At 44.5% G+C, this 114,960-nt stretch carries 113 protein-coding genes and 6 pseudogenes (2 of these 119 cut by a window edge); 81 read left to right on the top strand and 38 right to left on the bottom strand.

Going from position 1 to position 114,960, the window contains the following annotated elements:
• The 6 genes and pseudogenes from olsF to AC0L6V_RS15520 form a co-directional block, all read right to left on the bottom strand.
• A protein-coding gene (gene olsF / locus AC0L6V_RS15545; RefSeq protein WP_409418757.1) for a bifunctional ornithine lipid synthase OlsF crosses the window boundary here: on the bottom strand, positions 1-139 show its beginning. The gene continues 1,592 nt to the left of window position 1, outside the view; only the first 139 of its 1,731 coding nucleotides appear in the window; it begins with the start codon at positions 137-139; its stop codon lies off the left edge, out of view.
• A 210-nt stretch (positions 140-349) separates the two neighbouring features.
• A complete protein-coding gene (locus tag AC0L6V_RS15540) occupies positions 350-1,852 on the bottom strand; it encodes a CoA-acylating methylmalonate-semialdehyde dehydrogenase (protein WP_418138410.1) in 1,503 nt (500 codons plus the stop codon).
• Between the two features lie 83 nt (positions 1,853-1,935).
• A complete protein-coding gene (gene iolE / locus AC0L6V_RS15535; protein WP_265218063.1) occupies positions 1,936-2,835 on the bottom strand; it encodes a myo-inosose-2 dehydratase in 900 nt (299 codons plus the stop codon).
• A 42-nt stretch (positions 2,836-2,877) separates the two neighbouring features.
• Positions 2,878-4,727: pseudogene (iolD, locus tag AC0L6V_RS15530) on the bottom strand (3D-(3,5/4)-trihydroxycyclohexane-1,2-dione acylhydrolase (decyclizing)).
• A gap of 11 nt (positions 4,728-4,738) precedes the next feature.
• Positions 4,739-6,690: pseudogene (locus tag AC0L6V_RS15525) on the bottom strand (bifunctional 5-dehydro-2-deoxygluconokinase/5-dehydro-2-deoxyphosphogluconate aldolase).
• A gap of 322 nt (positions 6,691-7,012) precedes the next feature.
• Positions 7,013-7,318, bottom strand: coding sequence for a hypothetical protein (locus AC0L6V_RS15520; RefSeq protein ID WP_409418754.1), 306 nt, complete (start codon positions 7,316-7,318; stop codon positions 7,013-7,015).
• A 326-nt stretch (positions 7,319-7,644) separates the two neighbouring features.
• Between AC0L6V_RS15520 and AC0L6V_RS15515 the strand changes: the two genes are divergently transcribed.
• Genes AC0L6V_RS15515 through AC0L6V_RS15500 form a run of 4 tightly spaced genes read left to right on the top strand, consistent with a single transcriptional unit; the run spans position 7,645 to position 11,249 of the window.
• Positions 7,645-8,568 carry a sugar ABC transporter substrate-binding protein gene (locus tag AC0L6V_RS15515; RefSeq protein ID WP_265218060.1) on the top strand — a complete coding sequence of 308 codons (924 nt, stop codon included), beginning with the start codon at positions 7,645-7,647 and terminating at the stop codon, positions 8,566-8,568.
• Between the two features lie 53 nt (positions 8,569-8,621).
• Positions 8,622-9,077 (top strand): ATP-binding cassette domain-containing protein, encoded by a 456-nt coding sequence (locus AC0L6V_RS15510; RefSeq protein WP_418138408.1) that lies wholly within the window; start codon positions 8,622-8,624, stop codon positions 9,075-9,077.
• Between the two features lie 40 nt (positions 9,078-9,117).
• Positions 9,118-10,176: a sugar ABC transporter ATP-binding protein gene (locus AC0L6V_RS15505; protein WP_418138406.1), complete on the top strand. Its 1,059-nt coding sequence runs from the start codon at positions 9,118-9,120 to the stop codon at positions 10,174-10,176.
• Positions 10,177-10,205: 29 nt separating this feature from the next.
• Complete coding sequence (locus AC0L6V_RS15500) at positions 10,206-11,249, top strand: ABC transporter permease (RefSeq protein WP_265218058.1); 1,044 nt, start codon at positions 10,206-10,208, stop codon at positions 11,247-11,249.
• A 143-nt stretch (positions 11,250-11,392) separates the two neighbouring features.
• Here the strand turns inward: AC0L6V_RS15500 and AC0L6V_RS15495 are convergent, their stop codons facing one another.
• Positions 11,393-11,587, bottom strand: a complete 195-nt coding sequence (locus tag AC0L6V_RS15495; protein ID WP_321160280.1) for a hypothetical protein — start codon at positions 11,585-11,587, stop codon at positions 11,393-11,395.
• Positions 11,588-11,787: 200 nt separating this feature from the next.
• On the opposite strand from AC0L6V_RS15495, the gene AC0L6V_RS15490 reads away from it, so the two are divergent.
• Positions 11,788-12,633, top strand: a complete 846-nt coding sequence (locus tag AC0L6V_RS15490) for a MurR/RpiR family transcriptional regulator (RefSeq protein WP_265218057.1) — start codon at positions 11,788-11,790, stop codon at positions 12,631-12,633.
• An 86-nt stretch (positions 12,634-12,719) separates the two neighbouring features.
• Here AC0L6V_RS15490 and AC0L6V_RS15485 read toward each other — a convergent pair whose 3' ends face one another.
• The 3 genes from AC0L6V_RS15485 to AC0L6V_RS15475 form a co-directional block, all read right to left on the bottom strand.
• Positions 12,720-12,902: a hypothetical protein gene (locus tag AC0L6V_RS15485; protein WP_024025667.1), complete on the bottom strand. Its 183-nt coding sequence runs from the start codon at positions 12,900-12,902 to the stop codon at positions 12,720-12,722.
• Positions 12,903-13,024: 122 nt separating this feature from the next.
• Complete coding sequence (locus AC0L6V_RS15480) at positions 13,025-13,717, bottom strand: ChrR family anti-sigma-E factor (RefSeq protein ID WP_265218056.1); 693 nt, start codon at positions 13,715-13,717, stop codon at positions 13,025-13,027.
• Between the two features lie 5 nt (positions 13,718-13,722).
• Positions 13,723-14,298: a sigma-70 family RNA polymerase sigma factor gene (locus tag AC0L6V_RS15475; RefSeq protein ID WP_265218055.1), complete on the bottom strand. Its 576-nt coding sequence runs from the start codon at positions 14,296-14,298 to the stop codon at positions 13,723-13,725.
• A gap of 208 nt (positions 14,299-14,506) precedes the next feature.
• On the opposite strand from AC0L6V_RS15475, the gene AC0L6V_RS15470 reads away from it, so the two are divergent.
• The 12 genes from AC0L6V_RS15470 (at position 14,507) to AC0L6V_RS15415 (ending at position 23,355) form a co-directional block, all read left to right on the top strand.
• Positions 14,507-14,950, top strand: a complete 444-nt coding sequence (locus AC0L6V_RS15470) for a nuclear transport factor 2 family protein (RefSeq protein WP_265218054.1) — start codon at positions 14,507-14,509, stop codon at positions 14,948-14,950.
• A 25-nt stretch (positions 14,951-14,975) separates the two neighbouring features.
• Entirely contained in the window at positions 14,976-15,731 is a 756-nt protein-coding gene (locus AC0L6V_RS15465) for an SDR family NAD(P)-dependent oxidoreductase (protein ID WP_265218053.1), read from the top strand.
• Between the two features lie 73 nt (positions 15,732-15,804).
• Positions 15,805-17,055 carry an NAD(P)/FAD-dependent oxidoreductase gene (locus tag AC0L6V_RS15460; RefSeq protein WP_265218052.1) on the top strand — a complete coding sequence of 417 codons (1,251 nt, stop codon included), beginning with the start codon at positions 15,805-15,807 and terminating at the stop codon, positions 17,053-17,055.
• The gene (locus AC0L6V_RS15455) at positions 17,049-17,828 is read left to right on the top strand and encodes a DUF1365 domain-containing protein (RefSeq protein ID WP_265218051.1); all 780 of its coding nucleotides are present in this window, start codon (positions 17,049-17,051) and stop codon (positions 17,826-17,828) included. Before AC0L6V_RS15460 ends, AC0L6V_RS15455 begins: the two co-directional genes overlap by 7 nt.
• A gap of 33 nt (positions 17,829-17,861) precedes the next feature.
• Complete coding sequence (locus AC0L6V_RS15450) at positions 17,862-19,127, top strand: SAM-dependent methyltransferase (RefSeq protein ID WP_265218050.1); 1,266 nt, start codon at positions 17,862-17,864, stop codon at positions 19,125-19,127.
• Between the two features lie 14 nt (positions 19,128-19,141).
• On the top strand, positions 19,142-19,651 hold the full coding sequence (locus AC0L6V_RS15445) for a DUF2878 domain-containing protein (protein WP_409418752.1): 510 nt from the start codon (positions 19,142-19,144) through the stop codon (positions 19,649-19,651).
• Between the two features lie 103 nt (positions 19,652-19,754).
• Complete coding sequence (locus AC0L6V_RS15440) at positions 19,755-20,501, top strand: hypothetical protein (RefSeq protein ID WP_265218048.1); 747 nt, start codon at positions 19,755-19,757, stop codon at positions 20,499-20,501.
• A gap of 60 nt (positions 20,502-20,561) precedes the next feature.
• Positions 20,562-20,711, top strand: coding sequence for a hypothetical protein (locus AC0L6V_RS15435; RefSeq protein ID WP_418138405.1), 150 nt, complete (start codon positions 20,562-20,564; stop codon positions 20,709-20,711).
• A 14-nt stretch (positions 20,712-20,725) separates the two neighbouring features.
• Positions 20,726-21,115 (top strand): DUF3833 family protein, encoded by a 390-nt coding sequence (locus AC0L6V_RS15430; protein WP_418138404.1) that lies wholly within the window; start codon positions 20,726-20,728, stop codon positions 21,113-21,115.
• 398 nt (positions 21,116-21,513) lie between these two features.
• A complete protein-coding gene (locus AC0L6V_RS15425; RefSeq protein ID WP_418138403.1) occupies positions 21,514-21,858 on the top strand; it encodes a CSS-motif domain-containing protein in 345 nt (114 codons plus the stop codon).
• 20 nt (positions 21,859-21,878) lie between these two features.
• Entirely contained in the window at positions 21,879-22,841 is a 963-nt protein-coding gene (locus tag AC0L6V_RS15420) for an EAL domain-containing protein (RefSeq protein ID WP_418138401.1), read from the top strand.
• A 163-nt stretch (positions 22,842-23,004) separates the two neighbouring features.
• The gene (locus tag AC0L6V_RS15415) at positions 23,005-23,355 is read left to right on the top strand and encodes a DUF6164 family protein (RefSeq protein WP_265218045.1); all 351 of its coding nucleotides are present in this window, start codon (positions 23,005-23,007) and stop codon (positions 23,353-23,355) included.
• Between the two features lie 16 nt (positions 23,356-23,371).
• Here the strand turns inward: AC0L6V_RS15415 and AC0L6V_RS15410 are convergent, their stop codons facing one another.
• Complete coding sequence (locus tag AC0L6V_RS15410) at positions 23,372-24,337, bottom strand: DMT family transporter (RefSeq protein WP_418138400.1); 966 nt, start codon at positions 24,335-24,337, stop codon at positions 23,372-23,374.
• 112 nt (positions 24,338-24,449) lie between these two features.
• Between AC0L6V_RS15410 and AC0L6V_RS15405 the strand changes: the two genes are divergently transcribed.
• From AC0L6V_RS15405 to rlmF, 3 genes are all read left to right on the top strand, one after another.
• The gene (locus tag AC0L6V_RS15405; RefSeq protein WP_265218043.1) at positions 24,450-25,157 is read left to right on the top strand and encodes a LysR family transcriptional regulator; all 708 of its coding nucleotides are present in this window, start codon (positions 24,450-24,452) and stop codon (positions 25,155-25,157) included.
• A 20-nt stretch (positions 25,158-25,177) separates the two neighbouring features.
• Positions 25,178-25,381, top strand: a complete 204-nt coding sequence (locus tag AC0L6V_RS15400) for a type 2 periplasmic-binding domain-containing protein (RefSeq protein ID WP_265218042.1) — start codon at positions 25,178-25,180, stop codon at positions 25,379-25,381.
• 89 nt (positions 25,382-25,470) lie between these two features.
• Positions 25,471-26,451: a 23S rRNA (adenine(1618)-N(6))-methyltransferase RlmF gene (rlmF, locus tag AC0L6V_RS15395; protein WP_265218041.1), complete on the top strand. Its 981-nt coding sequence runs from the start codon at positions 25,471-25,473 to the stop codon at positions 26,449-26,451.
• 47 nt (positions 26,452-26,498) lie between these two features.
• Here rlmF and AC0L6V_RS15390 read toward each other — a convergent pair whose 3' ends face one another.
• Both AC0L6V_RS15390 and AC0L6V_RS15385 read right to left on the bottom strand, forming a co-directional pair.
• Positions 26,499-27,404 (bottom strand): pseudouridine-5'-phosphate glycosidase, encoded by a 906-nt coding sequence (locus AC0L6V_RS15390; protein WP_265218040.1) that lies wholly within the window; start codon positions 27,402-27,404, stop codon positions 26,499-26,501.
• A complete protein-coding gene (locus AC0L6V_RS15385) occupies positions 27,401-28,477 on the bottom strand; it encodes a carbohydrate kinase (RefSeq protein WP_265218039.1) in 1,077 nt (358 codons plus the stop codon). Before AC0L6V_RS15385 ends, AC0L6V_RS15390 begins: the two co-directional genes overlap by 4 nt.
• A 173-nt stretch (positions 28,478-28,650) precedes the next feature.
• Here AC0L6V_RS15385 and AC0L6V_RS15380 point away from each other — a divergent pair, with 173 nt between their 5' ends.
• Genes AC0L6V_RS15380 through AC0L6V_RS15370 form a run of 3 tightly spaced genes read left to right on the top strand, consistent with a single transcriptional unit; the run spans position 28,651 to position 31,727 of the window.
• A complete protein-coding gene (locus AC0L6V_RS15380) occupies positions 28,651-29,169 on the top strand; it encodes a hypothetical protein (protein WP_418138399.1) in 519 nt (172 codons plus the stop codon).
• Complete coding sequence (locus tag AC0L6V_RS15375) at positions 29,154-30,959, top strand: GGDEF domain-containing phosphodiesterase (RefSeq protein ID WP_265218037.1); 1,806 nt, start codon at positions 29,154-29,156, stop codon at positions 30,957-30,959. Before AC0L6V_RS15380 ends, AC0L6V_RS15375 begins: the two co-directional genes overlap by 16 nt.
• Before the next feature lie 45 nt (positions 30,960-31,004).
• Complete coding sequence (locus AC0L6V_RS15370; RefSeq protein ID WP_418138398.1) at positions 31,005-31,727, top strand: 1-acylglycerol-3-phosphate O-acyltransferase; 723 nt, start codon at positions 31,005-31,007, stop codon at positions 31,725-31,727.
• Positions 31,728-31,730: 3 nt separating this feature from the next.
• Here the strand turns inward: AC0L6V_RS15370 and AC0L6V_RS15365 are convergent, their stop codons facing one another.
• Genes AC0L6V_RS15365 through AC0L6V_RS15355 form a run of 3 tightly spaced genes read right to left on the bottom strand, consistent with a single transcriptional unit; the run spans position 31,731 to position 34,409 of the window.
• Complete coding sequence (locus tag AC0L6V_RS15365) at positions 31,731-33,089, bottom strand: DUF3482 domain-containing protein (RefSeq protein ID WP_418138397.1); 1,359 nt, start codon at positions 33,087-33,089, stop codon at positions 31,731-31,733.
• Between the two features lie 3 nt (positions 33,090-33,092).
• Complete coding sequence (locus tag AC0L6V_RS15360) at positions 33,093-33,347, bottom strand: hypothetical protein (RefSeq protein ID WP_418138396.1); 255 nt, start codon at positions 33,345-33,347, stop codon at positions 33,093-33,095.
• A 54-nt stretch (positions 33,348-33,401) separates the two neighbouring features.
• A complete protein-coding gene (locus tag AC0L6V_RS15355) occupies positions 33,402-34,409 on the bottom strand; it encodes a DUF2868 domain-containing protein (RefSeq protein ID WP_418138395.1) in 1,008 nt (335 codons plus the stop codon).
• A gap of 305 nt (positions 34,410-34,714) precedes the next feature.
• Between AC0L6V_RS15355 and AC0L6V_RS15350 the strand changes: the two genes are divergently transcribed.
• Positions 34,715-36,328, top strand: a complete 1,614-nt coding sequence (locus AC0L6V_RS15350; protein ID WP_265218032.1) for a methyl-accepting chemotaxis protein — start codon at positions 34,715-34,717, stop codon at positions 36,326-36,328.
• 88 nt (positions 36,329-36,416) lie between these two features.
• Here AC0L6V_RS15350 and AC0L6V_RS15345 read toward each other — a convergent pair whose 3' ends face one another.
• Positions 36,417-36,878: an Lrp/AsnC family transcriptional regulator gene (locus AC0L6V_RS15345; RefSeq protein ID WP_265218031.1), complete on the bottom strand. Its 462-nt coding sequence runs from the start codon at positions 36,876-36,878 to the stop codon at positions 36,417-36,419.
• A 93-nt stretch (positions 36,879-36,971) separates the two neighbouring features.
• On the opposite strand from AC0L6V_RS15345, the gene AC0L6V_RS15340 reads away from it, so the two are divergent.
• The 23 genes from AC0L6V_RS15340 (at position 36,972) to AC0L6V_RS15230 (ending at position 54,968) form a co-directional block, all read left to right on the top strand.
• Complete coding sequence (locus tag AC0L6V_RS15340) at positions 36,972-37,199, top strand: hypothetical protein (protein ID WP_265218030.1); 228 nt, start codon at positions 36,972-36,974, stop codon at positions 37,197-37,199.
• 95 nt (positions 37,200-37,294) lie between these two features.
• Positions 37,295-37,972 (top strand): DMT family transporter, encoded by a 678-nt coding sequence (locus tag AC0L6V_RS15335; protein ID WP_265218029.1) that lies wholly within the window; start codon positions 37,295-37,297, stop codon positions 37,970-37,972.
• A gap of 325 nt (positions 37,973-38,297) precedes the next feature.
• Entirely contained in the window at positions 38,298-38,780 is a 483-nt protein-coding gene (locus AC0L6V_RS15330; RefSeq protein WP_265218028.1) for a TRAP transporter small permease, read from the top strand.
• Positions 38,777-40,057 carry a TRAP transporter large permease subunit gene (locus AC0L6V_RS15325; protein WP_265218027.1) on the top strand — a complete coding sequence of 427 codons (1,281 nt, stop codon included), beginning with the start codon at positions 38,777-38,779 and terminating at the stop codon, positions 40,055-40,057. Before AC0L6V_RS15330 ends, AC0L6V_RS15325 begins: the two co-directional genes overlap by 4 nt.
• 15 nt (positions 40,058-40,072) lie before the next feature.
• Positions 40,073-41,065 carry a TRAP transporter substrate-binding protein gene (locus AC0L6V_RS15320; RefSeq protein ID WP_265218026.1) on the top strand — a complete coding sequence of 331 codons (993 nt, stop codon included), beginning with the start codon at positions 40,073-40,075 and terminating at the stop codon, positions 41,063-41,065.
• A 107-nt stretch (positions 41,066-41,172) separates the two neighbouring features.
• Complete coding sequence (locus tag AC0L6V_RS15315; RefSeq protein ID WP_265218025.1) at positions 41,173-41,868, top strand: L-ribulose-5-phosphate 4-epimerase; 696 nt, start codon at positions 41,173-41,175, stop codon at positions 41,866-41,868.
• A gap of 5 nt (positions 41,869-41,873) precedes the next feature.
• Entirely contained in the window at positions 41,874-42,707 is an 834-nt protein-coding gene (locus tag AC0L6V_RS15310; RefSeq protein ID WP_265218024.1) for a Cof-type HAD-IIB family hydrolase, read from the top strand.
• Positions 42,704-44,236, top strand: a complete 1,533-nt coding sequence (locus AC0L6V_RS15305) for an FGGY-family carbohydrate kinase (protein WP_265218023.1) — start codon at positions 42,704-42,706, stop codon at positions 44,234-44,236. The genes AC0L6V_RS15310 and AC0L6V_RS15305 overlap by 4 nt, the downstream gene beginning before the upstream one ends.
• 29 nt (positions 44,237-44,265) lie before the next feature.
• Positions 44,266-44,910 (top strand): 3-keto-L-gulonate-6-phosphate decarboxylase UlaD, encoded by a 645-nt coding sequence (locus AC0L6V_RS15300; protein WP_265218022.1) that lies wholly within the window; start codon positions 44,266-44,268, stop codon positions 44,908-44,910.
• 6 nt (positions 44,911-44,916) lie between these two features.
• A complete protein-coding gene (locus tag AC0L6V_RS15295; protein ID WP_111639086.1) occupies positions 44,917-45,675 on the top strand; it encodes an IclR family transcriptional regulator in 759 nt (252 codons plus the stop codon).
• Positions 45,676-45,684: 9 nt separating this feature from the next.
• Positions 45,685-46,554, top strand: coding sequence for an L-ribulose-5-phosphate 3-epimerase (locus AC0L6V_RS15290; RefSeq protein WP_265218021.1), 870 nt, complete (start codon positions 45,685-45,687; stop codon positions 46,552-46,554).
• A gap of 256 nt (positions 46,555-46,810) precedes the next feature.
• Complete coding sequence (gene yiaK / locus AC0L6V_RS15285; protein ID WP_409418743.1) at positions 46,811-47,818, top strand: 3-dehydro-L-gulonate 2-dehydrogenase; 1,008 nt, start codon at positions 46,811-46,813, stop codon at positions 47,816-47,818.
• A gap of 70 nt (positions 47,819-47,888) precedes the next feature.
• The gene (locus tag AC0L6V_RS15280; RefSeq protein WP_418138394.1) at positions 47,889-49,001 is read left to right on the top strand and encodes an ATP-binding cassette domain-containing protein; all 1,113 of its coding nucleotides are present in this window, start codon (positions 47,889-47,891) and stop codon (positions 48,999-49,001) included.
• Between the two features lie 35 nt (positions 49,002-49,036).
• The gene (locus AC0L6V_RS15275) at positions 49,037-49,402 is read left to right on the top strand and encodes an ATP-binding cassette domain-containing protein (RefSeq protein ID WP_418138393.1); all 366 of its coding nucleotides are present in this window, start codon (positions 49,037-49,039) and stop codon (positions 49,400-49,402) included.
• Between the two features lie 61 nt (positions 49,403-49,463).
• On the top strand, positions 49,464-50,513 hold the full coding sequence (locus tag AC0L6V_RS15270; RefSeq protein ID WP_265218017.1) for an ABC transporter permease: 1,050 nt from the start codon (positions 49,464-49,466) through the stop codon (positions 50,511-50,513).
• A 78-nt stretch (positions 50,514-50,591) separates the two neighbouring features.
• Positions 50,592-51,704, top strand: coding sequence for a substrate-binding domain-containing protein (locus tag AC0L6V_RS15265; protein ID WP_265218016.1), 1,113 nt, complete (start codon positions 50,592-50,594; stop codon positions 51,702-51,704).
• An 86-nt stretch (positions 51,705-51,790) separates the two neighbouring features.
• Positions 51,791-52,729, top strand: a complete 939-nt coding sequence (locus AC0L6V_RS15260; protein ID WP_265218015.1) for an SMP-30/gluconolactonase/LRE family protein — start codon at positions 51,791-51,793, stop codon at positions 52,727-52,729.
• Positions 52,730-52,755: 26 nt separating this feature from the next.
• Positions 52,756-53,430, top strand: coding sequence for a hypothetical protein (locus tag AC0L6V_RS15255; RefSeq protein WP_409418742.1), 675 nt, complete (start codon positions 52,756-52,758; stop codon positions 53,428-53,430).
• Between the two features lie 174 nt (positions 53,431-53,604).
• Positions 53,605-53,787 carry a type II toxin-antitoxin system HicA family toxin gene (locus AC0L6V_RS15250; protein WP_265218012.1) on the top strand — a complete coding sequence of 61 codons (183 nt, stop codon included), beginning with the start codon at positions 53,605-53,607 and terminating at the stop codon, positions 53,785-53,787.
• Positions 53,788-53,811: 24 nt separating this feature from the next.
• Positions 53,812-53,976 (top strand): type II toxin-antitoxin system HicB family antitoxin, encoded by a 165-nt coding sequence (locus AC0L6V_RS15245; protein WP_418138392.1) that lies wholly within the window; start codon positions 53,812-53,814, stop codon positions 53,974-53,976.
• Positions 53,951-54,217 (top strand): type II toxin-antitoxin system HicB family antitoxin, encoded by a 267-nt coding sequence (locus tag AC0L6V_RS15240; protein ID WP_418138391.1) that lies wholly within the window; start codon positions 53,951-53,953, stop codon positions 54,215-54,217. The genes AC0L6V_RS15245 and AC0L6V_RS15240 overlap by 26 nt, the downstream gene beginning before the upstream one ends.
• A gap of 123 nt (positions 54,218-54,340) precedes the next feature.
• Entirely contained in the window at positions 54,341-54,673 is a 333-nt protein-coding gene (locus AC0L6V_RS15235; protein ID WP_265218189.1) for a type II toxin-antitoxin system RelE/ParE family toxin, read from the top strand.
• Positions 54,666-54,968, top strand: coding sequence for a helix-turn-helix domain-containing protein (locus tag AC0L6V_RS15230; RefSeq protein ID WP_265218009.1), 303 nt, complete (start codon positions 54,666-54,668; stop codon positions 54,966-54,968). The genes AC0L6V_RS15235 and AC0L6V_RS15230 overlap by 8 nt, the downstream gene beginning before the upstream one ends.
• Positions 54,969-55,268: 300 nt before the next feature.
• Here AC0L6V_RS15230 and ettA read toward each other — a convergent pair whose 3' ends face one another.
• The 4 genes from ettA to AC0L6V_RS15210 form a co-directional block, all read right to left on the bottom strand.
• Complete coding sequence (gene ettA / locus AC0L6V_RS15225; RefSeq protein WP_111639096.1) at positions 55,269-56,930, bottom strand: energy-dependent translational throttle protein EttA; 1,662 nt, start codon at positions 56,928-56,930, stop codon at positions 55,269-55,271.
• 331 nt (positions 56,931-57,261) lie between these two features.
• On the bottom strand, positions 57,262-58,758 hold the full coding sequence (locus tag AC0L6V_RS15220; protein ID WP_265218008.1) for a methyl-accepting chemotaxis protein: 1,497 nt from the start codon (positions 58,756-58,758) through the stop codon (positions 57,262-57,264).
• A 54-nt stretch (positions 58,759-58,812) separates the two neighbouring features.
• Positions 58,813-59,664, bottom strand: coding sequence for a transporter substrate-binding domain-containing protein (locus tag AC0L6V_RS15215; RefSeq protein ID WP_265218007.1), 852 nt, complete (start codon positions 59,662-59,664; stop codon positions 58,813-58,815).
• A gap of 120 nt (positions 59,665-59,784) precedes the next feature.
• Positions 59,785-60,696 carry a DMT family transporter gene (locus tag AC0L6V_RS15210; RefSeq protein ID WP_265218006.1) on the bottom strand — a complete coding sequence of 304 codons (912 nt, stop codon included), beginning with the start codon at positions 60,694-60,696 and terminating at the stop codon, positions 59,785-59,787.
• Positions 60,697-60,859: 163 nt separating this feature from the next.
• On the opposite strand from AC0L6V_RS15210, the gene nrdR reads away from it, so the two are divergent.
• From nrdR to AC0L6V_RS15175, 7 genes are all read left to right on the top strand, one after another.
• The gene (gene nrdR, locus AC0L6V_RS15205; protein ID WP_265218005.1) at positions 60,860-61,372 is read left to right on the top strand and encodes a transcriptional regulator NrdR; all 513 of its coding nucleotides are present in this window, start codon (positions 60,860-60,862) and stop codon (positions 61,370-61,372) included.
• Complete coding sequence (gene ribD / locus AC0L6V_RS15200; RefSeq protein ID WP_265218004.1) at positions 61,369-62,520, top strand: bifunctional diaminohydroxyphosphoribosylaminopyrimidine deaminase/5-amino-6-(5-phosphoribosylamino)uracil reductase RibD; 1,152 nt, start codon at positions 61,369-61,371, stop codon at positions 62,518-62,520. The genes nrdR and ribD overlap by 4 nt, the downstream gene beginning before the upstream one ends.
• Positions 62,521-62,826: 306 nt before the next feature.
• On the top strand, positions 62,827-63,339 hold the full coding sequence (nusB, locus tag AC0L6V_RS15195; RefSeq protein ID WP_265218003.1) for a transcription antitermination factor NusB: 513 nt from the start codon (positions 62,827-62,829) through the stop codon (positions 63,337-63,339).
• A 365-nt stretch (positions 63,340-63,704) separates the two neighbouring features.
• Complete coding sequence (locus AC0L6V_RS15190) at positions 63,705-63,998, top strand: DUF6172 family protein (protein WP_265218002.1); 294 nt, start codon at positions 63,705-63,707, stop codon at positions 63,996-63,998.
• 183 nt (positions 63,999-64,181) lie between these two features.
• On the top strand, positions 64,182-64,604 hold the full coding sequence (locus tag AC0L6V_RS15185; RefSeq protein ID WP_265218001.1) for a thiamine-phosphate kinase: 423 nt from the start codon (positions 64,182-64,184) through the stop codon (positions 64,602-64,604).
• Positions 64,543-65,133, top strand: coding sequence for a thiamine-phosphate kinase (gene thiL / locus AC0L6V_RS15180; protein ID WP_265218000.1), 591 nt, complete (start codon positions 64,543-64,545; stop codon positions 65,131-65,133). The genes AC0L6V_RS15185 and thiL overlap by 62 nt, the downstream gene beginning before the upstream one ends.
• Positions 65,134-65,191: 58 nt before the next feature.
• On the top strand, positions 65,192-65,674 hold the full coding sequence (locus AC0L6V_RS15175) for a phosphatidylglycerophosphatase A family protein (RefSeq protein ID WP_265217999.1): 483 nt from the start codon (positions 65,192-65,194) through the stop codon (positions 65,672-65,674).
• A gap of 116 nt (positions 65,675-65,790) precedes the next feature.
• On the opposite strand, the gene hydA is transcribed toward AC0L6V_RS15175, so the two are convergent.
• From hydA to AC0L6V_RS15160, 3 genes are all read right to left on the bottom strand, one after another.
• Positions 65,791-67,233, bottom strand: coding sequence for a dihydropyrimidinase (gene hydA / locus AC0L6V_RS15170; RefSeq protein WP_409418739.1), 1,443 nt, complete (start codon positions 67,231-67,233; stop codon positions 65,791-65,793).
• Positions 67,234-67,295: 62 nt separating this feature from the next.
• Positions 67,296-68,780: an NCS1 family nucleobase:cation symporter-1 gene (locus AC0L6V_RS15165; protein WP_265217998.1), complete on the bottom strand. Its 1,485-nt coding sequence runs from the start codon at positions 68,778-68,780 to the stop codon at positions 67,296-67,298.
• A gap of 83 nt (positions 68,781-68,863) precedes the next feature.
• Positions 68,864-70,105, bottom strand: a complete 1,242-nt coding sequence (locus AC0L6V_RS15160) for a Zn-dependent hydrolase (protein WP_418138390.1) — start codon at positions 70,103-70,105, stop codon at positions 68,864-68,866.
• Positions 70,106-70,354: 249 nt separating this feature from the next.
• Here AC0L6V_RS15160 and AC0L6V_RS15155 point away from each other — a divergent pair, with 249 nt between their 5' ends.
• The 10 genes from AC0L6V_RS15155 (at position 70,355) to AC0L6V_RS15110 (ending at position 79,334) form a co-directional block, all read left to right on the top strand.
• Complete coding sequence (locus AC0L6V_RS15155) at positions 70,355-71,056, top strand: TetR/AcrR family transcriptional regulator (protein WP_265217997.1); 702 nt, start codon at positions 70,355-70,357, stop codon at positions 71,054-71,056.
• A gap of 216 nt (positions 71,057-71,272) precedes the next feature.
• Positions 71,273-72,403, top strand: coding sequence for a 7,8-didemethyl-8-hydroxy-5-deazariboflavin synthase CofG (cofG, locus tag AC0L6V_RS15150; RefSeq protein ID WP_409418736.1), 1,131 nt, complete (start codon positions 71,273-71,275; stop codon positions 72,401-72,403).
• On the top strand, positions 72,400-73,641 hold the full coding sequence (gene cofH, locus AC0L6V_RS15145) for a 5-amino-6-(D-ribitylamino)uracil--L-tyrosine 4-hydroxyphenyl transferase CofH (protein WP_418138389.1): 1,242 nt from the start codon (positions 72,400-72,402) through the stop codon (positions 73,639-73,641). The genes cofG and cofH overlap by 4 nt, the downstream gene beginning before the upstream one ends.
• Positions 73,641-74,600 (top strand): 2-phospho-L-lactate transferase, encoded by a 960-nt coding sequence (gene cofD, locus AC0L6V_RS15140; RefSeq protein ID WP_265217993.1) that lies wholly within the window; start codon positions 73,641-73,643, stop codon positions 74,598-74,600. Before cofH ends, cofD begins: the two co-directional genes overlap by 1 nt.
• Positions 74,600-75,316, top strand: coding sequence for a 2-phospho-L-lactate guanylyltransferase (gene cofC, locus AC0L6V_RS15135; protein ID WP_265217992.1), 717 nt, complete (start codon positions 74,600-74,602; stop codon positions 75,314-75,316). Before cofD ends, cofC begins: the two co-directional genes overlap by 1 nt.
• On the top strand, positions 75,309-76,082 hold the full coding sequence (gene cofE, locus AC0L6V_RS15130; protein WP_265217991.1) for a coenzyme F420-0:L-glutamate ligase: 774 nt from the start codon (positions 75,309-75,311) through the stop codon (positions 76,080-76,082). The genes cofC and cofE overlap by 8 nt, the downstream gene beginning before the upstream one ends.
• Positions 76,079-76,492, top strand: coding sequence for an NAD(P)-binding domain-containing protein (locus AC0L6V_RS15125; RefSeq protein WP_418138388.1), 414 nt, complete (start codon positions 76,079-76,081; stop codon positions 76,490-76,492). The genes cofE and AC0L6V_RS15125 overlap by 4 nt, the downstream gene beginning before the upstream one ends.
• The gene (locus tag AC0L6V_RS15120; RefSeq protein ID WP_418138387.1) at positions 76,476-76,772 is read left to right on the top strand and encodes a Rossmann-fold NAD(P)-binding domain-containing protein; all 297 of its coding nucleotides are present in this window, start codon (positions 76,476-76,478) and stop codon (positions 76,770-76,772) included. The genes AC0L6V_RS15125 and AC0L6V_RS15120 overlap by 17 nt, the downstream gene beginning before the upstream one ends.
• Positions 76,773-76,985: 213 nt before the next feature.
• On the top strand, positions 76,986-77,990 hold the full coding sequence (locus tag AC0L6V_RS15115) for a TIGR03842 family LLM class F420-dependent oxidoreductase (RefSeq protein WP_265217989.1): 1,005 nt from the start codon (positions 76,986-76,988) through the stop codon (positions 77,988-77,990).
• A 357-nt stretch (positions 77,991-78,347) separates the two neighbouring features.
• Positions 78,348-79,334, top strand: a complete 987-nt coding sequence (locus AC0L6V_RS15110; RefSeq protein ID WP_100188761.1) for an IS110 family RNA-guided transposase — start codon at positions 78,348-78,350, stop codon at positions 79,332-79,334.
• Between the two features lie 154 nt (positions 79,335-79,488).
• On the opposite strand, the gene AC0L6V_RS15105 is transcribed toward AC0L6V_RS15110, so the two are convergent.
• Both AC0L6V_RS15105 and AC0L6V_RS15100 read right to left on the bottom strand, forming a co-directional pair.
• The gene (locus tag AC0L6V_RS15105; protein WP_418138386.1) at positions 79,489-80,295 is read right to left on the bottom strand and encodes an amino acid ABC transporter permease; all 807 of its coding nucleotides are present in this window, start codon (positions 80,293-80,295) and stop codon (positions 79,489-79,491) included.
• Positions 80,296-80,417: 122 nt separating this feature from the next.
• Positions 80,418-81,206 carry a transporter substrate-binding domain-containing protein gene (locus AC0L6V_RS15100; protein ID WP_265217987.1) on the bottom strand — a complete coding sequence of 263 codons (789 nt, stop codon included), beginning with the start codon at positions 81,204-81,206 and terminating at the stop codon, positions 80,418-80,420.
• Between the two features lie 179 nt (positions 81,207-81,385).
• Here AC0L6V_RS15100 and AC0L6V_RS15095 point away from each other — a divergent pair, with 179 nt between their 5' ends.
• The 8 genes and pseudogenes from AC0L6V_RS15095 (at position 81,386) to AC0L6V_RS15060 (ending at position 91,784) form a co-directional block, all read left to right on the top strand.
• Positions 81,386-82,216, top strand: a complete 831-nt coding sequence (locus AC0L6V_RS15095; RefSeq protein WP_265217986.1) for a hypothetical protein — start codon at positions 81,386-81,388, stop codon at positions 82,214-82,216.
• Between the two features lie 31 nt (positions 82,217-82,247).
• Positions 82,248-82,724, top strand: a complete 477-nt coding sequence (locus AC0L6V_RS15090; protein WP_409418733.1) for a GNAT family N-acetyltransferase — start codon at positions 82,248-82,250, stop codon at positions 82,722-82,724.
• A gap of 24 nt (positions 82,725-82,748) precedes the next feature.
• A complete protein-coding gene (locus tag AC0L6V_RS15085; RefSeq protein WP_265217984.1) occupies positions 82,749-83,300 on the top strand; it encodes a DJ-1 family glyoxalase III in 552 nt (183 codons plus the stop codon).
• Positions 83,301-83,562: 262 nt separating this feature from the next.
• A pseudogene (carA, locus tag AC0L6V_RS15080) lies at positions 83,563-84,694 on the top strand (glutamine-hydrolyzing carbamoyl-phosphate synthase small subunit).
• A gap of 34 nt (positions 84,695-84,728) precedes the next feature.
• Positions 84,729-87,945: pseudogene (gene carB, locus AC0L6V_RS15075) on the top strand (carbamoyl-phosphate synthase large subunit).
• On the top strand, positions 87,945-88,421 hold the full coding sequence (gene greA / locus AC0L6V_RS15070; protein ID WP_265217982.1) for a transcription elongation factor GreA: 477 nt from the start codon (positions 87,945-87,947) through the stop codon (positions 88,419-88,421). Before carB ends, greA begins: the two are co-directional and overlap by 1 nt.
• 281 nt (positions 88,422-88,702) lie before the next feature.
• A complete protein-coding gene (locus AC0L6V_RS15065; RefSeq protein WP_265217981.1) occupies positions 88,703-90,595 on the top strand; it encodes a methyl-accepting chemotaxis protein in 1,893 nt (630 codons plus the stop codon).
• A 175-nt stretch (positions 90,596-90,770) separates the two neighbouring features.
• Positions 90,771-91,784, top strand: a complete 1,014-nt coding sequence (locus tag AC0L6V_RS15060) for a lipoate--protein ligase (protein WP_265217980.1) — start codon at positions 90,771-90,773, stop codon at positions 91,782-91,784.
• Positions 91,785-91,885: 101 nt separating this feature from the next.
• Here the strand turns inward: AC0L6V_RS15060 and AC0L6V_RS15055 are convergent, their stop codons facing one another.
• On the bottom strand, positions 91,886-92,515 hold the full coding sequence (locus tag AC0L6V_RS15055; protein WP_265217979.1) for a DUF1349 domain-containing protein: 630 nt from the start codon (positions 92,513-92,515) through the stop codon (positions 91,886-91,888).
• Positions 92,516-92,818: 303 nt separating this feature from the next.
• Between AC0L6V_RS15055 and AC0L6V_RS15050 the strand changes: the two genes are divergently transcribed.
• Together AC0L6V_RS15050 and AC0L6V_RS15045 are read left to right on the top strand one after the other, a co-directional pair.
• Complete coding sequence (locus AC0L6V_RS15050; protein ID WP_072842339.1) at positions 92,819-93,070, top strand: type II toxin-antitoxin system Phd/YefM family antitoxin; 252 nt, start codon at positions 92,819-92,821, stop codon at positions 93,068-93,070.
• A complete protein-coding gene (locus AC0L6V_RS15045) occupies positions 93,067-93,321 on the top strand; it encodes a Txe/YoeB family addiction module toxin (protein WP_265217978.1) in 255 nt (84 codons plus the stop codon). The genes AC0L6V_RS15050 and AC0L6V_RS15045 overlap by 4 nt, the downstream gene beginning before the upstream one ends.
• 316 nt (positions 93,322-93,637) lie before the next feature.
• On the opposite strand, the pseudogene pgi reads toward AC0L6V_RS15045, so the two are convergent.
• The 8 genes and pseudogenes from pgi to dksA form a co-directional block, all read right to left on the bottom strand.
• A pseudogene (gene pgi / locus AC0L6V_RS15040) lies at positions 93,638-95,228 on the bottom strand (glucose-6-phosphate isomerase).
• Between the two features lie 81 nt (positions 95,229-95,309).
• Positions 95,310-96,159, bottom strand: a pseudogene (panC, locus tag AC0L6V_RS15035) (pantoate--beta-alanine ligase).
• Positions 96,159-96,983: a 3-methyl-2-oxobutanoate hydroxymethyltransferase gene (panB, locus tag AC0L6V_RS15030; protein ID WP_265217977.1), complete on the bottom strand. Its 825-nt coding sequence runs from the start codon at positions 96,981-96,983 to the stop codon at positions 96,159-96,161. Before panB ends, panC begins: the two are co-directional and overlap by 1 nt.
• Before the next feature lie 3 nt (positions 96,984-96,986).
• Positions 96,987-97,469 carry a 2-amino-4-hydroxy-6-hydroxymethyldihydropteridine diphosphokinase gene (gene folK, locus AC0L6V_RS15025; RefSeq protein WP_265218188.1) on the bottom strand — a complete coding sequence of 161 codons (483 nt, stop codon included), beginning with the start codon at positions 97,467-97,469 and terminating at the stop codon, positions 96,987-96,989.
• 14 nt (positions 97,470-97,483) lie between these two features.
• Positions 97,484-98,917 (bottom strand): polynucleotide adenylyltransferase PcnB, encoded by a 1,434-nt coding sequence (pcnB, locus tag AC0L6V_RS15020; RefSeq protein WP_409418728.1) that lies wholly within the window; start codon positions 98,915-98,917, stop codon positions 97,484-97,486.
• 561 nt (positions 98,918-99,478) lie between these two features.
• The gene (locus AC0L6V_RS15015) at positions 99,479-100,864 is read right to left on the bottom strand and encodes a sigma-54-dependent transcriptional regulator (protein ID WP_265217975.1); all 1,386 of its coding nucleotides are present in this window, start codon (positions 100,862-100,864) and stop codon (positions 99,479-99,481) included.
• Between the two features lie 99 nt (positions 100,865-100,963).
• Positions 100,964-101,704, bottom strand: a complete 741-nt coding sequence (locus AC0L6V_RS15010) for a glutamate--tRNA ligase family protein (protein WP_346433229.1) — start codon at positions 101,702-101,704, stop codon at positions 100,964-100,966.
• A gap of 174 nt (positions 101,705-101,878) precedes the next feature.
• A complete protein-coding gene (gene dksA, locus AC0L6V_RS15005; protein ID WP_111606847.1) occupies positions 101,879-102,313 on the bottom strand; it encodes an RNA polymerase-binding protein DksA in 435 nt (144 codons plus the stop codon).
• Between the two features lie 168 nt (positions 102,314-102,481).
• On the opposite strand from dksA, the gene AC0L6V_RS15000 reads away from it, so the two are divergent.
• Entirely contained in the window at positions 102,482-103,648 is a 1,167-nt protein-coding gene (locus tag AC0L6V_RS15000) for an aminotransferase class I/II-fold pyridoxal phosphate-dependent enzyme (protein ID WP_265218187.1), read from the top strand.
• Positions 103,649-103,668: 20 nt separating this feature from the next.
• Here the strand turns inward: AC0L6V_RS15000 and lptG are convergent, their stop codons facing one another.
• Together lptG and lptF are read right to left on the bottom strand one after the other, a co-directional pair.
• Positions 103,669-104,742 carry an LPS export ABC transporter permease LptG gene (gene lptG, locus AC0L6V_RS14995; RefSeq protein WP_265217974.1) on the bottom strand — a complete coding sequence of 358 codons (1,074 nt, stop codon included), beginning with the start codon at positions 104,740-104,742 and terminating at the stop codon, positions 103,669-103,671.
• A gap of 5 nt (positions 104,743-104,747) precedes the next feature.
• Positions 104,748-105,869 (bottom strand): LPS export ABC transporter permease LptF, encoded by a 1,122-nt coding sequence (gene lptF, locus AC0L6V_RS14990; RefSeq protein WP_265217973.1) that lies wholly within the window; start codon positions 105,867-105,869, stop codon positions 104,748-104,750.
• A 256-nt stretch (positions 105,870-106,125) separates the two neighbouring features.
• Here lptF and AC0L6V_RS14985 point away from each other — a divergent pair, with 256 nt between their 5' ends.
• From AC0L6V_RS14985 to AC0L6V_RS14970, 4 genes are all read left to right on the top strand, one after another.
• Entirely contained in the window at positions 106,126-107,586 is a 1,461-nt protein-coding gene (locus AC0L6V_RS14985; RefSeq protein ID WP_265217972.1) for a leucyl aminopeptidase, read from the top strand.
• A 276-nt stretch (positions 107,587-107,862) separates the two neighbouring features.
• Positions 107,863-108,285, top strand: coding sequence for a hypothetical protein (locus AC0L6V_RS14980; RefSeq protein ID WP_265217971.1), 423 nt, complete (start codon positions 107,863-107,865; stop codon positions 108,283-108,285).
• 131 nt (positions 108,286-108,416) lie between these two features.
• Entirely contained in the window at positions 108,417-111,200 is a 2,784-nt protein-coding gene (locus AC0L6V_RS14975) for a valine--tRNA ligase (RefSeq protein ID WP_265217970.1), read from the top strand.
• Positions 111,201-111,279: 79 nt separating this feature from the next.
• Positions 111,280-111,537 (top strand): cold-shock protein, encoded by a 258-nt coding sequence (locus AC0L6V_RS14970; RefSeq protein ID WP_265217969.1) that lies wholly within the window; start codon positions 111,280-111,282, stop codon positions 111,535-111,537.
• Here the strand turns inward: AC0L6V_RS14970 and AC0L6V_RS14965 are convergent.
• On the bottom strand, positions 111,534-111,956 hold the full coding sequence (locus tag AC0L6V_RS14965; protein WP_265217968.1) for a CBS domain-containing protein: 423 nt from the start codon (positions 111,954-111,956) through the stop codon (positions 111,534-111,536). The two genes, AC0L6V_RS14970 and AC0L6V_RS14965, sit on opposite strands and share 4 nt — an antisense overlap.
• A gap of 122 nt (positions 111,957-112,078) precedes the next feature.
• On the opposite strand from AC0L6V_RS14965, the gene tadA reads away from it, so the two are divergent.
• Positions 112,079-112,576: a tRNA adenosine(34) deaminase TadA gene (gene tadA, locus AC0L6V_RS14960; RefSeq protein WP_265217967.1), complete on the top strand. Its 498-nt coding sequence runs from the start codon at positions 112,079-112,081 to the stop codon at positions 112,574-112,576.
• Positions 112,577-112,685: 109 nt separating this feature from the next.
• Positions 112,686-114,960, top strand: partial view of a phosphoribosylformylglycinamidine synthase gene (gene purL / locus AC0L6V_RS14955; protein ID WP_265217966.1) — the 5' portion only. The gene runs 1,625 nt beyond the window's last position; only the first 2,275 of its 3,900 coding nucleotides appear in the window; its start codon is at positions 112,686-112,688; its stop codon lies beyond the right edge, outside the window.

Genomic DNA, 114,960 nt, shown 5'->3' with positions numbered 1-114,960 from the left:
GGTTTTTTTCCAGGAATTGATTGACTTCATTTTCGTGGAATAAGCGTTTTAACAGGCTTAACGTTGGGCGAGTGATAAGAGGGCTTTTGTCGAAAAACTGAGGCGATTTACTGGCAATCATTTGCTCAACTTGTATCACAGTCGTACTCCGCTCTAATAAGATTTCAGATGTCATAGTAAGCAGGGTAGAGTGTCAATGTGACAAAGACGTGACGTTTGTGTGGCGAGTATGTGACCAAAAGTTTTCAAGCATGAAGGTGAAAAAAAGCCCACCAATAAGGTGGGCCAAAAGTCGCTGACTAGAGAGTTAAACAATAAACAATCGGCGACTGAGGCTCGAGTAAATTCGCTACTTCATGGTTGGCATAGAAAATTCTGCGCCAGCGCGAAGGCCCGTTGGCCAGCGGGCCGTGATGGTTTTCATGCGAGTATAGAAACGCACACCATCGGGTCCATGCATGTGCAATGGGCCAAACAAAGAACGTTTCCAGCCGCCAAAGCTATGGAAGGCCATGGGCACAGGAATGGGCACATTGACGCCCACCATGCCTACTTGAACGTCTTCACAGAACTGACGAGCGGTATCGCCATCACGGGTAAAGATTGACGTGCCATTACCGTATTCGTGGGCATTGATCATATCCAAGGCTTCTTGATAGCTGGTGGCCCGAACGACGCATAAAACAGGGCCGAAAATTTCTTCGTTATAGATGCGCATACCTTGTTTGACATTGTCGAATAAGGTGGGTCCAACGAAATAACCATGTTCATTGCCTGGGTAGACAAAATCGCGGCCATCGCGCACCAACGTCGCGCCTTCTTCGACACCAATGCGGATGTAGTCTTTGATTTTTGCACAATGCTCTTTGGAGATGACGGGACCCATGTGTGCTTCTTCAGGTAAGCCGATACCTGGGCCGACTCGCATGACATCAATTTCAGTGCTTAAGCTGTGGATCAAATTATCGGCCACGCTGTCGCCTACACAAACCGCGACAGAAATCGCCATACAACGTTCACCCGCTGAGCCGTAGGCCGCTCCCATTAGGGAACCAACGACTTGGCTTGGATCTGCATCTGGCATGACGATCATATGGTTTTTAGCGCCGCCCAATGCTTGTACGCGTTTACCATGGGCAGAAGCGGTTGCGTAAATGTATTCAGCAATGGGCGTTGAGCCAACAAAGCTCACTGCTTGAACTCGTTCATCCGTTAGCAGTACATCTACCGCTTCTTTGTCGCCATTAACGATATTGAATACACCATCTGGGAGACCCGCTGCGGAGAGCAGTTCGGCTAAGCGTAATGGCACGGATGGGTCTTTCTCGGATGGTTTCATGACAAAGGTGTTGCCGCAGGCAATGGCAACAGGGAACATCCACATTGGTACCATAGCAGGGAAGTTAAACGGTGAAATGCCAGCGCAAACGCCAAGTGGTTGCATCAAAGACATGCTGTCGACGCCGCGACCAACGTTTAGGCTGTGTTCGCCTTTTTGTAGATGTGGAATGCCGCAAGCAAATTCGACGACTTCGATACCACGCGTTAACTCACCTTTGGCATCGGAGAATACTTTGCCGTGCTCGTTGGTGATCATCGCGGCGATTTCGTCTGCGTGCTCCTCCAGCAAGGCTTTAAATTTAAACATGACACGAGCACGGTTAAGCGGAGTGACCTTGCTCCATGTGTTAAACGCTTCTTGTGCTGAGGCAATCGCGGTGCGAGTTTCATCGGCGCTAGACAGCGCAACGTTAAGACTTTGTGCCCCCGTTGCTGGATTGTAGACTGTACCCGTGCGACCGCTTTGGCTGGCCATGTGCTGACCGTTAATGTAGTTACCTAATGTTTGCATGAGAGTACCTAACGTTTGCATGTGTTTTTTGTTGTCGTTAACGTGGGTGCTCTAGCGTTAACGACACGAATAAAAGCCGGTGATTATTGGACGATGTCTATCCCAGACTCAGCGCATAGTGCTTTTAAGTTGTTTGCCCCCATTGTGGCGTAAGTTAATGGGTGTGCAACGGCTGGATCTTGTTCTGCTTCTACCACTAACCAGCCAGAATAGTTGCTGGCTTTAAGTTGTTTGAACAAGCTGCTGTAATCGATAAAGCCGTCGCCAGGTACAGTAAATACGCCATTTAACATGGCATTCAAGAAGCTGATATCGCGGTTCTTAGCGTCCTTTAAGATCTCAGGGCGAAGATCTTTGCAATGTACGTGAATAATGCGATCCGCGTGTTTTGCTTGAACTTCTAATGGGTTACCACCAGCAAATGTCATGTGGCCCGTATCTAAAAGTAAGCCAACAGAAGGACCTGTGTGTTTCATCAATAAATCAACTTCGTGTTGGCTTTCAATGACGGTTCCCATATGGTGGTGGTAAGCAATTTGTACCCCTTCAGATAGGCAGTAGTCCGCGACCTGAGTGAGTTTTTTACTCATTTCAGCGATTTTTTCTTCGCTGATAATAGGGCGGTGCGACAATGGGGTTTCGATTTGACCATGGATACAGCCTGTGACTTCGCAGTACACCATGGCTTTTGCGCCAAGGGATTTCAATAAATGAAGATGCGGCTTAATGGCCTCAATTTCTTCTTCGACACTGCGCGTTAATAATTCGCCGCTGAACCAGCCTGAAACCAAGTCCAAACCATGTGCTTTTAGAATAGGGCCAAGTACTTCTGGTGTGCGAGGGAACTTTTGACCTAACTCAAAGCCACTAAATCCCGCTTGTTTGCCTTCTGTTAAACAAGTTTCAAGGGAAGTTTCTGCGCCCAGTGTGGGTAGGTCGTCGTTTGTCCAAGTTAATGGGTTAATGCCGATTCTGACGCTCATATTATTATTCTCCGATCAGTAAATGCGAAATGATGTTCAGTATTACAAGTGTTTAAATTGAGCTGCTTTACGTTGTTCGTATTCCTTGCGAGCGTCGCTGACTTGTTTGCGCTCTGAGACTTCAGCTAATGCGACATCCCACCAATGTCCGCCTTCTGCTGTCGTTTTCAGCGGATCGGTATCTAAGGTGATGACATAACTGATAGGGAGGCTCTTAGCGCGTACAAGGGCTTGCTCTAATTCCGCGATGTTGGCGACTTTTTCAGCGTTAGCGCCAAGTGCCCTGGCATGAGCCGCAAAGTCGGTTTTAGGCGCGCCTTCAGGCACACTAAAACAATCGTCTAAAAGGTTGTTAAAGCCTGCACCGCCACCGGCTTGTTGTAAGCGGTTAATACAGCCAAAACCTCGGTTGTCTAGCACAACAGCGATGATTTTTTGACCTAGCATCACTGAGGTGGCGATTTCAGAGTTGAGCATTAGGTAAGAACCGTCGCCCACCATGACGAACACTTCGGATTCAGGGCTTGCCATTTTGGCGCCTAAGCCACCGGCCAATTCATAGCCCATGCAGGAATAGCCGTATTCCATGTGGTAGCCGCGGTGGTAACGCGTCCGCCATAACTTTTGTAATTCACCTGGTAAACCGCCAGCCGCGCATACCACCATGTCTTCTTCGCCAGCCGCGCGATTGACGGCCCCAATAACTTCGGCATCACTGGGTAAATTTGTGCCTTGATCCGTGGTCGCTTGATCGACAATATGTTGCCAGTTAACGCGCTCGTTTTCGGCTCTATCAACCCAAGAAGACTCTAGCTGCCAGCCTTGGAGGGCCTTACTTAACAGTGGCAGGGTGGCTTTTGCGTCTCCTACTAGCGCTTGGCTCTTATGTTTGATGGCATCAAAAGACGCTACGTTTAGGCTGACGATTTTGGCATCTGGATGGATAAGAGAACGGGACCCCGAGGTGAAGTCACCAAGGCGAGTACCAACGGCAATAATCAAGTCCGCATCAGCACATAGGTTATTGGTTGAGGCCGCGCCTGTGACACCGATACTTCCCATATTGTGTTTGTGGTCCCAAGGCAGAGCGCCTTTGCCGGCTTGTGTTTCACCTACAGGCAGTTGGAATTGGCTAACAAAGGCATCGAACTCTTTGAGCGCACCAGAATAATGAAGGCCGCCTCCTGCGATGACGACCGGTTTTTTGGCCTGTCGAATCAGTTTAAGCGCGTCGTTTAGCTCATAAAAATCCGGTGTTTGGCGACGTAGGCGATGGACTTTTTCGTCGAAGAAACTAATAGGATAGTCGAATGCCATGGTTTGCACGTCTTGCGGTAACGCTAATGTCGCAGGGCCGCATTCAATCGGATCCGTTAGCACGCGCATGGCTTGCGGCAACGAGGTTAACAGTTGCTCCGGACGAGTAATACGATCAAAAAAGCGACTGACTGGGCGAAAACAATCATTCGACGTGATGGTCATGTCTTGGAAGCTTTCGACTTGTTGGAGTACTGGATCTGGCATACGAGTGGCAAAGGTGTCGCCCGGAAGAAACAAGACAGGAATACGATTCACATGCGCCACAGCTGCTGCCGTCACCATGTTCACCGCACCGCGTCCGCCGACGCAGTACAAGCCATCATTTGTTGACGGTTTTTGGTTTTAGCGTAGGCAATAGCGGCATGTGCCATGCCTTGTTCATTGTGTGCGCGATAAGTCGGCAGTTGATCTTTTACTTGGTAAAGCGCTTCGCCAAGACCGGCAACATTACCGTGACCGAAAATCCCCCATACACCCGCAAACATGGGTTGAATACCATTATCTGTTTCTATTTTTTGCGCCATCATAAAGCGGACGACGGCTTGGGCCATGGTAAGTGTTATTGTTGTCATGTGAATTTCCTTTAAGCCTGTTTCTGTTGTGGCTGCTGCTGGGACTGAGCGGTGTGGCGTTCTTTCCAATAAGAGACGAGCCTCCAAATAGTTTGACACAATGGCGTCGATAAACTGTTGATCGCTATAGCGATTTGCTAACCATTCACGGCTTGGTTCGCTAAAAATAGAACGCCCCACCGCGAAGCCTTTGCAAATATCAAAACCTGCGCTATTAACAAAGCCTTCTTTGAGTTCGTTCATTGGCGCGTCTAAACCTAGCATCACCACACCACGGCAGTGTTTATCATGGTGCTGAATTATGTCGGTAATGGCTTGCCAGTTTGCTTTCGATTGAGGTGGCAGCTTCCACCAGTCTGGGCGCACATCTAGGTGGTAGAAACGTTTCATGGCGTTCGTGAAAAGGCTGTCATCAAAGGCTTTGTCTCGTGGTGGAATGATTTCCAACAACAGTTCATGGCCGGAAGTGCAGCAAGCATGGTAGAGCCTCAACCACTTGGCGCTCTTGGGCAACACGCAGCTCTATTTCATCTTGTGAATGGTAGAAAACGAGGCATTTTACGATGTGCTCTTTTGGCCAGCTTTTTAGGCGAGAACCGATGCTACGCCCGCCTTCTAACTCGATAGGGCGAGAGCTTGGAAGTTCCACTGGACGACCAATCCAAAGGCCGCGCCCCGTCACCGCATTGAGTGCATCTTGTCCATAGGTATCATCAATGAGGACACCGTACTGGCTACCACCTAGTTGGCGGGAACCTACATCTAAGGCATCGACTAATAGACGTTTCAGCGTTTTAATTCGGGCTGGATCGGCCCCTTCTTCACGGGCCATATCAAAGAGTTGTTTGCGATGGTCGAAGGCAAAAATACACAGGTCTTGCCAGTCATAAGGCAGTCTTTCTGTGGTGACTCGATGTAAATGATTCAGTTCACGATCCAAGTCTGGGCGTTTAATGTGTGCCGCACGAGCAATATAATTATCCAGTTCTTCCGCGCTTGGAATAGCCGGAGCACAACCATGACGCGAAACAACCAAAGCGCCACATGCATTGGCGTAGGCACAAGACTGTTCTGCGGATTCGCCGCGTATCCAGCCCCGTAAGAAGCCACTCATAAAGGCATCACCGGCGCCAAGCACATTGAGTACCTCAACGCGAACGCCAATATGTCGCTCAAAGGCGTTCATAGAGTCAGGGATCGCTCCTTCCAGTACCGTACAACCTTGAGAGCCAAGTTTCAGCACTATGGTGGCCGTGCTTAGTTCACGGATTTTTTTCAGTGCCGTGATGGTATCTGTGCTGCCACCTGCAATATGTATTTCTTCTTCTGTGCCCACAATCAGATCAAAATCCGCCAGAATACTTTGTAAGTGTGCTGAGACTCTTTCATTGGAAATAAAGCGGGTTTCACCATCGCCTGGGTTGGTTAGTCCCCAAAGAACAGGGCGGTAGTCGATATCTAGGGCGCATTTCGTGCCCGCTTGCTTAGCGTAGGCAATGGCTTGTTTGCTGGTTTCGTAAGTGTTTTCAGTGGAGAAGTGAGTGCCTGTAATAACAAGGGCTTTGGCTGAACCAATAAAGTCCGCATCAAAGTCGTCTTTACTGACGGCCATATCGGCACAGTCGTTACGGTAGAAAATTAATGGGAAGGTGTCTTGGTCTTTGATGCCTAATACGACCAAGGCCGTCAAACGTTCGGGATCCGTAATAACGTGACTGGTGTCGACACCTGCACGGGCTAACTCTTCTTTAACAAAGCGGCCCATGTGTTCATTACCAACACGTGTCAACATGGCGCTTTTTAAACCAAGACGAGCTGTCCCAAAAGCCATGTTGCCAGAAGAGCCGCCGAGATATTTTGCAAAACTGCTGACATCTTCTAAACGACTGCCTATTTGCTCTGAATACATATCGACCGCAGCGCGTCCAAGACAAATCAGATCTAACGTTTTATCTTTGAGCATGGTTCTTCATCTCCCGTATCAGCCGAAATGACAACAAGGTGAATAGTACTTTGTCGAAAATGAAGTGGCTGTTTTTTTTATTGTGTAATCTACCTTCGAAGATAATAGAATATATATTCTATATTTTCAATATGTTGGAATGAATTTTTCCATAATGTGTTTTTCAATTTAAAATCTTTATAAAACAATGCGTTATATTTTTTAATGAGATTTACATAATAATTCTGCCAATGGAGGAAATAAAACAGCCTGTGTGAGGGCTGCAGAGTGTATCTGCTCGCCTGGGTTCGCTGTGTGGGATATGAATCATTAATCAGTTCGCCTATTGAGCTAATGATTGGTTAACAAAATCAATGCTGTCTTGAACCGCTTGTTTTGGATTTGGAAGGTCCCACACTTTTTTAGAGAAAGGTTCGAATGACACCGGGCCTAAATAACCTGCTGCCAGTAAAGTGCGGAGCTGCTCAATATTGTCTAAACGATCTTTGGGACCGACTAGCACTCGGTCTCCGTCTAGCATGTCGTTGAAGGTTATGTCGTCTTCTAGGCCAGAGATATGAATGAGCCCCGTGCGCTCGGGAAAGAATTCCTCTTCGCCAGCGCCTTTATGATGGAAAGTGTCGTGCACTGTTGGCCTACCCATGATTTTTGAGTGTGTTGAAAGGTGTGACAGAGGAAGGCAAACGGCTGGTGGTTTTACTCTGCCATTAAATTACATTTTGGGCTTGACAACGGTGGCAATATCCATCAAATTGGAATATATATTCTATATTGATTTTTTGTGGAATATACATATTCGAATGGGTTGCATCTCAGTGATATAAACCAGTCGAATGTTTAGAGATCTAGAGGCACTTTGTAGAGTGCGTCTGGGTTTGATCTCTAGACGCGTTTTACCGGAAAAAATAAAAACAATTAGAGCGTGTCAGCGCTTACTTTCGAGGAAATCGCATAATGAAAAAACTACTTCTTACTGCCATCGCGTCTTCAGTTATCGCAACGTCTGTTTCTGCTGCGGATCTTAAGATTGGCGTCTCAATGGCCTTGTTTGACGATAACTTTTTGACGACTTTGCGCAACGGTATTCAATCAGCTGCCAAGGAGCAGGGGGTTGATGTTCAAATAGAAGACGCCAAAAATGGCGTTGGTAATCAATTAAATCAAGTTCAGAATTTTATCGCTTCTGGTGTGGATGCCATCATTATTAACCCTGTTGATACCGATGCAACCTTATCCATTTCCGATGATGCCCAAGCCGCTGGTATTCCCCTCATTTATGTTAATCGCCAACCTATCAATGTTGATTTGCTTCCAGATAATCAAGCGTTTGTGGCATCGGATGAGAAAGTCTCGGGAACGTTGCAGACTCAAGAAGTGTGTCGCCTATTAAATGGCAAGGGCAACATTGTGGTCATGATGGGTGAGTTAACCAACCAAGCGGCGTTACAGCGCACACAAGATATTCATGATGTTATTGCCACGCCAGAGTGCTCAGGCCTAAAAGTGGTTCAGCAACAAACAGCAGAATGGTCACGTACCAAAGGCAGCGATTTGATGACCAACTGGATTGCTGCTGGTATCCAGTTTGATGCGGTTATTTCAAACAACGACGAAATGGCGATCGGTGCGATTCAGGCATTAAAAGCCGCTGGCCGTTCAATGGATGAGGTTGTGATTGCGGGTATTGATGCCACTACTGACGGCTTGGCTGCCATGAAAGCGGGTGAGTTGGATGTAACGGTTTTCCAGAGTGCTGATGGGCAAGGTCGTGGTGCTGTAGACGCAGCCGTTAAGCTCATTAATGGCCAAAGTGTGGATCGTAAAGTATGGGTGCCGTTTGAATTGGTGACACCTGAAAATCTAAACGATTACCTTTAAGTTTCTTAACTAAAAACGCTTTTAATTAAAATAAAAATAGGAGGGATTGCGTTATGAATAGCGCAGCAGTTGAGGAAACCGTGTCTGTGAATGGCGCAACTCCTCCCAAAGACCACTCGTGTGAATACGTATTAGAAGTTGTTAATGTGTCCAAGGGGTTTCCTGGTGTATTGGCATTGGATGACGTGTGTTTGAAAATTCGTCCGGGTACGGTCCATGCGTTAATGGGGGAAAATGGTGCGGGAAAATCCACCTTGATGAAGGTGATTGCTGGCATTTATCAGCCAGATAGTGGCGAAGTGAGGTTAAGAGGAGAGCCTGTTACCTTAGAAACACCTCTGAAAGCGCAAGAGTCTGGCATTGCTATGATTCATCAAGAGTTGTTGTTGATGAATCAAATGACGGTGGCGGAAAATATTTGGATTCGACGAGAGCCAACTAACGCCTTTGGTTTTATTGATCATGCCAAAATGGCTCGCATGACGGAAGAATTGTCTCGTACGTCTTAATATTAAGCTTGATCCAGAAGCCGAGATTAGCACCTTATCGGTGGCGAATCGTCAGATGGTTGAAATCGCCAAAGCCGTGTCTTTTAACTCGGATGTATTGATCATGGATGAGCCGACGTCTGCTATTACTGAGACCGAAGTGGCGCATTTATTTGAGATTATTCGAGGCTTACGCAAACGGGGTATTGGTATCGTTTATATCACTCATAAAATGAGTGAGTTATTTGAAATAGCCGATGAATTTTCTGTATTTCGTGATGGAAAATACATTGGTACGCATGCTTCTGCTGACGTTACCCGTGATGAAATCATCCGCATGATGGTGGGTCGTAATGTGGATCAGATGTTTCCAAAAGAGGACGTTGCATTAGGCGATGTCCTACTGTCGGTCAAAAATCTAACCCTAAATGGCGTATTTCACGATGTGTCATTTGATGTGAGAGCGGGTGAAATATTAGGCTTTGCTGGTCTTGTCGGTTCGGGTAGATCCAATGTCGCAGAGGCCATTTTTGGTGTCACTCCCGCAGACTCAGGTACCGTATGTATTGAGGGTGAAGAAGTCCATATCAAAAATCCTAATGACGCCATTATGAAGGGTATGGCGTTTTTAACAGAAGACCGAAAAGAAACCGGTTGTTTCCTATCGTTGGATATTCAAGAAAACATTCAGTCTGCTGTTTTGCATGAGCATTTTGTCGGTGGCGGCGGTTTTGTCGATCAAAAAAGACTGAATGAAGAATCTGAAGCCTTGTGCCGAAAGCTACGTGTAAAAACCCCAAACATGGAAGAAGCCATCGAGAACCTTTCTGGTGGTAACCAACAAAAAGTGTTGATTGCTCGTTGGCTACTGACTCACCCACGTATTTTGATCTTAGATGAACCCACACGAGGTATCGATGTTGGGGCAAAAGCTGAAATCCATTCATTGGTTACAAAGCTGGCCCATAAAGGGGTCGCGGTCATCATGATTTCTTCCGAATTGCCTGAAGTGCTAGGGATGAGTGATCGGGTGCTTGTTATGCACGAAGGACGTGTGACGGGCATTTTAGATCGTTCAGAAGCCGATCAAGTATCAGTAATGAATTTAGCCGCTCAATAGTACAAGAATTAGAAAAATAAGAGGTTCTTATGACGACGTTAGACAACACCATGAAAGAAGTAAATGACAACCCAGATACCCAGAAGAAAAAACGTATTCCTGCGGAAGTCAGCATTTTATTAGTTTTGATTGGCATCTCCGTTATGTTTGAAATACTCGGCTGGATTTTTGTCGGTCAGAGCTTTTTAATGAATATGAGTCGGTTGCAAATCATCATATTACAGGTTTCTGTTATTGGTATTATTGCCATAGGGGTCACCATGGTCATCATCACCGGAGGGATAGATTTGTCTTCTGGGTCTGTGGTGGCGATGTCGGCCATGATTGCTGCGACGTTTGCTCAATCCAGTAGTTGGCCTAAGGTTATTTCTCCAGCGTTAACGGATTTGCCCTTTTTTGTGCCCTTGATGGTGGGTTTAACGGTTGGGGCATTGGCTGGCTTTGTGAATGGCTGGCTCATCACCAAAACACGTATACCACCATTTATTGCCACATTAGGTATGATGGTATCCGCGCGAGGTGTGGCTCGTTGGTATACTGATGGCAGTCCTGTGTCTGGTTTTACCAATGAATTTGCCATGTTAGGGAATGCCTTAGATCGTTGGATGCCCGTTGTTATCTTTATTATAGTGGCCATCATTTTTCATGTGGTCATGCGCTATACCCGCTTTGGTAAATTCACCTACGCAATAGGTGCAAACCCTCAAGCTGCGCGAGTATCGGGTATCAATATAGATCGTCACTTAATTAAGGTTTATACCATTGCAGGTTTGTTGGTTGGGTTGGCAGCCATGGTGGCCATCGCACGTATTAAAACAGCGCAGGCAGGTATGGGGTTGATGTACGAATTGGACGCTATTGCCGCTGCGGTCATTGGTGGTGTGTCTTTATCTGGTGGGCGAGGCCGTATTGCGGGGACAGTGATTGGCGCTTTGATTTTAGGTGTTATGCTTTCCGGTTTTACGTTTTTACGCATTGATGCCTACTATCAAGACATAATCAAAGGCGCCATCATTGTTGTTGCGGTGATTATTGATCAACAACGTCAGAACAAACGCAAGAAAACCACCTAGCGTAGAGCGTTGTCTTGTCAAATCAATCGGTACTCCCATTGCAGCTTAGCGTTGACTAAGCTGCTTTTTTATCCCTGTTGTTGCGTTATGTTTAATCGATTTTGCGTGTTAGTGTTTACCTTGCTCTATCAACGGTGGTGGTTTTATTCAGATGTTTCTTGGCTTTCGTCAAATTTATAAAAGAAATTCCATAAACAGTAAAAAGTAATGCCCGCTGCAATCATGCCCCAGAACGGTTCTCCGGATAACCATTCCACCAATGTCCAGCCAAAACAGAAAACGGTAGCGGTGACACGACGCCATTTAGGGCGAAAAAATTTACGATCAGCTTCGTTCAAAATGAAAGTCCTATTTTTATATGATTTTCTTGACTAAGAGACGGTATCTAGAGGTTTGATACTAGACACGTTAGTAACCACTAAGTTAGAATTTTTATTCTAAAATTGCAATAATTACTTCTCTCTTGATAAGCCCATTTGTTTCATTATGCTGCTGTGCTTGCTGTTACGGAGAGAACTTTGAGTACAGAGAGTATTTTATGTCAAACGTTGCGCCAGAATCATTGACGGACTTAAAAGAGACCATTAAACAGCACTATCCAAAGTTAAGTAAGCGGTTGCGTCAAGTGGCAGAGTTTGTTTTAGACGCACCAAGTGATGTCGCATTTGGTACTGTTGCTGTGCTGTCAAAAGACGCTGGGGTGCATCCTTCTACTTGGGTTCGCTTTGCTAATGCGTTTGGTTTTAGCGGGTTTAGCGAGATGCAGAAATTGTTCCAGCAGAATCTAATGGAAGAGGCGCCCAGTTATCAAGACAGAATTCGTATGGCAAGAGAAGCATTTGGCGATGAAAATAGTGAACAGTCGCCGTCTCAATTGCTGACTCGATTTTCCCACGCAAATGCGATTGCTCTTGGGCATTTGAGTGAAACCACTGCGGCTGAGGATTTGGATAAAGCCATACAAATATTGTCCCAAGCCAATGCTGCGCATGTTGTCGGAGTAAGACGAGCATTTGTCGTCGCCAGTTATTTTGCTTATGCGTTGCGCCATATTGATCGTAAGGCTTATTTAATTGATGGTGTCGGGGGTATGTATAAGGAACAAGCGAGTGCATTGGATAAGAATGATGTGATGATCGCGGTGAGTTTTCACCCTTATGCGGAAGAAACGCAAATGGTGGCAAAAGCGGCAGCAGAGAAAAAAGTGCCTCTGATTGTGATCACCGATAATCAAATAAGCCCTTTGGCTTCCATCGCATCTGTTTGTTTTGTGGTCAAGGAAGCGGAAATTCAGTCTTTTCGTTCGTTGTCCTCTTCACTTTGTTTGGCACAAGCTTTGTCTATTGGTTTGGCTTATGAGTTAGAGAAAAAGAACGCTAGATAAACCAAATGCCTGATTATTCAAGGGCTGGCTTGTACCAAGTGTTCTTTTACTAACCCATTTTCAACAAGGCGTATAAAAACGAAAGCTTACTGCGCTTTCGTTTTGCTATTACCGAGAGAAATGTGGCGTGATCCTGTTAACTGAGATTGTCCGCTAACCCCTGAATCGATTTTATCTATCTGTCCACCGCGCGCAAGAAACTCTTGCATTTGCTTTTCAATGGATTCCGAAGTTTCCGAAGCAGCCGGCTGTTTCTTTTTAGTTGCCATGATAAATAGTCCTTGTTTTTAGATTGAACAAGGACTATACCAGAATTTCATAAAATTTGCTTGTTATTGGCTAACGTCTGCAATCGTGTGTCTATCTTTGGTTGCGTTGAACCATCCTGCCATTAGTGAGAATGAGGATGGTAACGACGAACAATCGGATTTAACAGTCTTGTCAGCCAGCCTGTAAACTCAATCGGCGCGTCTAAAACTGTTAGACAGATGCATTCTGCGTCTTTTGTGACGATGGGTTTATGTTTGTGACTCGCGTCACGGTTGATAAAGTCACCTTGACGATAAATACCGCTTTCATCCGAAAAAGCCCCTTCCAATACGAGAGTGATTTCGTCACCTGTATGGGTATGGGTTGGCATATGGGCGCCAGCTTTTACTCTGGTCAGAGCGATTTGTGCGCCGCCTTCTTCGTTGTAAAGCGTTGCTATCTTAAAAGAGGGCGATAGGCGCATCCACGTAAGATCATCATAGCTTTTGGTAATAAACTGGCGCAGGCTACGTGGAATGGCGTAATCATCCCATCTCATGTCTTTATCTTCTTGAGGCGATACCTTATTGTCTTCTTTTGGGCTAGGCTGTTGCGCTAGATTTTTGAAGAAGCTGTCTTTTAGGTTACTGAGCTGACGAGATTCTGTCTGAGCCTGATCAAAAAGATGTGCGCCGAGCATTTCCAACTTTCTAATCTGCTGTTGGCATTCAGGACAGCGTTCTAAATGTGTGGACACACACAAGGAATGCGCCAAAGGTAGTGAGCCAGCAGCGTAGTCTGTTAGTATTTCAATCGATGGATGGTAGTTTATCATCGATACTACCTCTTAACGTAAATAGTGAGTTTATGCAAAGCAAGGCGAACCCGAGATTTTATCGTTCCAAGAGGAAGAGACAATTCTTCAGCGGCTTCCTTATGTGTTTTCCCTTCTAAGTAAACTTTTGACAAAACCTGCTTTTGATCAGCTGGTAATTTGTTTAAGCCTTGCTGAATACGTTCTTGATCTCTTTTTTGCTGTGCGTCTTTAAATGGATCGGCATTTTCGTCGATCACATGTTCCCAAAGATATTCCGGATCAATATCTGACTGATGTCGGCTGTTTCGACGTAAATAATCGATACGAGCATTTCTCGCTAGAGTAAAGACCCAAGTATTAAGCGATGCCGATTCAGGTTTGTAAGTGTGTGCTTTGTTCCAAATACGTATCATGACTTCTTGCGCAATATCATCGGCCATTAAATTGGCACCAGGCTGAGCGGCAAGACAGAACGATCTTACTTTTGGTACATAGTGATCAAATAAACGGCCTAAAGCGGCTTGATCCCTATGTTGAGCGACGGCATAAATGTCCGTGACTCGTTGTTCGTCGTCGGGTAGTTGAGTTGCGCGTTCCATTTATCGCTCCAAAAAGCAAAATTGTCATACGCTTAGTTTGCGTTGTATCAAATATACGCTGTATTTATTCGAGAGGATCACTTTTATTTACGTAAATAGTGTTTAAATTTCTTTTGAAAGTGATCCAGAATGCACCGCAACGCGTTAAACAAAATATGGTGACACAAAATACCACCCAATTAGGTAACTGCTAAGGTAAGTGACGAGTATGACGGACGCAAATATGGCTTCCAATTCTTTATTAATAGAGCGCTTTAAAGCGTTTTATCAAGACGTTAAGCATCCAAAGTTAGAAAAAATGGATGATGTTTACACAGAAGATGTGCTCTTTAAGGACCCTGTTCATGAGTTGCGCGGTGCCGAAAGTTTGCACGCTTACTTGTCCGAAATGTGTGTCAATGTGCACAGTGGGCGTTTTGAATATTTGGATCAGCTCGTCTCTGAGAATACAGCCTATATCAAATGGAATATGCATTTTAAACACCCTAAGTTAGGCAACAAAACGATTACTGTGCGTGGTATGAGCCAAGTGCAGTTTAATGAGCGCATCTATTTCCATGAAGACGTGTATGACCTTGGTCAGTTAATTTATGAACACGTGCCTTTGTTGGGTACTGCCGTGAAAGGTTTAAAAAAGCGCTTGGCAAGGTAGTTTGGGGAGAACAAGGAGCATGATAATGGACAAAGGTGTTGTATGGATTACCGGAGCCAGTTCTGGTATTGGTCTGTCGTTAACAAAGCAATACTTAGAAGCAGGATGGCAAGTGTTAGCCAGTGCGAGAACGCAAGGCGAATTGGTTACTTTGTCAGAATCCTATGAAAGCCTAACCTTTGTGGCTTTTGATATTTCCGATGACAGTCAGGTTCAAGCCGTAAGAGAAACCTTAATGCTACATACTGCACATTTAGATTGTGCGATTTTAAATGCGGGCACCTGCGAATATCTTAATATGACAGATACAGATCCTGATTGGAAAATGATGGATAGAATTATGTCGGTTAATTTTTTTGGTTTGGTAAACAGTGTGGATGTATGTTTGCCGTTATTGAAGAAATCCTCGCGGCCGCATTTAGTCGGAGTAAGTTCACAAGCGGTTCAGGCCGCTTTCCCACAAGCGGAAGCTTATGGCGCGAGCAAAGCGGCTGTGCGTTATTTCCTCTCTTCCCTACGTATGGACTTAAAGCAATTCAATATTGATGTGACCTGTTTATTGCCGGGCTTTGTTGATACACCTCTGACGCAAAAAAATACGTTTTCTATGCCATTTTTAATGTCGTCTGATGATGCGGCGAAAAGAATGTTCAATGCTTTAGCCTCCCGTCCTTTTGAGTTTGCCTTTCCTAAGCGTTTATCGGTCATGCTGTGGGCTGGACGGCACTTCCCAAAATTATGGTTGTCTATATTGGCACCTAAAAAAAATCATAACGACTAATATCACCAGTGACAATTGGCTATTACATCCGCTCGGTGAGTGAATGATATAAGGTATTTTAAGGGGACAATGAGTGAAAATTGCCATAATTGGTTCAGGGATATCTGGCTTGACTAGTGCTTATCTTCTACAGCAGCAGCACGAAGTGACAGTCTTTGAATCGGAAAATCGTATTGGTGGTCATACGGCAACCGTAGATGTAAAAGAAGCAGAACAGACTCGGGCAGTTGATACGGGTTTTATTGTTTTCAATGATTGGACGTATCCGAATTTTATTCGGCTAATGGATGAGTTGGGTGTGGCATCTAAAGCGACAGAGATGAGTTTTAGTGTGAGTTGTCAGGATACGGGCCTCGAATACGGAGGCAACAATTTAAATACACTGTTTGCCCAGCGTCGCAACTTATTGAACTTCTCTTTTATTGGTATGTTAAAAGATATTTTACGTTTCAATAAAGAAGCCATCCAAGACCTAGACAGCGGTCAATTAAAGGAAGGTGTGACGCTTGGAGAGTATTTGCAGCAAAAGGGCTATGGTCGCCGTTTTGCCAGTCATTATTTGATTCCAATGGGCAGTGCGATTTGGTCATCGACATTGGATGAAATGATGGCATTTCCATTGGTGTTTTTCGTCCGCTTCTTTAAAAACCACGGTTTGTTAAGTGTGAATGATCGCCCGCAATGGCGAGTCATTGAAGGGGGATCATCGGCGTATTTACAGCCTTTAGTCGAAAAGTTTAAAGACCGTATTCAGCTTGGCGCGACTATCGACAAAGTACATCGTTCTGAGACCGATGTGGTGATTCACTTTGCAGATGGCTCTACACAAGTGTTCGATCAAATTGTGTTTGCCTGCCATAGTGATCAGGCGTTGGCGTTATTGGCGGACCCTTCTAAAGAGGAGCACGCGATTTTATCGGCTCTGCCTTATCGAAACAACGATGTGGTACTTCATACCGATACCAGACTGTTGCCGAAAAAGAAACTCGCTTGGTCTAGTTGGAATTACTATCTTGGAAAGGATCGAACTAAGCCTGCTACCCTAAGTTATAACATGAATATTCTGCAGCATTTTTCCAGTGATACCACCTATGTGGTTACCTTGAACCAAACAGACATGATTGCGGAAGACAAAATCGTGGGGCGTTTCCAGTACTCTCATCCTACCTTTACCTTGGCGGGTATTAACGCTCAGGATCGTTGGTCAGAAATTAATGGGGTAAACAAAACGTGGTTTTGTGGGGCTTATTGGCGTAACGGTTTCCATGAAGATGGTTGTTGGAGTGGCGTTCGTGTGGCTAATGGATTGGGAATCACATGGTAGATTTTCTGCCTAAGCACAGCGCTGTCTATCATGGCACTGTGCGCCATCGTCGTTTTTTACCGCGTACTCATGCGTTTCGTTATAGCGTCTTTATGATGTACTTCGATTTAGATGAGTTAAATGATGTGTTGGCGATGAGTCCCTGGTGGTCTGTTAAACCTTGGTCCTTAGCTCGATTTGCTCGACAAGATTATTTTGGGGATTCGTCTGTTTCTATTAAACAGGCAGTGCTGTCTGAAGTGAATGAGCGTTTGGGCTTGGATTTATCAGGTCCAGTGCGCATGTTAACCAATTGTCGATATTTTGGCTTCATCATCAATCCCATCACTATTTATTATTGCTTCGACAAACATGAGCAACTGCAAGCCATGCTGCTTGAAGTAACGAATACGCCTTGGCGGGAAAAAATACCTTATGTTTTAAAATGTGATCCACTCCTGCCTATGCAGCGTATGCAATTTAACAAGGCAATGCATGTATCGCCATTTCATCCGATGGAACATTTTTATGACTGGCGAAGCAATGTTCCTCATAAGAAGCTAGCGGTGCATATGCAGAATAAAGAGTTAGTAGGGGAAAAGTGCGTGTTTGATGCCACCTTATCACTGACTCGAATGTCGTTAACGTCTTCTACTATGGCGAGGGTGTTGTTTCGTTATCCTGTCATGACAATGCAAGTTGCCTTTGGCATTTATTGGCAAGCACTAAAGTTATGGATAAAAAAGGTGCCTTTTTATTCGCATCCGAACTCATCGTCTACCAAGATCAAATAGGGTAGAAATATGGCATTTAGGAGATTAATACCTATGAACTCCGTTAGTATGGAAAATCAGAAAGTGAAAAATAACACAACAACTTGGTTCGATACGCTAGCACGCAAGATGGTGTTTGCGATGTTAGGAAAATTGGAAATTGGCCATTTAACATTAGATGAGAATGGTAAAACCTATACCTTCGGAGAAGACAAGGAAAGCACTCGCTATATTGCGCATATCCAAGTTCATGACATTCATGCTTATCGTGACGTATTTTTAAACAGTAGTATTGGCGCTGGCGAAGCTTATATGAAGGGCTGGTGGTCTTCTTCGGATGTGGTTGCGGTGATTCGCTTGATGGTGGCCAATCTTAGTTTGATCAATAAAATGGACGCTAAACGTCCCATATGGAGCCGTATAGGGGCAAAGATCGTTCATAAATTGAATGCCAATACGAAGAAAGGGTCGAAAGATAATATTTCCGCTCACTATGACCTAGGCAACGATTTTTTCTCCTTATTTTTAGACCCTACCATGATGTATTCCTCGGCGGTTTACCCACAGCTGAATTCTTCTTTAGAAGAAGCATCGGTAAATAAACTGGATCGTATTTGCCAAAAGCTTCAATTAAGCAAAGACGATCACCTATTAGAAATCGGCACAGGTTGGGGTGGCATGGCGATTCACGCCGCTAAGAACTATGGCTGTCGAGTAACCACCACCACAATTTCCAAAGAACAGTATGAGTTTGCTAAGGCACGAGTGGAAGCCGAAGGTTTGCAAGATAAGATTACCTTGTTGCTTGAAGATTACCGCGATTTACAAGGGCAATACGATAAGCTTGTTTCTATTGAAATGATTGAAGCGGTGGGTCACGAATACTATGACAGCTATTTCTCTAAGTGCAGCGAGCTGTTAAAACCCCATGGTGTGATGGTGATTCAAGCCATTACCATTGCGGATCAACGTTACGATTATGCACGCCGTTCAGTGGATTTTATCCAACGTTACATCTTCCCAGGTGGTTGTTTGCCATCCAATCAGGTGATTGCTCATAAAATAGCGTCAAAAACTGACATGCAAATTGTGGGACTGGAGGACATTACAGAGCATTATGCCAAAACGTTAGCGGATTGGCGCACACGTTTCCATGCCGCTCGTCATGAAGTGACGAACATGGGTTTTGACGACGTATTTTGCCGTATGTGGGACTTTTATTTGGCTTATTGCGAAGGTGGCTTCAAAGAAAGGGCCATTAGTACAGGGCAGTTTGTCTTTGCCAAACCCGATCATCGTTTGTCTATTGAGACGAATTAAAGGGAGCATATGGCATGAAATCCTTATTGAATGCCATTCTATTTCAAGCGGTTTGGTTTATTTGTTTATTAGCGGGCGATCTTTGGGCTCTCGCTGCCACGGCTTCGTATCTGTTCTTGCATGATCGTTATTTTATGCATACTCGAAGAGAATGGCGTTTATTTTTAGTTTTCCTAACATTAGGTATTATCGTTGATGGTACCCTGTTTCATGTTGGCGTGTTCTCTGCTTCAGCTGATAATTTAGACACAATAAGCTTGCCACCCGTTTGGTTACTGTGTCTTTGGGTGAGTGTTGCGACCTTATTTGCCCATAGCCTATCTTTTCTTCGTTCACGATATATATTGGGGGCGTTAATGGGTGCTATTGGGCCAACATTGAGTTATTTTGCTGGTGCAAAGCTGTCAGGTATTAGCTTAGCAGAGCCTGTTGGACAGACTTTATTGATCGTAGCGATTATTTGGTCGTTGGTGATACCGCTGGGAATTTGGCTGAGCGAAAAATGGACATTGTTTGATGCCTAAGAGTTCTTGTATTTGCTTCTGTATCAGCGTTATCTCTATCTGATATGGGTCTCACTTGATGATAAATAAGTGTATGACGTAATCTAAAATGTAAGGGTGAGAAATGAAGCTATCTTTTGTTTGTTTGCCGCAGAAGCGGTCCTTTGTGACGTTGTTTTTTTCTTTATTATTTAGTGCCTTCAGTTTGGCTGATACGCCAGTTTCTAGCAATGCCGACTTTTCCAAAATAGTAGGCAGTGCCTACAGTTTGAAAACCGGTGCTTTATTGTACCGAGAAACACATCAAATGCTCGATGACAAAAGTCATAAGGTGGAATATTCAGAGCCAGATGGCCGTGTGTTTGCGAATAAAACCCTAGATTTTTCTCAATCGCGTATTACTCCCAGCTTTTCACAGGTTAATGAGCGTAACGGTGAAACCATAGATGTGAAACAAGTGAATAATCGCTTGGAAGTAAACTATGTAGAAAACCGAAAAGCCCAGCCAGAAGTCGGTTCGATCCCATTGGTAGCGGGTATTGTGGTAGATGCCGGTTTTGATGGTTTTGTTAAACAGTACTGGGATACCTTGAAAACAGGTAAACAGATGGATATCGAATATTTGGTGCCTAGCCAGCAAACCACGTTTTCTTTTCGTGTTGCTAAAGCCGATTGTCTTGATGGAACACAGGATGGAGCGATGTGTTTCGCTTTGTCTCCCATTTCCTGGTTTGTCAAAATAGCAGTGGATCCGATAGTGGTTGCTTATGATCCTTTAGATAAGCGCTTATTGCGTTTCACCGGACGCGCCAATATATGCGATGAAAACGGCAAATATCAGAGTGTAGATATTCAGTACCATTATTTTTAACACATTACTGCATCGCTCTTTTATTCTAGCGATAGCACTGCATATTCTAAGGAAATGACTATGAAAAACGTATGGTGTTCTGTCACAAGTAAAATGATGGCGGTGATACTGAGCATGTTGTTATTAACGGCTTGCTCTACCCCAGATGTGTCTTTGTACGCTAAAAATGAACCGAAGTTTGAATTACAAACTTTTTTTCTGGGCCTTTAACCGCGCATGGTATCTTGAAAAACCGCAGTGGTGAGGTGATTCGTTATTTCAATGCCACTCTAGAAGGAAGTTGGGAGAACGGCGTTGGGACGTTGGCTGAAGTGTTTGTGTTTGATGATGGTGAAGTTCAAAATCGTACTTGGACTATGACACCGAATGCAAAGGGCCAGTATACGGCAACAGCGAATGATGTGATTGGTTCTGGTGATGTAAAAATCGCAGGAAATGCATTGTTTATGAATTATGTTTTACAGGTTCAATACGACGGAGACCTAATAGAAGTTAATGTGGATGATCGTATGTATATGGTCAAAGATGGCGTTGTTATCAATGAGTCTGTGATGACAAAGTTTGGTGTTGAAGTCGGTTATCTTTCTATTGTGATTGCAAAAGTAACCGACTAATGGACCTTGTTTGTGATAATTTTTAAACATCCTAGCATAAAATGAATAATGCTTAAGGTGCTTTATTACTGGCTCTCATAGAGATTTAAGTCAAATATTCGATGTTATATGCTATATATAAAGGACTGCTTGGAGCGGTCTTTTTTTATGGGCGCTTTTATGTATTCTTGTCGCTATTCACAATTAACAGGCAAAGCCTTTGCATACAATTGGAGTTTTATCTTGATGATTCATAAATGGAGGGATGTGTCGGTATGTTTGGCGACGTCAGGGCAATAGCGTTTATTGAAAAAAAGGTATTATTTTTTTGCGGGTTACTCTCCATATTCCTCAGTTTTCTCCTCTTTGCCACAGGGCTCTATGTTTTTTTGTTAAATGACTTAGATAAACGAACCGATATGGCAAAAAATGCTTTGTCAGAGCACATGGAAAGTATTTTTGCCGAATTGCAACAAGTGGCGGATAACAGCGCTTTTGTTTGTGAAAGAGCTGATGTAGACCGTTTGCGTCGTGCTACTTTTTACTCTCCTATTTTTAAAGAGTTTGGTCTTTTCAATGCTGACTTTAAGGTGTATTGCTCCAACCTTGGGGCCATCAATATTTCCATATATAAATCCATTGTGTCCCGTATAAAAGACAGTAAAGATCGTAAAACGGTGTCGTTAATGGATTCTAATACCTTGGGCGAGTCAACTTTTTTGCTTTCTACCAAAGGTCTGACGGGCTGGGTGTTAATGGCTTAGCGCCGCCAAGCAGTTTTGCGATGACGGTGGATCAAATATTGTTGCCTGATTATGCTTACGAGTTAACACTGGGCAAGCACGTGCTGTTCTCAAACCGAGACCATATTGTTTCAGATCTGTTAGAAACGAAAAAAGAGACACTTGATGACTGGGCAATCGAATTAGAGGTGCTTTTAACAACCGACTTATACTGGAGCCGTTTGGTGTCACTGTTACCTTGGATCTTTGTGTGTTGGGTGCTGCTGTCTATTATCCTCTGTACAGGCTATTTTACCATTGCTTATTACCGACGTTCTCTAAGGCACTGCGTTAAACGCGCCATTAAAAATAATGCCATGGAGGTGTATTTTCAGCCTATTGTATCGCTGAATGTTGATGGTCAGTATGAAATGGAAGCACTGATTCGGTGGCGCTCTGTTTATCATGGTCAGGTTTCTCCTCTGGTTATTGTTGATATGGCGGATCGACTAGGCCTGATTGATGAACTGACTTGGATGGTGATTCGCAAAGTCGGTGATTTTTATCGCGAGTACCCTTTACCGTTAAATGATATTAATATTTCGGTGAATGTAGACAGGCACAGCTTACTTAGAGAAACTTTTGCGCCGAGTTTGGCAGGTATCCTTGACGAGTACCCTGAGCTGAAAGGCCGGTTAGGACTTGAGGTGACAGAAACCAGTGCCTTAGATGCCATTGATCTGCCTATTATGGTAAGCCGATTTGAACATATCAAAGCGCTAGGCGTTCATCTGTCTGTGGATGATTTTGGTACCGGTTATGCGGGATTGGATTTCTTGCGTCGCTTCCCTTATGACACGTTAAAGTTAGACCAAATATTTATTGCGAGTTTGAAAGACGATCAATTTACCCGCCAGATACTGACATCTGTGACTAAGTTGGCAAAAGAGTTAAACATGAAGTTAGTCGCAGAGGGCGTTGAGCGAGAGGATCAGCTCAATGCGGTCAGAGAGCCTCGGGGTTGATAGGGTTCAAGGGTATTATTTCTGCAGGCCGTTGCCCAAAGAGCAAGTGATTTCCTGGATTGAAGAACACGTTATAAAATGAGACAGGACAGCACATGATTGTAATACGGTCAGGCATCTCTTACTCTCTACCGCTCTTTTTTTGTGTATAAGGTTTTATATTATGGCGACGTTAGTTTTCCGACTGAAATATGTGCCAGATGAAGAAGCGAATGATATTCGTCAATTATTAACCGATCATGAGATCGCCTTTTATGAAACGTCTGCTGGGCGCTGGCAAGTGTCCATGGCTGGGTTGTGGGTAAAGGACAAGGAGCAGGCCGCAAAAGCGTTAGCGCTTATACGAGAAGATCAAATAGCACGTGCCCAAACTATGCGACCCATTTCGGTTGGGCAGTGGGTGTTAGGCTACCTTCAGCATGCGCGTCAAAATCCAGCAGAAGCTTTTTTTACTTTGATTGCCATAGTGTTAATTCTGGGTCTTTCTATTATGCCTTTTACGCTTTGGCTATAAGGACAATGTCACTCGCTTAAATGGCTTCGTTCAAAGGCTTTGTCAATAACGCGGCTTTACGTTGTACTCTTGCGCTGATTAATTGCACGTTAATGGCACTGATGATCACAATTAACATACCAAATAAGCTTAATAGGTCGGCATGGGAAGAGTGAATACTCTCGGTCCACCAACCAACAGCGACACAAAATTCTGTCAGTATGAAAGCCATAACGGGGGTCAAAGCAACGGAAGCACTGACTTGTACGGTTTGCCAGTAACGCATAGCTTGGGCAAATGCGCCATACGCGACCAACGTATTTAGACAGCAAAAAGCCGCAATCCAGGCATCGTCTGCGGACATGTTTACTAGTTCGCTGGGCGATGAAAATGGCAGCATAACAAGCAAGGCATAAACATAAATTGCCAATAAAATGTTTGTCGGCGCGAGTCGTTTGAATAAAGATTTTTGCAGTAAAGCATACAGAGACCAGGCTGCGGCAGACAGTTGAACAATGGCGAATCCAACCCAAATAGAGCCCTGACCACCTTGTCCAAAAATAGGATGAAAGAACACCAACATCCCTATTCCTATTCCGACAAAACACAACCATTGCTGCCAGTTTATGCTTTCTCTTAGAAAAAATAATCCACCCAAAGCGAGGAATAAAGGAGCAACCTGAAAGCTTAATTGTGCCGAGTCCTGTAATAAAAAGTCTAAGCTCCATGCGAAACTAGTGTAGTTAATAATCAAAAATGTACCTGCGGCAAAAAGCCGTAACCAGTCATGTTTAGATAAAAATTTGAATTCTTCCAGTTTACCACGTTGCCATTGCCATAAACCTAAAATGATACCCGCCACTGAAAAACGTAACCAAGTTAACGTAATAGGATCGGAAAAACTGCCAGACAACTTTAGCGCAATAGGTAGCATTCCCCAAAAGAGCACAGTCACAGCGCTAAAAAAAAGACCGTACAGAAAAGTCTGTTTAGCAGTGGGCATGATAATAGCCTTATAAAACGAGAGAAAATCAGAAAAGTCATATTGGCTTTCCTTAGGGATTAAAGCCAATGCATAATAGTTCTAATCATTATGCATAAATCGAGATTTACCTATGATTCCTAACTCTCTACAACATTTGGATCTCAAATCCTTGACTGGGCTTTTATATTTATTAGAAGAGCGTAATGTCGGACGTGCCGCGAATCGTTTGTATTTGAGTCAATCTGCCATGAGTCGCTTACTGAATCGATTGCGTGATGCCTTTAATGACCCTTTGTTTCTTCGTACTTCAAAAGGCATGGTGCCAACGTCAAAGGCATTGGCGCTAGAAGCACCTTTAAAGTTGCTATTGGAGCAGATGGCTGGACTCGACTCACCGCCAGATTTTCAACCACAGAGTAGCAATCGAGTGTTTCGTTTACAAACTACCCATTATCAAGCACAAGCTTATGTACCTTCGATAGCAGAACGCTTTTATCAAGAAGCGCCATTTGCTTCTTTGGAAACGACTACCATTACGGAAACCAGTTTGATCAGTCAAACGGAACATTCGGTCGATGTCGTTTTGTGTAGTGAATACATTGAAATTCCTAATACATACCGTAAGGTTTTATTAGGCCATGAAAAATTCCGCTGCATCATGTCGAATAATCACCCGCTCGCCAAGCAAGAGCATATTAGTCTGGATGAATATCTGAGCTTCTCTCATGTACTGGTGAGCATGGGAGGAACTCGACGAGCGGTGAGTGACCTAGTGTTAGGAGAGAGGCCCATGAACGCCGCTTTGCCTTTCGTACGCCTTATTTTTTGTCGGCATTAGAAACGGTTGGGCGAACGTCATTGTTGATCAGTACCAGTGGTTTGCTGGCGGATCGCTTTTGTGAACAATTTAATCTTACAATGAAACCATTACCTGTTGCCTTTCCAGACTCCAAATACTTTGTAAGCTGGCCTAAAAGTATTGAGAAAGACCCTGCTGTAAAGTGGTTTAGAACGCTCATTGAAGATGTTGCAAAAACATTAATTCCTTATCCAGAGCCGTAATATTCTAGAGCGATGATGTATCCGTAGATTTAGTCCAAGCTAAGAAATTCGGTTATACTCGCATTTTGGTTTGAAATAATGGCATTATTGTGGTCTTAAAAAGCAAGAATACGAAGAGCAAACGCACCAACAAGTTAGAACTTCATCCTCGCAACCCGCATCGAGCACGCTATGACTTTGCGTTATTGGCTGACTCCTGTCCGGAACTTTCAAACTTCATACAACTGAATCAATACGGCAATGAGTCCGTCGATTTTGCTAATCCCAATGCGGTTAAAACCTTAAACCGCGCCTTGCTGAGCCATTTTTACGGTGTGGCGTTTTGGGATATTCCGCCGGGCTATCTCTGTCCACCTATTCCAGGGCGTGCGGACTACATTCATTATCTGGCAGACCTGCTAGCGGCTAGCAATAACGGGGTTATTCCACGAGGAAAAGCAATAAAAGTCTTGGATGTTGGTGTGGGTGCTAACTGCGTGTATCCCATTATTGGTCATCAAGAATACGGTTGGCAGTTTGTAGGTTCAGACGTTAACCCTATTGCTGTGGCGACATGCGATACAATTGTGAAATCCAATGCTTGTTTAAAAGGCGCGATAGTGGTGCGGTTGCAGACGCAAGCTGACAAATTGTTTTCCGGCGTGTGGAAAGAAAAAGACCGTTTTGATTTGACCTTGTGTAATCCACCTTTTCATACCAGTGAGTCGGCTATGATGGATGAATCCCAGCGTAAATGGCGTGGTGTAAAAGGCAAAATAACAACCGCAAAACCTGCGCTAAATTTTGGTGGCACGTCTGCAGAACTTTGGTGTGATGGCGGTGAGGCAGGGTTTATCTCTCGAATGATTCAAGAAAGTGTGCAATACGCGGACCGTTGTTTTTGGTTTACCTCTTTAGTCGCACGTCAGGCGAATTTAGAAACGATTTATAGGACTTTAAAACAGGTTGGTGCTCGTCAGGTGAAAACGATTGATATGGCGCAAGGTCAAAAAATTAGTCGATTCGTCGCCTGGAGTTTTCTGGGGGACGATCAAATCGACTATTGGAAAGACAATTATTGGCAAAGCTGATGCCAGTTAGACATGACAAACGTAGGTTTGCCATGTCATTTGCTTAGTCAAAGTGCGGAGGCGATTTCGGCCGCTAAACGTGCGTTGTTAAACACCAATTGAATGTTGCTTGCTAAACTGTCACCGCCGGTTAATTCTGCAACACGTGCTAGCAAGAATGGTGTGGACTCTTTTCCAGCCACGCCTTGTTCTTCCATTTCTAGTAATGCTTGATTAATTGCTGCGTCAATAGTGGCTTTATCCATAGCAAATTCTTCAGGAATAGGGTTCGCGATAATCGCGCCGCCGTGTAATTCCATCGCCCATTTTGCCTTAATGAAATGGGCAATTTCCTCAGCTGAGATCATATTATAATCGACCGTTTGGTCACTTTCTCGGGTGTAAAAAGCAGGCAAGGTATCTGTTTTGTAGCCCAATACGGGGACACCCTGAGTTTCTAAGTATTCACGGGTTAGCGCAAGGTCAAGGATGGATTTTGCTCCAGCACAGACAACGGCAACATTGGTTTTTGCCAGCTCTTGCAAATCCGCAGAAATATCAAAGGTTTGCTGTGCACCGCGATGAACACCACCAATACCGCCAGTGGCAAATACCTTAATGCCTGCCATGGCTGCAATAATCATCGTAGCCGCTACCGTTGTCGCGCCATGTTGTTTCTTAGCCACGACATAGGGCAAGTCACGACGTGAGCACTTGGTGACGGATAAACCGGCTTTCGCTAAGGTGTCTATTTCATCGTTACTTAATCCCGCTTTTAGGCGGCCATCAATAATCGCGATGGTAGCAGGCACGGCACCATTATCACGAATGATTTGCTCTACTTTTTTGGCGGTTTCCGCGTTCTGTGGCCACGGCATACCATGAGAAATAATAGTGCTTTCTAGCGCTACAACGGGTTTTCCTGCCGTAATCGCTGCGGCAACATCTGGGTGTATATCTAAATATTCATTCATTGTTTTTCTATCCATTGGGTGACCGTTTGAACCGTTAGTTCTGGGTTGTTGGCATGAGGGCTTTCTAATGTCATAGCTGCACAAGCGAGAGCAAAAGACAGCGATTGATTTAGATTCATGTTTTGTTGACAAGCACTTAAGTAGCCGGCGAGTAAAGCGTCTCCAGCACCTGTGTCGCTAACGGCTTGAACTGGATAGCACGCTTGTCTAATCGTGTGCGTGCTGTCTGCATAAAGCACACCTTGCTTGCCTAGACTAAGTAAGACCTCGCCCACTCCTGCGCCAATCAAGGCTTTTGCTAGCGTTTCTGGATTGGTTTCTGCGCAACCAAGAATGGCCCTAGCTTCATCCTGATTGGCTTTGAGTAGGGTTAATTTTGGCAGTATTGCTTGTAAACGTGGTGCTTTAGCGGTGGAAACTGCATCCGCAATAAAGCGTGCTGATAGGGGCTGTTGAGCAAGCCAAGCAATGATGCCAGCGGGCAAGTTGGCATCGATAATAATACGATGAGCACTTTGTAACAGTGCCTGTTTGCTACTGAGCTTTTGTTCCTCTAGGCTGTCGATAATGCGCATGTCTGCAATAGCGGCCAGTAAGGTACCATTACTATCATTGATGGCAAGATACGTGCCTGTGGGCAAAGTTTCGTGACGTAAGACGTTGTGAGTTTCAACACCGCTTAAGCGTGTTTGCTCGATGAGCCAATCGCCGCGTTGATCTAATCCAATAGGCGCAATTAGGTGTACGTGTTCACCTAGACGGGCTAGATTTTCGGCAATATTTCGCCCAACACCACCTGGACTTTGGCTAATGGTGCCTGGATTTGAATCGTGTGAGTGTAGGTTTTTGTCGCTATGGCCGTTGATGTCCACATTGGCACCACCCAAAACGACATAAGTGTTTTGCTCAGCAAGCAAATAGCCCTTTCCTAAGATATACCCTTGTCGAGTCAACTGCATGATATGACCAGCAACGGACTCTCGACTCATATTGAGTCGGTTTGCAATAGCTTGTTGTGACGCAAGCGGATCGCTTTTTATGGCTTGATAAACACGATATGTTTGATCTTTCATAAGCTAAATAACAAAAGTTTAAATGAATAACTTATGTTATTATTTGCGTAAATACAAGATCGTTTATGAGAATATGGCATACAATTTAAATACCCCCTATTATCTGTGAATATGCGTGTGCATTGTCCCTAATGCTTAGTAGCCTAGGTCATTAGCATCAAAGAGGTTTTAGAGTGTTGAAAAGCTTTCAAGCACGACTGATCATGTTTGTTTTAATACTGCTTGCGCTGGCGCAGTTGGGCACGGCTTTGGCTGTATTGTCATCGTTAAAAAAAGACAATTACAGGCAGGGGGTTGATTCGATCGATGTCTCGCGCAAAGTATTTGATTTATTACTCGAAGCGCGCGCTGAGCAGTTGACCAAAGGTGTTGAAATATTAACGTCAGATTTTGGTTTTAAACAAGCCGTTGCAACACGAGAAACAGGCACATTACAATCAGTATTGCAAAATCATGGTGCCCGTATTAACGCTGACATTTCACTGCTGGTTTCGCCTCGAGGTGAGGTCATTACCGTTACTCAAGAAATTGAAATGAGTAATACCATCTCTGAACTGGTATTGTCTGCTCGTCGGTCAGGTGGGGCGTCAATCAGTACTATGATCGATTTTGATAATCGAGCTTACCAGTTGGTTTTGGTGCCAGTGAGGCTCTCAATGTCATTGCCTGGGTGGGCATGGCTTTCTCGTTAGATCAGGTTTTGGCGGAACAAATCAAAAACGTCACAGGGCTAGATATTAGTTTTGTTTACGAGACCAATGATGAAGAAAAGTTGGCTGGCTTTTCAACATTGCCAACCGATGAGAAGGTAAGGCTATTTAATAGTATAGGCGACATTAACGATGTTCTTGAGTATCCCATTTTCTCTAATGATGAAAAATATTTGTCTTTGGGGGTGGATTTAGGTATTCCAACACAATGGGGTATTATTCACCTACCTTATGGACCTTGGTTAGAAAGCTACAATAATACCCGTAGTCAGCTTATATTGATTTTTACGGGGGTATTGGCGCTGGCCTTATTATTTGGTGTGGCGTTGGCTCGAAATATGACCCAGCCGATTGGACGTTTAGTGGAATATGCATCGCAAATCGGTCGCGGATCCAGCAAAGAAAGTATTGAAGCGCCATCAGTATCTGGTGAGTTTGGTGTGTTGTCTAACACCATGAAAGTCATGCAAGAATCGATTATTAATCGTGAAGAAGAACTGACTTATCGGGCATCTCACGATCAACTGACGGGGTTATTTAATCAAAGTGCCGTTGAGCATTATTTAAGTGAAGCCTTGCCAAAAACCACAGGCGCTTTGGTGTTACTGAATATTCGCCAGTTTAAGCAAATTAATAATATGCTGGGCTTTGATGTTGGTAATGTTTTGTTGTCGAAAATGGCTGAGCGCCTTCAACAATACTGGAAAAAAGACGCCCTAATGTTGGCACGGATGAGTGCGGATAAGTTCTTAGTGATTTCCAACAAAGACATAGCTTGCCAAGATTGCAGTGATTTGAAGCGTTTTTTACATGATGAGTTCGAGGTGGAAAAAGGCTCTAGTATTCGACTGGATATTAGTATTGCGGTACTGCCTTTTGAATATGCGACGGCCAGTGTGAATAGCGCCATGAGGCGGCTGGATATTGTTGCTGACAAAGCACGAGAAGAGAGCGAGCTTTGTGTGTTTTATAAAGAGGGCCAGGATGAAGATCATCGCCGTAGACTGATGATCATTCGAGATTTGCCTATTGCGCTGGAAAGCAATCAGCTGTTTGTCGTTTATCAGCCTAAGGTTGGAGGGGCATTAAATGATTGTCATGAAGCGGAAGCGCTGATTCGATGGGTTCATCCCGAACTGGGTTTTCTCCCGCCCGATGAGTTTATCTCTTTGTTAGAGCATGCCGGTAACATACAGGTGCTCACTAAATGGGTACTGAATACGGTATTATCACAACTGAGCCAATGGTGGGCACAAGGGCACGAAATTCGTGTTGCGGTCAACTTATCTGCTCATGACCTTGTAGATGAAGAGTTACCTGAGACGGTTGCTAAGGCATTAAAAACGTACGGTTTACCTGAACGTGCTCTGGCTCTTGAAGTCACCGAAAGTGCGGTAATGAAAGATCGAGTGAAAGTGATTGGGGTACTGAAAGCCTTGCAAGAAATGGGTATTCATCTGGCTATTGATGATTTTGGTACAGGTCAATCTTCTCTGTCGTATTTGCGTGAATTGCCGGTGAACGAAGTAAAAATTGATCGAGCCTTTATTCAATACATTGATACCAACAAGGGTGATGAGTTCATCACCAAAGCGACCATTGAACTGTCCCATAGCTTGGGCTTTCAAGTGACGGCGGAAGGCGCTGAAAATGCGGAAGGTGTGGCGCTCTTAAATCAATATCATTGTGATAAAATTCAAGGCTACTTTTTTTCTAAGCCCTTGGTTGCAGAAGAGTTTTATAAATGGCGTGAGGCATTTCACTCGCGTTAACCCCTAATCAATCTTACACGCTGTTAATGTGAGGTTTATTTCAATATGTTGCTTTTGATACGGATGGCATTGCTCTTATTGTTGGTGGTAGGTGTCACACTTTTTGGTATTGTGTTTTGTCTACTGACGCTATGGTCGAAAAATCGTGTGTATTATTTAGGTAGAGTGTTTGCTCAAGTGGTACCTTTATTTGGTTTATCGGTTGAAGGTCGAGTGGCGGAGTCCACAAAAAACATTCCTCAAGCGGTTTATGTGGCGAATCATCAAAATAATTTTGATTTATTCACTCTCGCTGTAGTGGTCCCTAAAGGTGTGGTGACGGTAGGAAAGACCAGTTTACGCTGGATTCCATTTTTTGGCATTTTGTACTGGGCCAGTGGTAACTTCCTGATTAATCGAGAAAATCGACGACAAGCGATTGCCACTATTGATCAAATCGTCTCTAGTATGACCAAAACTGGATTGTCTATCTGGATGTTTCCAGAGGGCACTCGCAGCCGAGGACGTGGCTGGTTACCTTTTAAACGTGGTGCTTTTCATGCGGCAGTCCAAGCAGGTGTTCCTATTGTTCCTGTTGTCTGTAGCAGCACTCATGGTCAAGTACATTTGAACCGCTGGCATAATGGCAAGGTGCTGGTTGAAATGCTACCTCCCATTGATACCTCAGGATTACAAGAGACCGACGTGGTAGGTTTGATGAAGCAATGTGAGCAACAGATGCAGGCAACCCAGCAACGATTGGATCGCGAACTCCTGCGTGCTCACTAAGCGTTAATGGCTATTTTGCTCAATGGCTTTGTCTAAGTACTTCTGTAAATCTCGTACGCTTGGATGTGTATCCGGTAGATCTTGTGTTGCCCACTCTGGGTGCTGTTGCGCTTGTTTCCAATATGGCTTTAGCTGAGCGATTAGGTCGTCATTTTGTGTCTGAGTGTTGAGTTCATAGGCTTGTTGCGTCGCGTGACCACGCTGATGTAGGTGATGAATGGCACTTAATCCTCGTAAGCACAGTAGCGTTAGTGTGGCGTGATCAAGACACAGATAGTAGCGGTTGGTCAGTTTGCTTTTCAGTGTGTCTTTGTAATGCCTCCCTGTTTTCCATGTGGCGCCAAGTAAGGCGCCAATCGTTGTGGCTGTTCCAAGCGTTAATCCTGCCGACATCACATCAATACCAGCGCCAATTGCTGCGCCTGTTAGCGCGCTGGTGCCACTTTCGATTCCCCATTCTTTAAGCGTCTCTTTTGCAAATATATCTTGCTGCCAGCGGTCATTTTGAATGGCTAATGGCGTAGCGATTAAGTCTTCTTCTTGGAATTCATAAAGACGCAAAAGTTGACGGATAAAACGATTTTCTAGTGAGCGTACGTTGTCTTCAAAAGCACGTGATTCATTGTCAGCTTGGGGATAACTCGAGCATTCAAGACGAGTGCTGGCCGCTTTTAACATTAACTCGGCTAATTGACGGCTGGCCATGGTTTTGCGTAATTGAGCGGCTTCTTCTCGAGATTGAATAAGCTGAGCAATGGTGTCGTAGTCTTCTGGCATTAAACTTTGAATACTTTGGTAAAGACGTTTTTCATCTTCAAAGTAAAAGGCCACCGTGTCGTATTTTATGACGGCGTGCAAATGACGTTCTGCTAATACTTTGCGCCAAGCATCTGTATGCGCGCTGGCTGTCGCACTGAAATTCAAAATAGGAATAATGGGTTTATTGGCGCTGGCCAGCAAGGTCAGTTCATCAAGGTATTTGCCTAACGGTGCTTGGCGAATATCAATGACGTATAAGATGATATCGGCTTTAGTAAGTTGTTTTAGAATTTTCGCTTCTTGTTCGAATTCGTCTTGGGCAAATTGGCTGTCGCAAAAGGGCTGTAGCCAGTCCGCACCTTGGAAAGATTGAAATCTGGGCGAGTGGCGAATTTGCCAAAGACCAATTGAATCTTCAAACCCAGGCGTATCGGTCAATGTCATGACCGATTGCTGACCGATCTTTATTTTGACACTTTCCACATGTCGAGTGGTGCCCGCTCTATCGTTAACCTCGCCAAAGTCCTGACGGCGTAACAAAGTACGAATCAGCGATGTTTTGCCTGTGTTTGCGTGGCCAACCACTAAAAGGGAAATTGACACGGTTTAGTCCTTTTTCGAAAGAAGCGTTGAAGGCAGACTTGTTTCTCTGGCAAGGCGTTGCCAATCTTCGACAAATCTGTCCTTGCCGTTATCTAATATCACCATCACGACAGCAGGATACCTCATGCGGGCTTGGGAGAAAAAGCGTCTTACCCCGCGGTCTGGGCTTTGTCTGCCATTGACCAAGATATAAATTGGCTCATCACTGGATAAGGTTAAAAATTGATTTTGCTCTTCTCGGCTGTTTAACAAGGACACAGAGCGTGCGTTGCTTAACTCATCGGGTTTGGCGTCACTCCACTCGAACAGGCCTCAGCGCGTGTTATCTGAAAGTGTGCCATTGTGTGTCGCGTCGGTATGGATGCTTTTGCTTGTGTCTTTATGATCGTCTGCATCCAAAATATGTCGATTGTGACTTTCTTGTTGTTGGTAACGATTTTGGATGATTTTTTCTTGTGTACTAAGCGGCCGTGTTGCGCGTGTAATGTGATACATACTTAGGCAGAGGATGGTGAATACTAGCCGTGGTAAGACGCCATAAAACATAATGCTTGCGAGCAGGAAATTGGCCCAATGTTGTCTTGTGATGGCCGTTTGTGACACGAGATCCACTCGGCTTGCGAGAATATCAAGCTGGTTTGGTAGTGCGATACCAAACCACTGGGGGAGGAGGCTTAATGTCTGTGTTAATTGAATAAAAGCGTCATCGCTTAATAACGTCGTTTCCCAGACAAAATTAACTTGATTGGTGAGCAATAACAATAAAGTCATCAACCAGCCAGCTAATAGATAGCAGCCCCATGCAGCATGGGAAAGACTGCCAATTAGCCATTTATTCGAATGTGTCGGGCATTGCCAGTGTAGGTAGGCTTCACTTATATCTTTATTGATGTGTGAGTGTTTACTGATTTTTTTGTTAAAGAAAATCAACAGGCTTAGCAGTATCCCCTTACTGTTTGTATGTTGTCTCATGGTGGCCATCATGGTGACACACCACACAATAAAGTTCAGTGCGTGAAAGCCTAGCAAAATAATGAACAACCAGAAAATGTTCACTTGATCGCTTTGGTTCGTCACAAAGGCTGGTGGTACTGCCACCAACCCTAAGATCATGGACGCCATCAGTACGGCAAAAATAGTACGATTGAAATAGCGCTTTAATTGCCTCAATTGTGCTAAATAGCTTGTCGGTTTGGGAGACGTTTCTAAGTCTTTAAGTGCATCCGTTAAGCTATTTGCCTGCGCAGAGAGTCGAAACTCAGTATGAGATTCTAACCAAGCCGCTAGAGCGAGTTTTGCACTGGGTGTTGGAAAAGTCATGCTATGGAATGCTCTTTTCAAGGGTTTTATTAGGAGTTTTTTCTAACAAGCGGCTTCTCCTTTAAACGATTTTGCTTTACTTAGTAGTGTGTTTTAAGTGAAAATTTTTCACTTATCATTCAAATAAAATTAACAAAGACAATGAGTTAGTTATATTTTGAGTTAGATCAATAAAAACGTATTAATACGTTATTTAGTTCAGTATAAATGTAGGTAATTGTTAAACCGCATTGCTCAGTGAGTGCCAGTAATTCTATCATGGCTTATATGTTGTAAAGCGATAGTTTTTGTTAGGAGACAAAGCAATGCGTTTAAATTCTATTAGAGTAAAAAGCTCACTACCTGTTTTGATCATGAGCATCACATTCATCATTGCATCCGCGTCTATGGGGTACATAATCAATCAACTTAATGGTGCTTTAAATGCACATGCAGACTCTTACGGAAAAGCCTCTGCCGTTATTCTGAATGCGGACCGAGATCTTTATCAAGCCAAGCTGGCTGAACAGCGTATTGTGGTTGGTGTGGGTAATCTGATCGATGAAGAAAAGGATAGGGTTGAAAACGCCCAACAGGTGAAAGATAGGTTTAATTTATTTCGTCAGTATTTAGCGAATGAGCCACAAGTTTTTCAGGCGTTTGGCGAATTTGAGAGGGCTTTCAATACTTGGCTAAATGCGTCCAACGCTTTTGTGGCTTTAAAACCTGGTGATTCAGGATTTGATGCGGCAGAGCAAAAAGCCAATGCTGACTTTCAGGCATTAAGAGGCATGCTGGATAAAGCTGGTGAAGCGGTCAATGCTCATGCAGACCTATCGAAAAAGCGCATTAAAGAACAAGTTTCTGTCTTTGAAGAGTTTGCGGTAGTTATCGTCCTTTTGGGTTTACTTATCGCGGCTTGGTTTAGCTACAGAACACCAAAAACGCTCGCTAATCAGGTACGTTATTTAGGGCAACGCATTCGTGAAATATCGGAGGGCGATGGCGATTTAACTCAACGTATTAAGTTTTCGACTGACGATGAGCTAGGTGATCTTGCCAAAGAGTTTAATGACTTTGTTGGCCGTCTAAGAGGGATTATCAGTAATATTCACAAACAATCAGATGCCTTGGGTGATATGACAGGGCAGCTTAATAATGTTGCCAAACAGACGTCAGGAATTACGACTGCATTAGCGAATGCGTCAGCTTCCATTGTCAGTGCTGGTCACCAAATGGATATGTCCAATCAACAAATGGCGACAGTAGCGCGTGATACTGCCGATGAGGCGAAGAATTCTAATAATTTGACCCAAAGTGGTATGGCCGCAGTCAATAAATCTCAACATGCCATTACAACGCTAGTGGCAGATATCGAGCTTGCCCTTGGTCGCTCTGGTCAGTTGCAAAAGAGTTCAGAAAGTATCGCCTCTGTTTTGGAAGTGATTCGTAATATCGCCGAACAGACTAACTTGTTGGCACTGAACGCTGCAATAGAAGCCGCTCGTGCAGGTGAGCAGGGTCGAGGCTTTGCTGTGGTTGCGGATGAAGTTCGTACCTTGGCAACCCGTACCCAAGACAGTACCAATGAAATTGAAGGCATGATTGAGCAGCTTAAGATTAATGTGTCTGAGTCGTCTAAAGCGATTCAAAATAGTCGTGATAACGCTGAATCTACGGTTACCAACTTTGGTGAAGTGACTAAAATATTTAATGGTATACAGGCATCATTTGCAAAAGTTCAAGAAATGGCGGCTCAGACCGCGCAGGCTACTCAAGAACAATCTATTGTTTCCAATGATATCAATCGCAACATGGTGTCGTTGAAAGATCAGACTGATTCCATTCAATCTGTATCTGATTTACTAGCTCAGCAAGCGAAAGATATTACTCAGTTGTATAAAGGATTAGATCAGCAAGTAGGCAGCTTTAAGGTATAGCACCGACGGAAAGCGTGCTCCACAGACAAAACCGTTTATCGAGAGATAAACGGTTTTGTCGTTTTACGCTTTGACAAATGGGGAGAGATCAGGAGATTCTTTTTAGCGGCAATGGCGCCGCGGTTTTTACCGAGCGAATAGCAAAGTGGCTTTGAATGTCTTTGACATGAGGTAAGGACTGTAAGGCTTTCAGAATGCGTTCGTAATCTTGTAAATCGACGGCCACCACCTCTAATCGATAATCCGCAATGCCAGACACAAGATGCGCGCTAATGATGTCTTCCATCTCCAAAATCGCCTTCTCAAACACAATGTGTTTATCGCCTGCGTGGCTTTTCAAACGCACTTCCACAAACACCGTCATGGAGAATCCTGCCTTTTGACGATCAATGCGAGCGTGATAACCCTCGATCACACCAGAGTCTTCCAATTGCTTCACGCGGCGTAAACAAGGCGAGGGCGATAAGTGGATTTCCTCCGCCAATGCCACGTTAGTCAGACGTCCGTCTGATTGCAGATGAGAGAGAATATCTAGGTCTGTTTTATCCATATTGGCACACTTAGTAATTTATAGAATCGAATTGAGTGTTATATGCTAAAAAATATCCTTTCTTGAGGGTAAATAGCAAGGACATGCTCGCGGATGAGAGCAGATAATAAAGCTATCGATTTCCCGCGAGGTGGTTATGCCGCAAACAGTCTCACAACACACATCATCCATGTCCGCTCAAGAGCCGCCAAAATACAAACAATACGCCACTGGCTGGGGCTTTCGCCTTGGTCTATTAGCTGCCTTGGTGAGTATTTTGATTTGGGCTTCTTGGCTGGTCAGTATGCGTGCTGGTATGACCAACACCTTGACTGCCTTTGATTTAGGTATACTGCGATTTTCTCCGCCAGCATTATTACTGTTTCCTTTCTTATGGCGCGCTAGAGCCTCAAGTAAAAGCCGTTTCTCCCATACTTTTGCTCGGTATCGTTTGTGGTGCAGGCTTACCGTTTTTCTACCTAAGTGCCACCGGTTTGACATACGCGCCAGCATCTCACGCAGGTTTATTGATTCTTGGTGCCTTTCCCTTCTTCGTAACCTTGTTGGCCGTGCTTTTTTATCAAGAAAAAGTCAGCCGTGAACGCAAGATTGGGTTGAGCTTCGTTTGTGCAGGCGTGGTGGTTTTATTCAGCTTGTCGCTGCTTACTGCGCCTGAGAACACCTGGAAAGGCGATTTATTATTGCTTGCTGCTAGCTTCTTTTGGGCTGTGTATACCGTGAGTCTGCGTATCGCTGGTTTACCGCCTTTGGTATCAACAGCGTTGATGGGCTTGGTATCCTTGATCGCGCTGGCGTTTTTATGGGCAACTGGATTAGCTTCCAGCGGCTTAGCGAACGCCTCTTGGGATATGTTGGCAGGGCAAATTTTTGTGCAAAGTATACTCGTTGGTTTGATGACAGGGTTCTCTTACGGTTACGCCATCCAAAAACTCGGCGCTGAAAACATGGCCGCCATCGGCGCCTTCACCCCAGTACTCGCCGCACTCATCGCCATTCCAGTACTTGGCGAACATCTAGAAAACTACTCCATCGCCGGACTCATCTTCGTCAGCATCGGCGTCGTTATTGCCAGTGGGATTTTTAAGAAGCGGTAGTTCATTTAGGATCATGTTTTTTATGATCTATAAAACACGCTTTTAATACACGCTACTGAACTGCCTATCTTTTGTGATCAAGATAGGCAGTTTTTTTATGCCTATTTTTCTTAAGTCGCAAATTTCTAAAAAACTGTACAGAAAAGCTTCACTTAATTTATTTTTGTGTCATTATACGGGAATATAGTTTTAAAGTATTCCGTATTGCGGAATATTGGTCGGTTTTACTGTTTTCTACACTCTGACAGTAAACGATCAAACGAAAATAATAAGTATAAAAAGCAGTTAATGGGATTTCCCATTCAGTTTTTAGAGGTTTTACACCATGAAAAAAATAATAAAGTGGATGTGGAAGATTATTGACGTACTGATCACAAGTATTTTGGCTGTGATGGTGGTACTGGTCTTTACTAATGTGGTTCTGCGTTATGGTTTTTCATCCGGTATACGTTCATCTGTTGAACTATCGCGGTTAGGTCTTGTTTGGATTGTTTTGTTGGGAGCTGCCGCTGTGTTACGTCGGGGGGAGCATCTTGCCGTAACCGAATTTTCTGAGCGTTTTTTCCCGTCTGCCGTGCCGATTTTAAACCGACTTATTTGGTTGGTTATTCTCATTTCATCTAGCATGTTATTCATTGGTGCGTTAAATCAAACCTTAGCCAATTGGCATAATATTTCTCCTTTAACCGGTTTACCGTCGGCATTATTTGCCCTAGCTGGGGTGATTTCAGGTTTGTTGATTGGTCTGATTTCTCTGGTTCGAATCTTTAATCCTAGCTGGTTATTGGAACAGGAGGATGACGAATGACACTTTTTATTTTTCTTGGTGTGTTGATCTTATCTATTTTACTGGGCCTGCCTGTTTCTTTTGCTTTACTGCTGTCTTCTATGGCGCTAATGCTACATATGGATTTGTTTAGTGCGGACATTCTGTCCCAGGCACTGATTGGCGGTGTAGACAGCTTTACCTTGTTGGCGATTCCTTTCTTCTTGATAGCAGGGGAAGTGATGGCGACAGGCGGTCTTTCTGAGCGTATTGTGCGTCTTGCCAATACCTTTGTTGGTCATCGTAAAGGTGGACTGGGCTATGTCGCAATTTTCACTTCTATTTTATTAGCCGGTTTGTCTGGTTCAGCGGTAGCAGATGCGGCTGCCTTGGTCAGTATCCTCTATCCAATGATGAAGAAAGCCAATTATCCAGAAGGCTCATCCATCGGCTTGTTGGCGTCTGGTGGCATTATTGCCCCAGTTATACCACCGTCTATTCCGCTCATTTTGATTGGTGTTGCGGGTGGTATTTCCATTAAAAACTTGTTTATTGGCGGTATTATTCCTGGCTTGTTAATGGGTGTGACACTGGTGTTTCTATGGAGTTTTATTGTCCGCAAAGAGAATTTGACACTACAGAAAAAAGCCACTGTAAAAGAGAAAGTAGCAGCGTTAAAAGACGGAATCTGGGCATTGTTTCTTCCGATTATCATTTTGGGTGGTATTCGTTTCGGTATATTTACCCCAACAGAAGCCGCGGTTGTCGCTGCTGTGTACGCTATTTTCGTATCCGCTTTTATCTATAAAGAGCTGAGCTTCAAACGTTTGTATTACGTACTGGGTCGGGCAGGGCGTTCTACAGCGATGGTGATGTTTTTAGTTGGGTGTGCCATGGTCGCTGCATGGTTGATTACTGTGGCACAACTTCCTCAACAACTGGCTGAAATTCTAGCCCCTATGATAGACAACCCTCGTTTGTTAATGGCAGTGATCATGTTGCTGGTTTTCTTAGTGGGTATGGTGATGGATTTAAGTCCAACCATTTTAATCCTAGTTCCGTTGTTAATGCCCATCGTCAAAATGGCGGGGATTGATCCGGTTTACTTTGGCTTAATGTTTGTTATTAACACCTCTATTGGTCTGATTACGCCTCCTGTTGGTACGGTTTTAAATGTCGTGTGTGGCGTGTCTCGAGTCTCTATTTCTACCTCTGTGAAGGGGATTTTACCCTTCATAGGCGCTTATGTTTTGCTGTTAATACTCTTCATAGTATTTCCCAGCATCATCACTGTTCCGATGAAATTTATTATTGGATAACCCAAGGAGAAAATAATGAAAACAATAAAAAGATTATTTAAAGGTGTTGGTCTGGTATCCGTTGTTTCCTGTGCTGTTTTATCAACTTCAGGTTTTGCGGAGACGACACTAAAGTTAGCACATGCCGCTCCAGAGTCAGATCTGCAGCAAGACATGTCAGTGTTTTTTAAGAAAGAAGTGGAAGCTCGAACCAATGGTGACGTCAAAGTTAATATTTTTCCTCAGGGTCAGCTTGGTAATGATGAGCAAATGATTCAGAGTACTCGATTTGGCTTAGTCGATTTCTCTATTGTTGGGCTGAATAACTACTCAGGCCTTTTACCTGAATCGGCTGCATTTACCTTGCCTTTTATGTTTCCTGATCGCCAAACTGCTTACAAAGTGTTAGATGGAGAGGTAGGTCAGTCTGTCTCTAAACAAATGGAAGCCTTTGATTTAAAAGGTCTAGGTTATCCAGAAAATGGCTATCGTAATGTGACCAATAGCCGAGGGCCAATTCGTACTCCCGCTGATGTAAAAGGCTTACGTATGAGGGTCAATAATTCTAAAGCCTTAAACGATATGTTTAATATGTTAGGTGCGAATCCGGCCCAAATTCCGGTTTCGGAGCTCTATACCGCACTAGAAACAGGTGTTGTTGATGCACAAGATCATCCTATCGGCGTGACTTTGTCTTTTAAGTTTTATGAAGTGCAGAAATTCTTAAGTTTGACTCAACACGCTTATTCGCCTCTTGCCTTTACGATGAACTTAAAGTCCTTCAATAAATTAAGCCCTGCGAATCAATCGATTATCACGCAAGTAGCGCAGGAAGCTGTTGAGATGCAGCGCAAGCTGAGTATTGAAAAAGAAGATTCTATGATTGCTCAATTGGAAAAAGATGGCATGAAAGTCAACCGAGATGTCGATGGCGCGGCTTTCCAGCAAGCCGTTAAGCCTGTTTGGGATGCCTTTATTAAAGAGCATGGTGACAAAATGATCAACGATATTTTAGCCGCATCAAAGTAGTCATAAAGCCTTGGCTCGGTGCTTTCTATTCGTTTAAGTGCCGAGTCTAGAGGCGTTTTAAATAAGCTAGAAAATCCTTATATGCAGATTATTTTTCGAGAATCATCATGTATCAGACATTAAAAGAAAGAGTATTGAAGGCCAATTTACAGCTACCTGAATATGGCTTGGTGACCTTTACATGGGGCAATGTGTCAGAAATTGATCGAGACAGAGGTGTGATTGCGATTAAGCCGTCTGGTGTGGAATACAGTGCAATGACGGCCGACGATATTGTCATCATTGATCTTGATGGGAGACGCCTTGAAGGGAGTTTGAATCCATCGAGTGATACCGCAACGCACATAGAACTTTATAAAGCGTTTCCAACTATCGGCGGTATTGTTCATACCCATTCGCGCCATGCGACTATATGGGCGCAAGCAGGATTAGATATTCCTGCCTTAGGCACGACTCATGCGGATTATTTTTATGGTGATATTCCTTGCACCAGAATGTTGACGGCCGATGAGATTGCAAATGATTACGAGAAGAATACTGGCTTTGTCATCATTGAGGAGTTCCAACGACGAGGCATCAATGAAGTGGCGGTTCCTGGTGCCATCATTTCTGGTCATGCGCCTTTTTCTTGGGGTAAAGACGCGTTTGATGCGGTGCATAATGCCGTGGTGTTAGAAGAAATCTCTGCGATGGCAATTGGAACCCGAGCGTTGAATCAGCAAATAAAAGTACAAGACGAACTACTGAATAAACACTACATGCGTAAGCATGGTAAGAATGCTTACTATGGTCAAAAGAAGTAGAGATTATGTATAAATTATTGGCGCTTGATTTAGACGGCACTGTGCTGAAATCTGATCGTACTATTAGTCCTATTTTGATTGATAAAATCCGCATTTTAGCTGAGAGTATCCCGATTCTAATAGTAACAGGACGTCACCATACGACAGCGAGGCCTTATTATCAGCAGCTAGGGCTGACAACACCGATCATTTGCTGCAATGGTACCTATATTTACGATTATCAAAATGAGCAAGTGCTAGAACACAATGCTTTGCAAAAAGATGTGGCAAAACAGTTTGTTTCACTTGCAGCAGAGCATGATTTGACGACAGTTATGTATGTTACTAATGCCATGCTTCACTCGAAATATCGTCCTTTGCCATATGTGGAATCGTTATCTGAATGGGCAAATTCCTTTCCAAGAGAAAATCGTCCGCAAATACATAAAATTAACGATTTTCATCACGAAATTGAACATCACCCTCATGTGTGGAAATTTGTTGTTGAAGGTAAGAGGGCCGATCATTTTGCTGGATTACCTTTTGTGCAGCAGCACTTTAATGGGGAATATTCTTGGGCAAATCGAATAGATTTTGCTCGCATTGGCAACACCAAAGGTACCGCCTTGGCTAAGTACCTAGAAGGAAAAGATATTCTAGCTGAGCAAGTCGTGGCTGTCGGTGATCATCATAACGATATTTCTATGTTGATGTTGGCTGGAATGGGCGTTGCTATGTTGAATGCTGATGAGGCTATACAGCAGCTAGCGGATAGAGTCACCGCAGCAACAAACGATGATGATTGGGTATTGGCGGACTTAATAGATCAGCTTTTTCTGTCTGAAGGAGAAGACCGATGAATTATTTTATTGGCTTAGATTCTGGTGGTACCTTCATGAAAGCCGCTTTGTTAGACAGTAACGGTCAACAAATAGCCATTGCAAAAGTGTCTGCGAAAGTGCTTAACGAGCAACAAGGCTGGGTAGAGCGTGCCCTAGACGATTTATGGAGCGATGCGAAATCCGCTATCGTTAAACTGCTTCAATCCGTTGACATTGCGGCTGCTGATATAAAAGGCTTAAGTATTTCAGCCCAAGGAAAAGGAGTGTATCTGTTAGATAAAAAGGGCGAGAATTTACGCAATGGTATTATCTCGTCGGACTCCAGATCCCTCGGTATCGTGAAAAAGTGGCAAGAAGACAAAATCCCTGAAGCTATTTACCCAATGACATTACAAACCTTATGGACAGGGCACCCTGTTTCCATTGTTCGCTGGTTAAAAGACAACGAAGAGGAAAACTATCGTCAGATCGGTGCTATTTTGATGGCGCATGATTACCTACGATATCGTCTGACAGGTAACATCGCCGCTGAATTAACCAATATATCAGAGAGTAATTTCTTTAATGCTACTAGCGGTGAATATGATCCTGAATTGCTGAGAATGTTTGGTATTGAAGAGGTGTTTTCTGCGCTCCCTCCGATCATTAAACCAGATGAGCTTGCCGGCTATGTTACTCAAAAAGTGGCGGAAGAAACGGGTTTAGAGGCTGGTACTCCGGTGTTTGGCGGCTTGTTTGATGTGGTTTCGACCGCGATTTGCTCTGGTATTAATGCGAATGAGAATACCCTTAATTATGTGACAGGTACTTGGGCTGTGACCTCAGGTATTGCGACTGGTATTCCTTCTGAATCAGACATAAAAGAGTCAAATTACAACTATGTGTATGGTCATTATGTCTTAGATAAGCAATACATCATACATGATGCCAGTCCAACCTCGGCAAGCAATTATGAGTGGTTTCATGATTACCTAGGCAAGGATGGTGAAATAGATCATCAGACTAATCAACAGCTGGTCTCTGAGTTACCCGCTGCCGCTAGCGAGCTATTTTTTGTGCCTTTCCTTTATGGTTCTAATATGGGCCTGGGTATTAAAGCAGGCTTTTATGGCTTACAAGCCCATCACACAAAAGGTCATTTGATTCAGGCTATTTGGGAAGGAATCCTGTTCTGTCATAACCTTCATTTAGATCGTATGCGTGTCCGTTTTCCTCGTGCTTCTGTTCTTAGAGTGACTGGAGGGACGACGACTTCTGAGGTGTGGATGCAAATGCTTGCGGACTTAACGGGGATGTCGGTGGAAATTCCTAGTATTGAAGAAACGGGGTCTTTAGGTGCGGCTTTGATGGCCATGGTTGGTGTTGGTGAATACGCTAGTATTGAATTGGGCTTAGCAGCAATGAACATTCAGACGAAACGAATAGAACCAAATCCACGCCACTATCACGCTTACCAACACAAGTATCAGCGCTATTTGCAATTGGTTAATCTATTTAAAGAGTTCGAGAGCAAAGCATTTGAAAGTAAACAGTTTGAAAAAGCCTAATTAAAATGTTCATTATTGAAGGAATCGCTATGACTAAACCTTTATTGCAGGTCGCATTAGATGCCACTGATATACAGACAGCGATGGCATCTGTAGAAAATATTGCCGATTATGTGGATGTTATTGAAATAGGTACTATTTTGGCATTCGCTCATGGAGTGAAAAGTGTCACTTTGCTGCGCGAAAAATACCCTCAACATGTTATTGTTTGTGACATGAAAATCACCGACGCTAGTGCTATTTTAACGAAAATGGCATTGGCGGCAGGAGCTAATTGGGTCACTGTGAGTGCAGCGGCACACATAGAGACCATTCGCGCCGCGTATAAAGTGGCTGAAGAATGTTCTGGTGAAATTCAAATTGAGCTATATGGCCACTGGACATTAGAGGATGCTAAGGATTGGGTTGATATAGGCATTACACAAGCTATTTATCATCGCTCAAGAGACGCTGAATTAGCGGGCGTGACATGGACGCAAGAAGATCTAATAAAAATGAAAGCGTTATCGGATTTAGGCATCGAATTATCTATCACGGGTGGCATTGTGCCCGAAGATTTGTATCTGTTTAAAGATCTTAAGGTGAAGTCTTTTATCGCAGGCCGTGCATTGGTCAGTGAAGAAGGTCGATCGATTGCTGAATCCTTCCATAATGAAATTAAAAAATATTGGTAGGTATGAATGAGTGAACAAATAAAGTCACTTCTAAAATCGTTAAGTGTATTGGAGTTTTTAGGTCAATTTCCCAATGGCGCCTCATTGCAGACGATTGCAAAGCAAACAGGGATGACCAAGTCATCAGCCCACCGCATTCTTTCAACATATGAAAGTGCGGGCTATGTTACTCAGCTATCCAGTGGTCGTGACTATCGACTAACGATGAAGCTATTGCATGTGGGGCAGGTGGCGTTAAATTCAGATGTGACTGGTTTTGTGAAACCTTATTTAACGCAATTACTTGATGTCATTAATGAAACGGTAAATTTCTTGGCGTTTGATGGGGATAACATCCTTTTCAAGGACAAGTTAGAACCAAGCAATGCTTCGTTTCGTACGCGAACCTATATTGGATTGCATTCGCCAGCTTACTGTTCGGCTGCGGGTAAATGTTTTTTAGCTTTCGCCTCAGACCAGATACGCGAAGCTTACTGGCAGCGTAATCACAATACAATGCGACAGCTAACGGAAAATACAATCTTGGAAAAAGGCGCATTCTTTCAAGAGTTGGAACGAGTGAGAGAGCGAGGTTTTGCGATTGATGATGAAGAAAATGAAGCAGGTATTTCCTGCGTAGCCATTCCAGTTTTCAATAAAGATGGAATGCCCATTTACGCCATTAGTGTGTCATCACTGACGCCTAAGATGGCTCGATTAGGCTTTGATTCCTTGGCTGAGACGATAGCAAAGACCGCCAAGCTCATCGAGGCAAAACTATTTTGAGGTGATGCTGTGATTAATTTTGCAAAGAAGTTCCGTCTGGGTATTTATGAAAAAGCAATGCCTGCTGAGCTGAGCTGGCGTGAGCGTTTAGTTAATGCTAAAGCGTTAGGTTTTGATTTTCTTGAAATATCCGTTGATGAAACTACGGATCGACAAGCCCGCCTTGATTGGTCCGATGAGGACATTTATGCGCTCAGAAATCTTTGCATTGAACTGGATATGCCACTGCAATCAATGTGTTTGAGTGCTCACCGTAAATACCCTTTTGGCTCGATGGACGATAAGGTAAGGGAGCGCGCTTTTGAGATTATGGAAAAGGCCATTGTATTGGCTTACAAGCTTGGTATTCGTTGTATTCAGATGGCGGGCTACGATGTTTATTATGAACCGCAGTCAAAAGAAACCCATCGTCGTTTTGTAGAAGGCATGCAACGTGCTGTCAAAATGGCTGAGAGAGCGGGTGTCTTGCTTGGTGTAGAGATCATGGATACGCCGTATTTAAATTCCTTGAGCAAGTTTGAGGTGCTGAAACGCGAAATTCCTTCTCCGTTTTTCATGGCTTATCCGGATGTGGGCAATATTTCTGGCTGGAATCATGATGTGCCAACGGAGTTAAAACTTGGTCAAGATCATATTGTACAAATTCATCTCAAAGACACATTACGCGTCTCACCTGAGTGCAAAGGGCAGTTCCGTGATTTGGTTATTGGTCAAGGTGAAGTTGACTTTCATGCCATTTTTAAAACGCTGGCAGAAATAGACTATGCGGCGCCTTTTGTCATAGAAATGTGGGCGCAGAATGATCATTGGTATGAAGACATTGCTCATGCCAAGGCCACGCTTGAACGTATTGCTCATGAATCTGGTTTACTGCTTTAGTTGCGTCTATTAAGAGAGTAATCGTTTGCTCTGTTAATGAGCAATACTGATGAATTGTCTCTTCCCCTTTTTTTCAAATGTCCTTCCTCGATATTCAATCGCTTAATTTTTATTTAAAAATTAAGCGATTAGCTTTGTCTGTGAATAAAAAATATAAAAGTTGATTAAAAAAGCTTCACATATTCTGGCTTTGTGTCATTATACGGAAATACAATAACAATATATTCCGTAATACGGAATTAAGGTTGCACTTATTATGCCTATCATTTCGGTAGAACAACTTCAAAATACGTATGAAAAAATTCTCTTATCTCGAGACATGGCGTCTGACATGGCTAAACGTCTAGCGACAGGTTTCGCAGATATGGCGAATGAAGGGGTTTACTCTCATGGTATCAATCGTTTTCCGGTCTTTATTGGTCAAGTAGATAAAGGGCAAATTCAGCTCAATGCTATCCCAGAATGTGTCAATCAGATGGGCGCACTAGAGCAGTGGGATTGTCATTATGGGCCGGGTGTTTTGAATGGTTTAATTTGTGCTGATCGTGCCATGGAATTGGCCCGTGAGTATGGCATTGGTATGGTCGGTATGCGTAATTCAAATCATTGGATGCGCGGTGGAGCTTATGTATTGGAAATGGCTCGCCAAGGCTTTGCTGGTATTGCGGCGACAAACTCTATTGCTGTAATGCCCGCTTGGGGAGGGAAAGATCATCGCATCGGAACCAATCCGCTGATTATGGCCATTGCAGGTGAGCCCCCTGTATTGGTTGATTGTTCTATGTCTCAATTCTCTTATGGTCAGCTACAGAATCATGTCTTAGCCGATAAAGAATTGCCTGTTGTTGGTGGTTATGACAATGAAGGCAATTTGACCAAAGACCCTCATATTATTTGGGAAAACAAACGTGTTCTTCCAATGGGTTTTTGGAAAGGTTCATCTATGTCTATCGTGCTAGATATGATGCTAACGGCCATCACAGGCGGCCGCTCAGTTCCGGCCATTACCGAAGATCAAGACGGTGAGTTTGGTGTATCGCAATTCTTGATTGCCATTGACCTAAGCAAAACCATCGAAAAAAACCAGTTTGCAGCAGAAATGCAGCGTATTCGTGACTATGTTTTGGCATCAGAGCCTGCTGAAAGTGGTGAGGTTTCTATTGCTGGATCCAAAATACAAGCCTTTATTGATAAGCATGAAAAAGCCGGTGGCATTGAGATTCACCCTGATATTTGGAGTCAGATTCAACAACTCACACAGTAAGACGGGTAAATATCAGCGTTAATAGACATCGATTACTTAACAATAAAAATAATGTAAGTGGGGAGAGGTCATGTTGGAAGCTTGTGAACAACAAAAGTCAGTAACATCTCTTTTGCAGTTTAAGAATGTGAGCAAACGTTTTGGCAATAGTTTGGCCGTGAATGATGTGTCTTTTAACGTAGGCTCGCATTCTGTCGTGGCGCTATTGGGGGAAAATGGTGCCGGTAAATCGACTTTGATCAAAACCTTAGCGGGTATTTATCAAGAAGATCAGGGTGAGATCCTCTATCAAGGCGTCAAGTTAGATCAAAAAAACAGACACCATGATGAGATTGCTTTCATTCATCAAGACTTAGGTTTAGTCGACTGGATGACAGTGTCAGAAAACATGGCGTTATCCATGGGATATTGTAAAAAGTTTGGCTTAATCGATTGGCAAGCAACGGACGCACGTGCCGCAGAGGCGTTAGCCAGTGTTAACGCAGACATTGATCCACGTACTCGAGTATTTCGCTTATCACGTGCAGAACAGTCTCTTATCGCCATTGCGCGTGCAGTGTATTGCAAAGCAAAAATTCTTGTTCTCGATGAACCTACTGCGAGTTTACCTGCCGCCGATGTGGCGCGCTTATTTGAAGTGATTCGTGATTTGCGTCAGAAAGGTGTTGGCATGATTTATGTTTCTCACCGATTAGACGAAGTCATGGAAATCTCCGACAGTATGGTGATTATGCGTGATGGTCGTTTGGTTGCAGAATGCGCCACTCAGGGTATGCAGGCGAAAGCATTAGTAGAGCTGATTGTGGGGAATGCCCAAAAAGATTTCCAGCGTCTCAGTGTAGACCCTAGCGCGCCAACTGTGCTTGACGTTTCTAACTTTGAAGCGGGCAACGTTGGCCCTGTTTCTTTCCACGTAAAACAAGGTGAAATCCTCGGTCTGATTGGCTTGCGCGGTGGCGGTCAAGGAGAGGTTGGGCGCGCCTTGTTTGGTGACTATCCAATATTTAATGGTCAAGTACGCCTAGATGGCAAATTGCTCAGCCTAGACTCTACTTCCGCTGCCATTCATGCTGGTATCGGTTATGTGGCTGGCGAACGTGCAGAAAATCTTGCGATGTCCATGTCGGTTCAAGACAATTTTTTCTTAACCCCTTGTTGGGTAACCCTCCTTTATTTGCATTAAATACCTTATCCAAAGAGCAGAATATTGCGAGCGATTTGATAGATCGTTTTGATGTGCGTCCAAGAGATCCTGACCAAACCATTGAGAATCTTAGTGGCGGTAATCAGCAAAAAGTCATTATGGCGCGTTGGTTAAACTTAAATAAGCGAGTCTTGATTTTGGATGAGCCTACAGCGGGTGTCGATGTGGGAGCAAAAGCAGAAATTTATAATTTGCTCAAAGCCTCGGTGAGTAATGGCCTCACTGTGATTGTGGTGTCTACTGACTTTGAAGAAATAGAGAAAATTTGCAATCGCTGCTATGTGTTCAGCAAAGGGCGCATTCATAAAGAGTTAACTGAAAATGAGATGACCTTTGCCAATATGCTGGAGGTGGCTTCGGCAGATGGTGCCGTTAATTAATTTTCCCCGTTCCTACAAAAAGTTGATTGGCTAAAATAAAAATTATAGTGAGTAGCAGACGATGACGACTTCCATAAAATCTACGGCGTTAGAGCCGGACCATAACGATAAAAATTCAGTAAATGAGGGGGTACTTTCCCATATTGGGCGCTATCTTCCCGTGTATGGTTTACCTATTTTAACCCTACTGTTGATATTGTTTTTTTCCGTATTATTACCGGATACTTTTCCGACCATGCTGAATTTACGCTCAATTTTAAGTGATAAATCCATTATCGCGATTCTAGCATTGGCGGCCATGATACCCATGTTGACGGGGAAGATGGATCTAACCGTTGGTTATGGCATTGTGCTTTGGCACATTTTAGCGATTAGCCTTCAAACCAAATTTGGCATGAGCTGGCAAATGGCGGTTTTCGTCGTTCTAGTTTGTGGCATGCTGTTTGGTCTTCTGAATGGCCTGTTAGTTGAAATGGCGAAAATTGATTCCTTCATTGCCACGTTAGGTACAGGCACAGTGATCTATTCCGTTGCACTTTGGTATACCGGAGGGCGTCAGGTAATTGGTTCACTGGATGCCGATTTCTATTCTCTTTCAAATGCTTTCTTTTTGGGTTTACCTGCACCTGCATTCTACGTGATGGGCATTGCTATCTTGCTATGGATTGTCACTGAACGCTTGCCTCTAGGTCGTTGCCTTTATGCGATTGGTGCGAATCCAAGAGCAGCGGATTTGAATGGTATTCCAGCCCGAAAATATGTCATTGGGGCATTTGTTACCTCTGGTCTATTAACCGCTTTTGCTGGGGTGTTGTTGGCAGCGAAACTGCGTATCGGTCAGGCGAATGTTGGCTTGGAGTTTCTCTTACCCGCGTTAGTTGGGGCTTTTCTCGGTTCAACGACGATCAGACCTGGACGAGTGAATGTGCTGGGTACTCTTATCGGGGTCTCTATTCTGGCGGTGGGTATTTCCGGCATTCAGCAGCTAGGTGGTGCCTTTTATATTGAACCTCTGTTCAATGGTGCAACGTTACTAATATCCATCGGTATTGCTGGGTACGCTCAGCGCCGAGGTGGTCGTATAAAACGACTTATTAAAAAGAGTGAGTAGTAAGGCGTAGGGAAGCGCGTTAATGGGTTCGATATTTAACTGCGATGTATAAAAACAAAAAATACGAATGAGGTTGTCATGAAAAAATATCAGTCAATTTTAAAATACAGCACTTTGAGTTTATCTATATTACTTGCCATGGGAGCGACTAGCGCCAAGGCGGATGATTTTTTAGAGATGGCAAAAGCAAAAGTTCAAGCGGCCACGGCTCCTTATAATACATGGGATGGCCCAACAACCGGTCCTAAAGCTGTGTCTGGAAAAACGATTGTTTTTTTAGCATCTGATATGCGTAACGGTGGGGTACTTGGTGTTAGTAATGGTGTAGAAGAGGCTGCAGTCTGGACTGGTTGGAACGTTCGTGTTCTAGACGGGCAGGGCACTGTATCTGGCCGTACCGCGGCGTTTAACCAAGCGATAGCATTAAAGCCGGACGGTATTGTATTAGGGGGCTTTGATGTGAACGAACAATCAGCAGCACTGGAAACCGCAACACAACAGGGCATTAAGGTCGTGGGCTGGCATTCTGCGCCAACCCCAGGTCCCGTTCCAAGCAAAAATCTCTTCTCTAACATTACGACTAGTGCGGATGATGTGGCTGAGATTGCGGCATTAGCCGCTGTGGCAGGCTCCAATGGTAAGGCTGGTGTTGTCATTTTTACTGATTCAGCTTATGCCGTTGCGATAGCAAAATCAGACGCCATGGCAAATGTCATTAAGCAATGTAGCGGATGTACATTGATCTCTGTGGAAGACACGCCATTATCAGATACGTCAACACGCATGCCTCAGCTAACGACCTCTTTGTTACAACGCTATCAAGGTCAGTGGACTTACTCTTTGGGGATCAATGACCTTTATTTTGATTACATCGGGTCGGCATTAAATGCGTCAGGCCTGCCTGCGGATAAGCTACCGAGTAATATATCTGCAGGTGATGGTAGTCAATCGGCTTACTCGCGCATACGCTCTAACTTTAATCAAGTAGGCACAGTACCAGAGCCACTTAATCTGCATGGCTGGCAAGTTGTTGATGAACTAAACCGAGCCTTTGCTGGCGTTGCTGATAGTGGCTTTGCGACCCCTGTACACTTAGTCACTCCGGAGAATATTCAGTTTGACGGTGGTCAAAACGATATTTTCGATCCAGACAACAATTATCGTGAACACTACAAAGCCATTTGGAAATAGTTAACGTTTTAATGCCCCTTTCCATTTGTTGAAAGGGGCGTTTCATTGATTTATTTACAGTGCTTGTAGAGGTAACGGTGATCGCCATGGAAAAATTTGATGACAGAATAGAATCGATTTTATTAGGGAAATCAGACTTAGAAAAAGTATGCACAGGAGCAACATGGAGTGAGGGACCCGTTTGGCTCGATCATTCACAAACCCTATTATGGAGTGATATTCCCAATAATCGAATATTAAGTTGGAACGAGGAGAAAGGCCTAAGGGTATGGCGTTCGCCTGCTAACTTTACCAACGGTCATTATCTTGATTTGCAGGGCAACCTATTGCATTGCAGTCACGGTGGTAGATCCATTGAAAGAACGGATTTAAAAACAGGTGAGACAACTACGTTAGTCGACCGATATCTTGGTAAGCGTTTGAATTCGCCAAATGATTTAGTGGTGAAGTCAGATGGTACTGTTTGGTTTTCTGATCCACCTTACGGCATTTTATCTAATGTAGAAGGCTATAAAGCAGAGTCTGAACAAGAGGGGAATTTCGTCTATCGTTTTGATCCTATCACCAGTGAGCTATCCGTTGTTTGTCATACGATTGAAGAACCAAATGGTTTGGCCTTTTCACCAAATGAATCAAAACTTTATATCGCCGACACTTCTGCGGCGCTAAGAGAAGACGGCTCGGGAAATCATCATATTAAAGTGTTTGATGTCGAGCAGGGGCGCAAGCTAAGTAACGAAAGGTTGTTTGCCGTGGTGTCACCGGGGTTAGCCGATGGCTTTCGAGTGGATCAACAAGGTTGGGTTTATACCTCGTCGGAAGACAGTATTCAGATTTACCACATGGATGGCACATTATTAGGCAAAATTCGGGTGCCAGAAAAAGTATCTAACTGCACTTTTGCGACAGACAGGTCTTCTAATCACCAAGGAGAGACCTTGTATATTACCGCTTCTACTTCTATATATCGTATTCGTTTAAATACCCGTGGAGCGCGTCCTCAGGCTTCAGGCAATGGTGTTTGACAGCGAAATTTTTTAAGGGATCATTGATGAATTTTACAGAATACTCCGCCATTCTTAGTGCTTTTAAAGAGGGTGTATTTACTTCTATCCTAGACAGCTACGACGATATTTGTCATGCACAAGATCAGTTGATCGCTGAACTCACCAGCAAAGGTGCCGTCATCAAAGGCTGGAAAGTCGTTGAGGATTCCGGTGTTTTTATTCTATCGCCTATTTTTGACTTTCAAATTTTCCAGAATCAGGGCGCTCAGCTACCAAAAGACAAGTTATCTGGTATCGAAGTGGAAATCTGCTATCAGTGCAGTGTTCCACTCTTGCCAAGTGATATTGAATACGCCGTTAGCCACAGCCAGCCACTTGTTGCTATAGAGGTTTTACGTCCCAAAATTAATGACAAGAGTTATCAATCTTGTGACTTTTATTACAACTACGGCATCTTAGTGTCGAGCCAACCTATCGCAAGTGATTTTTCACTTAAAAGTGGACAAACCTACCACTACTCAACCAGCGGCCCCGATTTTTTCGAACAGAAAAAGGCGGTGCTGTTGAAGGGCGTACAAGAATGTGTTCGTCGAGGCTATATCGATGATTTCTTCTTCATGACAGGCAGCCTTAACGGACTTATTGCAACTGATTTATGCTTGGGTAAAAACGAAGTCATTGCATCAAATGGCACGTTAATTAGTGTAGATATTGTATAGCGCCCGACTCTGTTTATTGAAGCTGCTTACTGGAAGGTTCGCGGCTTTTTTGTTTCTAGTATCATAGTGATTGTTTTTTAGGGTTATTGGAGTTATAAGAAAAAGCAATTGGTTTTAAGGGGGTGTTGGGGTTATTGTTATTAATACTAAGGAAAGGGATGCGAAAGGGGTTATATGAAAAGCCGAGAGGTAATCCAGATGCTAGTCGAAGACGGATGGTACGAAGTTAGAGTAAAAGGCAGCCACGTGCAGTTTAAGCATCCTAATAAAAAAGGCACAGTGACGGTTCCCCATCCAAAGAAAGATGTACCGATTGGTACTTTTAACAGCATAAAGAAACAAGCCCAGCTTTATTAATAGCTTTTAGCAGAGGTACGAACCATGAAATACCCAATTGTATTGCATACCGACAATGGCGTTAGTTACGGCGTGACTGTGCCAGATGTGCCCGGCTGCTTTTCGGCTGGCGATACATTTGATGAGGCACTAGAAATGGCCGAAGAAGCAATCTTTTCTCACCTTGAGACTCTTGTTAGAAGACGGTGAAGACATTCCAACCGCAAGCCCAATCACCGCTCATAAAGACAATCCAGACTACGCCGATGGTGTATGGGCTGTGGTGAATGTCGATATCACACCTTTGTTGGGAAAAAGCGAAAAAATTAACGTCACCTTACCGCATCTGCTGATTACCAAAATCGACAAAATGGTCGCCGCAAATCCAAAATACAAATCGCGCTCTGGCTTCTTAGCCGAGGCGTCTAAGAAAGTGTTACAGTTAGGTTAGCGGCAAGATAAAACAAGCACAGGATGTGTTGAGTATTGTTGAAATACTACCCAAGGAGGGTATACTTTTATTTATAAAACTAAAGAGTTTTGTTCTTTAACTAAAAAAGATCGTTTGTCTGATATGGATCTCATTGAAGTATGTGATGAGATCCAGAGAGGATTAGTTGATGCTGACCTAGGTGGCGCTCTCTATAAAAAGAGAGTGGCAACACAGAGCAAAGGTAAGAGTGGTGGCTATCGAACGATTATTGGCGCTGTCATTGGTGAAAAGTATTTTTTCTTGTATGCCTTTGCTAAAAACAAACGAGCTAACATCACCAAAAAAGAGCAAATGGCGCTAAGAGAATTAGCCCAAGTGTTTATTAGTTTTAGCCAGAGTGAACTAGAAAGTTTGATAGCTTCGAAAGAGTTAATCAAAGTAGAAAATTGCCAAGAAGGAGATCGCCATGAGTGATATTTTAAAGTCTGTTCATAAGACAGCCAAAGGCCTAAAAAAAGCGGGTGCGATTGATAAAACCACCATGCGTCAATTTGATACCTTATGCTTAACCTCTATTCATGATTTCACTCCTGAGCAAGTCAAAAAACTAAGGCTAGCCAATAACCTTTCCCAACCCGTTTTCGCACAATATTTAAATGTCAGCGATAAGCTGGTTAAAAAATGGGAGCAAGGTGAAAGCAAACCCAGAGGCGCTGCGCTGAAAATGCTTTCTCTTGTGGAGCGAAAAGGGATAGAAACGATAGCCTAGTTTTACCCAATTAAACTGGATATATAGAAAGCTTTGTATCTCACTCTCAGCAATAAATGAGGTAGTACGTTTCTTGTCTCTCATTCGTGTACATCAAACTCATTAGTCTCTCATTTTTTTAAGTAAATGAGAGACAAAGTCTTATATGACGGTTTGATACGCAATACTTAAGAGTCAGTGATGAGTGAGTAGGAAAACCGGAGAAGGGTAAAAGAAAACCATAATTTTAAAAATAAAAAAACCGCTTCCATTCCTGAAAGCGGCTTTCCATTCTTTACCAACTAATCCTATTAAATAGAATTAAGCATCAATACGTTTGTACTTGATTCGAGTTGGTGTGGCGTCGTTGCCGGTACGTTTTTTGTAGTCGGCTTCGTATTCTGCGTAGTTCCCTTCGAAGAAGACGGCTTTAGAATCGCCTTCGTACGCTAGGATGTGTGTTGCGATACGGTCTAGGAACCAACGGTCGTGGGAAATAACAATCGCGGCGCCTGGGAAGGCCAGTAGGGCGTCTTCCAGAGCACGTAAAGTTTCTACGTCTAGGTCGTTGGTCGGCTCATCCAGTAGCAATACGTTGCCGCCTTCTTTAAGCAGTTTCGCTAGGTGCAAGCGGTTACGCTCACCACCAGACAAATGCTTAACCAATTTTTGTTGATCAGATCCTTTGAAATTAAAGCGGCCAATGTAAGCACGAGACGGTACTTTGTAGTTGTGAACCGTGATCATGTCTAGGCCGTCAGCGATTTCTTCAAACACGGTTTTGTCGCCATCCAGTTCACGCATTTGGTCAACGTAAGCCAGTTGTACTGTTTCGCCCAACGTCACTGTGCCTGTATCAGGTTTTTCGATGCCAGCGATCATTTTGAACAGGGTAGATTTACCGGCACCGTTACCACCCACCACACCGACGATAGCGCCTTGTGGCACCACCATGTTGAAGTCTTCTAGTAGCATCTTGTGTTCGAAGCTTTTGCTAACGCCTTCGATTTCGATGACTTTGTTACCAAGACGTGGTCCTGGTGGAATGTACAATTCGTTAGTTTCGTTACGATCTTGGAACTCTTGTGAGTTCATTTCTTCGAATCGAGCCAAACGGGCTTTGGATTTAGACTGGCGGCCTTTGGCGTTTTGGCGAACCCACTCAAGTTCCGATTTGATGGCTTTTTGGTGAGAGGCTTGTTGCTTCGCTTCTTGTTCTAGACGAGCATTCTTTTGCTCCAACCAAGAAGAGTAGTTGCCTTCGTATGGAATACCATGGCCGCGGTCCAATTCTAAAATCCAGCCAGCGGCGTTATCTAGGAAGTAACGGTCGTGGGTAATCGCCACAACGGTGCCTGGGTAATCTTTTAAGAAGCGCTCTAGCCAAGCGACGGATTCAGCATCCAAATGGTTGGTTGGCTCGTCTAGTAGGATCATGTCAGGCTTGTTTAATAGCAAACGACAAAGCGCCACACGACGACGCTCACCACCAGAAAGGTGTTCTACTTTGGCGTCCCAAGGTGGAAGACGAAGCGCATCGGCCGCGACTTCAAGGGCACGATCTAGGTTGTGACCTTCTTTCGCTTCGATTAAGGCTTCAAGCTGACCTTGTTCTTTTGCTAGGGCGTCAAAGTCTGCATCGGGTTCTGCGTATGCTGCATAGACGGCATCCAAACGTGCCATCGCTTCAATTACGTCAGTAAAGGCTTCTTCAACAATGCCACGAACGTTTTTTTCTGGATCAAGATGCGGTTCTTGCTCCAAGTAGCCGATTTTGATGCCCGGCATTGGACGCGCTTCGCCATTATGCTCGGTATCCACACCCGCCATGATACGAAGTAGGGTAGATTTACCAGAACCGTTAAGACCCAATACACCGATCTTAGCGCCAGGGAAGAATGAAAGAGAAATGTCTTTTAGAATCTCGCGTTTAGGCGGAACAATTTTCCCAACGCGATTCATGCTGTATACAAACTGAGCCATAAATAGTCAACTTATCCTATGATTAGAAATCCTAGCACGACTACTACGCTCGCCAATACTTTGTTAAAAACAGACTCAAAATGCTCATTTATAAACCATAAACTTTGCTTTTTCGTCAGTTTTTGCCTCGTCTTGGCTTTGCTCGTAACGTCGTGAATAAATTTCGTTAAAACGCTCCACGGGATTACCAAAAAATGTCTGGCAAGTTGATGGAGAGCCAAATGAAATTAGTTAGGTAAGGATAGCACAGGGGAAGATTGGGAAAAATACAGATGCGAGCAAGAACCGCTATTTATCGTAACGGTTCTTGCTGCGTTTTTATCTAGATCGTTTAAAGCTTAAAGTTAGATAAATCACGATTAATGCTTGAGCTGAGTGAGTCGAGCTGATCACTAAGTTGTTCGATGTTTGCAGCATTGTCGGTGATGACTATCGTGGCATTATTGATAATAAGAACTTTATCGCTGACTTCAGAGGCAACTGAGCTTTGCTCTTCGGTCGCTGTTGCTACTTGAGCGTTCATGTCATTGATGACGATAATATCTTGAATGATATTGTCGAGTGCGGCAATTGCTCCGCTGGATTCATCAATCGTTCTTTGTAGTGTGGCACTAGTCGACTGCATGAGTTTACTCGCGTCCTCAGAGGCGGTTTGTAAGCTATTAATGATGCCTTCGATTTCAGACGTTGAATCTTGAGTGCGTTGTGCTAATGAACGTACTTCATCGGCCACGACAGCAAATCCACGACCTTGTTCACCAGCACGAGCGGCTTCTATCGCCGCGTTAAGCGCTAATAAATTCGTTTGCTCAGCAACGCCTTTGATCACATCCAATACGGTATTAATTTGAGAGCTTTGATTTTTCAATTCAACTATTTTCACAGACGTAGAATTGATTTCCTTACCTAAGTTGTGAATATCATTGATGGTGTTTTTGACGATGCTGTTACCTTTGACGGCAAGCTCATTACAGCGCTGGGTTTTATTCGCTGTTTCGTTGGCGTTTCGAGCGACTTCATGTGTCGCTGAGGACATTTCATTGAGCGCAGTGGCCACTTGTTCAATTTCTAGTAACTGTTGTTCTGTGGATTTGACGTTTTCATTTGCATTAGACTTAATGCTGTGAGAACAGTTTGACAGTTCGTTATTTGAGTGAACAATTTTTTGTACCAAGGTATGAAGGTTAGAAATAAAGGTATCAAAGCCGTGGGCAAGGACACCGACTTCATCTTTACTTTGGATGTTGAGTCGTCTTGTTAGATCACCACCACCTTGTGCGATTTCAGCCATTGCGTTGGCTACGACTTTGATTGGGTTCACGACATAGCGAGTTAGTACGAACCAGTTGGTGATCTGTAAAACGAGTATCAAAATGACGCCAATCAGTAGGAACATATTTCGAATAGACGATAGTAGTTCGGCGTTGCTGTCCATACGGTATGTTACTTCAAGATGACCTATGACACTCTTGTCACTCCAAGTAATATCTATTTTATCAACACGTAAGTCGTGGGAGTCTGCTTTTGTACTCTGTTCGTCTTTTGCTGTGCCAAGTAGTTTATTTCTTTGGTCATACGCTTTTATGCTGTCCACAAAAGGAAGATTCATAAAAGAAGACATAATGTGTTCAATTAGGCCTGAATCATAAGAAAAAATAGGTTCTTGTAACGCAATCGACAAGGTATTGTTTAAGCCTTTAATTTGCTTATCTAACGCATCATCGAAATGATTTTTAGCCAACATGTAGCTGCTGGAGAAAATGATTACCATCACGATGAGTGAAGCGCTGGAAAGAAAAAGCATGGATTTCTGTTTGATTGAATTCATTTCTATCTCGTATCGTTGCTTTGGGTATAAGAAATATGTCGTTATTTCGCTGGTTTAAAGGCTATCTAAATCCAACCAAAATTCTTTGCGATCAAAGGGCGTATCTGGATGCATGGTGGCATTTTTTATGCGAATGACTTTACGTTGTTTTAGATTTGCCTGCTCCAAAACATCTTTAATCATGGGGTGATTGAAGAACAGTTTGTCGTAGCTTCCATCCGCAATGGCCATTTCAAAACCTTTATAGATTTTGTCGTGCAGCGCTTTATTCGATTTTTCGACATAAAAATATTGAGCGAAGGGGTAAATCAGCATGAGGTGTTTATCGATGGCTAAATTCAGTTCTGGACGAGATTTCACTTCGACCCAAGGCTCGTGGAGCGCTCTTGGAAAGTAATCAAATCGACCACCTTCTAGCATCAAAAATAAGTTGGGATATTTGATCGTCGTGATAGTTGGAATGCCAGCCAACTTCATTATCTTGGTATCACCCCATAGTGTTCCCAAGCCTGGTTTGAAGCGTTTCAAATCTTCCAAGGTGTTTATTTTATTGAATTTTTCTTGATCAGCAGCACGAATGATAAAGATGCGATGGCCTAGTAATCCTTTTAGGGCCGGTATTCTAACAGGTAGCATTTTGTCTTCGTATGTGGAGGTAGAGCCTCCCCACATAACATCGAACGTCTTTGACTCAACAGCGCCAATAGCTCGCGCAGTGTTTAGCTCTTGGTCGTTTTGAATATAGGTGACGTCTGAGTCAACTTTACTCATAACGAGCTTCAATACGCTGAACATCAGCTCTTCTTTTTCTCCCACCACCTTATTTACTCTGATGGTTTCTGCACTCATGACATGAAATGAGTGAAGTATCAGAATCATCATCCCTATGTATTTAAATGTATTCACTTTATGCTATTTCCTTTTTTTGTTACATAAAATTACAATCTTGGAATCTTATGTCTTATAGCTTTTCTATTTCAAGTGAATTTTTTATTTAATACGATAAAGAAGAATATTGAGTGATTTTTAGTGACTGAATAAAATAATAAAAGCTGCGCCAGCCACAACGAAAATCGCACCAATCCATGCACCAAAGGCTGGGCGTTGGCCTGTGGTAATCCATAAACCCGGAAGAATCAAGACAGGAACAACGGCTGATAACGTGGTGACGATACCGACGTTTGCGTTGCCGACACCCCAGACGAGTACGCTCATACCAATGACCATGCCGATAGTGGCAAGGGCCGCAATGCCCATGAAATCAAAGCGCGTGAGCTGGCTAAATGGAATTGCCTCGGCAGGTTGTTTATGTCGATAGTACAAACCATAAGCCAGCACCAATGCCAGCGCGCCCGTACCAACGCGTAATGCAGAAACCGCAATGGGATCGGCGCCATCCACGAGTGCCGGTTTGCTCAGCAAGGCACCACTGGCCTGTCCCAGTGCCGCGCCAAGTGCTAGCAAAATCCCGATACTTAATTTGCCTTTGGTTTGTTCCCAAGCATGTAGGCTGTTTTTGCGTCCAAAGAGAATCGCTATTACCACGCCGACCAATACTAAGCCACAGGCAAACAGTTGATTAAAAGACAGGTTTTCCCCTAGAAACAACCAGCCTAATAGAATCGACATGGGGGCATTGGTAGCAAACAGTACACCAGTGCGACGAGGGCCAAGCCGATGTACAGCGGTAAACAACATGGTGTCGCCAATGAAAATGCCCAATAGCCCCGACAACATGATGATCTTCGCATGTTGCCATAAGGTCGCATCAAAGCGTTGAGTGATTAAGCAAATGACTAAAAGAATGGAGCTGGCAATGACAATACGAAAAGTATTAAAGCGCATGGCGCCAAAACGTTGGATCAGCCCTGGTGCCATTAAACTAGAAATAGTCCAGCATAAGGCCGCAACCAAGCCCGATAATTCTGCGAACGGCATATAAATCCTTATAAACTCATCTAATCTTCTATCGTGAAGAATGATAAACGCGCACACAGTAGCTCGGTAGCTATATTATGGCGGGGTTGGTATGATTTCACCCATCATGTGATGGCCTAATTTTTAGGCATTCTTACACCAAATTAGCGATATTGGAAGCACCATGCGATGCCCTTTTTGTGGAACTCAAGATACTAAAGTAGTGGACTCTCGGTTAGTTTCTGAAGGCGCACAGGTGCGCCGTCGCCGAACCTGTATCCATTGCCAAGAGCGCTTCACCACCTTTGAAGTGGCTGAATTACAAATGCCAAAATTGATCAAAAGTGATGGCAGTCGAGAAGCGTTTGATGAGGAGAAACTGCGCAATGGCATTATTAAAGCTATTGAGAAACGCCCAGTTAGCATTGAGGCGGTCGAAACCGCAATCACTCGTATTAAAGAGAAAATGCAAGCCACTGGCGAGCGTGAACTGCCTTCCCGTTGGACAGGAGAAGCCGTTATGGAAGAGTTGCAGCGTCTCGATCAAGTGGCCTATGTGCGCTTTGCTTCTGTTTATCGTAGCTTTAAAGACATCAGTGAGTTTCGTGAAGCGATAGACCGTCTAGAAAGTCATAGCGTCGCTGTTCCGAAATCAAAACAAAACGTCCCAGAATCGAAAAAAGAAGATAAAGCATGACATATAACCATGAATATTGGATGGCGAAAGCCATCCAGCTCGCGAAAAAAGGCCGTTATACCACTCATCCAAACCCACGTGTTGGTTGTGTGTTGGTTAAAGATCAGCAAATCATTGGCCAAGGTTTTCATATTAAAGCCGGAGAAGGTCACGCCGAAGTCAACGCATTAGCGGATGCCAAACAAGATGCTGTTGGCGCAACGGCTTATGTCACCTTAGAGCCTTGCAGTCATCAAGGCAAAACGCCGCCTTGTGCCGATGCCTTGATTAAAGCGGGCGTCGCGCGCGTTGTTTACGGCATGCAAGACCCGAATCCTGAAGTGTCTGGTAATGGTTTGGCAAAACTTAAAAAAGCCGGGATTGAGATTATCGGCCCCGTTCTAGAAGCGGAATGTGAGGCGTTGAATCCAGGTTTTATCAAGCGTATGCGTGAAGGGCTGCCTTATGTGCGAGTGAAGCTTGCGATGAGTATGGATGGCCGCACGGCAATGGAATCTGGTGAGAGCCAATGGATTACGTGCCCTGCAGCGCGCCTTGATGTACAACGTTTGCGCGCGCAAAGTGATGCGATTGTGACGGGGATTGGTTCGGTATTGGCGGACAATCCTAGCATGACGGTCCGTATCGATAATAATGACCAAGAAGCGGACCCCAAAAGCGTGCGTCAGCCGATTCGTGTGGTGATGGACACCGCTCTGTCGATTCTTCCAGAAGCCAAAATTCTCTACCCAGCGAATCAGGCATGGGTGTTTTCTGTCGAAGACGAAGTGGAAGAAGAGCATTTAGAAGTCCTGACCAAGAAGGGCGTGACGGTGCGTTTTGCTCCGCGTGGCGAAGATGGTCGGCTCGATCTACTGGACGCAATGGAACAACTTGCCGATGCCGGCATTAACGAAGTTTTATTAGAAGCTGGCGCTGAATTGGCTGGTGGTTTTTTAGAAGCAGGTCTGATCGACGAAATCGTGGTGTACATGGCGCCGAAATTATTGGGTTCTAGCGCACGTCCGTTATTTAAATTGCCTTTAGAGGCCATGGACGAAGCCGTTGAGCTGACATTGAAATCGGTTCGCCAAGTTGGGCAAGATGTGCGTTTGGTTTATTTGCCAAAATACCTAGATGAAGATTTTGAAGGTGATTTTGACGAATAGGTAAAAGCTGAGTTATTGCTTTCTCAGGTTTTTTTTGAAAATCCCTGAAAAATGTTTTTTCTTATGAATATTTAGAAAACTTTGCCGAGAAACCTAGAATAAATGTTGCTATAATCGCCGCCCAAGACAACCCGTATATTCGTACCTTTGGTCGATATGACTCAGATGCTGTCTAAAAGCCGTATCTAGTAGCTCTTTAACAACCAAGGGTATTTTCTAAATAAACAAAAGCCAAACAGACAAAAGCCAAACAGGCAAAAAGCGTCAGCCCATAAGGCGGCGTAGTCTGGACAATTGAGGCAAAAAATGAGCGAAGTGGAAACAACAAACGACCAAACTCCAACACCAAAACGTAAGGATAAAAAGCCTTCACGTTCGCAATTGCGCAGTGCTTCTCGTCGTTTGGCATTGCAAGCTGTCTACCAGTGGCAGATGAACAAAACTGCGGTTAGCGAGATAGAAACCCAGTTCGTAATGAACCAAGATCAAGATATGGATTCTTGTGACAAAGTCTACTTTCGTGAGTTGCTGCAAGGTGTCACGGCAAGCGCTAAGAAACTAGACGCTTTGTTTGAAGAACTACTGGACCGTCCATTGAGCGAACTGGATCCGATCGAGTTAGCGGTAATGCGAATTGGTTCGTATGAGTTGTCTCAACGTTTAGACGTACCCTACCGTGTTGCGATCAACGAAAGTGTTGAGCTTGCTAAAGCCTTTGGTGCTACCGAAAGCCATAAATACGTTAACGGCATTCTGGATAAACTAGCACAACGTGTGCGCCGCGAAGAAATCGCCGCTCGCCGTGAAGCCAACAAGTAACCGAAAGACTGTTTTATAAACGCGAAATAGCGTTTATAAAGATAACTAATAAAAGATAACTAAAAACCCCGTTATTACTGGCTAATAACGGGGTTTTTTATGCCTGTTCATGGATATAGCAGACACACTTTATGTAGAGATCGCATTACCTTTTAAACATCGAGGTGGTGCTCGGTAAATACGTTCTGAATCCAAGAGATTGTTCTTGAGGCAAAGGTTCTCTAGACAGAGTCTTTGTTATTTTTAATCAACCAAAAAACACGTCTTATCTTTCTTATTGATGGCTGGTTTATTCTTAACCCGCTATCATAGGTGGGTATCAAGGTGGTTGTTACGCTGCTTTACCCAATATTTTTAGGATCATAATGAAAAAGAACTTTGTCTTATCTCACCCAAAAAAGCCATATCAGCGCCTCATCGAAGAAGCGAAAAACGAAGTTAAGCAATACATCAAAGCGGAACGCAATAAAGCCTTGCCAGAGGGGGCGGATTTTTGGGGATTTAACTGCAAGTTTGGTCAAACTGCTGACAAGGCACGTGCGATCCACGAAGGCGATATCAATACCAATATTAGCTCGGCACAAAGCCAGCATTGGAAGTCTTTTTATCTAGAAGTGATCCCAACACCTAAGACACGGGCTAAGCGTTCTGAAGATTAACGCTTTTTTACTGTGGTAATGATGCATTCCCAAAAGGGCAGGTTGTTCAGAGCAATCTGCCTTTTTTGCTTCTGACAGACTGCCGATAATACGGTATCCTTTCTGCTCTAAAACAGGCGTGCTTTTACTGCTCAGCGAATGCCTTTTAATTGACCTTTTATCAAGATAAGTAAGGATCTTCTGTTGAAAGAATTCGAGTTGATACAAAATATCTTTCAAGCGTCCGTGATGGCAAGTACACAAGGGCGCGGGGATCTTCTGTTAGGTATTGGTGATGATTGCGCACAGGTGCAAGTGCCGCTGGGGCAGAGTCTGGTGTTTTCCATGGATACTCTAGTCGAAGGGCGACATTTCCCTTTTGACGCGGATCCTGTGGATATTGGTTATCGCGCGGTGGCAAGCTGTGTGAGCGATTTAGCGGCAATGGGCGCAAAACCAGCGTTTTTCACCTTGGGACTGACGATTCCTGAATCAGATCCGCAATGGTTAGCGGGTTTGGCGCAAGGTATGGCGGAACTGGCTGAGTCCCATTGGTTTGGCCTTAGTGGGTGGCGATACCACCAAAGGGCCACTGACGATTACGCTGCAAGTGCATGGTTATGTTGAGCCAGACATGGCGGTAAAGCGCAGTGGAGCCAAGGTCGGTGACGATATTTATGTGACTGGACTGCTCGGTGATGCCGCGGCGGCCGTGCCGATTGTCACAGGGGAGTTGCAAGTATCCAGTGAGCGTTTTGATTACTTCTATGAGCGTTTTTGGCGGCCACAACCAAGACTGATTGCTGGTATGGCGCTCAAACGTGTAGTGCATGCCATGATGGATATTTCCGATGGTCTTGCGCAAGATATCCAGCATATACTCAAGGCCTCAGGCGTCGGCGCGAATATCGATGCGCAGCATTTGCCTATTTCTGCGCAGTTAAGCCAGTGGCGGCCAGATGCAGCGGTGGCGTTAGCCTTAACCGGCGGTGATGATTACGAGTTATGCTTTACCGCAGCAAAAGAACAAGCTGCTGAAATTGCATTAATCACCCAAACATTGCGCTTGCCATGCACCAAGGTTGGCGAGATTGTCGAAGAGGGCTTGGTGATTCAACACTATGATGGCGAGATAACTGGCTGGCAACATTTTTAGAGCCATGAGAGTTCACAAAAATTTTTAGGTTTTCATTTAATAGATAGGTAGCAACACCATGGCAAACTCTGCCCCCGCGTCCGTATGGCGTAACCCGATACATTTTCTGGCATTTGGTCTTGGTTCTGGTGCTGCACCAAAAGCACCTGGTACTTTTGGTACGCTTGCGGCTGTGCCGATTTTTATTTGGTTATTACAGGATTTAAGCGCGACAGCGTATTTTATGATGCTAGTAGTGACCTCATTAGTGGGGATTTACCTTTGTGGTAAAACCTCTAAAGACATGGGCGTACATGATCATGCTGGTATCGTCTGGGATGAGTTTGTCGGCTTCTGGATCACCATGTGGCTAGCGCCAGCAGGTTGGTTTTATATCGTGCTGGGCTTTGTCTTGTTTCGTTTATTCGATATCTTGAAGCCTTGGCCTATCTCATGGGTCGATAAAAACGTCCACGGCGGCTTCGGTATCATGCTAGACGATATTTTGGCCGGTGTTATGTCTTTTGTCGTACTACAAGCGTTGGTCGAATTTGTCTTGTAACGGATAAGTTTAGAGCTCATCGATCGAATAACATTTCTTCTCGAAACTATCGCCTTCCTCGTAGAAATGTTATTCGCTCAATGAGTTAAGGGCTGCGGCCCTTTTAAATGATTGTCTTAGCGCACAACTGCTTTAGGTTTATTTAACTCTTTGCGTTTTCTTAGGGCTTCGTAATAAGGCGCGTAAGCTGGGCGGTCTATATATTGTCCATCGCCAGATTGAGCGATTAGCACATTGTTATGCCATGCGAGTTTGCCGTTACAGATTGTGGTTTCTGGCACACCGTGGATTTCCATGCCTTCAAAAATACTGTGCTCGATTTTCGAATGGTGGGTTTTCGCGGAAATCGTTTTGCTCGTGGCAGGATTCCAAATTACCAGATCGGCGTCAGCGCCGACACGAATGCAGCCTTTGCTTGGATACATGTTGAAGATTTTCGCCGTGTTGGTCGAAGTCAAAGCAACAAATTCATTCATGGTGATCTTGCCTTCATTGACACCTTTTTCCCACAGCACCATCATGCGTTCTTCTACTCCCGCTGTACCGTTAGGAATTTGCGTGAAGTTGTCTTTGCCCATGGCTTTTTGCTCGGCACAAAAGGCGCAATGGTCAGTGGCGGTGGTTTGTAGCGTGCCAGCTTGTACGCCTTTCCAAAGCGCATCTTGATGATGTTTTGGTCTGAATGGTGGACTCATAACGTGAGCCGCCGCCGTGGCCCAATTTGGATGTTGATAAACGCTTTCGTCTACGGTGAGATGGCCTGCTAACACTTCGCCAAATACGGTTTGGCCGTGGTCTTTGGCGTAGCGAATGGCATCGACGGCTTCTTCTGTGGAGACATGAACAAGATAAATTGGCGCGCCAAGCGTATTGGCAATGCTAATGGCTCTGTTAGCCGCTTCGCCTTCTACAGAAGAGGGGCGAGACAGCGGATGGGCTTCTGGTCCCGTTATGCCTTCAGCCATGAGTTTATTTTGTAGGTGATAAACCAGCTCGCCATTTTCTGCGTGAACCGTTGGTATCGCACCGAGTGCTAAGCATTTTGTGAAGCTCGCGACAAGAATATCGTCAGTTGCCATGATGGCGTTTTTGTAGGCCATGAAATGTTTGAAACTGTTTACGCCATGGTCTTTTACCAGTATTTTCATTTCTTCCGCGACGGTATCATCCCACCAAGTAATCGCCACATGGAAAGTGTAATTTGAATGGGCTTTTTTTGCCCAGTCACGCCATTGATGATAAGCGTCCAATAAAGACTGCTGAGGATTGGGAATCACAAAATCAATAATAGTCGTTGTGCCGCCAGCAAGCGCTGCGACAGTACCGGAAGCAAAATCGTCTTTTGCCACGGTTCCCATGAAAGGTAACTGCATGTGAGTATGTGGATCGATACCGCCAGGCATGATGAGTTTGCCCGTGGCATCAATGGTTTCAACGTCTTTTGGCAGCACGCTGATGTCGCCTATTTCGACGATTTTATTGTCCTTGCAAAGAATATCGGCTTTGAAGGTTTCTTCGTGGGTGACGATCGTCCCACCTTTTATTAATAGACTACTCATGTGTCGTCCCTTTCCAGTTGTAAAGTATAGACGGCACCACGCGGTGCCGCGGTGAGAATGATTTAGGATTGCAACGCGTCAGTTTGAGTCGCAGGCGTGGTTTGCATATTGCCAAGGATGAAATACAAGATGGCGCCAGTGAATGCGCCAGTGAACCAACCGTAGTTATAGAACCAACCAAGTGTTGGTACATTCAATGCCACTAACGTGATCAAAACGGGTACAGCAAAGGTGATCAGTCCAGCGTTGTTAAAGGCTGGATAAAGGCTGTCTGGCGTATACAGGGCGACTAAATCTAAATGCTGACGTTTGATTAAAAAATAATCGACAATCATGATGCCTGCGATTGGGCCAAGTAAACTTGAATACCCCAATAGCCAATTTGAATACATGCCTTCTACGCTAACATCGGATTCCAAGGCCCCTAATTTTTTGAGTAATTCCCAAGCCATTAGCAGAATACCAATTAAACCTGTTAGCAAAGCGCCACGAGTATGATTAATGAGTTTTGGCGCGATGTTTTGAAAATCGTTAGTTGGAGAAACCACGTTGGCGGCCGTATTGGTTGAAAGCGTGGCTATGACGATCAAGATCATGGCAATTGCCACCCAGAATGGGCTGTCGATTTTACCAATCAAAGAGATTGGATCAGAGATCGTTTCGCCCACCAATGTGGTGGATGCGGCAGTGAGCACTACGCCTAATGCCGCGAAGAAGAACATGGTGATAGGCAAACCAACGATTTGTCCGATAACCTGATCTTTTTGCGATTTTGCATAACGGCTAAAATCGGGAATGTTTAATGATAAGGTTGCCCAGAACCCCACCATGGCCGTCAGACCGCCTAGAAAGTAACCCATAAAGCCAGCATCGGCAGGGCGGTTTGCTGGAGTGGCAAGAAGTTCAGTAAAAGAGACCTTGTCGCTCGCCCAAAACATCAGACCAATGGCAACGATCAATAACAATGGCGCAGATAAGGTTTCCATCCATTTAATCGATTCTGCGCCGCGGATCACCACGTACATGTTTAGCGCCCAGAAAATGAAAAAGCCGATTACTTCGCCGACGCCACCCAAACTTGCCCAGCCATCGGATACGGCTGATAAGAATAAATGAATGGCCAAACCACCAAACATGGTTTGAATTCCAAACCAGCCACACGCAACCAAGGCACGAATCAAACAAGGAATGTTAGAGCCAACCATACCAAAGGATGAACGTAATAACACAGGGAAGGGAATACCGAATTTTGTACCAGGATAGGCGTTTAGTGTCAGTGGCACCAGCAAGATAATGTTAGCCACAAGAATGGTAAACAAGGCTTCCATCACCGACAATCCGAAGTAGGCTGTCAACACCCCGCCCAAGGTATAAGTTGGTACACAAATCGACATACCGACCCATAACGCGGCAATATGCCACTTGCTCCATGTACGATCTTTGACTTTGGTTGGCGCTAAATCGTCGTTATACGCTGAACTTTGTTGCAGGTCGCTATCAACCTCCAACTCATAAAACTCACCTTGTTTAACAGACTTGCTGGTCATTTTTGCCACCTCTTCTACTTTTCAATTATTTATGGGTTTCATTCAATGGTTCGTTGTTGTCTTCACTTGCTTGTTGTCATGGTTTATTGATGTTCTTTGGCGATGCGTTCACTGGCTTCGAGCATGGCGTGCAGCAGCACATTGGCTCCGGCCGCGCATTCTTCTGGTGAGCTGTATTCTGCTTCGTTATGACTGATACCGTTCAAACAAGGCGTAAAAATCATTCCAGTTGGTACTAAATCCGCCATGTAACAGGCGTCATGTCCTGCACCTGCATAGATGTCCATATGGCTATAACCAAGCTTTTCCGTGGCGGCTTTTACGTCGTCAGAAGCGTTAAACTCTACTGGAGCGAAATACCAAAAAGGATCAACGTTGACGTCGACACCATGATCAAGGGCGATTTCTTTGCAAAAGGCTAATAGCTCTTCATGCATGGTGAGCAAAACATCAGGTTTAGGGTTACGAAGGTCTGCGCTGAATGTCACATTGCCCGGAATCGTATTGCGTGAGTTTGGCCAGACTTGCATAAAACCCACCGTACCCAAGCCATTTTCATGACGATGCGCGATGGCGTTCATTTCGGTGACAATGGCAGAAGCCGCTAACATAGCGTCCTTGCGAAGATGCATTGGTGTGGTGCCTGAATGAGAAGGGCGACCGACCACTTCAATGTTGTACCAGCGGATGCCTTGGCCTAGTCGAACTATACCAATGGCTTTTTCTTCATCCTCTAAAATTGGCCCTTGTTCGATGTGCGCTTCGAAAAATGCGCCCATGTGTCGGCTGCCTAATTCCATTTCGCCTAAATAACCAATACGTTCTAGTTCGTCACCAAGACGAATGCCATTGACGTCCGTTTTGTTTAATTCAGTTTCCAGATCAAAGCGGCCAACATAGGTTCCTGAAGCCTGCATAGCGGGTTGGAAACGTGACCCTTCTTCGTTGGTCCAAACGGAGAATTCCATTGCCGTGGGCGTTGCAATGTTGTTTTCATGCAATGTGCGCAGTACTTCAACGCCAGAAAGAACACCGAAAACACCATCGAACTTGCCGCCAGTCGGTTGTGTATCAAGGTGGCTGCCAGTGCCGACGGCTGGTAAGTCATTATTTATGCCAGAACGACGAGCAAAGATATTGCCAATTTTATCGACTTCAACGGTACAGCCACAGGCTTTACACCAAGAAACAAAAAGATCACGGGCTTGCTTGTCTAAGTCTGTTCCTGCAAGACGGTTACAACCGCCTTTTTCTGTACCGCCAATGTCGCCCATTTCCATTAGGGAGTCCCAAAGGCGTTGCTGGTTGATACGAAGGTCTTGCATGGCTTACTCCTAATCCTGCTTCCAATACCTTTACCAAAAGGTAAAAAATGACGATAAAAAAATAATCAATAACTTGCCTTTCAGGTCAGCAATAAGTAGGCCAAGTTTTAATCAAGTTTGTCGAGAAAGACTCGTTAGAGTTATCTGACTGTGCTATTTTAAAACTTGAGAAAAAGATAATGTTTAATAAAAACAGCGTCTTATAAGGTTAAAAAAGAATGTACTTTTTGTATTAAGGCGGATTGGATTTTGGTTGAGAAGAAAGCGAAACGCACAAAACAATCAATTAATAGAGAAGAATTAGAGTCACGTATACTGCGTTCTGCTGAAGTGTTATTTGCAGAAAAAGGTTACAGCGGGTCTTCTATGGAAGCGATTGCGATAACGGCAAATATTTCTAAGCAAAATCTTATTTATTACTTTCCAAACAAAGAGTTACTCTACAAACGCGTGTTAAAAGAGATGCTCGATATATGGATAGAAAAGCTGTCATTTCTTGAAACGCAAGGTGACACGCCCGAAGCGGTTATTCGTCGCTATGTGCGTGAAAAAATGCAGCTTTCACGATTGTACCCGAATGGTTCTAAAGTCTTTGCTCATGAAATCATCAGTGGTGCACCTGTCTTAAAAGAGTACCTAATTAGCCACTTAAAACCGCAGTTTGATCGAGATGTTATATTGGTTAAGTCTTGGATAAATAAGGGATTAATTGAGGATGTAGATCCTGAGCATTTGTTTTTTACTATCTGGGCGGCGACACAAACCTATGCCGATTTCTCGGTACAAATGGAAGTGCTATTAGGAAAACATCGTTTGGACGAAGATGATTTTGAACGAGCGGAACTAGCGGTGACGGATTTCGTTGTGCGCGCTCTTGGTGCCAAAAAAATAATTAAAAATAATTTTATCAAGTTTTTCCTCTGGTATTTCAATAAATGGCGTTTTTTTTGAGTCATTGAACTGTGCAAAAAAACGCCACTTTTCATCATCTTAACCTTTTGGTTAACTTATTACTTAACTAAACTTTAGACCGCTAGCCCTTTATCAGTGCGTGTTTTGCACTAATAAAAACAATTTACTCTGCGCAAAATGGTTGCTATTAATTTTTATACCAAATGGTAAAAAAGTTAATTTAATCTCATTTAACCACTAACGCGTGGAGTGACTATGATCTCTGATTCTGAAGCCATATCTTATGAGTTTGCTACTGGGCCAGACTTGTACGCACTCTGCCAAGAAGCCGCTAAAGCGCGTGATAACGCTTGGGGTAAACAACTTACTTATTCAAAAAAAGTGTTTATACCCTTAACCAATATGTGTCGTGATACCTGCGGTTATTGCACCTTTGTGCAGTCGCCAGAGTCTCCTCATGCTAATTACATGACACCAGAACAAGTGCTAAAAACCGCTCGAGAAGGTGCGGCATTAGATTGCAAAGAAGCTTTGTTCAGTTTGGGCGAGCGCCCAGAAGAGCGCCATCAGAAAGCTCGCGATATGTTGGCCAATTTAGGTTACGACAGCACCTTAGAGTATTTGCATGATCAATGTGAAAGTGTCTTAACGCACACCAGTTTGTTGCCTCATGTGAATGCGGGAGCCTTGTCTTTTGATGAACTGAAACGCCTAAAACCCGTCGCGGCTAGCATGGGCATGATGCTGGAAAATGTGTCAAATACGTTACTTAAAAAAGGCCAAGCTCATTATGCTTGTCCAGACAAAACCCCTAAGCGTCGGCTCGACACCATAGAGCAAGCGGGCCGTCTTGATATCGCCTTCACCACAGGAATCCTGATTGGCATTGGTGAAAGCTGGACAGACCGAGTAAACAGTCTCATCGCCATTCGTGATCGCCATCTTGCCTATGGGCATATCCAAGAAGTCATCATTCAGAATTTTCGCGCCAAAGCAGGCACCGCGATGGCCAACTATCAAGAACCCAATTTAGACGATATGAAGCGCACCATCGCTGTTGCCCGTTTGATCTTGCCCGATGACATCAGCATACAAGCACCGCCAAATTTGGAAGTCGAATACGGCAGTTACATCAATGCGGGCATCAACGATTGGGGCGGCATTTCGCCTTTGACCAAAGACTTTATTAACCCAGAAAGAGCGTGGCCGCAGATCAGTAGCGTGGCGCAAGCTTGTGAAGGATTGGGTTATTCGCTGGCAGAACGTCTGACCATTTATGACCGCTTTCAGCATCAGGACAATAAATATCTAACACCTAATTTAACGCAACGAGTCGCGTCGCTGGCTAGCCGTGCAGCTCAAGTGAGTGGAGGAGTTATCGCATGAACCTATTTCCTTTAACGTCAAGCAATGTTCTAGATAGCACACCAGATTCGGTGCTGTTCAATAGTCAGGTGAGCGAATCGATTCGAACAATTTTGCAAAGATCTTTGCTGGGCGAAGAGCTGAGTGTCGAAGACGCTTGTGTGTTATTTGCTACGCAAGGTGCAGAAGCCCAAGCCGTGTTAGACACCGCTGATAAAGTACGTGAAAAACGCGTCGGCAATGTCGGAACCTTTGTGATTACGCGCAATATCAATTTCACTAACGTATGTTACATGGGGTGCCGATTTTGCAATTTCGCTAAAGAAAAAGGCGACAAAGAAGCGGAGTTCCTAACGGTCGAACAAGTGGCTGATCGAGCCGAAGAGGCTTGGAATCGAGGGGCGACAGAAGTCTGTATTCAAGGTGGATTGCATCCAGATATAGGCGCAGATTATTACCGTAACCTTATTATCGCGGTGAAAAAACGTGTGCCAGACATTCATATTCACGCCTTTTCCCCATTTGAAATTTGGTATGGCTGCAAAAAAGGTCGCCTTGAGCCAGAGGCGTTTTTGACCGAGTTAAAGAACCTTGGTTTAGGTTCTATGCCGGGCACAGCGGCAGAGATTTTAGATACCGAAGTGCGCAAGCAATTGACCAAGAATAAACTCACTACAGAAGAGTGGGTGCGCATTATCAAAGCCGCCCATTCTGTTGGCGTGCCGACAACGTCGACCATCATGTATGGTCATGTTGATCAGCCAATTCATTGGGCCAATCACCTCAAATTATTGCGCGATATTCAAAAGGAAACTGGCGGCTTTACTGAATTTGTGCCGTTAGGTTTTATCCATTACGAAACCCGTTTATACAAGGATAATCCAGACAAGGTTCGCCCTGGTCCAACGCAAGACGAGCATTTCAAAATGCACGCCATTGCTCGCCTGATGCTGCAAGGTCATATCGATAATATCCAAGCCTCATGGGTGAAAATGGTGCCCGATGTAGCCGCTAGAATGCTGCGCTCAGGTGCCAATGATTTGGGCGGCACTTTGATGAACGAAAGTATTTCCCGTGCGGCAGGAGCCACTCATGGGCAAGAAGTGTTTCCAGAAGACATGGTCGCCAATATTCAAGCGGCGGGTCTGCATGCGGTACAGCGCAGCACTAAATATGAAGTGGTTAGAGATTATCCCTTGGTAGAACACAAGGTCAAAGCGCCTTTATCGAACCGCATTGCGATTCAAGGAGTGGCGTAATGAGCGGCTTAAACATCACCTTATTGGCTGGCGGTGTGGGTGGTGCCAAAGCGGCAGAAGGCTTGGCAAAAAGCCCATACGCCAGCGCGACCAAGATCATTGGCAACATTGCCGACGATGATGAATTTCACGGTCTTTGGGTCTCACCGGATATCGATACGCTGATTTATTCTTTGGGTGATCAGATTGACCGTCAGCAAGGTTGGGGACGCAAGAACGAAACGCATCAAGTACTCACCGAGCTAAAAGCCTTAGGGCAAGACACTTGGATGACTCTGGGGGATTTGGATTTAGCGACGCATATTTATCGAACGAATTTAAAACACCAAGGCGTTAGCGCTAGCGAGATTACCGAGCGTTTGGCGAAACGTCATGGCGTCAGCGTGCCGATTTTGTTGCCGACAGATGATGTGGTGCAAACCCGAGTGAAGACGCCACAAGGCTGGCTGTCTTTCCAAGAATTCTTTGTACGCGAGCATTGTCAGTCCGACGTGCTGGATATTGAGTACCAAGGAATCGAAAAGGCAAAACCTACCCAAAATGCCTTAGAGCAAATTGCTAACAGTGACCTAATTATCATCGCGCCGAGCAATCCGATTGTTAGCATTGGTGCCATTCTCGCTGTGCCGGACATTCAGCAAGCGGTGGAAAAAAGCGCTGCTTATGTCATTGCTGTTTCGCCTTTAATTGGCGGAAAAACGGTAAAAGGCCCTGCGGATAAAATGCTTGAAAGTGTAGGGAAAAGTATCGATTCAAAAGGCATCTATGACTGTTACAGCACATTCTTACAGGCCATGGTGATTGACAATCTTGATCAGCAAGACGCCACTTGGTTGCAAGGGCAAGGTTTGGATGTGTTGGTCACGCCAACCCTAATGAAAACCCCTGAAGACAAAACGGCGTTGCTTACCAAAGTGGTTGAGTTTGCTTTGTCTCATAAAAAGCAGAGGGCGGCCTAATGACTTCTTTTTTGAAAACACCTTCTTTAATGGCCCCTTTTTTTATAGACAAGCTCTGTGTGGTGATTCCGATGAAATCGCCCAAGCGTTCCAAACAAAGATTGGTTGGCTGCTTGTCGGATGCAGCCCGTGAAAGTTTGTCTCTGACGCTGTTTGAAAACACCTTGGCGTTTTTTCAGCGACATTTCCCCATGTTAGACGTGCTGGTGGTGAGTGAATCACTTGAAGTACTTTCCCTTGCTCAATCTTATGAAGCCAATACCTTGTTTGACGATGGGGAAAAGGGTTTAAACGGTGCGTTGGATTTTGCCTGCGATTGGGTGAAAAAATCCGGCTATGACAGCCAACTTATTGTTCCTAGTGACATTGCGGTCTTGGATCCTAAAGAAATTACTACGCTGATGACGGCAATTCATGACGCGCAAGTGGTGATTGCCGTTGCCAAAGACGGCGGTACCAATGCGTTATTAACATCACCTCCGGATGCCATTCATTTTGAATATGGTTGTGATTCTGCGTCTGCGCATAAGGCCAACGCTGCGAATAATCGACTGGTTTGTCGCAGCCTGCATCTTGCCAATCTCGCGTTGGACATTGATCAGAGGGAAGATCTTAAAGTTGCCGTAATTCGTCAACCTGAACGCTTCAAAGCATGGCGCGATACGGGGCAATCATTGATGAAGAAAACGCTTATTAAGGAACGCCACTATGCCTGATTCTATGAGTGTGTTTCGCTTGATGGGCTTGCCGGATTTTCAGCAGGGCGATGATTTAGCACAAAAAATCATCGATACCTTAACGACGCAAAATCAAGCGCTGATGGCTGGCGACATCTTGGTCATTGCTCAAAAAGTAGTGTCAAAAAGTGAAGGTGCTTTTGCCTATTTGGACGACATTACGCCCAGTGAAGAAGCCATCGAGTTGGCGAAAACCGTTAATAAAGATCCACGTAAAGTCGAAGTGATTTTGTCCCAATCAACACGCATTGTGCGAGCGATGAAGCGACCTGATCAAGAAGAAGGCGTACTGATCGCCGAGCATAAAAATGGCTACATCTGCGCTAATGCAGCAGTGGATGAATCCAATGCTGACCATCCCAGCCAACTGATTTTACTGCCCGAAGACCCAGACAAAAGTGCGCGCTTACTGTGTCACAAATTAGAAGCCTATTTTGGCTGTGATTTGGGCGTGGTGATCAGCGACACCTTTGGTCGACCTTGGCGGTTGGGGCAAACCAACGTGGCGATTGGCTTGGCGAATGTGCCGGGTGTGGTTCACATGTTGGGGGAGCTGGATGCGTTCGGACGACCTTTGAGCGTCACCGCACCTGCCTTTGCGGATGAAGTTGCGGCAGCGTCTGGGTTGTTAATGGAGAAAAGGGCTAAATCACCCGTGATAATTTTTCGTGGCCTATCTTGGTCAAAAACCGACAGTTCGAGCCGTGATCTTATTCGTGCTCATAACGAGGATCTTTTTAGATGAAAAACGAAGTAACTAATAAAGTCGCCATCATTGGCGGAACCGGCCCGCAAGGGAAAGGACTGGCCCTGCGTTTGGCACTGGCTGGCACTAGCGTGGTGTTGGGTTCTCGTGATCCTGCCAAGGCAGCAGAAACCGCGCAGCAGCTCACCGTCACCTTGGCGGAACAGGATTGTCAGGCGGACATTACCGGATTGTCGATGGAGGACGCCACCAAAGCCGCAGACGATTTGGTGATTTTATCGGTGCCTTACAGCGGCCACGATGCCACCTTGACCGCCTTAGCGCCATTGTTGGTCGGCAAAACCTTGGTGGACATTGTTGTGCCATTGGCACCAGGTAACCCAAAAGCCGTGGTGATGCCAGAAGCGGAGCTCGGTAACGGAATCGGCGCAGTTGTTATTGGGCGATGATATCCCAGTTGTCGGTGCCTTACATAACGTGTCAGCGGTGACCTTGAACGATCTATCTCGAGGCATCAATTGCGACATCTTGGTGTGCGGCAATGACCTTGAAGCCAAAAAACGCGTCATGGCTTTGATCGAAAAAATGGGCACCAAAGCCTACAACGCAGGCTTAGCCGAAAGCGCCCGTTGCGTTGAAGCGCTAACGCCGATTTTGATTCGATTGAATATTTCGAAAGAGGTGCCGTTTTCTCATGCGGGAGTTCGTATCTGTCCACCCGATCATTAGGTGCGATTACTGAGCGCACCAATACTTTGTTAAAAACAGACTCAAAATGCTCATTTATAACTTATAGACTCCGCTTTTTCGTCTGTTTTTGCCTCGTCTTGGTTTTGCTCAGCACATCGTAGAGAGTGCTCTAAAGCGCTTACCAATACTTTGTTAAACACAGTTTCAAATTTTTAAAAATATTAAAAAGCATAATCACAAGAGGAATACATTATGGAATTTGGCATTACGTTTAAAGGCTTCGTCAGCCCAGATCGCGCGCGAAATCTTGTTCGTCAGGCGGAAGCCGCTGGCTTCACTTATTGCTGGTTTTACGATTCTCACATTCTTTGGCGTGAGTCGTTTGTCGCTATGGCAATGTGTATGGAGCACACCAAAACCATGCGTTTTGGTCCTTGTGTGACCAACCCGAATATTCGTGATTGGTCTTTATCGGCCAGCTTGTACGCGAGTTTGGCGCATCAAAGTAACGGTCGTTTCGACATTGGTCTTGGTCGTGGTGATTCTTCCATGCGAGTAATGGGCAAAAAACCAGCGACGCTAGCGCGTCTTGCGGAATTTACCACCAAGGTAAAAGCCATGGTACGCGGTGAAGAAGTGGAATACGGTGAATGCCCAGAACCGGTCAAATTACCTTGGGCGACAGGTTATGAATTGCCTGTGTGGATTGGCGCCTATGGCCCAAAAGCCTTGGCTACCGCTGGTGAAGTGGGTGATGGTTTGATTTTGCAGATTGGTGACCCTGATTTAGTTAAATGGTTTAAAGATCAAGCGATTAACGCCGGTGAAGCTGCAGGCCGTGATATGTCTAACTTCAAAATTCAAGCTGCGGCGCCTGCTTACTTTGGTGACATGGATTACTGTATTGAACACACCAAATGGTTCCCAGCCATGGTCGGTAACCATGTGGCGGATATTGTCGAACAATACGGCAGTGATTCAGGTTTAGTGCCAAAAAGCTTAACGGATTACATCGAAAAACGTCGTGGTTACGATTACTCCAAACATGGTCAAAGCGATAACCCATTCTTGGATTTCATCACCGAAGACATAGTGAAAAGCTTCTGTGTATTGGGGACTGTCGAGGATCATATTGCCAAGATTAAAGACCTAGAAGCGGCAGGAACCACGCAGTTTAACATCTACCTAGACAGCGGCGACGAAGAAGAAATCATCGCCAAATACGGCAGAGAAATCATCCCCGTGTTTAATGGCTAAGCTTCTGCTTTTGTCCCTTCCCCTTTTGTCTTCCAAGGGGAAGGTTAGGATGGGGTTATTTTGCTTACATTTTTTTGATTTACATAGGGTTTTGTAGGTCGCGGCTTTAGCCCGACAATACTTAATTTGTCATGGCGAGGTTTGTTGTCGGCATAAATGCACGACCTTGTATCTCTTCTTGATGAGTGTTTAGCTAGCACTTATCGCATCGGGAAATCGGTGAGGCTCGTGCGCGACCTGAGCACAAAGATGCTGTTTTGTAGATTGAGCTCTGATTTCCTAACCTCCATTAAACTGAATGGTATCCTAGCACCCCAAGTAAGGGTGATGCTGCATGTACAAGGGGAGTAAATAGAGATGAAGGCTTTTATTGGCATTGATGTTGGTAAAGAAAAGTTAGATGTTAGTTGGTTACGCGACGTGGTCAAAAATAAGCAGAAAACCAAGGTCTTAAAGAACACAAAACAAGGCTATCAAGAATTAGTTGATTGGGTACTAAAGAATACAGGGTTAGAAGCTCAGAATATTGTTATTACGACAGAGCCTACTGGTATTTATAGCGAACCGTTGATGTATTTTTTATATGCCCAAGGATTTACTCTTTTACATGTAAACCCTGGAAAAGCAAAACAATATGCAAAATCATTAGGGCTAGTTCATAAGACTGATAAATCAGACGCCACAATGCTAGCTCGCTATGGTCATGACCAACAACATTCACTTTCAAGCTGGCAGCCAGAGCCGGTAGAAGCAAGAGAACTAAAGGCAATGATGCGTAGACTTGAAGCGCTAGAGCAAGATTTACAGCGTGAAGAAAACCGTTATGAAGCGGTAGGATTTTCAGGCGCATCCGCTCGGGTCGCTCAATCTCTCAAAGATATGATAGCAGTGTTAAAGGCTGAAATTGATAAACTCAAAAATGAAATCGATGAGCATATTGACAGGCATCCTCAATTGAAGAAGAACCGCCAATTACTTGAAAGCATAAATGGTGTTGGTGAAGTAACATCCCGAATAATGGTTTGTTTGCTGGCGTGTAAGCGGTTTAAGAGCGCAAAACAGCTGGCTTCTTATTTAGGCTTGATCCCCAAGCACAACGAATCTGGTAAACGGGCAGGAAAAACAACCTTGAGTAAGGAAGGGCCAGGCTATATCAGAGCGAAATTGTATATGGCCGCAATCGTAGCTGGTCAACACAATACCGATATAAAAGCGCAGAAGACGAGACTACTAAAGCAAGGCAAAACAAAAATGCAGGCGCTAGGTGCAGCGATGAGAAAGCTGTCACAAATATGTTTTGGCGTTGTTAAGAATCAAACAGAATATCAGCCTCAAGTTAGTTAAATAAAAACTTGAGGCTGGTCAGGAGAGATGGTATCTACAATATCGATGGAAGTCGTTTTACGACCTTTTTCCAAGGGTTAGGATGGGTGTGTTTTTGTCTCTTATACAGCGTTGATTTCATACACTCATTAGGAGCGAGGGATCCTGTCTTTAGTCAATGATGATCGTTGCGTCTTAGGTGTGTTTCAAAGGCGCGTATCATTAGCGATAAGCTGAGTGTGAGTATGAGGTACATGAAGGCGACGACGTTGTAGGTTTCGAAGAATTGGAAGGTGGAGGAGCTGAAGACTTTGCCAAGTTGGGTGATGTCTTGCACGCCGAGTACCGAGACGAGTGCGGAGTCTTTGATCATGGCGACGAAGTCGTTGCCCGAGGGCGGTAAGATTTTGCGCATGGCTTGGGGGAGGGTGATCAAGCGGAAGCGATGCCAGTTGGATAAGCCTAGTGCTTTGGCGGCTTCTATTTGTCCTTTGCTCACTTCTTGAATGCCGGCACGAAAGATTTCAGCAATAAAAGCGCTGTAGCTGATGGCAAGGGCGATAATGGCACGCCACAGTAGAGAGAAGTCTCTTGTTGTGGCTTTTTCTATCCATCCCGCTTCAATCGGTATTTGTAATCCCCAGTTGTAGAGCTTTACCATTTCTGGTGCGCCGACAAAGGCAATGTAGAATAAGAGTACGAGAACGGGAATGCCGCGGAAGATTTCCACATAAAAACGTGCGAACTCTCGCAGTATGCGATAACGAGAAAACCCTGCCAGTGCGATGAATAAGCCAAGCAAACTGGCCAAAATAAAAGCCGCAAATGTGACGCCTATGGTGGTGAGTAAACCTGCGCTTAGGGCGCTGGCGATGCGTTGATAACTTTCGTCAGCCACCATGTTCCATGACAGAATTAAAGCAAGAATGATGATAGTGACTAACCACCAAGGTGTGCGTTCTACGGTGTTTTTAAAGGGCATAATCAATTCATAGCAGGACCATTCCTTGGTCGTCATCAATAAAAAACGGAAGGCCTATGTGTTAGGCGCTCCGTTACTGTGTGGTTATTTCTATTTAACGGGATTGTTTTTTGGGGCTTTTTCTATTGGTTATAGTCAAAGAACCATTTTTTGTTTAGGGCTTCCAAGGTGCCGTCTTTTTTCATGCTTTCGATGGCAGCATTGATTGGCTTAACAAGGTCTGAGCCTTTAGCCAAAATGAAGCCAAAATTTTCAGATCCCAATGGGCCGCCAACGATTTTGAACGCGCCTGGATTGGCACCGATATAACCGCGAGCAGAGGCAGCGTCCATTAATACGCTGTCTACATCGCCAGATTTCAAGGCTTGAACAGATGCACCAAAAGTTTCTAATAAGGTAATGCGAGGATTGTTTTCATCACCATCAAGCACATCGTACACGGCCACATAAAAGTTAGTGGTACCGGCTTGTGCGCCAAATTGCAGATCTGGGTTGGCGGCAAAGGATTTTGCATCGTTAAAGCGTTCTTCATCGGCACGCACCAGCATGAATTGCTGAGACGTCATGTAAGGAATCGTGAAGTCAATTTGCTGAGCGCGTTCTTCGTTAATGGTAATGCCGTCCATGCCGACATCGTATTGGCCTTGCTTGACGGCTTGGATCATGGTGTCCCAGCTGCTTAGGTGCCATTCAATTTTGGCGTTTAAGCGTTTGCCAATTTCGTTCATGGCGTCGTATTCCCAACCTATGCCTTCACCTGTTGCAGGGTCGACAAAATTAAGTGGTGTGTAAGCATTTTCAGTGACCGCTAAAATAGTGCGACCTTTAAGGTCTGGCAAGTTGTCGGCGAAGCTCAAGCTGCTGATTGAAACCGCAGCGATAACCATCAAACGAGATAATAAAGACACCATGTTTTTATACCTTTATAGGAGTTTGCTCAAAATTGGCTGCGATTATACACAGCTGTTGCGTAAAGATCTCTAGCAAGCTTTAGGCCATCAAGTGGCATCTCTTGGCGTAAGCGGGTATATTTGCTTACTCATGTTCAAATCGACAAATGTAGATTTTTAACGCAGCGATTAAGGTTATTATGTACCGCGAACTATCACCTCAACAGGCCTTTCAAACCCATTGCTTAGCGCAAATGGGCGTCGTTTCTTGGTTGTCTATTGAGAAAAGTGAATCTGCTTCTGACGGTGTGACAGGCACGGTTTTTATGCCGGTTCAGCCTTGGCCGATTGATGTGGCGGTGACGAGGGACTTTTCTTCGTCTCCTTCGTCTACCGGTTTTAAAGCGGTTGAACCTGCTTCCGCTCCGGTAGATAAGCGATCAGCGGATGAAAAAGAGCCTCTAGTCCATCACCTTCGTGAGCAGTTAAACGCTGGGCCAGAAATTATTGTTGAAGACTTACAGCCTATCGAGGAGTTGGCTGTCGATATTGTTGTTGAGCCTGACCCAACGCTGAATACCCAAATTACGCGGCTGAATATTCAGGCTTATGCTTTATCTAATAAGCTTTTGATTTTAAGTGATGTGCCTGAGGTCTTCTCTCAGGCAGAAGAGATTGAGCGTCTGGCGCTGAAAATGGGACAAGCGCTACTAAAACAGCCTATTGACGAATGGCAGAGCAGTGCGTTTAGCTGGCCTGGGCAGTTGCGTAACCCGTATTTTTTAAATCGTACCGATTGGCTGTTTGGTGCGTTAGAAAGCTATGTGGGTCGTTTGGTGAAAGATTTTCCTGAGCCTCCATTACTCGTGCTTGCCGGTGCTAAAATTACCCAGCTGGTGGAGGATTTGCCAGCTGAAAGTTCTTTAAAACAATACCCTACAGCACGCATCGTAAGTTTGTCCGAATTGCATCGTATTCCTGAATTGCGCAAAGAAGCGTGGCAAGTGATGCAATCAAGCTTTTTCCGTTAATGTCTTTGCCTTCTATGAGGCGTTCCATTTTATGATACCTTCTATTGTTATTCGTCTGGCGACTGAGTCAGATTTACTGCCTATTATTCAACTTGATGCCTTGTCGAATCCTTATCCTTGGGGAGGGGGCTTGGTTGCGGAGGCGTTACAGACTCGCAAAAATTGGGTGGTTGAATTAGGTGATGCGACGCAGAAATCGATCGTTGGCTGGTTAACTGCATCGGTTGTGCTTGATCAATCCGAATTAGAATTAATTGTGATTGATACCTCAGTCCGTAGACAGGGACTAGCCAGACAGTTAATCATGGTTTGGTCAGAAACAGTCGCGCAGCAAGATGTCCGTGAGCTCTTGTTAGAAGTTCGCGAATCGAATGTCGGTGCCATTGCCTTGTATGAATCTTTGGGGTTTGAGCAGGTCGGTCGTCGAAAAAATTACTATCAAATAGCCAAAAAAGGACAAACAGAACAAGGCCACGAAGCGGCCTGTTTGTTTACCAAGCGGCTATGAATTTAAGGGTTTAAAGAGGTGGTTATGAGCAAAGTATTGGTTCCTATTGCGAATGGTAATGAAGATATTGAGGCCATTACGATTATCGATGTATTACGACGTGGTGGCGTAGATGTCACGGTGGCGAGTGTTCATGAAACAAAGCACATTGTGATGGCGCACGGTACAAAGCTTGAGGCTGATACTTTATTAACCGATGTGTCAGAGCAATTTTTTGATGCGATTGTGTTGGCTGGCGGTATGCCAGGGGCAGAACATTTGCGTGATTGTGCATTGTTGATTGATATGTTGGAAAAACATGACATCCAAGATGCGTTATTAGCGGCTATTTGTGCCTCACCTGCTGTGGTATTTGGTACCCATGGCTTTGTGGTGGATAAACAAGCCACTTGTTACCCAGGTTTCGAAAAAGGATTGATTGGAGCGGAATATATCGCCAATGAACCTGTTGTAATGGATGGCAATATTTTGACTGGCAAAGGGCCTGCCGCTGCGATGGTTTTTTCATTGACGGTATTGGGAAATTTAAAGGGCTATGATGCAGCGAAAAATGTCGCTGATGGATTGTTGTGCTAGAAAAGTATTTTGCTCCATGCTTATTCTTGACTAAGAAGTCAAGAAAAAATATAAGCAAATTCCGTGTTTTTGCTAGATTTAGCGGCAATTCGGTGGACGCTAAAGCCGTATCAGAGTAGAATTAGGCAGATTTTTTGAACGCGAGATCTATTGGTTACCCATCAATAGATGCACGGCAAAAACGCAATTTCTTAAAAGCGAGATGAGCCGCCGGTTTATCTCGCTTTTTTGCAACCTGAAAGGCTCTAAATGGGAGGTTCCTTTGGCAACATCAGCGATTCTGGCTCTGGAAGACGGCACGGTTTTTAAAGGGGTGTCGATCGGAGCAGATGGCTCCTCAACTGCTGAAGTGGTATTTAACACTTCGATGACTGGTTATCAAGAAATTCTTACTGATCCTTCCTATGCTCGACAAATGGTCACCTTGACCTATCCCCACATTGGGAATACTGGCGTTAACTCTGAAGATGAAGAATCCGACAAAATTTGGTGTGAAGGCTTGATCATTCGTGATCTTCCTCTAGTGGCTAGCAGCTGGCGTTCACAAGAATCATTAGATTCTTATTTGAAGCGCAAAGGTGTGGTGGGTATTGCTGATATCGACACACGTAAGCTGACACGTATTCTACGTGAAAAAGGTGCGCAAGCAGGTTGCATCATGGCGGGTGAAAATTTAGATGAAGCGGCGGCGATTGCAGCGGCTCGTGCTTTCCCTGGTTTGAAAGGCATGGATCTAGCGAAAGAAGTAACGGTTGAAAAAGCATACGAGTGGACTGAGTCTACTTGGGATCTTGTAAATGGTCACACAACACCAGACTCTTTCGACTTCCATGTGGTTGCTTATGACTATGGTGTAAAACGCAATATTTTGCGTATGTTGGTTGAACGCGGCTGCCGTCTAACGGTTGTACCTGCAAAAACACCTGCAAAAGATGTATTAGCAATGAATCCAGATGGTGTTTTCCTATCTAATGGCCCTGGCGATCCAGAAGCCTGTGATTACGCGATTCAAGCCATCAAAGAAATTTTAGAAACCGATATTCCTGTTTTTGGTATTTGTCTTGGTCATCAGCTTTTGGCATTAGCATCTGGTGCGAAAACCAAGAAAATGAAGTTTGGTCACCACGGTGCAAACCATCCGGTACAAGCGATTGAAAAAGGCACTGTGATGATCACCAGTCAAAACCACGGTTTTGCGGTAGACGAAGACACCTTGCCAGCTAACCTTGTGATGACTCACAAATCTTTGTTCGATGGTTCCTTGCAAGGCATCGCACGTACAGACAAGAGTGCATTTAGCTTCCAAGGTCACCCTGAAGCGAGTTCCAGGGCCACACGATGTTGCGCCTTTGTTCGATCAGTTTATTGAAAACATCAAAGCCTCTAAAGCCTAAGACAAAACCTAAATAGGAGCGGAACGAAAATATTATGCCAAAACGTACTGACATAAAAAGCGTCTTAATTTTAGGTGCGAGTACCTATTGTTATCGGTCAGGCTTGTGAGTTTGACTATTCGGGTGCGCAGGCGTGTAAAGCGCTTCGTGAAGAAGGTTTTCGCGTTATTCTGGTGAACTCTAACCCAGCCACCATCATGACAGACCCCGCGATGGCCGATGCGACTTACATTGAGCCTATCGAATGGAAAACCGTTGAAAAGATCATTGAAAAAGAGCGCCCAGATGCGGTGCTACCGACCATGGGTGGTCAAACAGCATTGAACTGTGCGTTGGATCTTGAACGTCATGGTGTGTTAGCGAAATACAATGTAGAAATGATTGGTGCGACAGCTGATGCCATTGACAAAGCGGAAGATCGTAGCCGTTTTGATCAAGCCATGCGCTCCATTGGTCTTGAATGTCCACGTGCGGGCATTGCCCATAACATGGAAGAAGCGCTTAAAGTTCAAGCGGAAGTAGGCTTCCCTTGTATTATTCGTCCTTCTTTCACCATGGGCGGCACCGGTGGCGGTATCGCGTATAACATGGAAGAGTTCGACGAAATTTGTACTCGTGGTTTGGATTTGTCTCCGACCAACGAATTGCTCATCGATGAATCTTTGATCGGTTGGAAAGAGTACGAGATGGAAGTTGTCCGCGACAAAAAAGACAACTGCATCATTGTTTGTGCGATTGAAAACTTCGACGCCATGGGGGTTCACACGGGTGACTCTATCACGGTGGCACCAGCACAAACGTTGACAGACAAAGAATATCAAATCATGCGTAACGCTTCTTTGGCGGTATTGCGCGAGATCGGTGTAGAGACAGGTGGTTCCAACGTACAGTTTGGTATGGATCCAAAAACAGGTCGTCTTGTGGTCATTGAGATGAACCCTCGTGTGTCTCGTTCGTCTGCTTTGGCATCGAAAGCAACGGGCTTCCCAATTGCAAAAATTGCCGCGAAATTGGCGATTGGTTATACCCTTGATGAGTTGCAAAACGACATCACTGGCGGCCAAACTCCAGCGAGCTTCGAGCCAGCAATCGACTATGTTGTCACTAAGATCCCTCGTTTCACATTCGAAAAATTCCCAACTGCTAACGATCGTTTAACTACGCAAATGAAATCCGTTGGTGAAGTGATGGCGATTGGCCGTACTTTCCAAGAGTCGTTGCAAAAAGCCTTACGTGGCTTGGAAGTGGGTTCTGACGGTTTCAATCCTCAGCTGGATTTCTCCGAAGAAAACAGTAAAGAGAAATTGGCTTACGAGCTTCAATCTCCAGGTTCTGACCGTATTTGGTACATTGGCGATGCGTTCCGTTCAGGTATGACGGTTGACGAAGTATATGAAGCTACTGGTGTTGATCATTGGTTCTTGGTGCAAATCGAAGACTTGATCAAAGAAGAAGCGGCCCTAGCGGATAAAGGCTTGGTCGACATGACCTACGATGTTTTGCGTCGTTTGAAGCGTAAAGGGTTCTCTGACGCACGTCTGGCTAAACTGCTTCATGTTACTGAAAAATCGTTGCGTGAACGTCGTTATTTGATGAATGTTCACCCCGTCTACAAACGTGTTGATACCTGTGCGGCGGAATTTGCAACCAATACCGCCTATATGTATTCCACTTACGAAGACGAGTGTGAAGCGGCGCCAACGGATCGTGAAAAAATCATTATCCTTGGTGGTGGTCCAAACCGTATCGGTCAGGGTATTGAATTTGACTACTGCTGCGTACACGCGGCGCTAGGTTTGCGTGACGACGGTTACGAAACTATTATGGTGAACTGTAACCCTGAAACGGTATCGACTGACTACGATACGTCTGACCGTTTGTACTTCGAGCCAGTCACGCTTGAAGACGTGTTAGAAATCGTTCGCAAAGAAAAACCAAAAGGCGTGATCGTTCAATTCGGTGGTCAAACGCCGCTGAAAATTGCGCGTGCTTTGCAAAACGAAGGTGTGCCAATCATTGGTACCACGCCTGAGTCTATTGACCGCGCAGAAGATCGTGAGCGTTTCCAAAGCATGATCCAGCGTTTGGGTTACAAGCAACCTCATAACGCGACAGTGCGTAGTGTTGACCAAGCTGCTGCCAAAGCCGCTGAAATCGGTTATCCACTCGTGGTTCGTCCATCTTATGTATTGGGCGGCCGTGCGATGGAAATCGTATACAACGAAAAAGAACTGATGCGTTACATGACCAGTGCTGTGAAAGTGTCTAACGACAGCCCTGTGTTGCTAGATCACTTCTTGAATGCGGCGATTGAGATTGATATCGACTGTATCAGTGATGGTAAGCAAGTGGTGATTGGCGGCATTATGCAGCATATCGAACAAGCGGGCGTTCACTCTGGTGACTCTGCGTGCTCTTTGCCGCCATACTCTTTGTCTAAAGAAGTGCAAGACGATATTCGTGAGATGATCAAAAACATGGCGCTAGAGCTTGGCGTTGTTGGTTTGATGAACACTCAACTTGCGGTACAAGATGGCGAAATTTATGTGATCGAGGTGAACCCTCGTGCATCACGTACTGTGCCTTTTGTTTCTAAATGTATTGGTCGCTCTTTGGCGCAAGTGGCGGCTTTGGTCATGGCAGGCAAAACACTGGAAGAGCTTGGTTTCACTAAAGAAATTATTCCTTCTTACTACAGCGTGAAAGAAGCCGTTTTCCCATTCAACAAGTTCCAAGGTGTCGATCCGATTCTTGGGCCTGAAATGAAGTCTACGGGCGAAGTGATGGGCGTAGGTGATACCTTTGCTGAAGCGTTCGGTAAAGCCGCGTTGGGTGGTGGTACCGTATTGCCAACGTCTGGCCGTGCTTTTATCAGCGTTCGTGATATGGACAAAGAAGGGGCTGTGGATGTGGCTCGTCGCTTGGCGGAATTAGGCTTTGACCTTGTGGGTACCGAAGGCACAGCAAAATACCTAACTGATCATGGTGTGGAAGTTCGTAAAGTGAACAAGGTGAATGAAGGTCGTCCTCATATCGTTGATATGATGAAAAATGGCGAAATTGATTACATCATCAACACCACATCTGGTACGCAAGCGATTGCAGACTCTTCTGTTATCCGTCGTACAGCTTTACAGCGCAAGGTTTGTTACACTACGACATTGGCTGGTGCTGAAGCAACGAGTATGGCGATTAGCCTAACGGGTGAAACGAAAGTTAGAAGACTGCAAGATTTGCACTTGGGGAAATAATGAAAAAAGTACCAATGACAGTAGAAGGTGAAGCTCGTCTAAGAGAAGAGCTGAATCACTTGAAAACTGTCGTCCGTCCTCGCGTGATTGCGGATATCGCAACCGCGCGCGAACATGGCGACTTAAAAGAAAACGCTGAATACCATGCGGCTCGTGAAGAGCAGGGATTTGCCGAAGGTCGTATTAAAGAGATCGAAGGGAAGCTTGCTGATTCGCAAGTGATTGATGTGAAATCCTTGCCAGCGTCTGGCAAAGTGATTTTCGGTACGACAGTAACCTTGTTTAACGTCGATACTGAGGAAACGGTGACTTATAAGATTGTTGGCGACGACGAAGCGGATGTAAAAGAGAAGAAAATCTCTTACGCATCACCAATCGCTAAAGCCATTATCGGCAAAGAAGAAGGTGACGAAGTGACCATTCAGGTTCCTAGTGGCGAAGTGATATACGAGATTGAGAAAGTCGAATATATTTAATGTATTAGGCGTTTTACAAAAAACCACGATGCGAAAGCATCGTGGTTTTTTTATGCCTAGGTTTCTAGATTCATTATTATCAATACTCTACATAACTTAATGAAAACCTCACAATAATTAACTAAGTTATTTTGACTTTCATTGATTATCTAACCTATGATCAATCCGAGTAGATATTAGCCAATGGAGCTGGTTGAGAGATTACTTTAAGTGAACTTGAGCGAAAATAAATATAATTGATGCATGTGTAAGCATGTCGTTTAGATCGATGGATTGGCATTATGAAAAATTTCTCATTACGTAAAAAAATTCTTATTATTACTGTTATTTGTTTTGTTGTTTTTTTTGTTGCTTTAGTTGTTCAGAGTGTTACTACATTGCAAAAAAATATTGAGTCTGCATTGGAAGATGAAGTTGACTTAGTATCCGAAGTATTTAGTGATAACGTTGGGAACTGGCTTAAAGACAGACAAAACTCGGTAAGCAAGCTTGCCAAGACAATTGCAGAATTCCCAGATATCAAGCCCTATATATTATTGGACCAAGTAAGAGAAGGGCTAGGCTTCTCAATCACTTATTTTGGTAATGAAAAGGGTGAGATGTATCGTAATGACCCTAACTTAAACCCACCAAATTATGACCCAAGAGTGCGCAGTTGGTACAAAGGTGCTAAAGAAAGCAATGGTCGTTTCTTAGCCTCTCCATTTGTTTCCGCGAGTACAAATGAGTATGTAGTTACATTGTCTGAAGCGGTAAAGAAAGATAATCAGTTTATTGGTGCCATTGGTGCTAACCTTACCTTAGAGCAACTGACGCTCTTTGTTAATAAACTTAACGTTCCTGGTGATGGTTATGCTGTAGTGGTTGATAAAAGTGACCAGATCGTTGCACATCCTGACTCCAAGTTACAAAGTAAAAAAGCCTCAGAGCTAAATGAAAACTTTGCTGGTGATTTGCTCGAGAAACTTGTTTCTAAGCGTACGCTTCAAGATATGTCGTTAGATGGTCGTGACCGGCTTATTTATGCGACAGTTATTCCTAATTCAAACTGGTCGCTTATTTTAGTAATGGATAAAGAGACATTGTTTGCTCCGGTACGCAGTCAGCTCATAAGTCAGGTCATTATTAGTTTTATCATCTTGGTTGTTATTTTGATCATCATGTCTTTGTTATTGAAGGTCATGTTGGAAAATCTCAGTGCCATTACCAAAAGCCTAGATGAAATTGCAAATGGTAATGGTGATTTAACGATTCGATTAGAAGTGAAAAGTGGCGATGAAATCGGCCAATTAGCAGCGAGTTTCAATCGGTTTGTTGAACAACTTTATGGCATTATTAGCCGATTGAGTGCTACCTCTAAAGATTTGCTGTCTGAAGCTGGTGGTGTATCTAAGGTATCAGATCAGCAAAACGAGAGATTGCAACGTCATCAAAGTGAAATTCACATGATAGCGACGGCAGTGACAGAGATGGCGTCTGCGACTCAAGAAATATCTACTAATGCAGAGCAAACAGCTTATTCTGCTAGAGATTGTGTTTCGATAACAGAGAAAGGCCGCAAAGAAGTTGAGACAAGTCAACGTTCTACAGAAACCTTAGCGGAAGAAGTGGGCCGAGCAAGTCAAATTATTGGCGATTTAAATAAACATGTACAGAGCATCAACTCTATCCTATCAACTATTAGTGGCATATCTGAGCAAACTAACTTGCTTGCACTAAACGCAGCAATTGAAGCCGCTAGGGCGGGTGAACAAGGTCGTGGTTTTGCCGTGGTGGCTGATGAGGTAAGGGTTTTATCGCAACGTACTCATAGCTCAACTCAAGAAATTCAGGGAATGATAGAGTCTTTGCAAGCTGCGGCGGAAAGTGCAGTTAAAGCGACTGATAGAGGTAAGGAGATGGCTAACCAGAGTGTTTCAGATGCTGAAGAAGCAAATAGAAGTTTAGGTCTAATCCTTGATTCTATCAATAAAATCAATGATATGGCGGCACAAATAGCGACTGCGGCTGAAGAGCAATCTTCCGTTACACTCGAAATTAGCCGCAACACCGAAACCATACGCGGTGTTGGTGATGAGATGTCAGAAGCTAGCAAGCTTGCCGCCGAACAAGCGAAAAAACTGCATGACTTAGGACGACAAATAAACCAAGAAGTCGCTAAATTTAGACTATAAAAGCACTTACTTTTAAATGTTCATTCAAAAGGGTAAATCGCTATAAGTGATTTACCCTTTTATGTTTGTACTTTTTAGTTAGTCCTTTTTCTTTGTTGCTAACTAAGTCGTTGTAAATAAGAACGGATGTTATTAACATCCGTTCTTATTTACTGACATTTAAAGAGAAAGTGCCATGGCTAGCCGAATTTTATTGTCCCATTCAAATAACCCTCATTTTAACTTGGCGGTTGAGGACTGTATTTTTCGTTCTATGCCAGCAGATCAGCGCGTTTTATTTCTTTGGCGTAATGCTGATACCGTGGTGATTGGTCGCTCACAAAACCCTTGGAAAGAATGCAACATCAGTAAGATGGAGCAAGACAAGATTCATTTAGCTCGTCGTCAAAGCGGTGGTGGGGCGGTGTTCCATGATTTGGGGAATACTAACTTTACTTTTATGGCGGGTAAGCCGGAATACAGCAAAGAAGTCTCTACAGAGATTGTGTTAAACGGCTTAAAGAAGTTAGGCATTGAAGGTTATGCTAATGGCCGTAACGATCTGGTGGTCGGAGAGGGTGAAGCCATGCGCAAATTTTCTGGCTCTGCCTATAAAGAGACTAAGGACCGCGGTTTTCATCATGGTACTTTATTACTGCACGCTGACTTGAGTCGTCTAGCGAATTACCTCAACCCTGATGTCAAAAAGTTACAGTCGAAAGGCATTACCTCCGTACGCTCACGAGTCACCAACCTAAACAGCTTGTATCCAGCGATTGATCATCAGCTCGTCTGTGACGCTATTGTCGAAGCGTTTTGTGAATATTTTGATGAAGTGCCAGCCATAGAGGAAATATCCCCTGACGCCTTGCCAGACCTACCAGGCTTTGTGGAAAAATTTGAACAACAGCAAAGCTGGGACTGGAACTTTGGTAAATCTCCGCAGTTTACTCACACCCTAGATGAGCGTTTCAAATGGGGCGGCGTAGAGATTCACCTCGATCTGAGCAACGCGAAAATCACCGCCGCGCAGACCTTTACCGACAGCTTGTTCCCGGATCCAATTGAGCAACTTGCAGAAAAACTTATAGGCGTGACCTACCGACCAGACGCTATCGCAGCTTGTGTCGACTCGGTTATTGAAAACTATCCAGACCATAAGGCGGATTTAGAAGAAATGAAAGCGTGGTTGGTTAAGGCGGTTTCCTAGACCAATTCCCATGTGAGCCGAATAATTCGCTTAATCGGCTCACATGATGAAAGACAGTTGGCAATATCCTGATTAGCCAAATTTCACCTTTGACGTTGGCTTTAGGCGTAGTGGGCTAGCCATTTACAAGGCTCTAAACTCATGTCGGTGAATGTAGCGGTAAAAGATGAATTCTGAGGGCTGCACGCATATACACCAAATTTTACCGATTTCTCTGCGGGTTGTGGCGGGTTGCATTTGCCCATTTCGACTGTTGTCTCACCAAGCTGATGCAAATGAAATACGCGCATTTGATTGAAAACAATACCATCAAATGATGATTCAATCAGAAAGTCTGCCCCTCGGCGGCTTAAGCGATACCAGATTTCTTTTGGTAGAGGGATATCTGATGTGGCCCAATCTGAGTAGCCAAAATTCGTTACGACACTTCCAAGTCTTGAAAATGCTTGGTTTTCGTATTCAATTGAGGCTTTGAACCAATTTTCACTATCGAGATAGATAATAAGACCACATTGATCAAATTGAGTTTGGTAAGTAAAACTGGCTTTTGCGGTAAAGGTGAAGTTTTCATCAGATTCAATCTGTAATGCGGGAGCATTATCATTACGAAATCCATAGTAACTGCGTTGCCAGAGATCCGTGTTCGACTCAGTTGTTATAGAGACTGAGTCTAGACTCACCTTACTTAATTTTGGCTCGAAAATCCATTTACCATTTGTAAAATCTACCATTTTAATCCTCTACGCTCCTTCTTGAATTCGTTTATTGCTCTGGTGGTTTTTGTATCTTTTCTAACGTTCTTTGTCCAATTGATTAAGTGAAAAGATAGCATTGAAAAATCAGGCGTTGTGTCTTGATGGTATTTTTTGATACAACACGGGCAGTTGAAAGAGGCAGCAGAGTTAATTTCTATCTGATCCTGATTGCTTCTAATTAGTGTTGTTCTATTAATTACAGCTTACGGGTTAGTTGTTGATTTACTTTGGGTGTTTACTTTATACTCAGTGGTACAGAATTAAGTACAGGAAAAAATGATGGATGCTATCAGTTATACAACAGCCCGAGCTAACTTGGCTAAGACAATGGCTAAGGTTTGTGACGATCATTCGCCAGTGATCATCACGCGTAAAAGCGAGAGCCCAGTTGTGATGATGTCGTTAGAAGATTATGAGTCCATGCAAGAAACTACCTATTTGCTGCGTTCGCCAGCGAATGCCAGAGTCTTGTTGGAGTCTATTGCTGAACTGGAAGCGGGTAAGGGCGTTGAAAGAGAGTTAATCGAGTGAGGCTCACTTTTTCAACCGCAGCTTGGGATCAGTATCTTTACTGGCAGAGCACAGATAAGAAAGTATTAAAGCGGATAAACTTACTAATCAAAGATATTCAGCGAGAGCCTTATGAAGGGGTTGGCAAACCAGAACCTTTAAAGCATGGCCTTGCTGGTTATTGGTCTCGTCGTATCAATGATGAGCATCGAATTGTTTATAAATATCAAGATGATGCAATTTTGATAGCGCAGTTACGATATCACTATTAGTTTTTTTATTTTAGTTCGCTGCTCGATAATTACTTTCATCAACCCAATCGGCGTTTCGATGAGGTAGCCGGCCTTACCTAGAATTGAAAAGTGAAGAGAAACGCCGCTTGGCTTGGTGTTATGTACAAAAGTCTGTGTTGGGCTGATGATGGTGTCATGTGAGTTGTTTTGTGTCGGCCTGAAGGCGCGACTTACAGTTTAATAACCCCTCCCTAACCCCTTGAAGAGAAGGGGAGGGAACAGAGAAAACAAAAACACCAGCCGAGGCTGGTGTTTTTAGTTCAATGTCAAAAAGTCTAAGCTGCTCTTTTTTTAGTTAAGCCTGAGCTTTCTTGAACGCGTTGATCAGTGCTTGAGTAGAAGCATCCAGTGCGCTGTTGTCGCTGTCGCTAACAAGGCGATTGTAGATGTCGGTTCCCAATACTTTGCCTAGCTCTACACCCCATTGGTCGAATGAGTTAATTCCCCAGATGGTGCCTTGCACGAAGGTGCGATGCTCATACAGTGCAATGAGAGCGCCGACAGTGGCAGGGGTCATCTTATCGGTAAATAGAGTATTACTAGGGCGGTTGCCTTGAATCACTTTGTGTGGCGCTACGGCCTCCACTTGCTCTGCCACTGGCACCTGCGTCACGCAATTCTTGCTTGGCTTGCTCTAAGGTTTTGCCGACCATTAAGGCTTGTGATTGGCTTAGGCAGTTAGCAATCAAGTGAGTGTGGTGTTCGCCAATTGGGTTGTGACTGGTCAGTGGTGCAATGAAGTCCACAGGAACCAGACGTGTGCCTTGGTGTAATAGCTGATGGTAAGCATGCTGACCGTTGGTGCCAGCACCGCCCCAAATGATAGGGCCTGTGTCGGTTGTGACGCCATCGCCATTCAATAGGTTGGCTTTACCGTTACTTTCCATGTCGAGCTGCTGAATATGAGCAGGCATGGCACGTAGGTAATGGTCGTAAGGAATTAAGGCGTGAGTTTGTGCGTTGTGGAAGTTGATGTACCACACGCCAAGGGCGCCCATGATTACCGGCAGGTTTTCTTCAAATGGCGCGGTGCGGAAGTGCTCGTCCATTTTGTGAGCGCCGTCTAGTAAGGCGTAGAAGTTGTCCATGCCCACGGCAATGGCAACAGGCAAGCCAATCGCAGACCACAATGAGTAACGTCCGCCAACCCAATCCCACATTGGGAAGATGTTTTCTTTATCCATGCCAAAGTCTACAGCTTTTTTCACATTGGAGCTTACGGCTGCGAAGTGTTTGCTGACGTCATTTTGTGAGCCGCCATTACTTAGGAACCAATCGCGCGCGGCATTTGCGTTAGACAGTGTTTCTAATGTGCCAAAGGTTTTAGATGAGATAACAAATACCGTGGTTTCAGGGTTCACTTGATTTAGTTTGCCGTTGATGTCTGAACCATCAATATTGGCAACGAAGTGCACTTTGATGCCGTCTTTTTTATATGGCGTTAGCGCTTCTGCAACCACTTTTGGGCCAAGATAAGAGCCACCAATACCAATGGAAACTATGTCGGTAATTGCTTTGCCTGTGTAGCCTTTCCATTCACCACTGTGTAGTTGAGTAACAAATGTTTCCATTTGTTTAAGTGTTGTACGTACTTCAGCTAAGACGTTGATACCATCTACCATCAGCGTTTCTTGCGCTTGGCTAGCACGTAGAGCGATGTGTAAGACAGAGCGATCTTCGGTGTTGTTAATATGCGCACCGCTGAACATGCCTTTAATAGCACTTTCTAGCCCTGCTTCTTTTGCTAGATCCGTTAGTAGCGCTAGCGTTTTGTCATTGGCACGATTTTTTGCGTAATCCAATGTCCAGCCAGCGGCTTGTGCGGTGTATTTTTCGGCACGTTTGGGATCTGCTTCAAACAAGGATTTCATATTTACAGATGCCATGTCTTGTTTGTGTTCTATTAATTTCTGCCAAGCAGTTAATTCTGTGGGTGAAGCCCATTACAATCTCCCTAGAAATCAAAGTTATAGCTCTACACGCAAATTATCAATCAAGCGTGCACTGCCTAAGTGTGCCGCAGCCAAAATGACTAGGCGTTTCTCTTCCTCTGATGGTGTTTGTAAATTATCTTGTGCGCGAATCTCAAAATAATCACGACGGAAACCAGCCGCTTCAAGCTTCTGTTGAGCTTGTTCGCGAATGTCCTCGTGACTCGCACTGTTTGCTATAAGCGCCTCTTTCGCCCATAGCAGTGTTTGGTACATCGTCGGTGCAATGCGTCTTTCTTCTTGTGTTAGGTAGCCGTTGCGTGAGACTCATGGCGAGTCCATCGTCATTACGAGCTGTATCAACGCCTATGATGCGCACGTTTGAGCTTAAGTCGCGTACCATATCTTCAATGACTTTAAGTTGCTGAAAATCTTTATTACCAAAGATTGCACAGTCTGGTTGAACAATATTAAACAATTTTGTTACCACGGTGGCAACGCCAACAAAGTGACCTGGGCGTGATGCACCACATAGAATGTCAGATAAGCCCATGACTTCGATCTGTGTCTGGCTGCGTTTGCCATCTGGGTACATTTCTAAGGCGTCTGGTGCGAACAAGTAGTGACAACCGTTGGCCTCAAGGACCCTTTTGTCTTCTTCTAGTGTTTTTGGGTAGCGCTCTAAATCTTCGTTGGCTGAGAATTGCATTGGGTTAACGAAGATGGAAGAAACAACGACGTCACCTTCTTCTGTTGCCCGACGTATCAGTGACATGTGGCCATCGTGTAGGTTGCCCATGGTTGGGACGAAGGTGATACTCTTGTCTTGTAGGCGCTCAATTTTTAGCGCGGCACGAAGTTCAGCGATAGTATGGAATGTTTGCATTATTTGAATCCGTGCTCTGGTCCTGGAAAGGTCATGTCTTTTACTTCTTTTACGTAGGCTTCAAAGGCTTGCGTCACGTTGCGACCGTCGGTTAAGAAGTTTTTGACGAATTTTGGTGTATGGCCGAGGTTGATGCCAAGCATATCGTGCATCACCAATACTTGGCCATCTGTATGATGCCCAGCGCCAATACCGATTGTTGGCACAGGAACGGCTTCTGTCAGTGTTTTGCCCAATTCTGTTGGGATGCATTCATAGAGGAGAATATCCGCCCCTGCCGCCACAAGGTCTAGCGACTCTTGCAGTAATAAGTCGGCTGCGTCTTGGCTTTTACCTTGTACTTTATAGCCGCCAAATTTATGCACGGATTGAGGGGTTAGGCCTAAATGTGCGCAAACGGGAATACCTCGTTGGCTAAGTAGTTTTACGGTGTCGGCGAGCCAGCTGCCACCTTCTAATTTGACCATGTTGGCGCCAGCTTGCATCAATTTAGCGGCGTTATCGAGTGCTTGTTCTGGTTTGCTGTAGCTCATGAAGGACATGTCAGACAGAATGAAGGCATTGGTATTGCCTCGCTTTACGGCAGCAGTGTGATAGCACATGTCTTCGATGGTAACGGGTAAGGTGCTGTCTTGGCCTTGTATGACCATGCCTAAAGAATCCCCAACCAAAATGGTTTCCACACCGGCCACGTTCATGACATTAGTAAATGAAGCGTCGTAGCTGGTTAGGCAGGTGATTTTTTCCTTATCGGCTTTCATTTTTTTGAGCGTGGATAAGGTAACTGGTTTGGTGAGTTTTCTTTGTGAGTTATCTGAATACATAATTTATTCTTCTTTGATAAAGACCAAATCGCTGGTATCAATTTGCTGTAAATGCTCGGTAACGGTTTTGCCATTTGCTAAAAGCATATCAGGCGCTAGGTCGCTAAGCGGCTTTATAACAAACCCTCGTTCTAGCATGAAAGTATGCGGCACGGTGAGTCTTGGTAGCTGTATTGTTTCTTGTCCGTACAATAACAGATCTAGGTCTAAGGTGCGCGGTCCCCAATGCCGTTCTCTTACTCGACGCTGTGATTGCTCAATACTTTGCAATAAATCGAGTAAATCAATAGGGGATAGGTCGGTGTCGAAGGCGGCGACGGCATTAACATAATCAGGTTGGTCTTGTGGACCAACTGGTTTGCTGCCATAAATAGAAGAAACACGAAGATTTTTTACATCGTCGTGTTTCTTTAAGGTATCAATGGCGCGATCAAGTTGCGCCACTGGGTTGTCAAGATTGCTGCCGAGTCCAATATAAGCGTGTATCAAGAGGCATCCTCTTACTCGTCAAATGTTTCTCTTTGTGGTGCGTTACTTTTCTTACGACGACGAGGGCGGCGTTTTTTAGGGCCTTCTTTATCGTTAGCAAAGTTATCAATGCTTTTAATCAATTCTCTCTGTTGGCTTTCTGTGCCGTGCTGGAATTTTTCCCACCAATCGCCCAATCCATCTAGCTCTGTTCCACTTAATTCGCGTATGAGCAAAAAGTCAAAACTGGCACGAAAGCGTGGGTGCTCAAGCAGTAGAAAGGCACGTTTGCCATAGCGTTTGGGAAGACGATATTGCATATCCCAGATTTCACGCATTGGTGTGGAGAATCGACGCGGAATGGCGGTCGAAGCGACTTGATTGTCTAACACCATATTGGCTGCTTGATGCAATGCCGGTGTGGCTGGCATGCCTTGCGCTTGGAATTCTTCATGACGCAATGTCACGCTTGGCCACAATAGGACAGCGTATAAAAAATATGGCGCAGTGGTTTTTCCACTCTGGATTCTGTCGTCGGTGTTTTTTAAGCCCTGAAGTATAAAGGCTTCTGGATCGATATCATTACGTTTCCAGCCGCTTTGTAACAAGGCGTCAGTATCGGGAAATAAGTAACGAAATAAACCGTATTGGCGTAATAGGTGGAACGTTTCAATGCCATTACCACTGCCTAGAAGCTTTAATACTTCTTCAAATAAACGTGCTGGCGGAATGTGATCCAGTAGGTGTGCCATTTCTTTGATTGGTGCTGCAGTTTCAGCTTCGATCTCAAAGCCTAATTTACCAGCAAATCGAATCGCGCGCAGCATCCGAACGGGGTCTTCTTGATAACGTTGGCGTGCATCTCCGATGATTCGAATTTGTCTGAGTTCGATGTCTTTTAGACCGCCACAGAAGTCATGAATACTGAAGTCTTGGACATTGTAATACAAGGCGTTAAAGGTGAAATCACGGCGCTCAGCATCTTCTTCGATACTGCCGTAGACGTTGTCACGCAGTACAATACCATGAGCTGAACGAGCCGAATCTTTGCCTTTCAATGACGTGGTTGGTGTGTCGTCATCATCGTCATCTTGTGCTGAATTTGCTCTAAAGGTGGAAACTTCAATGATTTCTCGGCCAAATGTCACGTGGACTAGTTTAAAGCGGCGACCGATCAGTCTGGAATTAGAGAAAATATTGTGTACTTGCTCTGGTGTGGCGTTAGTGACCACATCGAAGTCTTTTGGCTCTATGCCAATTAAATGATCTCGTACACAGCCACCGACAAGGTAAGCATCGTAGCCAGCTTTGTTTAAGCGATACAATACTTTAACAGCATTGGGGCTCAAGTCTTGTCGAGATAAGCTGTGATCGCTACGAGGTATGACAATAGGGTAAGTCTGTGCCTTTGGTGAGGCAAACAGTGAGGTAGCTTTACGTACCAGAGATTTTAATCCTGTAAGCATTGGACAACAAATTTTAAAGTTAACGAAAAGGGCATTCTACACGTGATAAAGTAAAGTTACACGAATAAAGGTTGTATTTAGGTGATTTTGATATGTTGAAAAGGGTAGGTATTTATATGACTATTACTTATTTACTGATGAGTAAATAAAATAATCGCTTTGGATACATGAAGATACTAGTTCCGAAAACAAAGTGGGTGCTGCTTCTGCAGTTCTACTCAAGTTTTATTTTTATTGTTGCATTGTTTTCATTGCCCGAAGGCTTGTATATCTAAAAAAATCAATTATCCAAAGCGATTTTCCATCCATGACCTCAAATTTTTATTTTTATTTGAAGAGGTCACGGTGTTCTTAGTTGTTATTTTTATTTTTAAGAACTTACATACGACGATTAACTTATTTTTATTCTTGGTCAATCTTCTTATCGTTGTGTCATATATAAGGCATTTGTTGTGCCAAAAATAATAAAGTGCTGATTTCATTGAGTTTTAGTGTGTTTCTGTTCATTTTCTTTACAGTTTTTTGAATATTTTTTGGGTATTTTGGTATCAAGTGTTACCTTTATGTTGTTACTTTTTTGGGTATTGCTAGTTTTTGTCGTCTTTCCCATAAGCTTTTTCTTGATATGCCCAAAGAATGTGCAAGTTGGGTTTCAGTCATCTTGTGTTGGTGCGTTAGTACGAAATGCTTAAAATAATCGTCGAGCGTTGTTCCTTTGGGCAAATGGGCATTGCTTGCTGCTGAATCTGTAGTGTGGCTAGTGTTTTGCTGGCTAGCGAGTTTTAAATTAGCGGCTTCGACCCGTTCTAGTGGACTAAGAATAACAGCTCTTTCAATGGCATTTTCTAGTTCGCGCACATTACCTGGCCAATTATGTGCGCGGATGGCTTTATCGAATGTTCGGTTGTAGCTGTAAATGGGCTTGTTGTGCTTCTGACAGGCTTTCTCAAGAAGAATTTGAGCCAGCATGGAGATGTCATCGCCTCTATCTCTTAGTGGTGGTAACAACAGCTCCATCACATAGAGTCGGTAGTATAAATCCTCGCGGAATAGCCCTTGTTTGACCATGGCGATTAAATCTCTATGTGTGGCGGTAATTAATCGAATATTGACCTTGGTCGATTGTGTTGCACCGACTTTTCGAATTTCACCCTCCTGAAGAACGCGCAACAGTCTTGCTTGGGCCTCGAGAGGTAATTCACCAATTTCATCGAGAAAGAGCGTGCCCTTATCAGCAGCGTAAATTAAACCGTCATGGGATGAGTTTGCGCCTGTGAACGCCCCTTTTTCATGACCAAAAAGCTCTGATTCTATTAGGTTTTCTGGAATGGCGGCACAGTTTACACTGATGATAGGATGGTTGTGGCGGCGGCTGAGATTGTGTAGCGCTTTGGCGACCAGTTCTTTACCTGTTCCAGACTCCCCGCGAATCAATACGGTCACATCGGTGCCAGCAATTTTACGCATGTCACTAAACAAGTCTTGCATTAATGGGGACTGGCCAATAATGCCGCTGCCTGGTGTGCCTAAGGTTAGCGCCTCTTCTTTTGTGATTTGCTGGTTGGGGGGTGTTTGAGCGGATGGCGTTATGTTTGGAGCATCATCTTGTTCAAGTACGTTTACGACATGTTTGAGAAGTGTCTCTGAGTCAGTTGGTAGCGGCAGATAGAAAACCGCCCCTTGTGCCATGCTATTAACACCTGTGCTTAGACTGGCTTTGGTATCAAGTACAATACGACGAGGTTGGTTGGGCAGTTCTGTATGGCTGTTTAGGTGTTGAATGGCTTCTTGATCGATAAGCAGAAGATTAAATTCTGATAGCTCATAATATTTTTTTGCCTGCTCTAAGGATTGGCTGGTATTAACTTGGAAGCCATAGCGAGATAACCATTTTTCGGATTCTTTAAGTGGGGAATGGTCAGGGCAAATGATCATTATGCTGTGCATTGAGTGTCACCTCTTGTAACTGTTGTAACGATTATACACATGCGAACTTTTTGGTCGAGAGTGCCTTTTCTTAAATTGATGGATTATGCTGACCGCTACTTAGATGAAATGTAGGTCTTGCTCCTGCAATGGAAGTTCTTTAATTCCCCTTAATTTTTCGGGGTTCCAGGCTTGTATGGACAGTGATAGAGCTTCTGCGATCGAGGAAGGGTTTGCTAGGTCAATGTTGAGGTAGTGGAGTGCCCGTAATAAGGTGGGTAAGTGACCATTTTCAATGGGTTTAGCATGGTTTTGTTTGCTGATTTTATCACCAAAGTGATTGGTGATAAGTGGAATGTGACAGACATTTGGTGGTGTCCAGCCAAAGAGATGATAAAGGTGAAGTTGTTGGGCGGTGGTCTCGATTAAATCTGCACCTCTGACAAGGTGGGTAATATTTTGTAGGTGATCGTCAACCACGACGGCCAGCTGATAGGAGAAAAAACCATCTTTTCGTTTCAGTACTGGTGGGTATTTAAGGTCGTCAGTAAAAATGAGGGTGTTCTGGATGAGATCTTGGCATTGATAAATAGTTGCACTGGTTTTTAGTCGCCATGAGTGTGGTTCTTTGGTAGTACTTGCACACTCGAGTGGATGGTTGCCATCATTTTGAGCGAGAGATTGTCTGGTGCAATTGCATGGAAAAACATGTCCATGTTGTTTTAGTACTGATAAATAATGTTCGTAGATGTCGCTATGCTGGCTTTGTATTCGAATGTCTTGATCGGAAAAAAGCTGGTAGCTGTGAAGGGTATGTACAATCTGTTCGGCAAATTCTGTTTTGCAGCGTGTGCCGTCCACGTCTTCAAGGCGAATAACCCATGATCCACGGTTTTTTTGGCATCCAAATAGCTCGCTAATGCGCTGACTAGCGAGCCAAAATGGAGTGGACCGGTTGGCGAAGGTGCAAAACGGCCACGATAGAGAGGCATAAGGGTATTGGCGTAATTAGGCACTGTTCTCAAGTACTTAGCGTTAGCCGCCGATTTGTCTCTCTTTAATTTCCGCGAGTGTCTTGCAATCAATACACATAGTCGCTGTTGGGCGAGCTTCTAAGCGGCGAATGCCGATTTCAATGCCACACTCTTCGCAATAGCCATAATCGTCGTTATCAATTAACTCGATCGTTTGAGAGATCTTTTTAACCAGTTTACGTTCACGATCACGTGCGCGAAGTTCTAGGCTAAACTCTTCCTCTTGGCTCGCTCGGTCGTTTGGATCGGCATAATTCACAGCTTCTTCTTTCAGATGGTGAACAGTACGATCAACCTCTTCCATCAGATTTTGTTTCCAGTTGAGTAGGATGCTTTTAAAGTGCGCCAACTGGTTCTCGTTCATGTATTCTTCGCCATCCTTAGCAACATAAGGAGTGAAGTCTTTCATTAATGACTCAGGGTTCATATTTGGCATACGCATTGCCTCACTTCGCAGGTTTCCATTGTGGTAGCCTGTAACCAATAAAATTAGGTGATTTATTTTCGGGCGGAAACTTACCAGATAATGTGCTCGTTAACCACATTTTTTGCGTAAAATGTCGCGATATTTTTGAAACAGGTAGAGAAAGGTAGAGAAAGCTGGATGGAAAGGCATAAGTTAGCAGCAAGGGTTGAGCAAATTGCACCCTTTCAGGTAATGGCGGTATTGGCTAGAGCGAAACAGTTGCAATCGCAAGGCGAGGATGTAATCCACCTTGAGATTGGTGAGCCTGATTTTGTTGCCGTAGAAGCCGTTGCTGATGCCGGTATCGCGGCTATTAAGCAGGGTAAGACGGGTTATACCTCAGCTACTGGGTTGCCAGAACTTAAGTGCGCAATTAGTGACTATTATAGTAGCCGCTATCGGGTTAGCGTCGCGCCAGAACGAATCATTGTTACGCCTGGTGCGTCTGGCGCTTTATTATTGATGGCCTCGCTGATGGTGAATGCTGGGGAAGACGTGTTGATGCCAGATCCATGTTATCCATGTAATCGTCATTTTTTGATCCAGTCTGGTGCAAAAGCCAAGTTGGTCGAAACAACGCCCGAAGATGGTTTTGAAATGGATTTGAGTACGTTAGGTCAGCATTGGGGGTTGAATACAGCAGGGCTTTGGCTTGCTTCGCCTTCTAATCCAACTGGTGCGGTACTCAGTCAATCCTATCTTTCGGATGCGTGGACAAAAGTGAATGAGTTGGGTGGCCATTTGCTGGTCGATGAAATTTATCAAGGATTGGTTTATGAAGGCGACGACTTCACGGCCTTGTCTATTTCAGACGATATTTTTGTTGTGAACAGTTTCTCAAAATATTTTGCCATGACAGGGTGGCGGCTTGGGTGGTTGGTTGTTCCTGACTGGGCGATTGAGGGGGCGACAAAGTTGGCGCAAAACCTATTCATTGCTGCACCAAGCGTGTCTCAGTATGCAGCGATTCGTGCATTTGAACCCGATGTATTGGCTGAGTGTGAAGAGCGTCGCCAAATCTTAAACGCTAGACGTCTCGTTTTGCTGGCCGGATTAAAAGCAATAGGGCTGCCTGTTGTCGCGCCAGCTCACGGGGCTTTTTATGTGTATGTTGATGTGTCTGGAGTAACACAAGATGCGATGGCTTGGTGTTTGGCCTTGTTGGAAACAGAAAAGGTGGCACTCACACCGGGGGCTGATTTCGGCATCAAGGACGCTCATAAATATGTGCGGTTTGCTTACACTTGTGACGAGTCTAGGTTGCAAGAGGCGCTCGCGAGAATTGCGCGCTTTATTGTCTCTTGATGTTGCGGTAAGACGTAGGGTTAGCCTCTACGTCTTACGAGTATAATGCCAGCTAATAAACAGATAATAATCGGTATGCTGACACCTATAATGGGCGGAAAACTGACCGCAACACTCATTCTTCCAAATAAGTTCAGTGCATTTTGAAAGGCTAAACCTATGATCACGCCCGAAAAAATCCGTCCGCCCATCGTGGAGGATCGAAGAGGGCCAAAGACGCTAGAAAGTGCTACCAGCACCAGTGCTAAGGAGGCTGCAGGGCGTAAGGTGGTGATCCAAAATTCCAGTTCGTATTGTGACGCGTCGAGTTTTTCTTGGTGCAGGTAAGTTTGATAATTCAATAATTGGCTAAGAGACAGTGTTTCTGGGTCTTGTGATGCCAAAAATAAATTTTCTGGTGTGATGCTAACGTTCCACTCAGCATGTGGGGTGCTTTGGGTTTCGATACGGTCGGGAAAAAAGACGGTTTCTGTTACGTCATTAAGCTGCCAGGTTGATCCTTGTATGTGTTTTGCTGTGGTGGCGCTTTTAGTGTAGGCCAGTTGCTGCAGTCCTTGTTGTTGATTTGGGGCGAAAATCTCTATCCCATACAGTGTTCCTGTGTCATCGGCCGCATCGATATAGACGAAGTTATTGTCGGCTTTTAGCCACACGCCACCGCTGAGTGAGAACGTGCCAGTTTCTTGGTCTTTGAATTTTTCAATCAAATTGGCTTTTTGTTCAGCGGTTGGTGCAACAAACTCTGAAATCCCCATGCCTAATAAGGAAACGAGTAAGATAGGTTGGCAAGCGGCAAAACCAATACGCCAAATTGGCATGCCTGCTGCCCGCATAACGGTCAATTCAGAGGTCGCGGCAAGAGTGCCTAATCCCATTAAGGTGCCGATAAGGGAAGCGATCGGAATGTATTCTGCGAGTTTGCCAGGTAAACGATACACGATAACTTGCAATAAAGATTGCAGTGTGTAGTTGTCGTTGACTTTTTTAATTTGCTCTATAAAAGTGAGTGCAAAATCCAACCCAAGCAGAACAACCGCAACAATCAAGAAGCCCCATAAAACGCTGTTGCCAATGTATCTATCTATTCTATTCATATCAATTACTCGTTTTTTGCATCCGCTATGTTAGGGAGTCTGGCTTTGCGGCGTTCAAAGACTTGGTTGTATTGTGCGAAAAGCAGCGCTGCGACGAGCATGAATAGGCCGTGTATCCACCACAGACCAAGCTGAATGGGGAGTTTGCCTTTTTCTAGTGCCGTGCGTCCCCAAATGAGAAGGGCGATATACAGTATCATTAAAAGAATGGCGGGTAACATCTTGAAGAAGCGCCCTTGTCTTGGGTTTACTTGGCTTAACGAAAGCCCAATGATGGCAAGAATAGGGATCATAACAACCAATGAAGTGCGCCATTGGAGTTCAACTTTGTCTGCCAGTTTTTGACTTTTTATTAGTGCTAGGGTGCTTCGTGTATAAGGGTCATCAATGACATTACTGCCTTGGTTTTCCATGCGAATGGCGTAGGTATCGAAGTAGGTGATGCGATAATTAGCTGTACCAGGTTTGCCTTCATATCGGGTGCCGTCTTTAAACACAAGATAGGTTTGATTACCTTCAGAGCTAATGCGTATTTGTTCTGCATAAGCCGCCAAGGTTTGTGTAGGAATGTTCTGGTCTTTTTTACGAACGACGTCCGAAATGAAAATTTGTTTCATCCATCCTTCGTCTGGCGTGAAGCTATCGAGATAAGTGGTGCGCTGTCCGCTACCCTCAAAGCGGCCGGGTATCAAAAAATCGAAAGCAGACAATTGATTCTGTGCCTCGGAGGCTTCAGCAGCGCGGTATTCACTTAAAGGTGCTATCCAAAAGTTAATGGTGGCACTAACGGCTCCGATGATGCAGGCAATGCCAAGTGTGTAGCCTGCCAATTTGACTTTGCTAATGCCGCTAGAAAATAAAACGGACATTTCATTTTCTATGTACAGGCGTCCGAATGCCAATAACAAAGATAGGAAAAACGCGAGAGGTAGGATCATCTGAACGAAACTCGGCACATGATAACCAAGAATAACGAATAGAAATTCGAAGGTCATTTTTCCTTCGGCTATGCGGCCCAAGTAGTTGGAAATTCGTCCACTTAGAATAACGAGCAATAAAATAAGCGTCACGCCAATGGTTGACACAAGCACTTCTTTCGCTAAGTATCTGAATAGTCTCAAAGTCACCTCTGGATGGATTCTGCTTTATTGAGCGTAGAGTTGATTACATATCTAAAGCCCCCATTATCTCGTGGTAAGAAGGTTATTATCCAGTTTTTTTTAAAGTGAGGCCTTTGCATGACGACGCTGTTCTTAGATAGAAGAATGATGATAGTCTGAAAAATAGCGTATTAACGCAGATTATAGTGGCGTTTTTATCGTATATTTGTTCAATTTTCGTCTTGCACCACCGTCTTAAAGTTATTTTATTGAGGTTTTTTTCATGAATATGGCGTTATTTGATCGCTTATCTACCGTACAAGCGGATTTGCTTGTTACATTTGTTCCAAGTGAGGGTGACTTTCCTGAGTCAACCGCTTGGATTGATGAGAATGCTAATGGGCAAGTTTCACAATTACGCGAAACGGGTGTCTTTAAAGGTGGTGTAGCGCAAACGCTATTATTGCCAGGTGTGTCACAAGACTTTGCGCAAGCTGTGCTATTAGTGGGGATTGGTAAAGACGCTCAGCTGAGCGATATGCAAGCTCGTAAAGTGGTGGCAGCGGTAGCGGCACAAATTAAAGGTTTACCATTCGCATCGGTTGCTGTTGCCAGTGCTGGGCTTGTGTTAAAAAATCGCTCTCAGTCTGATGTATTGACGCTGGTTGCCCAGTGGTTGAATGAAGGTTTTTACAACTTCCTTGGCTTTAAGAAAGATGATGCTGAGAAAACAACAAAAGTTGAGTCGCTATTGTTAGAGGGTAGCGATGAAGCGGCTTTGGCTATTGGTACGGCGACGGCGAAAGGTTCGGCTTTTGCTCGTCAACTTGGCAATTTGCCTGGTAACGTTTGTACACCAAGTTATTTAGCGTCTAAAGCGCAGCAGTTAGGTGAAGAATACAGTATCGGTGTTGAGTTGCTAGATGAAAGCAAAATGGATGAACTAGGCATGCATTGCTTGTTGTCCGTGGGGCATGGTAGTGATCAGCCGAGTTATTTGATCGTGATGAACTATCGCGGTGGTGCAGAAGACGAGGCACCTCATGTTCTTCTAGGGAAAGGTATTACTTTTGATACTGGCGGTATTTCCTTGAAGCCTGGTCCAAAAATGGATGAAATGAAATATGACATGTGCGGTGCCGCAAGTGTTTTCGGTACGATGAAAGCGATTTGTGAGTTAAAACCAAAGCTGAACTTTACAGCGGTGATTGCGGCGGCGGAGAATATGCCTAGTGGCCGTGCTACTAAGCCTGGCGATATTGTGAAAACCATGTCTGGTCAGACGGTAGAGATTTTGAATACCGATGCTGAAGGCCGTTTGGTGCTTTGTGATGCTTTGACTTATATTGAGCGCTTCAAGCCTAAATCAGTGGTTGATATTGCGACACTTACGGGCGCTTGTGTGGTGGCTTTGGGTGGTGTGAATTCAGGCATGTACGCGAACAATGATGATCTGGCGGTTGAGTTGAAGGCAGCCAGTCATGTTGCTGCGGACAAAATTTGGCAAATGCCGTTAGACGAAGAGTATCAACAACAGCTTGATAGCAACTTTGCAGATATCGCTAACATTGGTGGACCTGAAGCCGGTTCTGTTACGGCGGCGTGTTTCTTGTCCCGTTTTGCAGGATCTTACCCTTGGGCGCATTTGGACATTGCAGGTACTGCGTGGACGGGTGGTGCAGCCAAAGGGGCAAGTGGTCGCCCTGTTGCGTTGTTAACGCGTTATTTGCTGGCGAAATCCTAAGCTTCTACCGTCATTTTAAAACAGTGACGTACAAAAGCAGGTACAATTATTTGTCCCTGCTTTTTTTATGGCAATGGTTCAATCGCGTTCTAGCGCAGAGGAAGATGAATTGGATTAAAGTGTTATTTTTATCCTAGCGATATTGATGACTAGCTTTTATCCATTGGGGTAGACTTTTGTGTTCTTCAGTGCGAAAGTTGAGGGTTATAAATGATAGGTTAAGTGGTCTTGCTTGCTTGGCCGTTGTATTTTGCTTTCTTAATATTGGTTTTTCCTATGTCAGATTTAGCCACTCAATATGATGACGGTGTTTTTGAGCCAGATGAAGAAACCTTGATCTCTGCTTTGCGCAATCAAGATGACATTCCTATTCTGATGGACATTGTTGCGGAAACAGTGCCTGTGTCTTCGGACAAGTCAGTACATTCAGCGCAACCACTTGATGAGCCTGAAGAGTATGGTATGCAGTCTGAGAAAGACTTGCTTGAAGATCATGACTTTTCTAGCGATTCCGCAGAGGGCACGCATGATGACGATATGGATGATGTGCTTACACTCAACGATATCGTAGATGAATCGCCGTTATCACAAGCGTTAATCGCTAAAACCATTGCTAGCGTGCTCGAGCGGCGTTTGCCTGAGTTGGTATCGGAAGTGATGCAGGCATTGCAGGACGCAGCTGAAACAAAAAAAGAGTAATGCAAAACAACAGTCGTGTAACACGTCGGCAGACGGCTTAATTCTCCACGTGTTATTCTTTATCTGGTTATGACACGCTATAATTCTTCAACTTACAATTGATTGCTACATAAGAGCCTTAAGACATCATAATGGAAAAGACCTACCAACCTCAAAGTATTGAACAGCCTATTTATCAACGTTGGGAAGAGGGCGGATATTTTTCCCCTCAAGGCAACGGTTCTCCATTCTCTATCATGATACCTCCGCCAAACGTCACTGGCAGTTTACACATGGGGCATGCTTTTCAGCATACCTTAATGGATGCAATGATTCGTCGTGAACGTATGAAAGGCAGTCGCACATTGTGGCAGCCAGGTTCTGATCATGCTGGTATTGCCACTCAAATGGTGGTTGAGCGTCAGTTAGCCGCTCAAAATATTACCCGTCATGATTTGGGGCGTGAGAAATTCCTTGAAAAAGTATGGGAATGGAAAGCGCAATCTGGCGGTACGATTTCAGACCAAATGCGTGTCTTAGGTGACTCAGTTGCTTGGGAAAAAGAACGCTTCACAATGGACCCTGGTATGTCTGCGGCGGTTCAAGAAGTGTTTGTGCGTTTATTTGATGAAGGCATTATTTATCGTGGTCAGCGCCTAGTAAACTGGGATCCGGTTCTGCACACGGCCATCTCTGATCTTGAAGTGGTTTCTGAAGAAGAAAATGGCTTCATGTGGTATTTCCGCTATCCATTGGCGGACGGCGTGAAAACGGCCGACGGGAAAGATTATATTGTTGTGGCGACAACGCGCCCTGAAACTATGTTTGGTGATGCTGCGGTGGCCGTGGCGCCGGATGATGAGCGCTTTGCGGATATTGTTGGTAAGTTTGTTGAGTTGCCATTGGTTGGTCGTCGTATCCCGATTGTCGCCGATGAATACGTAGACAAAGAGTTTGGTACTGGCTGTGTGAAAATTACCCCAGCCCATGATTTTAATGACTATGAAGTTGGCAAACGCCACGACATGCCATTGATCAATATTTTGACTGACGATGCGGCTATTAATGATACCGCACCAGAAAAATACCGTGGTATGGATCGTTTTGATGCTCGCAAAGCGGTTGTTGCTGACTTTGATGCGCTTGGTTTGCTTGAGAAAGTGGTTGATCACAAGTTAAAAGTGCCACGTGGTGAACGTGGTAACACCGTGATCGAACCATATTTGACTCAGCAGTGGTATGTGGCAGTCGAGTCATTGGCTAAACCAGCGATTGAAGCCGTTGAGAATGGTGACATTCAATTTGTGCCTAAGCAGTGGGAAAACACCTACTTTGCTTGGATGCGTGATCTTCAGGATTGGTGTATTTCTCGTCAACTTTGGTGGGGGCATCAAATCCCTGCTTGGTACGATGCTGATGGCAAACATTATGTTGGTAAGAGTGAAGATGAGGTTCGAGCCAAATATGGTTTGGCAGCAGAGCTTAAATTGACTCAAGATGAGGACGTACTAGATACATGGTTCTCATCCGCTCTTTGGACCTTTGCAACGCAAGGTTGGCCAGAAGAAACGCAAGATTTTAAAGAATTCAGTGAATCCGATGTATTAGTAACAGGCTTTGACATTATTTTCTTCTGGGTAGCCAGAATGATTATGATGACGTTGAAGTTTACCAATAAAGTACCTTTCAAAACCGTCTATATTACGGGGTTAATCCGTGATGAACGTGGCGATAAAATGTCTAAATCCAAAGGCAACGTAATCGATCCATTGGATTTGATCAATGGTATTGATATTGAGTCTTTAGTGGCGAAGCGTACTTCTGGCATGATGCAGCCTCGTTTGGCTGAAAAAGTTGAGAAGAATACTCGCGAAACTTACCCAGAGGGCATTCAAGCTTACGGTACCGATGCATTGCGTTTTACGCTTTGCTCGTTGGCGTCCGGTGGTCGAGACATTAAATTTGATCTTAATCGTCTGGAAGGGTATCGCAATTTCTGTAACAAGATTTGGAACGCAACGCGTTATGTCTTGATGAATACAGAAGATCAAGATTGCGGTCAGCATGGCGCAGAGGTTGAATTGTCTTTGGCTGATAAGTGGATTATTTCTCGCCTGCAGCGTGCTGAGGACGCGGTTAATCGTGCTTTTGATACACATCGTTTTGATTTGGCTTCTCAAGCATTGTATGAATTTATGTGGCACGAATACTGTGATTGGTATTTGGAGTTATCTAAGCCGGTACTGTGGGACGAAAACGCGACGGCCGCGCAATTGACGGGTACGCGTCGTACTTTGGTTCGTGTATTGGAAGCTTTTTTACGTCTTGCTCATCCGATGATGCCATTTTTGACCGAAGAAATTTGGCAGCGTGTTGCCCCTCTTGCTGGCATAGAAGGCGAGACTGTGATGCTGGGTAAATACCCTTCAGCCGATGAGGCAAAAATAGACGTACAAGCCGAAGCGGATGTTGAATGGTTAAAAGGCGTTATTGAAGGCATTCGTAATATTCGTGGAGAAATGAATATTTCTCCTTCTAAACCCTTGGCTATTTTGTTCCGTAATGGTTCTGATCAAGACAAGACACGCTTGGATGCCAACCGTCCTTTCTTACAAACGTTGGCAAAACTAGAATCCGTGACTTGGCTAAATGTGGGTGATGAAGCGCCGATGTCAGCAACCGCCCTGGTGGGTGATATGGAAGTGCTTGTCCCCATGGCTGGTTTGATCGATAAAGGCGCTGAAATAGCTCGTCTGCAAAAAGAAATCGATAAGGCAACAAAAGACCTTGAGCGTATACAGGGTAAGCTTTCAAACGACAGCTTTGTGGCTAAGGCACCAATAGAAGTGGTCGAGAAAGAACGTGCTAAGTGTGATGATTTGCAACTGGCGGTTAGTAAATTAGAAGAGCAAAAGATCCGTATTGCATCTTTGTAAACTCAGAGAGGTCGAAAGTCCATGTTGACTTTCGACCTTGCGCTTACTTTAAATAAAAATAAAAAAAGAGGCGATGGTTATGGAGCGATTAACAGGAAAGGTTAAGTGGTTTAATGATGCCAAAGGAATAGGTTTTATTAAACGAGAAGAAGGTAGCGATGTTTTTGTTCACTACAAATCAATCGCTTGTGATGGACATAAAACATTAAGAAAAGGCCAGCCGGTTAGTTACGAGTTATCCAGCACGGATTTTGGCTTACAGGCGATGAATGTGAGAGTAGAGAAAGAGGCGCAATCCGCTTCCTCTGACTCTAATAAACAAGCGATGCCTGCTTAGGCCGACTCGGTCAGCATTTTATGCGCCAGTTTGACAAAGTCGACAGGCGTAAGAATGCCGATCAATTTGTTGTCTTGAGTAACGGGTAGACAACCATATTTGTTTTCGATGAAGAATTCGGCGGCCATGTCCAAACCTGTTTCAGGGCTTACAGTGAGTATGTCTTTGTTCATGGCATTGGCTATGGGGGTTTGTTGCTCTTTTTTAGACAGTTGTTGAGTGCCAAACTGGCTAACTAAGTGAAATGCATGGCGTAGGTACTCACGCTGTGTCAGCATGCCGACACATTCTCCCGAGTCATTGACGATGGGGATGTTTCTAATGTTTTTTTCTTGCATCAATGCTTTGGCTTTCGCTAAAGAATCGTTTTCTCTTAACGTAATTAAATGGGTAATCATCAGGTCGGCCACTGTGCGCATGACTGAATCTCCTTGTTCTATTTCAGCGTTTATTTTGACAGTAGTGCTGAGTGTAGAGTGGATTGCCTATTAAAGGCAATTATGTATTTAAGGTAATAGTGCTGCCTTGAGGAAGATCAAACATGACAGACCAAGAATGGATGGAGCGAGCCATCATATTGGCTGATAAAGCCGCATCAGAGAGTGAAATTCCAGTCGGGGCGATTGTAGTCCTTAACGGTGAAATCATTGGTGAAGGTTATAATTCTCCTATTTCATGTTGTGACCCAACCGCACACGCGGAGATTCAGGCGATTCGTGATGCGTGTAAGCGGATGAATAATTATCGGCTTCCTGGCGCGACTTTGTATGTGACGTTGGAGCCTTGTTCCATGTGTGCGGGTGCGATCGTACATGCCCGTATCGATCGAGTCGTTTATGCGGCGACGGAACCGAAAAGTGGTGTTGTTGAAAGTCAGGGGTATTTTTTTCAGGCAGTGTTTCTCAATCATAAGGTGAAAGTTGAGTCTGGGATCTTAGCCGAAACAGCGTCTGCACAACTGACTCAATTCTTTCAATACCGCCGTGAGCAGAAAAAGAAGCTCAAGGAACAGGCAAAAAGAGGCTATTTAGGCGATTAATTCCGTCATTTGGTGTAGAAATTTCATACTCTGCTAGCCTCTATTTGCTTCATTGATTTAAAATACCCACACCATTTCCCCAAAACTACCAAGTGAGGCAATACTCAACATGCTAACTCTGCATGGTTCCGCAGCGCTATCGGCGTTTCGCAAGGCAAAGTTATTAGCCAATATGCAAGCATCTATCCCGTCTGTCACAGATGTCGATGCGCAATTTCTCCATTTCGTGGAGCTGGCTGATAATCAAACGCTAACGGCAGAGCAGGAAACTGTTCTACAACGTGCTTTGGCCTACGGTCCTAAATCCTCCCAAGTCAGTTCATCTGATCAAAGTGTACTAGTGGTTCCGCGTTTAGGAACGATTTCACCTTGGTCATCGAAAGCAACCGATATTCTTCATAACTGTGGCCTTGCGGCCGTATCTCGCGTCGAACGAGGCGTGGAATACTTTATCCATAGTTCTCAGCCCTTAACGCTAGAAGAACTGGACTTGTTGTCTGCCATGTTGCATGACCGCATGACTGAAAGCGTGCTTCCGGCATTAGGCGACGCTGCGATCATGTTCTCTCATGCAGAGCCTGCGCCGATGACAAGTGTTGATGTATTAGGTGGTGGTCGTGCGGCGTTGGTTGAGGCAAACCAAACGCTGGGTCTTGCCCTTGCTGAAGACGAAATTGACTACCTTGTTGAATCTTTCATTGAGTTGGGTCGTAACCCAATCGATGTAGAGCTGATGATGTTTGCGCAAGCGAACTCTGAGCATTGCCGTCATAAGATCTTCAATGCGTCTTGGACGATTGATGGCGAAGAGCAAGAGCGCTCTTTGTTTAAGATGATCAAGAATACCCACGAGCATAATCCAGATGGTACTTTGTCTGCTTATAAAGACAACGCTGCTGTAATGGAAGGCCATTTTGGTGGACGCTTCTTTCCATCACCAGAGACTCGCGAATACGACTTTAGCCAAGAAAACATCGATATATTGATGAAAGTTGAAACTCATAACCACCCAACGGCCATTGCCCCTTTCTCAGGTGCGGCAACCGGTTCTGGTGGTGAGATTCGTGACGAGGGTGCAACAGGTATAGGAGCCAAGCCAAAGGCAGGTTTGAGCGGTTACACTGTGTCAGACCTAAAAATTCCTGGTTTTGAACAGCCATGGGAGAGCCAATACGGCAAACCTTCTCGTATCGTGACACCGTTGGATATCATGATTGAAGGGCCGATAGGTGGTGCGGCGTTTAATAACGAATTTGGTCGTCCGAACTTATTGGGTTACTTCCGTACTTTCGAGCAAAAAATCCAAGGTCCTTCCCAAGAAGAAGTGCGTGGTTACCATAAGCCCATCATGTTAGCTGGTGGTATTGGTAATATCCGTCGTGATCACGTGGAAAAACAAGAGATCAAAGTGGGCGCTAAGTTAATCGTACTTGGTGGTCCTGCGATGTTGATCGGTCTTGGTGGCGGTGCGGCCTCTTCCATGGCGTCTGCTGATGGTAACGAAGATCTTGATTTTGCTTCTGTACAGCGTGGCAACCCAGAAATGGAGCGTCGTTGTCAGGAAGTGATCGACCGCTGCTGGCAGTTGGGCGACAAGAACCCAATTAGCTTTATCCATGACGTGGGTGCGGGCGGTTTATCGAATGCTTTACCTGAATTGGTAAAAGACGGCGAGCGCGGTGGTAACTTTGATTTGCGCAAGGTTCTCAATGATGAGCCTGGCATGTCGCCACTGGAAATCTGGTGTAACGAATCGCAAGAACGCTACGTTATGGCCGTTTCTCCAGACCGTATTGAAGAGTTCACGGCAATTTGTGAGCGTGAACGTTGTCCGTTTGCCATTGTTGGTGATGCAAAAGAAGAGATGCACCTTGAAGTGGCCGATCCTCATTTCAACAACAAGCCTGTTGATTTGCCAATGTCTGTGTTGTTTGGCAAGCCACCCAAAATGCATCGTGAAGCGAAAAAAGCTATTATTTCTGGTGATGACTTTACCGCTGAAAATGTGGATCTCGCTGATGCTGCTAAGCGTGTTCTTAGTTTGCCAACGGTGGCGAGTAAAAATTTCCTAATTACCATCGGTGACCGTTCTATAACGGGTATGGTGGCGCGTGATCAGTTGGTAGGGCCTTGGCAGGTTCCAGTGGCCGACGTAGCGGTAACTACCTCGTCCCTAGAAAGCTACACGGGTGAAGCCATGACCATGGGGGAACGTACTCCAGTGGCCTTGTTAGATGCGCCTGCATCTGGTCGTATGGCAGTAGGCGAAGCCCTGACTAACTTAGCAGCGGCGCAAATTACCAAACGTAAACACATTAAACTGTCTGCAAACTGGATGGCCGCTGCTGGTCACGAAGGGGAAGACGAAAAACTTTACCAAACTG

The organism is Marinomonas sp. G8-14, assembly GCF_055808935.1.
Note: the sequence above shows the minus strand (reverse complement) of the source record. Positions and strands in the feature narration are given on the sequence as shown.

Excerpts from the sequence above, each read along its gene's own strand:
- AC0L6V_RS15280 (WP_418138394.1), top strand. The coding sequence starts at position 47,889 with ATGTTGGAAGCTTGTGAACAACAAAAGTCAGTAACATCTCTTTTGCAG.
- AC0L6V_RS15475 (WP_265218055.1), bottom strand. The coding sequence starts at position 14,298 with ATGGAACGCGCAACTCAACTACCCGACGACGAACAACGAGTCACGGAC.
- AC0L6V_RS15295 (WP_111639086.1), top strand. The coding sequence starts at position 44,917 with ATGAGTGAACAAATAAAGTCACTTCTAAAATCGTTAAGTGTATTGGAG.
- AC0L6V_RS15125 (WP_418138388.1), top strand. The coding sequence starts at position 76,079 with ATGAAAAACGAAGTAACTAATAAAGTCGCCATCATTGGCGGAACCGGC.
- AC0L6V_RS15310 (WP_265218024.1), top strand. The coding sequence starts at position 41,874 with ATGTATAAATTATTGGCGCTTGATTTAGACGGCACTGTGCTGAAATCT.
- AC0L6V_RS15340 (WP_265218030.1), top strand. The coding sequence starts at position 36,972 with ATGAGAGCAGATAATAAAGCTATCGATTTCCCGCGAGGTGGTTATGCC.
- AC0L6V_RS15060 (WP_265217980.1), top strand. The coding sequence starts at position 90,771 with ATGGCTAGCCGAATTTTATTGTCCCATTCAAATAACCCTCATTTTAAC.
- AC0L6V_RS15220 (WP_265218008.1), bottom strand. The coding sequence starts at position 58,758 with ATGAATTCAATCAAACAGAAATCCATGCTTTTTCTTTCCAGCGCTTCA.
- AC0L6V_RS15480 (WP_265218056.1), bottom strand. The coding sequence starts at position 13,717 with ATGATAAACTACCATCCATCGATTGAAATACTAACAGACTACGCTGCT.
- AC0L6V_RS15105 (WP_418138386.1), bottom strand. The coding sequence starts at position 80,295 with ATGCCCTTTAAAAACACCGTAGAACGCACACCTTGGTGGTTAGTCACT.
- AC0L6V_RS15330 (WP_265218028.1), top strand. The coding sequence starts at position 38,298 with ATGAAAAAAATAATAAAGTGGATGTGGAAGATTATTGACGTACTGATC.
- tadA (WP_265217967.1), top strand. The coding sequence starts at position 112,079 with ATGACAGACCAAGAATGGATGGAGCGAGCCATCATATTGGCTGATAAA.
- AC0L6V_RS15090 (WP_409418733.1), top strand. The coding sequence starts at position 82,248 with ATGATACCTTCTATTGTTATTCGTCTGGCGACTGAGTCAGATTTACTG.
- AC0L6V_RS15370 (WP_418138398.1), top strand. The coding sequence starts at position 31,005 with ATGTTGCTTTTGATACGGATGGCATTGCTCTTATTGTTGGTGGTAGGT.
- AC0L6V_RS15300 (WP_265218022.1), top strand. The coding sequence starts at position 44,266 with ATGACTAAACCTTTATTGCAGGTCGCATTAGATGCCACTGATATACAG.
- nrdR (WP_265218005.1), top strand. The coding sequence starts at position 60,860 with ATGCGATGCCCTTTTTGTGGAACTCAAGATACTAAAGTAGTGGACTCT.
- ribD (WP_265218004.1), top strand. The coding sequence starts at position 61,369 with ATGACATATAACCATGAATATTGGATGGCGAAAGCCATCCAGCTCGCG.
- AC0L6V_RS15235 (WP_265218189.1), top strand. The coding sequence starts at position 54,341 with ATGGATCTCATTGAAGTATGTGATGAGATCCAGAGAGGATTAGTTGAT.
- AC0L6V_RS15190 (WP_265218002.1), top strand. The coding sequence starts at position 63,705 with ATGAAAAAGAACTTTGTCTTATCTCACCCAAAAAAGCCATATCAGCGC.
- AC0L6V_RS15410 (WP_418138400.1), bottom strand. The coding sequence starts at position 24,337 with ATGCCCACTGCTAAACAGACTTTTCTGTACGGTCTTTTTTTTAGCGCT.
- AC0L6V_RS15415 (WP_265218045.1), top strand. The coding sequence starts at position 23,005 with ATGGCGACGTTAGTTTTCCGACTGAAATATGTGCCAGATGAAGAAGCG.
- AC0L6V_RS15325 (WP_265218027.1), top strand. The coding sequence starts at position 38,777 with ATGACACTTTTTATTTTTCTTGGTGTGTTGATCTTATCTATTTTACTG.
- cofE (WP_265217991.1), top strand. The coding sequence starts at position 75,309 with ATGCCTGATTCTATGAGTGTGTTTCGCTTGATGGGCTTGCCGGATTTT.
- AC0L6V_RS15210 (WP_265218006.1), bottom strand. The coding sequence starts at position 60,696 with ATGCCGTTCGCAGAATTATCGGGCTTGGTTGCGGCCTTATGCTGGACT.
- yiaK (WP_409418743.1), top strand. The coding sequence starts at position 46,811 with ATGCCTATCATTTCGGTAGAACAACTTCAAAATACGTATGAAAAAATT.
- AC0L6V_RS15510 (WP_418138408.1), top strand. The coding sequence starts at position 8,622 with ATGAATAGCGCAGCAGTTGAGGAAACCGTGTCTGTGAATGGCGCAACT.
- cofG (WP_409418736.1), top strand. The coding sequence starts at position 71,273 with ATGATCTCTGATTCTGAAGCCATATCTTATGAGTTTGCTACTGGGCCA.
- AC0L6V_RS15450 (WP_265218050.1), top strand. The coding sequence starts at position 17,862 with ATGAACTCCGTTAGTATGGAAAATCAGAAAGTGAAAAATAACACAACA.
- AC0L6V_RS15165 (WP_265217998.1), bottom strand. The coding sequence starts at position 68,780 with ATGACCAGCAAGTCTGTTAAACAAGGTGAGTTTTATGAGTTGGAGGTT.
- AC0L6V_RS15490 (WP_265218057.1), top strand. The coding sequence starts at position 11,788 with ATGTCAAACGTTGCGCCAGAATCATTGACGGACTTAAAAGAGACCATT.
- AC0L6V_RS15345 (WP_265218031.1), bottom strand. The coding sequence starts at position 36,878 with ATGGATAAAACAGACCTAGATATTCTCTCTCATCTGCAATCAGACGGA.
- pcnB (WP_409418728.1), bottom strand. The coding sequence starts at position 98,917 with ATGCTTACAGGATTAAAATCTCTGGTACGTAAAGCTACCTCACTGTTT.
- AC0L6V_RS14985 (WP_265217972.1), top strand. The coding sequence starts at position 106,126 with ATGAATATGGCGTTATTTGATCGCTTATCTACCGTACAAGCGGATTTG.
- AC0L6V_RS14980 (WP_265217971.1), top strand. The coding sequence starts at position 107,863 with ATGTCAGATTTAGCCACTCAATATGATGACGGTGTTTTTGAGCCAGAT.
- AC0L6V_RS14965 (WP_265217968.1), bottom strand. The coding sequence starts at position 111,956 with ATGCGCACAGTGGCCGACCTGATGATTACCCATTTAATTACGTTAAGA.
- greA (WP_265217982.1), top strand. The coding sequence starts at position 87,945 with ATGAAAAAAGTACCAATGACAGTAGAAGGTGAAGCTCGTCTAAGAGAA.
- nusB (WP_265218003.1), top strand. The coding sequence starts at position 62,827 with ATGAGCGAAGTGGAAACAACAAACGACCAAACTCCAACACCAAAACGT.
- AC0L6V_RS15050 (WP_072842339.1), top strand. The coding sequence starts at position 92,819 with ATGGATGCTATCAGTTATACAACAGCCCGAGCTAACTTGGCTAAGACA.
- AC0L6V_RS15390 (WP_265218040.1), bottom strand. The coding sequence starts at position 27,404 with ATGAATGAATATTTAGATATACACCCAGATGTTGCCGCAGCGATTACG.
- AC0L6V_RS15260 (WP_265218015.1), top strand. The coding sequence starts at position 51,791 with ATGGAAAAATTTGATGACAGAATAGAATCGATTTTATTAGGGAAATCA.
- AC0L6V_RS15230 (WP_265218009.1), top strand. The coding sequence starts at position 54,666 with ATGAGTGATATTTTAAAGTCTGTTCATAAGACAGCCAAAGGCCTAAAA.
- panB (WP_265217977.1), bottom strand. The coding sequence starts at position 96,983 with ATGTATTCAGATAACTCACAAAGAAAACTCACCAAACCAGTTACCTTA.
- AC0L6V_RS15270 (WP_265218017.1), top strand. The coding sequence starts at position 49,464 with ATGACGACTTCCATAAAATCTACGGCGTTAGAGCCGGACCATAACGAT.
- AC0L6V_RS15500 (WP_265218058.1), top strand. The coding sequence starts at position 10,206 with ATGACGACGTTAGACAACACCATGAAAGAAGTAAATGACAACCCAGAT.
- AC0L6V_RS15485 (WP_024025667.1), bottom strand. The coding sequence starts at position 12,902 with ATGGCAACTAAAAAGAAACAGCCGGCTGCTTCGGAAACTTCGGAATCC.
- iolE (WP_265218063.1), bottom strand. The coding sequence starts at position 2,835 with ATGAGCGTCAGAATCGGCATTAACCCATTAACTTGGACAAACGACGAC.
- AC0L6V_RS15320 (WP_265218026.1), top strand. The coding sequence starts at position 40,073 with ATGAAAACAATAAAAAGATTATTTAAAGGTGTTGGTCTGGTATCCGTT.
- cofC (WP_265217992.1), top strand. The coding sequence starts at position 74,600 with ATGACTTCTTTTTTGAAAACACCTTCTTTAATGGCCCCTTTTTTTATA.
- hydA (WP_409418739.1), bottom strand. The coding sequence starts at position 67,233 with ATGAGTAGTCTATTAATAAAAGGTGGGACGATCGTCACCCACGAAGAA.
- AC0L6V_RS15055 (WP_265217979.1), bottom strand. The coding sequence starts at position 92,515 with ATGGTAGATTTTACAAATGGTAAATGGATTTTCGAGCCAAAATTAAGT.
- AC0L6V_RS15015 (WP_265217975.1), bottom strand. The coding sequence starts at position 100,864 with ATGCACAGCATAATGATCATTTGCCCTGACCATTCCCCACTTAAAGAA.
- AC0L6V_RS15540 (WP_418138410.1), bottom strand. The coding sequence starts at position 1,852 with ATGCAAACATTAGGTAACTACATTAACGGTCAGCACATGGCCAGCCAA.
- AC0L6V_RS15515 (WP_265218060.1), top strand. The coding sequence starts at position 7,645 with ATGAAAAAACTACTTCTTACTGCCATCGCGTCTTCAGTTATCGCAACG.
- AC0L6V_RS15255 (WP_409418742.1), top strand. The coding sequence starts at position 52,756 with ATGAATTTTACAGAATACTCCGCCATTCTTAGTGCTTTTAAAGAGGGT.
- AC0L6V_RS15355 (WP_418138395.1), bottom strand. The coding sequence starts at position 34,409 with ATGACTTTTCCAACACCCAGTGCAAAACTCGCTCTAGCGGCTTGGTTA.
- AC0L6V_RS15100 (WP_265217987.1), bottom strand. The coding sequence starts at position 81,206 with ATGGTGTCTTTATTATCTCGTTTGATGGTTATCGCTGCGGTTTCAATC.
- AC0L6V_RS15000 (WP_265218187.1), top strand. The coding sequence starts at position 102,482 with ATGGAAAGGCATAAGTTAGCAGCAAGGGTTGAGCAAATTGCACCCTTT.
- AC0L6V_RS15265 (WP_265218016.1), top strand. The coding sequence starts at position 50,592 with ATGAAAAAATATCAGTCAATTTTAAAATACAGCACTTTGAGTTTATCT.
- dksA (WP_111606847.1), bottom strand. The coding sequence starts at position 102,313 with ATGCCAAATATGAACCCTGAGTCATTAATGAAAGACTTCACTCCTTAT.
- AC0L6V_RS15245 (WP_418138392.1), top strand. The coding sequence starts at position 53,812 with ATGAAATACCCAATTGTATTGCATACCGACAATGGCGTTAGTTACGGC.
- cofH (WP_418138389.1), top strand. The coding sequence starts at position 72,400 with ATGAACCTATTTCCTTTAACGTCAAGCAATGTTCTAGATAGCACACCA.
- AC0L6V_RS14975 (WP_265217970.1), top strand. The coding sequence starts at position 108,417 with ATGGAAAAGACCTACCAACCTCAAAGTATTGAACAGCCTATTTATCAA.
- AC0L6V_RS15065 (WP_265217981.1), top strand. The coding sequence starts at position 88,703 with ATGAAAAATTTCTCATTACGTAAAAAAATTCTTATTATTACTGTTATT.
- AC0L6V_RS14970 (WP_265217969.1), top strand. The coding sequence starts at position 111,280 with ATGGAGCGATTAACAGGAAAGGTTAAGTGGTTTAATGATGCCAAAGGA.
- AC0L6V_RS15375 (WP_265218037.1), top strand. The coding sequence starts at position 29,154 with ATGGCTTTCTCGTTAGATCAGGTTTTGGCGGAACAAATCAAAAACGTC.
- AC0L6V_RS15350 (WP_265218032.1), top strand. The coding sequence starts at position 34,715 with ATGCGTTTAAATTCTATTAGAGTAAAAAGCTCACTACCTGTTTTGATC.
- AC0L6V_RS15305 (WP_265218023.1), top strand. The coding sequence starts at position 42,704 with ATGAATTATTTTATTGGCTTAGATTCTGGTGGTACCTTCATGAAAGCC.
- AC0L6V_RS15095 (WP_265217986.1), top strand. The coding sequence starts at position 81,386 with ATGTACCGCGAACTATCACCTCAACAGGCCTTTCAAACCCATTGCTTA.
- AC0L6V_RS15315 (WP_265218025.1), top strand. The coding sequence starts at position 41,173 with ATGTATCAGACATTAAAAGAAAGAGTATTGAAGGCCAATTTACAGCTA.
- AC0L6V_RS15425 (WP_418138403.1), top strand. The coding sequence starts at position 21,514 with ATGGCAAAAAATGCTTTGTCAGAGCACATGGAAAGTATTTTTGCCGAA.
- AC0L6V_RS15465 (WP_265218053.1), top strand. The coding sequence starts at position 14,976 with ATGGACAAAGGTGTTGTATGGATTACCGGAGCCAGTTCTGGTATTGGT.
- AC0L6V_RS15455 (WP_265218051.1), top strand. The coding sequence starts at position 17,049 with ATGGTAGATTTTCTGCCTAAGCACAGCGCTGTCTATCATGGCACTGTG.
- AC0L6V_RS15085 (WP_265217984.1), top strand. The coding sequence starts at position 82,749 with ATGAGCAAAGTATTGGTTCCTATTGCGAATGGTAATGAAGATATTGAG.
- AC0L6V_RS15115 (WP_265217989.1), top strand. The coding sequence starts at position 76,986 with ATGGAATTTGGCATTACGTTTAAAGGCTTCGTCAGCCCAGATCGCGCG.
- AC0L6V_RS15250 (WP_265218012.1), top strand. The coding sequence starts at position 53,605 with ATGAAAAGCCGAGAGGTAATCCAGATGCTAGTCGAAGACGGATGGTAC.
- AC0L6V_RS15470 (WP_265218054.1), top strand. The coding sequence starts at position 14,507 with ATGACGGACGCAAATATGGCTTCCAATTCTTTATTAATAGAGCGCTTT.
- ettA (WP_111639096.1), bottom strand. The coding sequence starts at position 56,930 with ATGGCTCAGTTTGTATACAGCATGAATCGCGTTGGGAAAATTGTTCCG.
- AC0L6V_RS15405 (WP_265218043.1), top strand. The coding sequence starts at position 24,450 with ATGATTCCTAACTCTCTACAACATTTGGATCTCAAATCCTTGACTGGG.
- AC0L6V_RS15385 (WP_265218039.1), bottom strand. The coding sequence starts at position 28,477 with ATGAAAGATCAAACATATCGTGTTTATCAAGCCATAAAAAGCGATCCG.
- lptG (WP_265217974.1), bottom strand. The coding sequence starts at position 104,742 with ATGAATAGAATAGATAGATACATTGGCAACAGCGTTTTATGGGGCTTC.
- AC0L6V_RS15445 (WP_409418752.1), top strand. The coding sequence starts at position 19,142 with ATGAAATCCTTATTGAATGCCATTCTATTTCAAGCGGTTTGGTTTATT.
- AC0L6V_RS15440 (WP_265218048.1), top strand. The coding sequence starts at position 19,755 with ATGAAGCTATCTTTTGTTTGTTTGCCGCAGAAGCGGTCCTTTGTGACG.
- AC0L6V_RS15175 (WP_265217999.1), top strand. The coding sequence starts at position 65,192 with ATGGCAAACTCTGCCCCCGCGTCCGTATGGCGTAACCCGATACATTTT.
- AC0L6V_RS15420 (WP_418138401.1), top strand. The coding sequence starts at position 21,879 with ATGACGGTGGATCAAATATTGTTGCCTGATTATGCTTACGAGTTAACA.
- cofD (WP_265217993.1), top strand. The coding sequence starts at position 73,641 with ATGAGCGGCTTAAACATCACCTTATTGGCTGGCGGTGTGGGTGGTGCC.
- AC0L6V_RS15110 (WP_100188761.1), top strand. The coding sequence starts at position 78,348 with ATGAAGGCTTTTATTGGCATTGATGTTGGTAAAGAAAAGTTAGATGTT.
- AC0L6V_RS15435 (WP_418138405.1), top strand. The coding sequence starts at position 20,562 with ATGAAAAACGTATGGTGTTCTGTCACAAGTAAAATGATGGCGGTGATA.
- AC0L6V_RS15160 (WP_418138390.1), bottom strand. The coding sequence starts at position 70,105 with ATGCAAGACCTTCGTATCAACCAGCAACGCCTTTGGGACTCCCTAATG.